This is a genomic window from Labrenzia sp. OB1 (assembly GCF_001624695.1).
Lineage (GTDB): Bacteria > Pseudomonadota > Alphaproteobacteria > Rhizobiales > Stappiaceae > Roseibium.
The window spans coordinates 345,273-460,615 of sequence record NZ_JSEP01000001.1 but is presented as its reverse complement, the minus strand read 5'-3'; the positions used below and the strand labels follow the sequence as shown (position 1 = coordinate 460,615).

Annotated in this window: 101 protein-coding genes (1 of these 101 only partly in view); 54 read left to right on the top strand and 47 right to left on the bottom strand. The window is 60.5% G+C overall.

Annotation, left to right across the window (positions count from 1 at the left end; genetic code table 11):
* The 11 genes from glpD to OA90_RS01975 form a co-directional block, all read left to right on the top strand.
* Positions 1-673, top strand: partial view of a glycerol-3-phosphate dehydrogenase gene (gene glpD, locus OA90_RS02025; RefSeq protein WP_068406635.1) — the end only. It extends 848 nt beyond the left edge of the window; 673 of the gene's 1,521 nt are visible here — the last part of the coding sequence; its start codon lies off the left edge, out of view; its stop codon occupies positions 671-673.
* A 75-nt stretch (positions 674-748) separates the two neighbouring features.
* Positions 749-2,242: a glycerol kinase GlpK gene (gene glpK, locus OA90_RS02020; protein ID WP_068406299.1), complete on the top strand. Its 1,494-nt coding sequence runs from the start codon at positions 749-751 to the stop codon at positions 2,240-2,242.
* Between the two features lie 300 nt (positions 2,243-2,542).
* Positions 2,543-4,147 (top strand): ABC transporter substrate-binding protein, encoded by a 1,605-nt coding sequence (locus tag OA90_RS02015; RefSeq protein WP_068406297.1) that lies wholly within the window; start codon positions 2,543-2,545, stop codon positions 4,145-4,147.
* Positions 4,148-4,265: 118 nt separating this feature from the next.
* Positions 4,266-5,273: an ABC transporter permease subunit gene (locus OA90_RS02010; protein ID WP_068406633.1), complete on the top strand. Its 1,008-nt coding sequence runs from the start codon at positions 4,266-4,268 to the stop codon at positions 5,271-5,273.
* A 66-nt stretch (positions 5,274-5,339) separates the two neighbouring features.
* Positions 5,340-6,221 carry an ABC transporter permease subunit gene (locus tag OA90_RS02005; RefSeq protein ID WP_156510357.1) on the top strand — a complete coding sequence of 294 codons (882 nt, stop codon included), beginning with the start codon at positions 5,340-5,342 and terminating at the stop codon, positions 6,219-6,221.
* A 5-nt stretch (positions 6,222-6,226) separates the two neighbouring features.
* The gene (locus tag OA90_RS02000; RefSeq protein ID WP_082836784.1) at positions 6,227-7,063 is read left to right on the top strand and encodes an ABC transporter ATP-binding protein; all 837 of its coding nucleotides are present in this window, start codon (positions 6,227-6,229) and stop codon (positions 7,061-7,063) included.
* A 2-nt stretch (positions 7,064-7,065) separates the two neighbouring features.
* Positions 7,066-7,896: a dipeptide ABC transporter ATP-binding protein gene (locus tag OA90_RS01995; RefSeq protein WP_082836783.1), complete on the top strand. Its 831-nt coding sequence runs from the start codon at positions 7,066-7,068 to the stop codon at positions 7,894-7,896.
* A gap of 333 nt (positions 7,897-8,229) precedes the next feature.
* The gene (locus OA90_RS01990; RefSeq protein ID WP_068406293.1) at positions 8,230-8,583 is read left to right on the top strand and encodes a winged helix-turn-helix domain-containing protein; all 354 of its coding nucleotides are present in this window, start codon (positions 8,230-8,232) and stop codon (positions 8,581-8,583) included.
* Between the two features lie 171 nt (positions 8,584-8,754).
* The gene (gene arsB, locus OA90_RS01985; protein WP_068406288.1) at positions 8,755-9,804 is read left to right on the top strand and encodes an ACR3 family arsenite efflux transporter; all 1,050 of its coding nucleotides are present in this window, start codon (positions 8,755-8,757) and stop codon (positions 9,802-9,804) included.
* A 157-nt stretch (positions 9,805-9,961) separates the two neighbouring features.
* Complete coding sequence (locus tag OA90_RS01980) at positions 9,962-11,203, top strand: FAD-dependent oxidoreductase (protein ID WP_068406285.1); 1,242 nt, start codon at positions 9,962-9,964, stop codon at positions 11,201-11,203.
* Between the two features lie 181 nt (positions 11,204-11,384).
* Positions 11,385-12,146, top strand: a complete 762-nt coding sequence (locus tag OA90_RS01975; RefSeq protein WP_156510350.1) for a hypothetical protein — start codon at positions 11,385-11,387, stop codon at positions 12,144-12,146.
* Positions 12,147-12,150: 4 nt separating this feature from the next.
* Here OA90_RS01975 and OA90_RS01970 read toward each other — a convergent pair whose 3' ends face one another.
* Positions 12,151-14,589, bottom strand: a complete 2,439-nt coding sequence (locus tag OA90_RS01970) for a Tex family protein (RefSeq protein ID WP_068406280.1) — start codon at positions 14,587-14,589, stop codon at positions 12,151-12,153.
* Between the two features lie 404 nt (positions 14,590-14,993).
* On the opposite strand from OA90_RS01970, the gene OA90_RS01965 reads away from it, so the two are divergent.
* The gene (locus tag OA90_RS01965) at positions 14,994-15,644 is read left to right on the top strand and encodes a helix-turn-helix domain-containing protein (protein ID WP_068406627.1); all 651 of its coding nucleotides are present in this window, start codon (positions 14,994-14,996) and stop codon (positions 15,642-15,644) included.
* Here OA90_RS01965 and OA90_RS01960 read toward each other — a convergent pair.
* Positions 15,628-16,749 carry an ATP-dependent RecD-like DNA helicase gene (locus OA90_RS01960; RefSeq protein WP_068406277.1) on the bottom strand — a complete coding sequence of 374 codons (1,122 nt, stop codon included), beginning with the start codon at positions 16,747-16,749 and terminating at the stop codon, positions 15,628-15,630. The two genes, OA90_RS01965 and OA90_RS01960, sit on opposite strands and share 17 nt — an antisense overlap.
* 88 nt (positions 16,750-16,837) lie before the next feature.
* On the bottom strand, positions 16,838-18,160 hold the full coding sequence (locus tag OA90_RS01955) for an FAD-dependent oxidoreductase (RefSeq protein WP_068406274.1): 1,323 nt from the start codon (positions 18,158-18,160) through the stop codon (positions 16,838-16,840).
* A gap of 281 nt (positions 18,161-18,441) precedes the next feature.
* Between OA90_RS01955 and OA90_RS01950 the strand changes: the two genes are divergently transcribed.
* Together OA90_RS01950 and OA90_RS01945 are read left to right on the top strand one after the other, a co-directional pair.
* Complete coding sequence (locus tag OA90_RS01950) at positions 18,442-19,359, top strand: fatty acid desaturase (RefSeq protein WP_068406269.1); 918 nt, start codon at positions 18,442-18,444, stop codon at positions 19,357-19,359.
* The gene (locus tag OA90_RS01945) at positions 19,356-20,183 is read left to right on the top strand and encodes a PhnD/SsuA/transferrin family substrate-binding protein (protein ID WP_208985939.1); all 828 of its coding nucleotides are present in this window, start codon (positions 19,356-19,358) and stop codon (positions 20,181-20,183) included. The genes OA90_RS01950 and OA90_RS01945 overlap by 4 nt, the downstream gene beginning before the upstream one ends.
* 19 nt (positions 20,184-20,202) lie before the next feature.
* On the opposite strand, the gene OA90_RS29755 is transcribed toward OA90_RS01945, so the two are convergent.
* The gene (locus OA90_RS29755) at positions 20,203-20,337 is read right to left on the bottom strand and encodes a hypothetical protein (protein WP_279625797.1); all 135 of its coding nucleotides are present in this window, start codon (positions 20,335-20,337) and stop codon (positions 20,203-20,205) included.
* Positions 20,338-20,499: 162 nt separating this feature from the next.
* Between OA90_RS29755 and OA90_RS01935 the strand changes: the two genes are divergently transcribed.
* The 3 genes from OA90_RS01935 to OA90_RS01925 all read left to right on the top strand — a co-directional run bounded on the left by OA90_RS01935 (position 20,500) and on the right by OA90_RS01925 (position 22,552).
* Positions 20,500-21,402 (top strand): LysR substrate-binding domain-containing protein, encoded by a 903-nt coding sequence (locus OA90_RS01935; protein ID WP_068406263.1) that lies wholly within the window; start codon positions 20,500-20,502, stop codon positions 21,400-21,402.
* Positions 21,403-21,584: 182 nt separating this feature from the next.
* Positions 21,585-21,893, top strand: coding sequence for a hypothetical protein (locus OA90_RS01930; RefSeq protein WP_068406261.1), 309 nt, complete (start codon positions 21,585-21,587; stop codon positions 21,891-21,893).
* Positions 21,894-22,036: 143 nt separating this feature from the next.
* On the top strand, positions 22,037-22,552 hold the full coding sequence (locus OA90_RS01925) for a CBS domain-containing protein (protein WP_068406258.1): 516 nt from the start codon (positions 22,037-22,039) through the stop codon (positions 22,550-22,552).
* A gap of 53 nt (positions 22,553-22,605) precedes the next feature.
* Here the strand turns inward: OA90_RS01925 and OA90_RS01920 are convergent, their stop codons facing one another.
* Entirely contained in the window at positions 22,606-25,041 is a 2,436-nt protein-coding gene (locus tag OA90_RS01920; protein WP_068406255.1) for an FAD-dependent oxidoreductase, read from the bottom strand.
* Between the two features lie 68 nt (positions 25,042-25,109).
* Positions 25,110-26,687, bottom strand: a complete 1,578-nt coding sequence (locus tag OA90_RS01915) for a trimethylamine methyltransferase family protein (protein WP_068406622.1) — start codon at positions 26,685-26,687, stop codon at positions 25,110-25,112.
* A gap of 264 nt (positions 26,688-26,951) precedes the next feature.
* Here OA90_RS01915 and OA90_RS01910 point away from each other — a divergent pair, with 264 nt between their 5' ends.
* Both OA90_RS01910 and OA90_RS01905 read left to right on the top strand, forming a co-directional pair.
* Positions 26,952-27,869 (top strand): aminoglycoside phosphotransferase family protein, encoded by a 918-nt coding sequence (locus tag OA90_RS01910; RefSeq protein ID WP_068406253.1) that lies wholly within the window; start codon positions 26,952-26,954, stop codon positions 27,867-27,869.
* Positions 27,870-27,921: 52 nt separating this feature from the next.
* Entirely contained in the window at positions 27,922-28,968 is a 1,047-nt protein-coding gene (locus OA90_RS01905) for an ABC transporter ATP-binding protein (protein ID WP_068406249.1), read from the top strand.
* 154 nt (positions 28,969-29,122) lie between these two features.
* Here the strand turns inward: OA90_RS01905 and OA90_RS01900 are convergent, their stop codons facing one another.
* Together OA90_RS01900 and OA90_RS01895 are read right to left on the bottom strand one after the other, a co-directional pair.
* Positions 29,123-30,823 carry an iron ABC transporter permease gene (locus OA90_RS01900; RefSeq protein WP_068406247.1) on the bottom strand — a complete coding sequence of 567 codons (1,701 nt, stop codon included), beginning with the start codon at positions 30,821-30,823 and terminating at the stop codon, positions 29,123-29,125.
* A gap of 253 nt (positions 30,824-31,076) precedes the next feature.
* Positions 31,077-32,057, bottom strand: a complete 981-nt coding sequence (locus OA90_RS01895) for an ABC transporter substrate-binding protein (RefSeq protein ID WP_068406617.1) — start codon at positions 32,055-32,057, stop codon at positions 31,077-31,079.
* 286 nt (positions 32,058-32,343) lie between these two features.
* Here OA90_RS01895 and gndA point away from each other — a divergent pair, with 286 nt between their 5' ends.
* Positions 32,344-33,768: an NADP-dependent phosphogluconate dehydrogenase gene (gene gndA, locus OA90_RS01890; RefSeq protein WP_068406244.1), complete on the top strand. Its 1,425-nt coding sequence runs from the start codon at positions 32,344-32,346 to the stop codon at positions 33,766-33,768.
* 354 nt (positions 33,769-34,122) lie between these two features.
* Here the strand turns inward: gndA and OA90_RS01885 are convergent, their stop codons facing one another.
* From OA90_RS01885 to OA90_RS01875, 3 genes are all read right to left on the bottom strand, one after another.
* A complete protein-coding gene (locus OA90_RS01885; protein WP_068406242.1) occupies positions 34,123-34,941 on the bottom strand; it encodes a sugar phosphate isomerase/epimerase family protein in 819 nt (272 codons plus the stop codon).
* Between the two features lie 86 nt (positions 34,942-35,027).
* A complete protein-coding gene (locus tag OA90_RS01880; protein ID WP_068406239.1) occupies positions 35,028-35,975 on the bottom strand; it encodes a glyoxylate/hydroxypyruvate reductase A in 948 nt (315 codons plus the stop codon).
* On the bottom strand, positions 35,972-36,385 hold the full coding sequence (locus OA90_RS01875) for a VOC family protein (protein ID WP_068406236.1): 414 nt from the start codon (positions 36,383-36,385) through the stop codon (positions 35,972-35,974). The genes OA90_RS01880 and OA90_RS01875 overlap by 4 nt, the downstream gene beginning before the upstream one ends.
* A gap of 593 nt (positions 36,386-36,978) precedes the next feature.
* Between OA90_RS01875 and OA90_RS01870 the strand changes: the two genes are divergently transcribed.
* From OA90_RS01870 to OA90_RS01860, 3 genes are all read left to right on the top strand, one after another.
* Positions 36,979-37,971: an ABC transporter substrate-binding protein gene (locus OA90_RS01870; protein WP_068406234.1), complete on the top strand. Its 993-nt coding sequence runs from the start codon at positions 36,979-36,981 to the stop codon at positions 37,969-37,971.
* A 78-nt stretch (positions 37,972-38,049) separates the two neighbouring features.
* Positions 38,050-38,934: a proline/glycine betaine ABC transporter permease gene (locus OA90_RS01865; RefSeq protein WP_068406231.1), complete on the top strand. Its 885-nt coding sequence runs from the start codon at positions 38,050-38,052 to the stop codon at positions 38,932-38,934.
* Positions 38,927-39,961, top strand: a complete 1,035-nt coding sequence (locus OA90_RS01860) for a glycine betaine/L-proline ABC transporter ATP-binding protein (RefSeq protein ID WP_068406228.1) — start codon at positions 38,927-38,929, stop codon at positions 39,959-39,961. Before OA90_RS01865 ends, OA90_RS01860 begins: the two co-directional genes overlap by 8 nt.
* A 106-nt stretch (positions 39,962-40,067) precedes the next feature.
* Here OA90_RS01860 and OA90_RS01855 read toward each other — a convergent pair whose 3' ends face one another.
* Genes OA90_RS01855 through OA90_RS01840 form a run of 4 tightly spaced genes read right to left on the bottom strand, consistent with a single transcriptional unit; the run spans position 40,068 to position 44,048 of the window.
* A complete protein-coding gene (locus OA90_RS01855) occupies positions 40,068-40,991 on the bottom strand; it encodes a metal ABC transporter permease (protein WP_068406225.1) in 924 nt (307 codons plus the stop codon).
* A 4-nt stretch (positions 40,992-40,995) separates the two neighbouring features.
* Positions 40,996-42,222: a metal ABC transporter permease gene (locus tag OA90_RS01850; RefSeq protein ID WP_068406222.1), complete on the bottom strand. Its 1,227-nt coding sequence runs from the start codon at positions 42,220-42,222 to the stop codon at positions 40,996-40,998.
* Between the two features lie 6 nt (positions 42,223-42,228).
* Positions 42,229-43,056, bottom strand: a complete 828-nt coding sequence (locus OA90_RS01845; RefSeq protein WP_068406219.1) for a metal ABC transporter ATP-binding protein — start codon at positions 43,054-43,056, stop codon at positions 42,229-42,231.
* The gene (locus OA90_RS01840) at positions 43,056-44,048 is read right to left on the bottom strand and encodes a zinc ABC transporter substrate-binding protein (RefSeq protein ID WP_068406217.1); all 993 of its coding nucleotides are present in this window, start codon (positions 44,046-44,048) and stop codon (positions 43,056-43,058) included. The genes OA90_RS01845 and OA90_RS01840 overlap by 1 nt, the downstream gene beginning before the upstream one ends.
* Before the next feature lie 393 nt (positions 44,049-44,441).
* Here OA90_RS01840 and OA90_RS01835 point away from each other — a divergent pair, with 393 nt between their 5' ends.
* Positions 44,442-45,113, top strand: coding sequence for a GntR family transcriptional regulator (locus OA90_RS01835; RefSeq protein ID WP_068406214.1), 672 nt, complete (start codon positions 44,442-44,444; stop codon positions 45,111-45,113).
* Between the two features lie 10 nt (positions 45,114-45,123).
* Here OA90_RS01835 and OA90_RS01830 read toward each other — a convergent pair whose 3' ends face one another.
* Positions 45,124-46,188: a substrate-binding domain-containing protein gene (locus OA90_RS01830; protein ID WP_068406211.1), complete on the bottom strand. Its 1,065-nt coding sequence runs from the start codon at positions 46,186-46,188 to the stop codon at positions 45,124-45,126.
* Positions 46,189-46,438: 250 nt separating this feature from the next.
* Here OA90_RS01830 and OA90_RS01825 point away from each other — a divergent pair, with 250 nt between their 5' ends.
* From OA90_RS01825 to OA90_RS01775, 11 genes are all read left to right on the top strand, one after another.
* Positions 46,439-47,806, top strand: a complete 1,368-nt coding sequence (locus tag OA90_RS01825; RefSeq protein ID WP_068406208.1) for an ABC transporter substrate-binding protein — start codon at positions 46,439-46,441, stop codon at positions 47,804-47,806.
* Between the two features lie 161 nt (positions 47,807-47,967).
* Complete coding sequence (locus OA90_RS01820; protein WP_068406205.1) at positions 47,968-49,209, top strand: sugar ABC transporter permease; 1,242 nt, start codon at positions 47,968-47,970, stop codon at positions 49,207-49,209.
* A complete protein-coding gene (locus OA90_RS01815; RefSeq protein WP_068406202.1) occupies positions 49,209-50,357 on the top strand; it encodes a carbohydrate ABC transporter permease in 1,149 nt (382 codons plus the stop codon). The genes OA90_RS01820 and OA90_RS01815 overlap by 1 nt, the downstream gene beginning before the upstream one ends.
* 33 nt (positions 50,358-50,390) lie before the next feature.
* On the top strand, positions 50,391-51,482 hold the full coding sequence (locus OA90_RS01810) for an ABC transporter ATP-binding protein (RefSeq protein ID WP_068406199.1): 1,092 nt from the start codon (positions 50,391-50,393) through the stop codon (positions 51,480-51,482).
* Positions 51,483-51,978: 496 nt separating this feature from the next.
* Positions 51,979-52,761, top strand: coding sequence for a DeoR/GlpR family DNA-binding transcription regulator (locus tag OA90_RS01805; RefSeq protein ID WP_068406196.1), 783 nt, complete (start codon positions 51,979-51,981; stop codon positions 52,759-52,761).
* Positions 52,762-52,766: 5 nt separating this feature from the next.
* A complete protein-coding gene (locus tag OA90_RS01800) occupies positions 52,767-53,837 on the top strand; it encodes an ABC transporter ATP-binding protein (RefSeq protein ID WP_068406194.1) in 1,071 nt (356 codons plus the stop codon).
* 68 nt (positions 53,838-53,905) lie between these two features.
* Entirely contained in the window at positions 53,906-55,189 is a 1,284-nt protein-coding gene (locus OA90_RS01795) for an ABC transporter substrate-binding protein (protein ID WP_068406190.1), read from the top strand.
* Positions 55,190-55,309: 120 nt separating this feature from the next.
* Positions 55,310-56,197, top strand: coding sequence for a sugar ABC transporter permease (locus tag OA90_RS01790; protein WP_199823558.1), 888 nt, complete (start codon positions 55,310-55,312; stop codon positions 56,195-56,197).
* On the top strand, positions 56,194-57,015 hold the full coding sequence (locus OA90_RS01785) for a carbohydrate ABC transporter permease (RefSeq protein ID WP_068406187.1): 822 nt from the start codon (positions 56,194-56,196) through the stop codon (positions 57,013-57,015). The genes OA90_RS01790 and OA90_RS01785 overlap by 4 nt, the downstream gene beginning before the upstream one ends.
* A gap of 179 nt (positions 57,016-57,194) precedes the next feature.
* Positions 57,195-58,094, top strand: a complete 900-nt coding sequence (locus OA90_RS01780) for a sugar kinase (protein ID WP_347876828.1) — start codon at positions 57,195-57,197, stop codon at positions 58,092-58,094.
* Between the two features lie 213 nt (positions 58,095-58,307).
* Positions 58,308-60,728, top strand: a complete 2,421-nt coding sequence (locus OA90_RS01775; RefSeq protein ID WP_208985937.1) for a methyl-accepting chemotaxis protein — start codon at positions 58,308-58,310, stop codon at positions 60,726-60,728.
* Positions 60,729-60,784: 56 nt separating this feature from the next.
* Here OA90_RS01775 and iolB read toward each other — a convergent pair whose 3' ends face one another.
* The 9 genes from iolB to OA90_RS01735 form a co-directional block, all read right to left on the bottom strand.
* Complete coding sequence (gene iolB / locus OA90_RS01770) at positions 60,785-61,603, bottom strand: 5-deoxy-glucuronate isomerase (RefSeq protein WP_068406178.1); 819 nt, start codon at positions 61,601-61,603, stop codon at positions 60,785-60,787.
* Positions 61,600-62,496, bottom strand: a complete 897-nt coding sequence (gene iolE / locus OA90_RS01765; RefSeq protein WP_068406175.1) for a myo-inosose-2 dehydratase — start codon at positions 62,494-62,496, stop codon at positions 61,600-61,602. The genes iolB and iolE overlap by 4 nt, the downstream gene beginning before the upstream one ends.
* A gap of 300 nt (positions 62,497-62,796) precedes the next feature.
* Positions 62,797-64,638, bottom strand: a complete 1,842-nt coding sequence (gene iolD, locus OA90_RS01760; RefSeq protein ID WP_068406173.1) for a 3D-(3,5/4)-trihydroxycyclohexane-1,2-dione acylhydrolase (decyclizing) — start codon at positions 64,636-64,638, stop codon at positions 62,797-62,799.
* Complete coding sequence (iolC, locus tag OA90_RS01755; protein ID WP_068406170.1) at positions 64,635-66,581, bottom strand: 5-dehydro-2-deoxygluconokinase; 1,947 nt, start codon at positions 66,579-66,581, stop codon at positions 64,635-64,637. The genes iolD and iolC overlap by 4 nt, the downstream gene beginning before the upstream one ends.
* A gap of 139 nt (positions 66,582-66,720) precedes the next feature.
* Entirely contained in the window at positions 66,721-67,500 is a 780-nt protein-coding gene (locus tag OA90_RS01750) for an ATP-binding cassette domain-containing protein (protein ID WP_068406168.1), read from the bottom strand.
* A 2-nt stretch (positions 67,501-67,502) separates the two neighbouring features.
* Positions 67,503-68,609 (bottom strand): ABC transporter permease, encoded by a 1,107-nt coding sequence (locus tag OA90_RS01745; RefSeq protein ID WP_068406165.1) that lies wholly within the window; start codon positions 68,607-68,609, stop codon positions 67,503-67,505.
* Positions 68,610-68,679: 70 nt separating this feature from the next.
* On the bottom strand, positions 68,680-69,606 hold the full coding sequence (locus OA90_RS01740) for a sugar ABC transporter substrate-binding protein (RefSeq protein WP_068406162.1): 927 nt from the start codon (positions 69,604-69,606) through the stop codon (positions 68,680-68,682).
* A 71-nt stretch (positions 69,607-69,677) separates the two neighbouring features.
* The gene (locus OA90_RS28445; protein WP_156510349.1) at positions 69,678-69,839 is read right to left on the bottom strand and encodes a hypothetical protein; all 162 of its coding nucleotides are present in this window, start codon (positions 69,837-69,839) and stop codon (positions 69,678-69,680) included.
* A gap of 113 nt (positions 69,840-69,952) precedes the next feature.
* Positions 69,953-70,795 carry a MurR/RpiR family transcriptional regulator gene (locus OA90_RS01735; RefSeq protein WP_068406160.1) on the bottom strand — a complete coding sequence of 281 codons (843 nt, stop codon included), beginning with the start codon at positions 70,793-70,795 and terminating at the stop codon, positions 69,953-69,955.
* Positions 70,796-70,910: 115 nt separating this feature from the next.
* On the opposite strand from OA90_RS01735, the gene iolG reads away from it, so the two are divergent.
* Both iolG and OA90_RS01725 read left to right on the top strand, forming a co-directional pair.
* Positions 70,911-71,909, top strand: a complete 999-nt coding sequence (iolG, locus tag OA90_RS01730; RefSeq protein ID WP_068406157.1) for an inositol 2-dehydrogenase — start codon at positions 70,911-70,913, stop codon at positions 71,907-71,909.
* A gap of 220 nt (positions 71,910-72,129) precedes the next feature.
* Entirely contained in the window at positions 72,130-72,798 is a 669-nt protein-coding gene (locus OA90_RS01725) for a DsbA family oxidoreductase (RefSeq protein ID WP_068406153.1), read from the top strand.
* Between the two features lie 51 nt (positions 72,799-72,849).
* Here OA90_RS01725 and OA90_RS01720 read toward each other — a convergent pair whose 3' ends face one another.
* The 9 genes from OA90_RS01720 to OA90_RS01680 form a co-directional block, all read right to left on the bottom strand.
* The gene (locus OA90_RS01720) at positions 72,850-74,751 is read right to left on the bottom strand and encodes a beta-galactosidase (RefSeq protein ID WP_068406150.1); all 1,902 of its coding nucleotides are present in this window, start codon (positions 74,749-74,751) and stop codon (positions 72,850-72,852) included.
* Between the two features lie 44 nt (positions 74,752-74,795).
* On the bottom strand, positions 74,796-75,635 hold the full coding sequence (locus OA90_RS01715; protein ID WP_208985936.1) for an SMP-30/gluconolactonase/LRE family protein: 840 nt from the start codon (positions 75,633-75,635) through the stop codon (positions 74,796-74,798).
* A 4-nt stretch (positions 75,636-75,639) separates the two neighbouring features.
* Positions 75,640-76,254 carry a 2-dehydro-3-deoxy-6-phosphogalactonate aldolase gene (locus OA90_RS01710; RefSeq protein ID WP_068406143.1) on the bottom strand — a complete coding sequence of 205 codons (615 nt, stop codon included), beginning with the start codon at positions 76,252-76,254 and terminating at the stop codon, positions 75,640-75,642.
* A complete protein-coding gene (locus tag OA90_RS01705; RefSeq protein ID WP_068406140.1) occupies positions 76,251-77,186 on the bottom strand; it encodes a 2-dehydro-3-deoxygalactonokinase in 936 nt (311 codons plus the stop codon). Before OA90_RS01705 ends, OA90_RS01710 begins: the two co-directional genes overlap by 4 nt.
* The gene (locus OA90_RS01700) at positions 77,183-77,947 is read right to left on the bottom strand and encodes an SDR family oxidoreductase (RefSeq protein WP_068406137.1); all 765 of its coding nucleotides are present in this window, start codon (positions 77,945-77,947) and stop codon (positions 77,183-77,185) included. Before OA90_RS01700 ends, OA90_RS01705 begins: the two co-directional genes overlap by 4 nt.
* Positions 77,948-77,998: 51 nt before the next feature.
* Positions 77,999-80,080: an alpha-galactosidase gene (locus OA90_RS01695; RefSeq protein WP_208985935.1), complete on the bottom strand. Its 2,082-nt coding sequence runs from the start codon at positions 80,078-80,080 to the stop codon at positions 77,999-78,001.
* Positions 80,081-80,128: 48 nt separating this feature from the next.
* The gene (locus OA90_RS01690) at positions 80,129-80,977 is read right to left on the bottom strand and encodes a carbohydrate ABC transporter permease (RefSeq protein ID WP_068406134.1); all 849 of its coding nucleotides are present in this window, start codon (positions 80,975-80,977) and stop codon (positions 80,129-80,131) included.
* A 1-nt stretch (position 80,978) separates the two neighbouring features.
* A complete protein-coding gene (locus OA90_RS01685; RefSeq protein WP_068406131.1) occupies positions 80,979-81,896 on the bottom strand; it encodes a sugar ABC transporter permease in 918 nt (305 codons plus the stop codon).
* 89 nt (positions 81,897-81,985) lie between these two features.
* Positions 81,986-83,245 carry an ABC transporter substrate-binding protein gene (locus OA90_RS01680; RefSeq protein WP_068406128.1) on the bottom strand — a complete coding sequence of 420 codons (1,260 nt, stop codon included), beginning with the start codon at positions 83,243-83,245 and terminating at the stop codon, positions 81,986-81,988.
* Positions 83,246-83,363: 118 nt separating this feature from the next.
* Between OA90_RS01680 and OA90_RS01675 the strand changes: the two genes are divergently transcribed.
* Together OA90_RS01675 and ugpC are read left to right on the top strand one after the other, a co-directional pair.
* Entirely contained in the window at positions 83,364-84,152 is a 789-nt protein-coding gene (locus OA90_RS01675) for an IclR family transcriptional regulator (protein WP_208985934.1), read from the top strand.
* A 26-nt stretch (positions 84,153-84,178) separates the two neighbouring features.
* The gene (gene ugpC, locus OA90_RS01670; RefSeq protein WP_068406122.1) at positions 84,179-85,240 is read left to right on the top strand and encodes a sn-glycerol-3-phosphate ABC transporter ATP-binding protein UgpC; all 1,062 of its coding nucleotides are present in this window, start codon (positions 84,179-84,181) and stop codon (positions 85,238-85,240) included.
* 210 nt (positions 85,241-85,450) lie between these two features.
* On the opposite strand, the gene OA90_RS01665 is transcribed toward ugpC, so the two are convergent.
* From OA90_RS01665 to OA90_RS01655, 3 genes are all read right to left on the bottom strand, one after another.
* Positions 85,451-86,755: a S8 family serine peptidase gene (locus OA90_RS01665; RefSeq protein ID WP_082836782.1), complete on the bottom strand. Its 1,305-nt coding sequence runs from the start codon at positions 86,753-86,755 to the stop codon at positions 85,451-85,453.
* A 48-nt stretch (positions 86,756-86,803) separates the two neighbouring features.
* On the bottom strand, positions 86,804-87,490 hold the full coding sequence (locus tag OA90_RS01660; RefSeq protein WP_199823557.1) for a phosphatase PAP2 family protein: 687 nt from the start codon (positions 87,488-87,490) through the stop codon (positions 86,804-86,806).
* 153 nt (positions 87,491-87,643) lie between these two features.
* Positions 87,644-89,626 carry a BTAD domain-containing putative transcriptional regulator gene (locus OA90_RS01655; RefSeq protein WP_082836781.1) on the bottom strand — a complete coding sequence of 661 codons (1,983 nt, stop codon included), beginning with the start codon at positions 89,624-89,626 and terminating at the stop codon, positions 87,644-87,646.
* Positions 89,627-89,936: 310 nt separating this feature from the next.
* Here OA90_RS01655 and OA90_RS01650 point away from each other — a divergent pair, with 310 nt between their 5' ends.
* The 10 genes from OA90_RS01650 to OA90_RS01600 all read left to right on the top strand — a co-directional run bounded on the left by OA90_RS01650 (position 89,937) and on the right by OA90_RS01600 (position 101,284).
* Positions 89,937-91,475, top strand: a complete 1,539-nt coding sequence (locus OA90_RS01650) for a heme peroxidase family protein (RefSeq protein ID WP_068406110.1) — start codon at positions 89,937-89,939, stop codon at positions 91,473-91,475.
* 44 nt (positions 91,476-91,519) lie between these two features.
* Positions 91,520-91,747, top strand: coding sequence for a hypothetical protein (locus tag OA90_RS01645; RefSeq protein ID WP_068406107.1), 228 nt, complete (start codon positions 91,520-91,522; stop codon positions 91,745-91,747).
* Positions 91,748-91,864: 117 nt separating this feature from the next.
* Positions 91,865-93,427: a hypothetical protein gene (locus OA90_RS01640; RefSeq protein ID WP_068406104.1), complete on the top strand. Its 1,563-nt coding sequence runs from the start codon at positions 91,865-91,867 to the stop codon at positions 93,425-93,427.
* 38 nt (positions 93,428-93,465) lie between these two features.
* Complete coding sequence (locus tag OA90_RS01635; RefSeq protein WP_156510348.1) at positions 93,466-94,566, top strand: hypothetical protein; 1,101 nt, start codon at positions 93,466-93,468, stop codon at positions 94,564-94,566.
* A gap of 557 nt (positions 94,567-95,123) precedes the next feature.
* Positions 95,124-96,320 (top strand): substrate-binding domain-containing protein, encoded by a 1,197-nt coding sequence (locus OA90_RS01630; RefSeq protein ID WP_068406097.1) that lies wholly within the window; start codon positions 95,124-95,126, stop codon positions 96,318-96,320.
* A gap of 553 nt (positions 96,321-96,873) precedes the next feature.
* Positions 96,874-97,674, top strand: a complete 801-nt coding sequence (locus tag OA90_RS01620; RefSeq protein ID WP_068406092.1) for an ABC transporter ATP-binding protein — start codon at positions 96,874-96,876, stop codon at positions 97,672-97,674.
* Positions 97,674-98,399, top strand: coding sequence for an ABC transporter ATP-binding protein (locus tag OA90_RS01615; RefSeq protein WP_068406609.1), 726 nt, complete (start codon positions 97,674-97,676; stop codon positions 98,397-98,399). Before OA90_RS01620 ends, OA90_RS01615 begins: the two co-directional genes overlap by 1 nt.
* On the top strand, positions 98,396-99,424 hold the full coding sequence (locus OA90_RS01610) for a branched-chain amino acid ABC transporter permease (protein ID WP_068406089.1): 1,029 nt from the start codon (positions 98,396-98,398) through the stop codon (positions 99,422-99,424). The genes OA90_RS01615 and OA90_RS01610 overlap by 4 nt, the downstream gene beginning before the upstream one ends.
* A gap of 7 nt (positions 99,425-99,431) precedes the next feature.
* Positions 99,432-100,493, top strand: coding sequence for a branched-chain amino acid ABC transporter permease (locus OA90_RS01605; RefSeq protein WP_068406085.1), 1,062 nt, complete (start codon positions 99,432-99,434; stop codon positions 100,491-100,493).
* Positions 100,490-101,284, top strand: a complete 795-nt coding sequence (locus tag OA90_RS01600) for an alpha/beta hydrolase (RefSeq protein WP_068406081.1) — start codon at positions 100,490-100,492, stop codon at positions 101,282-101,284. The genes OA90_RS01605 and OA90_RS01600 overlap by 4 nt, the downstream gene beginning before the upstream one ends.
* A gap of 23 nt (positions 101,285-101,307) precedes the next feature.
* On the opposite strand, the gene OA90_RS01595 is transcribed toward OA90_RS01600, so the two are convergent.
* From OA90_RS01595 to hemA, 10 genes are all read right to left on the bottom strand, one after another.
* On the bottom strand, positions 101,308-101,553 hold the full coding sequence (locus tag OA90_RS01595; RefSeq protein ID WP_068406078.1) for a hypothetical protein: 246 nt from the start codon (positions 101,551-101,553) through the stop codon (positions 101,308-101,310).
* Positions 101,550-102,311 (bottom strand): hypothetical protein, encoded by a 762-nt coding sequence (locus tag OA90_RS01590; protein WP_068406075.1) that lies wholly within the window; start codon positions 102,309-102,311, stop codon positions 101,550-101,552. The genes OA90_RS01595 and OA90_RS01590 overlap by 4 nt, the downstream gene beginning before the upstream one ends.
* Positions 102,308-103,375 (bottom strand): Rieske 2Fe-2S domain-containing protein, encoded by a 1,068-nt coding sequence (locus OA90_RS01585; RefSeq protein ID WP_068406072.1) that lies wholly within the window; start codon positions 103,373-103,375, stop codon positions 102,308-102,310. Before OA90_RS01585 ends, OA90_RS01590 begins: the two co-directional genes overlap by 4 nt.
* Positions 103,372-103,542: a hypothetical protein gene (locus OA90_RS28945; RefSeq protein WP_199823555.1), complete on the bottom strand. Its 171-nt coding sequence runs from the start codon at positions 103,540-103,542 to the stop codon at positions 103,372-103,374. Before OA90_RS28945 ends, OA90_RS01585 begins: the two co-directional genes overlap by 4 nt.
* The gene (locus OA90_RS01580) at positions 103,539-103,760 is read right to left on the bottom strand and encodes a hypothetical protein (protein ID WP_068406069.1); all 222 of its coding nucleotides are present in this window, start codon (positions 103,758-103,760) and stop codon (positions 103,539-103,541) included. The genes OA90_RS28945 and OA90_RS01580 overlap by 4 nt, the downstream gene beginning before the upstream one ends.
* 168 nt (positions 103,761-103,928) lie before the next feature.
* Complete coding sequence (locus OA90_RS01575) at positions 103,929-105,905, bottom strand: thiamine pyrophosphate-dependent enzyme (protein WP_068406066.1); 1,977 nt, start codon at positions 105,903-105,905, stop codon at positions 103,929-103,931.
* A gap of 30 nt (positions 105,906-105,935) precedes the next feature.
* On the bottom strand, positions 105,936-107,546 hold the full coding sequence (locus OA90_RS01570) for a glutamate synthase-related protein (RefSeq protein ID WP_068406063.1): 1,611 nt from the start codon (positions 107,544-107,546) through the stop codon (positions 105,936-105,938).
* 47 nt (positions 107,547-107,593) lie between these two features.
* Complete coding sequence (locus tag OA90_RS01565; protein WP_068406060.1) at positions 107,594-108,847, bottom strand: cation:proton antiporter; 1,254 nt, start codon at positions 108,845-108,847, stop codon at positions 107,594-107,596.
* A gap of 134 nt (positions 108,848-108,981) precedes the next feature.
* Positions 108,982-109,716, bottom strand: a complete 735-nt coding sequence (locus OA90_RS01560) for a DUF1194 domain-containing protein (RefSeq protein WP_068406057.1) — start codon at positions 109,714-109,716, stop codon at positions 108,982-108,984.
* Between the two features lie 248 nt (positions 109,717-109,964).
* Positions 109,965-111,182, bottom strand: a complete 1,218-nt coding sequence (gene hemA, locus OA90_RS01555; protein WP_068406607.1) for a 5-aminolevulinate synthase — start codon at positions 111,180-111,182, stop codon at positions 109,965-109,967.
* A 342-nt stretch (positions 111,183-111,524) separates the two neighbouring features.
* On the opposite strand from hemA, the gene OA90_RS01550 reads away from it, so the two are divergent.
* Genes OA90_RS01550 through OA90_RS01530 form a run of 5 tightly spaced genes read left to right on the top strand, consistent with a single transcriptional unit; the run spans position 111,525 to position 115,300 of the window.
* Positions 111,525-112,151 carry a TetR/AcrR family transcriptional regulator gene (locus tag OA90_RS01550; protein ID WP_068406602.1) on the top strand — a complete coding sequence of 209 codons (627 nt, stop codon included), beginning with the start codon at positions 111,525-111,527 and terminating at the stop codon, positions 112,149-112,151.
* Between the two features lie 10 nt (positions 112,152-112,161).
* Entirely contained in the window at positions 112,162-112,935 is a 774-nt protein-coding gene (locus OA90_RS01545; protein WP_068406054.1) for an enoyl-CoA hydratase/isomerase family protein, read from the top strand.
* A gap of 47 nt (positions 112,936-112,982) precedes the next feature.
* Positions 112,983-114,539, top strand: coding sequence for an AMP-binding protein (locus OA90_RS01540; protein WP_068406051.1), 1,557 nt, complete (start codon positions 112,983-112,985; stop codon positions 114,537-114,539).
* 3 nt (positions 114,540-114,542) lie between these two features.
* Positions 114,543-114,932 carry a MaoC/PaaZ C-terminal domain-containing protein gene (locus tag OA90_RS01535; RefSeq protein WP_068406048.1) on the top strand — a complete coding sequence of 130 codons (390 nt, stop codon included), beginning with the start codon at positions 114,543-114,545 and terminating at the stop codon, positions 114,930-114,932.
* On the top strand, positions 114,929-115,300 hold the full coding sequence (locus OA90_RS01530) for a phosphate acetyltransferase (protein ID WP_068406045.1): 372 nt from the start codon (positions 114,929-114,931) through the stop codon (positions 115,298-115,300). The genes OA90_RS01535 and OA90_RS01530 overlap by 4 nt, the downstream gene beginning before the upstream one ends.
* The last annotated feature ends 43 nt before the right edge of the window (positions 115,301-115,343 follow it).

Here is a 115,343-nt window from a genome sequence, read left to right as displayed (position 1 = left end):
GGGCTCGGTTCGCATAACCGATGATGAAATCGACTATCTGTGCAAGGCCGCCAGTGAGTATCTGGACACGCCGGTCTCGCCCGACGAGGTGGTGCACACCTATTCCGGGGTGCGGCCACTCTATGACGACGGTGCAAAGGACGCCAAGGCCGCGACGCGGGACTACGTTCTGGAACTGGAGGGCGGCGAAACGGAGCCGCCGGTGCTTTCGGTCTTCGGAGGCAAGATCACGACTTACCGCAAGCTCGCGGAGGAGGCCTTGAAAAAGCTGGAGGCCTATCTGCCGTTCAAGCGCGGAGTGTGGACAGCCTATGCGCCCTTGCCGGGTGGCGATTTCAAGGTGGACGGGTTCGACGAAGAAGTGGCGCGGCTCGGAAGGGATTTCGCTTTTCTGGACACAGCCTTCGCAACCCGCCTGATCCGTCTTTACGGGACCGATGCCAGGCTCTTTTTGATGGAAGCCACCTCGCTGGAGGATCTTGGCTGCTGTTTCGGCTCGAACCTCTATGAAGCCGAGGTGAAGTGGCTGATCGATCGGGAGTGGGCGCGCACAGCCGACGACGTGTTGTGGCGGCGAACCAAACTCGGCCTGGTGTTGAGCGCGGAAGAGAGGGGCGAACTGGACGGCTTCATTTCGGGCTATCTTGCCGAGCGGACCGGCGCTGCGGCATAGTCCGCCATATAGGCGCGGTCTGCCGGACTGGCTGACAATTGCGGTGAAATAAAAAAGAACAAAGGGAGGAGCGCCATGGCCGGACTTGTTTTGGCAATCGACCAGGGTACGACGTCAAGCCGTGCGATTGTCTTCGCAGAGGACTTCACCAGCGTCAGTTCAGGGCAGCAGGAATTCAAACAGTATTTTCCAAAATCGGGCTGGGTGGAGCATTCCCCTTCCGATATCTGGGACAGCACGCTGGAAGTTTGCCGGGAAGCTTTGGAAAAGGCGCCGCAGGGAGGCGCGGACGTCGCCGCGATCGGGATCACCAACCAGCGGGAGACAACCCTGATCTGGGACCGGTCCACCGGCGAACCGGTCTATAACGCAATCGTCTGGCAAGACCGCAGGACTTCGGACACTTGTGCCAGACTGCGGAGTGAGGGGCTTGAGGAAACGTTTTCGGCCAAGACCGGACTGCTGCTGGATCCCTATTTCTCCGGTACGAAAATCGCCTGGATCCTGGACAATGTCGCGGGCGTCCGCGAGAGGGCGGAACGGGGCGAACTGGCTTTCGGGACGGTCGACACCTGGCTGATCTGGCATCTCACCGGAGGCAAGGTGCACGCCACCGATGCCACAAATGCCTCGCGCACCCTGATCTACAATATCCATGAGAACGCGTGGGACGAAGACCTTTGCCGGTTGCTGGGGATTCCCATGAGCCTGCTTCCGCAGGTCAGGGACAGCGCGGACGACTTCGGATTCAGCGCGCCGGATCTCTTTGGCCGGCCGCTGCCGATCCTGGGTGTGGCGGGCGATCAGCAAGCGGCAACGCTGGGCCAGGCCTGCTTCAATCCGGGCATGGTGAAATCCACTTACGGGACCGGCTGTTTTGCACTGATGAATACCGGGGAGACGCCTGTCCGGTCGAAAAACCGCATGCTGACGACGATTGCCTATCGCCTTGACGGCAAGACAACCTATGCGCTCGAGGGATCGATCTTTGTCGCCGGCGCGGCTGTTCAGTGGCTGCGGGACGGACTTGGTCTCATCGACAGCGCGGGCGAGACACAGGGGCTGGCCGAGCAGGCCGATTCGACTCAGGACGTCTATCTGGTTCCGGCATTTGTCGGGCTCGGCGCGCCCTATTGGGATGCGGACGCCCGCGGCGCGATGTTCGGGCTGACCCGGAACACGGGTCCGAAGGAGATCGCCAGGGCCGTCCTGCAGAGCGTCGGCTTCCAGACGGGCGATCTGCTGGACGCCATGCGTGCCGACTGGCCCGATGCGAAACCGCCGGTTCTGCGCGTCGACGGGGGCATGTCGGCGTCCGACTGGACGATGCAGTTTCTGGCCGACATTCTTGGGGCCCCGGTCGATCGGCCCACAGTTGCGGAGACGACGGCGCTGGGGGCTGCCTGGCTGGCAGGATCGAAAGCAGGCGTCTGGCCGGGAGCGGACGCTTTTTCCGCGCAATGGAAGCTGGATAGGCGGTTCGAGCCCCGGTTACAGGAAAGTGAACGGCTTCGTCTGCTGTCCGGTTGGAAGGATGCAGTGAACCGGACGAAATCCACTTCTGATTGATAAACAGGCAGACTCTCGTCAACGGGAGAGTCTATTTGTTTTCAACGCTTTGGATTTATCCGGAAAACAGGATCCCGTGCGGTATCAGTTTCCATTCCGGTACCGGTAAGTTGTTAAAACACTACGTCAGCATGGCTTACCCAGAAAAAATATTTCAAAAAAGGGGCCAAATTAGAAATATGTTGGTAGTTGATTTTCAAACAAAAAACCGCCTTAGTTTGCGCTGGCTCGGGCTTAATTCCATTGCACGATCTTAACGATGCAGGGCCCCAGCTTCTTCATCAAGGGGAGAACAGTTTGATGAATTTTCAAAAAACCTTGAAGGCAACCCTTCTTGGCGCCAGCCTTGCCGTGATCGCGGCAACGGGCGCGTCTGCAAAAACCCTGGTTTATTGCTCGGAAGGTTCGCCTGAAGGCTTCGACACCGCCCTCTACACCGCCGGAACGACATTCGACGCGTCCTCCAAGCCCATTTACAACCGTCTGGTTGAATTCAAGCGCGGAACGACAGAAGTTCTGCCGGGTCTTGCGGAGAGCTGGGAAGTTTCCGAAGACGGGCTGGAATACACGTTCAACCTTCGCAAGGGCGTGAAATTCCACACGACGAGTTTCTTCACACCGACACGTGATTTCAATGCCGACGACGTGGTTTTCTCGTTCGAGCGGCAGTTGAAGAAAGACAACCCGTGGCATGAATATACCCCGGGTGCCGCCTGGGAATATTTCAACGGCATGTCCATGCCGGATCTCATCAAGGAAATCGTGAAAGTTGACGATTACCAGGTGAAGTTCGTGCTGAACCGGCCGGAAGCTCCGATGGTCGCCAACCTGGCGATGGACTTCGCGTCGATCCTGTCGGCTGAATACGCCGACCAGCTGGAAGCTGCCGGCACCAAGGAGCAGCTCAACCAGGAGCCTGTCGGCACCGGTCCGTTTGCGTTTGTCGGCTATCAGAAAGATGCCGTGATCCGCTATGAGGCGTTCGCCGACTACTGGAACGGCAAACAGCCAGTCGATAATCTGGTCTTCGCCATCACGCCGGACGCAGCGGTTCGTCTGCAGAAGCTGAAGGCGGGCGAGTGCCATGTAATGCCATATCCGGCTCCGGCCGATGTTGCGGACATCAGGGACGACAGCAATCTGACGCTGATGGAACAGCAGGGCCTGAACGTCGGTTACCTTGCCTATAACACCAAGGTGGCTCCGTTCGACAAGGCGGAAGTCCGCAAGGCGCTGAACCACGCAATCAACAAGCAGGCGATCCTCGATGCCGTGTTCCAGGGCTCCGGCCAGGCGGCAAAGAACCCGATCCCGCCGACCATGTGGTCCTATAACGACGCGATCGAGGACGACGACTACAATCCGGATCTGGCAAAGGAAATGCTGGAAGCTGCCGGTGTCTCCGATCTGTCCATGAAGATCTGGGCAATGCCCGTCCAGCGCCCCTACAACCCGAATGCCCGCCGCATGGCGGAGGTCATTCAGGCCGACTTCGCGAAAGTCGGGGTGAATGTGGAGATCGTTTCCTACGAATGGGGTGAGTATCTGTCCCGTTCCAAGGAAGTCGATCGCGATGGAGCCGTTCTGCTCGGCTGGACCGGCGACAATGGCGACCCGGACAACTTCCTTGCCGTTCTGCTTGGCTGTGACGGCGTTGGTGGTTCCAACCGCGCACAGTGGTGCGACGAGAACTTCGAAGCTCTCATCCAGAAAGCGAAGACCGTGACCGACAAAGCAGAGCGCACCAAGCTCTACGAAGAGGCTCAGGTTGTCTTCAAGGAACAGGCTCCGTGGGCGACTATCGCGCATTCCGTCGTCTTCATGCCGATGTCCTCCAAGGTCACCGGTTATGTCATGGACCCGCTTGGCGGCCATTGGTTCGACGGTGTGGATATCGCGGAGTAAATCCGCCTGAATCCTCGAAGGCGCCGGCAGCGATGCCGGCGCCTTCAGACATTATGACCGGTGGAATCCATCATGACATATGACGGTTTCCGCTGGTTCTTCGTATCTGGAATCTGACATGTTTCGCTTTCTTTTCGGCCGGCTCGGACTTCTGATACCGACGTTTTTCGGTGTCACCCTGGTCGCCTTCTCGTTCATCCGTCTTCTGCCGGGCGATCCGCTGGATCTTCTTGCCGGAGAACGCGGCATTTCGCCGGAACGCAAGGCCCAGCTTCTGGAGCAGATGGGTTTCGACCAGCCGCTCTGGCGGCAGTATATCGACTACATCGCCGGTATTTTTCAGGGTGATCTGGGGACGTCCTTCGCCTCGAAAAAGCCTGTGCTCGACGAGTTCATGACGCTGTTTCCCGCCACCGCCGAACTTGCGCTCTGTGCCATCATTCTCGCGGTCTGCCTCGGCATTCCCGCCGGCATCTACGCTGCCGTCAAACGCGGTTCGATCGCCGACCAGGCGGTCATGGGGACGGCGCTCATCGGCTACTCCATGCCGATCTTCTGGTGGGGGCTGCTGCTGATCATCCTGTTTTCCGGCATCCTGCAGTGGACCCCGGTGTCCGGACGGATCTCGCTTCTGTATTTCTTTCCGCAACCGACCGGTTTCATGCTGATCGACAGTCTGTTGTCGGGGGAAAAGGGCGCATTCCTGTCCGCGGTCCGGCATCTCATATTGCCGTCCATCGTGCTGGCGACAATTCCGCTCGCGGTGATTGCCCGTCAGACCCGCTCCGCCATGCTTGAAGTTCTGGGCGAGGATTATGTGCGCACGGCCCGGGCGAAGGGGTTGCCGCCGAGATCGGTGATCGGTCTTCATGCGCTGCGCAACGCGCTCATTCCCGTGGTGACCACCATCGGTCTCCAGGTCGGAGTGCTGCTGGCCGGCGCCATCCTAACGGAAACCATCTTCTCCTGGCCGGGCATCGGCAAATGGCTGGTCGACAGCATTTCACGCCGGGACTATTTCGTCGTTCAGGGCGGCCTTCTGCTGATCGCCGGCATCATCATGCTGGTCAATCTCATCGTGGATGTGCTCTACGGCCTGATCAATCCGCGCATCCGCTACAACTGAGCCGAGGGTTTAAGAACAATGACAAAAACCTCTCCGGCCGCGAAGGCCGATACATTCAGGCTCGAAATGGAAAGCCGCAATGCCACCAGGGCGCAACTTTCCGAATTCTGGTACTATTTTTCGCAGAACAAGGGTGCCGTTCTCGGTCTGATGGTCTTTTCCCTGCTGGTTCTGGTGGCGATTTTCGCTCCGTTCGTCGCCCCTCATAATCCGGACGTCCAGTACCGGGACAGTTTCCTGGTGCCGCCGGTGTGGGAAGAGGGGGGCAAGGCCGCTTTTCTTCTGGGAACGGACGCGGTCGGCCGCGATATGCTTTCCCGCCTGATCTTCGGCGCGCGCTTCTCGCTCTTCATTGGCGTCGTCGTCGTCAGCATCGCTCTGGTCGGCGGAATCGTTCTCGGCCTCATCGCCGGGTATGTGCGCGGCGCGGTCGATACGTTCATCATGCGGGTCATGGACATCATTCTGGCCTTTCCCTCGCTGTTGCTTGCCCTGGTGCTTGTGGCGATCCTCGGGCCGGGTCTGGTCAATGCGATGATCGCCATCGCCCTGGTGCTGCAGCCGCATTTCGTGCGCCTGACCCGGGCCGCAGTCATGGCGGAACGCTCGCGCGACTATGTGGTCGCGGCGAAGGTGGCCGGCGCCGGACATTTCCGTTTGATGTTCAAGACGATCCTGCCGAACTGCCTTGCACCGCTGATCGTTCAGGCGACCCTGTCGTTTTCCAACGCCATTCTGGATGCGGCGGCGCTTGGCTTTCTCGGCATGGGGGCCCAGCCGCCCACGCCCGAATGGGGCACCATGCTGGCCGAGGCGCGCGAGTTCATCCTGCGCGCATGGTGGGTCGTCACCTTTCCGGGCCTTGCCATCCTGATCACCGTGCTTGCCATCAACCTGGTCGGCGACGGATTGCGCGATGCGCTCGATCCGAAACTGAAGAGGAGCTGAGGACCATGTCTCTTCTTGAAATCAGGAACCTGCGGATCGAATTCGACACCGCGAAAGGGCCGTTCAGGGCGCTGGACGGTGTCGACTATACGGTCGATGCCGGTGAAGTGCTGGCCATTGTAGGAGAGTCCGGTTCGGGGAAATCGGTTGCCATGCTGGCGACCATGGGGCTCTTGCCGGACAGCGCGACGATCACCGCTGACAAGATGGACTTTGAGGGCACGGACCTCAGGACCCTTTCCGTCCGTGAGCGCCGCAGGGTAATCGGGAAGGACATTTCGATGATCTTCCAGGAACCCATTGCCAGCCTGAACCCGTGCTTTACGGTCGGTTTTCAACTCGGCGAAACCCTGAAGACCCATACACGCCTGAGGGGCAGGCAGATCAAGGACCGGGCCATCGAGCTCTTGACCTCGGTCGGCATTCCCGATCCGGAAGGGCGGATCAATGCCTTTCCGCATCAGATGTCCGGCGGGCAGTGCCAGCGCGTGATGATTGCCATGGCGATCGCCTGTGCACCGAAGCTTCTGATCGCGGATGAGCCGACCACAGCGCTGGACGTGACCATCCAGAAACAGATCCTGGATCTTCTGGTTCAGTTGCAGCAGGACAGCGGCATGGGCCTCATCATGATCACCCATGACATGGGCGTGGTCGCGGAGACCGCAGATCGCGTGATCGTTCAATACAAGGGACGAAAAATGGAGGAAGCCGATGTGCTTTCGCTGTTCGAAAACCCCAACAGCCCGTACACGCAGGCGCTTCTTTCGGCGCTGCCGGAAAATGCGACAGGCGACCGTCTGCCGACGGTCAGCGACTTTGCCGAAGCGGGAGGGTTTTGAAATTGTCCGACGATGTAATACTCAAGGTCCGCGACCTCTACCGCACCTATGACATCAGCGGCGGGATGTTCAAGAAGGGCTCGACACTGACTGCTGTCAAAGGCGTCAGTTTCGATGTGAAACGCGGCTCGACGCTTGCCGTCGTGGGGGAGAGCGGCTGCGGCAAGTCCACCCTGGCGCGCATGCTGACCATGATCGACGCGCAGAGTTCCGGCAGCATCGAGATCGACGGCCTCTTGATGGATATTGCCAAAACCGGCATTTCAAAAGAGATGCGCCAGAAGGTGCAGATTGTTTTCCAGAACCCTTACGGTTCGCTGAACCCGCGTCAGAAAATCGGTCACGTTCTGGAAGAGCCCCTGCTGCTGAACACGGACATGCCGGCTGCCGAGCGCCGGGATCTTGCGCTCCAGATGCTGGAGAAGGTCGGCCTTCAGCCGGAACACTACGGCCGCTATCCGCATATGTTCTCCGGCGGTCAGCGCCAGCGTGTCGCGATTGCCCGGGCCATCATGCTGCAGCCGAAGCTGCTGGTTCTCGATGAACCGGTCTCCGCCCTGGACCTGTCCGTCCAGGCGCAGATCCTCAACCTGCTGGCGGATCTTCAGGACGAGATGGGGCTGACCTATGTGTTCATCTCCCACGATCTGTCCGTCGTGCGCTATCTCGCGGACAAGGTGATGGTGATGTATTTCGGCGAGGTGGTGGAATACGGCACGCGGGACGATGTGTTCGACAATCCGCAGCACGATTACACCAAAACCCTTTTTGCGGCGACGCCTCGGGCGGACGCCGAAAGCATCCGTAAACGGTTGGCCGCCAAGGCAGCCTGAGGCACTCGCCCGGCAATAAGTGTTTTGAGCGGGCACACCCCCTCTTGATCTGTCCGGCTCGATTTTGTCGAGCCGGGTCGACGAGGGCGGGTTTGCTCTGGCGTGCTCCGACCGGAACGGTCTCTGGAGACACACAGGCGACTCTCTGGAAACGAGTGGACCCCGGCTCAGCGCTGCGCTTGGCCGGGGAGTCACGCAGAAAGTGTTCCTGCGAGCAGGAGTCATGCTCTCGGGGCAACGTTTGTGCGCGCTTGCAGGGCGTCTTTCTCGTATCCGGTGAAGAAACAGGCATCGGGGAGTTGCTTTCTTCGTTATTTCGGGTATTCTCGAAATATGGAAAAAGAAGAAGCCCTGAATGCGTTGGCGGCACTCGGCCAGGAAACCCGCCTCGACGTTTTTCGCCTGCTGGTGAAAGCGGGAAAAGAAGGCATGACCGCCGGTGCCATTTCCGATGCGCTGGACGTTCGCCCCAACACCCTGTCGACCCATCTGGGCGCCCTGTCCCGATCCGGCCTTGTGCAGGCCGAGCGGGACGGGCGTTCGATCTGTTACCGCGCGAGCCTGAAAACCATGCAGGTTCTGGTGACCTATCTGCTGCAGGACTGCTGCGGCGGCAATCCGGAGCTCTGCGCTCCATTCCTCAACATGACGGGACCGGCGTCCCGTGACAGCACGAATGATTGCTGAAAGCCCGGCAAGGGGACCTCGTGAAAGAACGTGCTGTCCCGTTCATCTGCGCAACGGTCCCTCACTGAAACATCCCCGGTCCTGCGAAAAACCGGGGGAGTTAAGCAGGCTCGGGGCTGGCTTTGATGCAGCCTGCGAGCCGCCTGAAAACCGAATAACGAAAGAATTGTCATGAGCAAGGAAGCATCTTCACCCATGGGGTTTTTCGAGCGATATCTGTCGCTGTGGGTCGCGTTGTGTATTGCCGCAGGCGTTGGTTTCGGTGCGGTTTTTCCGGCAGTCTTCGAAACGATCGCGTCGTTTGAATATGCAAGCGTCAATCTCGTCGTCGCCGTTCTCATCTGGGTGATGATCTACCCGATGATGGTGAACGTCGATTTTGCCTCCCTGAAGGACGTCGGCAGAAAGCCGAAGGGCCTGTGCATCACCCTTGTCGTCAACTGGCTGATCAAGCCCTTCACGATGGCGGCGCTCGGCATCCTGTTCTTCGAGCATGTCTTCGCGGGTCTTGTCGATCCGCAGACCGCGAAGGAATACATCGCAGGAATGATCCTGCTCGGGGTCGCCCCCTGCACGGCCATGGTGTTCGTCTGGAGCCAGCTGGTGCGCGGCGATGCCAATTACACGCTCGTTCAAGTCTCGATCAACGACATCATCATGGTCTTCGCCTTCGCGCCGATTGCGGCCTTGCTTCTTGGCGTGACCGATATCATCGTCCCGTGGCAGACGCTGCTTCTGTCGGTGATCCTCTATGTCATTATTCCGCTCATCGCCGGGTATCTGACGCGCAAGGCGCTGGATGGAACCGACAATGATGCGCGCATCGCCGCGTTCACGGGGAAGGTCAAACCCTTCTCCGTCATGGGCCTGCTTGCGACGGTTGTCCTGCTGTTCGGATTTCAGGCGCAGACCATTCTCGACAAGCCGATGGTTATCGTGTTGATCGCGGTGCCGTTGCTGATCCAGAGCTATGGCATATTCTTCATTGCCTATGGCTGGGGCTATCTGTGGCGTGTGCCGTTCAATACGGCGGCCCCGGCAGCGCTCATCGGGACGTCAAATTTCTTCGAACTCGCGGTTGCCGTCGCCATCAGCCTGTTCGGGTTGAATTCCGGAGCCGCGCTGGCGACAGTTGTCGGGGTGCTGGTGGAAGTGCCGGTGATGTTATCGCTGGTGGCCTTCGCCAACAGGACACGATCCCATTTTCCGGTGACCGCATAGGGAGGGGAACACCTATCTGCTACCGCCGGAGCCATCCGTTCGCAATGCTGACTTGATAAATGGAGTGCCTGCTGACAGAACGGTCCTGACCTCTTGAGAGCGGATGGCAGCCTTTCGCCGTGCTGGTTCGGGGAAGCGGGAAAACGGTCGGAGCAGCATGAGCAAGGGACGTGTCCATATCGCCGGGGCGGGTATTGTCGGCCTCGCCACTGCCGCCGTTCTGGTTCAGCGCGGCTACCAGGTGACCATTCTGGACCGGGAGGGGCCGGCGGCCGGCGCGAGCCAGGGAAATGCCTCCGCGATCGCCTGGACGGACGTGGCCCCGATGGCCTCGCCGGGGCTGTGGAAGCAGGCGCTCAAATGGCTCGCCGACCCTCTCGGTCCGTTATCTGTCCGGCCCGCCTATGCGTTGAAGATCCTGCCCTGGATGCTGCGTTTCCTGGCAGCGTCGAACCCGGAACGTGTGGCCCGCAGTACCGCAGCCCTGGTGGACATCAACAGCGGCGTGCTGCCGGCCTGGGAGCGTCTCTGGCGGGTGTCCGGAACCCACAACCAGGTGCGCCGTGATGGCTGCCTGGAACTTCTGGATACGGCCGCATCGCTTGAGAAAGCCCGGCAAGCCTGGGCTGAACAGCGGGACCACGGCATAGCGGTCGAAGAGCTTGCTGCCGGTGCCATCCGTGAGCTTGAGCCGGACCTGTCGACCCGGGCAATCGGTGGTGCGCTGGTGCCAGGCTGGATGCAGGTCGACGATCCGAAGATCCTGTGTCTGTCGCTGGCGGACTGGCTGAAAGGGCAGGGGGTGGAGTTCACGGTTGCCGAGATCGGCCGTCTCGAGCCGAATGGCAACGCTTGCGGGCTCATTCTGAAATCAGGTGAGCGGATCGAAGCAAGCCGACTCGTCGTCGCCTGCGGCGCCTGGTCGAAGCATCTCGCGGCCCAACTCGGCGACCGGATTCCGCTTGATACCGAGCGGGGCTACAACATCACCATTCCCGATCCTTCCATCACCGTGAAACGGTTCATCATGCTGCCGGGGCACGGCTTCGTGCTGTCACCGCTATCGACCGGCCTGCGCGTCGGCGGCGCGGTTGAATTCGGAGGTCTGAACCTGCCGTCCAACTGGAAGCGCGTCGATGCCATGGTCGCCAAGGCGCGGCTGTTTTATCCCGGTCTCAAGACGGAAGGCGGCACGCGCTGGATGGGCTTCCGCCCATCTCTTCCCGACAGCCTGCCGGTGATCTCTCCGGCGACGCATCATGGCGGGGTTTTCTATGCCTTCGGCCACGCCCATCATGGTCTGACCCAGGCGGCTGTCACCGGCGAGATGATTGCCGACATGATCGAGGGCAAGACCCTGGCGGTCGATCCGGCGCCGTTTGCGGCGGATCGGTTTTAGGGCAGGGTCAACTTTGCTGAGCGCTCTTTCCGCGAGAGGGCGGGGTTTTGCTCCGCCAGTCGAAACAACTTCCCGAAAGTCGCAAAGTGCCTTGGAGGCCCTGTTCAGTTTTGCGGGAAAAATTGGTGTTGTTTTCACTTTTTAGATAAAGAGGAAACCGTTCGCAATTTGGAGGTGATACGTGAATCCCAAGGCAAATATCGTTTCACAAGCTTTTTATTCTGTTCTTTTATGCTGGAAATATATTCTTGGTATTGTATTTGTTTTGTATGTTATGGACGGAATAAATGTCGTGTATGACATTGGTAATTCAATGCAAATTACAAAGGCTTTTGCTGATTCTGGAATTATTTTTTATCTTTGTTTGAATTTGCTGGGGTTGGATGCAAAACTAAAAGAAAATAGCAAGAAGTATATTTGGTTTAGTCTGCGGTATATTTTATTGATCTACGCGCCGGTTATAATTGTTTCGATTCTCGTCGTAATCCTTGCAGTGTCCACGCTTCAGGGCGAGCGCCCGGACACCGACTCTCTTTTAGGTCTCTCCATTCTGGGTGGAGCGGTGATCTCCTTTCTGACGATGTTTCTGTTCGGGACGGCGTTTCCCTCTCAACTGTTCGACGTCCGTCCAGGGATCGGGGCCGCCATCGGCAGAGCCTTTCGACAGGCGGGCTATCTGGTCCCCAGGCTATTTTTCGGGGTCGGTTTCTTCGCAGCCTTGTCGTTCGCCATTTTGATCTTGTCAGAAAATTCAGGCATCGGCTCGGACCCGATCACATCTGCCGGCACGCCTGACCCAGCCGGAGCGTTGGTACTTGCTCTCGCTAAACTGACGTCCGCATTCAGCCTGGCTGTTTTTGCAGTGGTCGTCTGCCGAGCATACCTGAAGGACCTTCAGGAACGTGGTGAGCTCCCAGCAAGTGACGCGGAAATTTTCGCCTGAGATCCTACTTGCCCTTCTTGTTCATTGCCGCCGCCAGGGCTGCTGCCAGAGCATTGTTGCCGCCGTCGCCGCCGGAGGTTTTCGGTGCGCTGTTTTTCCCGCCGCCGGGACCGCCACGTGGAACGTTGCCGCCAGGGCCTCTGCCGCCCGGACGGCCCTGGTTCTGACCGCCTTGCTCCTGACCGGTACGTTCCCGCTGGCCCTGGTAGTCGGCCTGGGACTTCATCGTCATGGAGATGCGCTTGCGTGGTACGTCCACGTCCAGAACGGTCACGCTGACGATGTCGCCGGCCTTGACGATCTTGTGCGGATCGTCGACGAAGCGGTCGGCAAGCTGGGAAACGTGCACCAGCCCGTCCTGGTGAACACCGACATCGACGAAGGCGCCGAAGTTGGTGACGTTGGTGACCGTGCCTTCCAGCTTCATTCCGGATTTGAGGTCGGAGATCTCCTCGACGCCGTCCTGCAAAGTTGCTGTCTTGAATTCCGGGCGCGGGTCACGGCCCGGTTTTTCCAGTTCGGCGAAAATGTCCTTCACTGTCGGCAGACCGAATTTCTCGTCCGTGTAATCCGCCGGATCCAGATTGCTCAACAGCGTGCCGTTGCCCATGATCTGGCGGACATCGCGGCCGCAGGCCTTCACGATGCGCTTCGCCAGCGGGTAGGCTTCGGGGTGCACGGAAGAGGCGTCGAGCGGCTCCTTGCCGTCGTTGATGCGCAGGAAGCCAGCGCAGAGTTCATAGGCCTTGGCACCGAGACGCGGCACCTTCTTGAGCTGTGACCGGCTGTCGAAGCGGCCGATTTCCTCGCGGTGTTCGACGACGGCGCGGGCGAGGCTGTCAGACAGGCCGGAAATGCGGGACAGAAGCGCCGGGGAGGCGGTGTTGAGGTCGACACCGACCGCGTTCACCGCATCCTCAACCACCGCGTCGAGGGCGCGGGCGAGCCGGGTCTGGTTGACGTCATGCTGATACTGGCCGACGCCAATGGATTTCGGCTCGATCTTGACCAGTTCGGCCAGCGGGTCCTGCAGGCGGCGGGCGATGGACGCCGCGCCGCGCAGGGAGACATCGACGCCCGGCATCTCCATGGCCGCCAACTCGGAAGCGGAATAGACCGAGGCGCCGGCCTCGTTGACGATAACCTTCACCGGGCGTTGCGCTGCGGGGATATCGGTAAGCACGTCGCCTGTCAGCTTGTCGGTCTCGCGGCTGGCTGTGCCGTTGCCGATGGCGATCAGCCCGACCTTGTGTTTTGCGATCAGGGCAAGCAGCGCGGCGCGGGCGCCGGAGACATCATTGCGCGGCTGGAACGGGTAGATCGTCGCCGTGTCGATCAGCTTGCCTGTCTCATCGACGACGGCAACCTTTACCCCGGTCCGGATGCCGGGATCGAGGCCAAGGGTCGCCCTTGCACCGGCGGGCGCGGCGAGCAGCAGATCCTTGAGATTTCTGGCGAAGACCTGGATGGCTTCCTCTTCGGCCTTGTCGCGCAACACGCCCATCAGATCGAGTTCCAGATGCAGCGCGAGTTTCACCTTCCAGGCGAAGCGGGCCACTTCCATCAGCCATTTGTCCGCCGGGCGGCCCCGGTCGGCAATGGCATAGGTGTCGGCGACCATTCGTACCGCCGGGGGAACTGGGGCGACGTCATCCGCGTCCACCGTCAGATCGACGGACAGAATGCCCTCGTTGCGCCCGCGGAACAGGGCCAGGGCCCGGTGACTGGGGATTTTCGACCATTTTTCCGCATAGTCGAAATAGTCTGCGAATTTCGCGCCTTTTTCCCCCATGCCGTCGATCAGTTTCGCCTGTACGACGCCACGGTCCTCGACATGCCTGCGCAGCCGGCCGACGAGTTCGGCGTTCTCGGCAAAGCGTTCCATCAGGATCTGACGGGCGCCGTCGAGCACGGCCTTGGTATCGGCATACCCCTTGTCCGCGTCCACGAATGCAGAGGCCTCGGTTTCCGGCGTTCTGGAGGGATCGGACAGCAGCAGGTCGGCGAGCGGCTCCAGTCCGGCTTCACGGGCGATCTGGGCCTTGGTGCGGCGTTTTTTCTTGAACGGCAGGTAGATGTCTTCAAGCCGGGACTTGGTTTCGGCGGCCTGTATGCCGGCGATCAGGTCATCGGTGAGCTTGCCCTGTTCCTCGATGGATTTGAGAATGGCGCCACGGCGGTCTTCCAGCTCACGCAGGTAGATCAGCCGTTCCTCGAGTTTCCGCAACTGGGTGTCGTCCAGCCCGCCGGTCGCCTCTTTCCGGTAGCGGGCGATGAAAGGGACGGTCGAGCCTTCATCGAGAAGCTGGACAGTCGTGTTGACCTGACCTGCCTTGCAGCCGATTTCCTCGGCAATCAGCTGTGCGATGCGCAGGGCGGTATCGCCGGATTTCAAGGCCTGGGAACCGGGCTGTGACGGGTCGGAAACTGGAACGCTTGCCATTGACGCGGAAACTTTCGGTGGAGACAAATCTGGGCTGGCGAGGATAATCCGCCCGAAGAGGGCGGGGAAGACAAAGAGCGGTTCCGTCCACCGGCAATTATCGTGTGTGGTTACGGGCAGAAGATTGTGCCTGCATCTACTTGATTGTTTTGCGGATGAAATTTGTACCCTGACGGCAGGGCTTAACGTTTGCGTCAGTTTTGATTGTGCAATTTTTCGTCCTTTGAACGCAGTGTGACAAAATTCGTCCGTTCGAACGTGAATTGCCATATTCCTTTGCCGAACGCGTTGTGATTTGCTGTCGACGCTGAAATATCCGGCCTGAAGGCTTGAATTGGTCCAGCGAATTACGACATCGAGTATGCAGAATGTATAAAGCCGATTGTAATATGGAGGCGTTGCCGATGGCCCGTGGACGGCCGAGAAAAGTAGATCTGAAAGATGCCCTTCAGTCGGTGATGATCGCTTTCTGGCAAGACGGCTACAGCGGAACCTCCATGAACGATCTGGCGGAAGTCTCCGGCATGGCGAAACCCGGTCTTTATGCGGCCTTCGGGGACAAAGAGACAATTTTCGAAAAAGCTCTGCTGTATTACTTCGAGACGTTCGGCGGTCCTGTCTTTGCGCGGCTTCACGCGGCACAAAAGCATGTAATTGAGGATTTGCGTGATCTTCTGAGAGCCGTCGTGGATCTGACGCTGGACCGCAACACTCCTTCCGGCTGTTTTCTTGTCAATGCGATGATCGACTGCACCTATGGTGCGCACAGGCACCGGGAAGTGGTGGAAGGCCTCCAGAAGTCACGGTTCAGCGCAATCAAGGAACGTCTTTTGAAGGCGGTTTCTGGCGGGGAAATGCCGCCTGACATGGATGTCGATCGCGCAGCAACATTCGTGGATGGCCAGTTATTAGCAATCTCGGTGCTTGCGCGTGGCGGAAGCACCGAGGCGGATCTGTTGACCTTTGTCGAAACGGGTCTGCGGGCCCTGCGGGTTTGCGGCAATCCGGAGGTGTTTGAAGACGCGGAGCCGGGCGACTTTATCTTACGACAGTGATGCGCTCGGCCGCGCGGGTGACCGCCGTGTAAAGCCAGCGGCTCTTGTGTTCGCGGAACGCCCAGCTTTCGTCGAACAAAACCACATCGTCCCATTGTGATCCCTGCGCCTTGTGCACCGTCAGGGCGTAGCCGTAGTCGAATTCGTCGGCCTTGCGGCGGATCGCGTAGGGGATGGCTTCCGCGCCGTCTTCGAACATCGCCGGAAGAACCTTTACCTTCACGGTTGTTCTGGCGAGATCGTCCTCTGTTACGACATCGAAGCGCAAGGTGTTGCCGCGAGACTGTCGCAGCCGCTTCACGGTCCACAGGCCGCCGTTCAAAAGGCCTTTTGTCTTGTCGTTGCGCAGGCAGACGAGCTTGTCGCCAACGGCCGGCATAGGCGTCGTGAAATCCTTCAGTTCGCGGATGCGGCTGTTGTAAAGCCGCCGGGTCTTGTTGGTGCCCACCAGAACCTGGTCCGCCGCGAGGATCTGCTGCTTGTCGATCTCGCGGCGATGGATCACCTTGCTTTCACCGAAGACGCCGTAATCGAGTTCGCCGCCGTCGCGGATGGTCATGGACATGCGCACGATCGGATTGTCCTGCGCCTGGCGATGGACTTCCGTCAGCATCACGTCCGGTTCGGCATCGGTGAAATAGCCGCCGCCCTTTACCGGAGGGAGCTGCGCCGGATCCCCGAGCACCAGCACCGGGGTTCCGAAGGACAGGAGATCCTTGCCCAGATCCTCGTCCACCATGGAGCATTCGTCGATGACGATCAGGCTTGCGGTGGCGGCGGCGCTGTCCCGCTTGATGGCAAACTGCGGGCCTGCGTCCTCTTCATCGTCGTCCGTCGTCTCTTCTTCCTTCGCGGAGCGCGGGCGATAGATCAGGGAATGTATGGTGCCCGCGTCCTCGCAGCCCTTCTGGCGCAGGACATGGGCGGCCTTGCCGGTGAAGGCGCCGAAACAGACATCGCCGTCGATGCCTTCGGCCAGATGGCGGGCGAGCGTGGTCTTGCCGGTGCCCGCATAGCCGAACAGCCGGAACACCTGCCTGTCGCCGCGCTGCAGCCAGGCGGCGGTCGCTTTCAGGGCGTCATCTTGTTGCGGAGACCAGGCCAAGGAACATTCCTCAAGATTGCGGACCCGGTTGCTTACCCTGATTTGGCTGAGTCGGCCAAGGGCGAATCCCGTATTTGTACCGCGCCTGTCATCCCAGGACGGAAAACGAGCTTTCCTTCGTCAGGTCGCGCTTGCGGGAGAATGTGGCGGTGTTCAGGGTGTGACCGGCCTTTTGGAGCGGGAAGCGGAACGGTGCACTGTCGTGATCGTTGCCTGTCTCGCAATAGTCGATGAGGTCCGCCATCAACCGTCCGGCGACAGGGGCATTCTTGAACTGGTTGCCGCTGGTGCCGATGGCCAGGTAGTAGCCGTCGATATCGCTGCGGTCATAGATCGGCAGCCAGTCGTCGGTGGCGTCGTACAGATCGGCGATGCCGACCGGGTGCTGCGAGACACCAAGGTCTGGCAGGCGCTGGGAGTAGCGGTAGGCATAAGTCAGTGCGCGGTCGGTGAGGTCGCGGGAAAAGTCATCCGGGTGTTCTTCCTGCGGCGGGTCGCAGGGCGGGTTCTCGCTGCCAAGCATGAGCTGACCGGCCCCGCCCGGTTTCAGGTAGACCGCAATATCGCTATCGGAGACGATCAGACCTTCGCGGGAATAGCCGAGCCGTTCCGGCGGGTTGATCTGCACCACCTCCTGGCGCAGCGGCCTGTGTCCGATGCGGATACCCGGGTCGCCGTCCAGCAGGTCGTTCACCTTGCCCGAGTGGGGGCCGGCGACATTGATGACGATGGCTGACCGGAGTTCGCTGCCATCAGAACAGACGATCCCGGTCACGCGGTTTTCCTCGACCTGAATTTTCACGACCCTGGTGTTGAAGCGAAATTCCGCACCGAGGCGGCTGGCGGCGTCCTTGAGATTGCGTGCCGCCAGTTGCGGATCGTCGACATAACCGCCCGCGGGGAAAAATACACCGCCGCGGATCTCGCCGCCCGTCGGGGCGCCGAAATCGTCATGGTCCATCTTTTTGGCGGGCGCGAAGCATTCCAGATTGTATCCCGGCATGCGTTCCGTGATCTTTTCCGCGGACCAATGCTCATAGGCGATGCCGAGGGTGTCGGCATGTTTCAGGACGCGCTCAAGATAGTTGTTGGCCGCGGTTTTCATGACCAGTGTTCCGGTTTCGACAAATCGGGCCAGTCCCTCCGTGTCTTCCATGCTGAGGCAGGACTGCCAGTTCTTCCAGTCGTGATATCCCTCCAGAGCCATCGCGGTGCCGTCCAGTGTGGAGTAGTAGGTGCGGATGACCGCTGCCGATGAAGACGTGGAGCCGTAACCGGCCGCGGGCAGGGCGTCGACATTGAGCGTCCTGCGGCCTTTGAGCGCCATCGCATGGGCTATCGCGCAGCCGATGATACCGGCGCCGATGATTATAACGTCATAGTGGGTCTTCGAGCTCTCCGGAGTGACCATTCAGCTTTCCCTTCGGCGTTTGAGATCCACAACAGGCGAGCTGCCGGGGTTTGTCCAGAGAGGAATGCGTCAATGCTTGTTCTGAAACAGCCAGAATGTGTACGAAAAACCCGAAAATTGTTTATTTTACAATGAATCCAAGATTTTTATAAACATATGAAAAATTTTGACAATGATTGTGGATTTTGTTCCCTAGTCTCCTGTTGAAGTCAATGCCTCTGCTGGACATAGTTTGCGGAGTTCGCTTCTGAACACAGGTTCAAAATCATCTGGAGAGACGTGTGCCACGCGCAAAAGTTCGCGAATGGCCGACGCTGGCATTGATTGCCGTCACGTCGGTTGCCTGGATTCTACTGGTTGGATTTTATAGTGTTCTTGGTCCCTGGGCTGTTTGCCCGATGGCCGCGGTTCTGGTGACGCTGCAGTCCTCTCTGCAGCATGAGGTGCTTCACGGTCACCCCACACGCAACCCCGCCTTCAACGAGGCGCTGGTCTATTTCTCTCTGGGGCTGTTCATTCCCTACCGCAGGTTCAAGTCGCTGCATCTGCGCCACCACAACGACGACCGGCTGACGGACCCCTATGACGATCCGGAAAGTTCCTATCTCGCCTGGCGCGACTGGGAGAAGCTGCCCGGTGTCATTCGCTTCGTTCTCACGGTGAACAATACGCTTCTTGGCCGGCTGCTGATCGGCCCCGCCGTGTCTCTCGTCGGGTTCTACGGTGCGGAGATCCTAAAGTTGCGTGCCGGCGACAGGGCGGTTCTTCGGGCCTGGGCGCATCATCTTGCCGGGCTTGTCCCGGTTGTTCTCTTCGTGATCGTGATTGGCGCAATGCCTTTCTGGCTCTATGCTGTCGGCATAGCCTACCCTGCGATGAGCCTGCTTATGCTGCGCACCTATGCCGAACACCGGGCCCATGAGAACGCAGAGGCGCGCTCCATCGTGGTTGAATTCTGCCCGGTCTTTTCGCTGCTCTTCCTGAACAACAATCTGCATGTTGTCCATCACGCCCATCCGAGAGCGCCGTGGTATCGGCTGCCTGGAATCTACCGGGCCGCGCGGGACGAGTGGCGGCGGCGCAATGAGGGATATGTGTTCGCCAGCTATTTCGATCTGGCGCGGCGGTATTTCTTCAAGGTCAAGGAGCCCGTTCCCCATCCGCTCAGGCGCAGGGATACGGATGAGGCGGTTTCTTGACGGCGGGCGAATATGTTCATGTCCGGCTGCCCATGTACGACTGGCCGGAGATGCGGGACGCGACTGCCGATCTTGAAGCCGCCCTGCAGACCGCGCTCGTGGACGCGCTCGGGTTGACACCTTCCCGAATTCTTGACTGGCCGGAGCATCTGGATCTCACCGAGGCATGGGCCCGTCCGGACGTGCTGCTGACGCAGACCTGCGGTTATCCGCTGACACATGCGCTGAGCGGCAAGGTCAGGCTGCTGGGGGCGCCGCATTACGCTGCGCCCGGCTGCGACGGGCCGAGGTATTGCAGCCAGGTCGTCGTCAGGCGCGACAGCCCTTTTGAAAAGCTTGCGGACCTGCGCGGTGCACGGGCGGTCTTCAACAATGCGGACAGCCAGTCGGGCATGAACGCCCTGCGCCATCACGTTGCGCGGCTCGCGGAGGGAAAAACGTTCTTCTCACACGTCGGGGCCAGCGGCGGGCATCGAGCCTCCCTGATCGCGGTCGCGCAGGGAGATGCCGACGTGGCTGCCATCGATGCGGTCTGCTGGGATCTCGCCTGCCGGGTTCTGCCAGACCTTGCAATCCAGCTGAGGCCGATTGATCGCACGGCGTCCGTCCCCGGTCTGCCGCTGATCACTTCCTTGCGGTTTTCCGACAGGCAAGCCGATCTTATCTCGGAAACAGTCGTGGCGCTTTTCACGGCGCCCGAAACGCGGAGAAGCCGTGAATGCCTGGGCATTCACGGCTTCTCGAGATTGTCTGTCGCGGACTATGCGCCAGTTCTTTCCATGGAAAGAGAGGCCGCCGGACTGGACTACCCCGTTCTGGCGTAATTCCGGCAATAACCGCGTTTCAGCGGGGGGAGTTCTGTTTCCGGGCGATTTCGCGCAGACGCAGAGCTTCGTCCATGCGAGCCAGGTGGGCGGGGGAGTTGCCGTGGACGAGACCCATGAGGTTCGTGCCAAGAGCTTGTGCAAGATAGGTCATGGCGTTTCCAATCCTGATTTGTTCGATGTGAAAGAATCTCGGCCACTGCTGAATAAACGGGCCGCTTGCCTTCCATATGTGCATAACTTGCGATTCAATCAAACGAATTGTATTCATGCTATCGTTCAAAAAAATTGATCCGAAAAACCGCAGGGTCCGATCATGGAAAAACTGCCCGGCACCGGCACGCCGCTTATCGATCTCGATCTGTACCGAACCTTTGTCGCGATTGCGGAAACGTCAAGTTTTACAAAAGCGTCCGAACTTGTTGGCCGCACACCTTCCGCCGTGTCCATGCAGATCAAGAAGCTGGAAACGCTGTTGCGGGTTGCGGTCTTTGCGAGGGAGGGGCGCACGGTGCGTCTGACACCGGAAGGCGAAGCCCTGCTTGGATATGCCCGGCGGATCCTGATGCTGAATGAGGAAGCGGTCGGACTGTTCGTTTCTCCCGAAGTCGAGGGGGAAGTCAGGTTCGGTGCGCCGTCCGATTTCGGCACCCGTTTTCTGCCCAACATCCTGTCGCGTTTTGCCCGGACCCATCCGGGCGTCAATGTGGATGTGCATCTGGACGGCAGTCCAAATCTGGATGAGAAGGTCAGGAAGCGCGAACTGGATCTTGCTCTCTTCACCGCGCGGCCGGGAACGGGCCTGGCGCAGAGCGGCGAGCTGGTCTTCAGGGAACCGCTCGTCTGGGTCGGACTGGAGGGCGGCATCGCCTACGAGCGCGAGCCCGTGCCACTCGCGGTCTCCACGCCAGGTTGCCCCTGGCGCCGGGCGGCGCGAGTGGCGCTGGATGACGCGCAAAAGCCCTACCGGCTTTCCTATACGAGCTTTCACAGCGCCGGTCAGGAGGCTGCCCTGCTTGCCGATCTTGCCATCGCTCCCTTTCCGGCGAGCGTCGTCGCGCCGCCCTTGCAGGTGCTGGACAGCCGGCACGGCCTTCCCGAAATTGGCGACTATCATATCATCATGGTCGAACGGCCCAGCGCGGGCAGAGCCACCCATGCCTTCGCCAAGCATGTCGAGGAGAGCTTTCGCGAGCTCAGTCTCAGCCTTCCAAGTTGATCAATCTGTCTTGGGCAAACCATCCGAGGTTGCGTCCGGCCGTACTTTTGGCAAGCGCTCATGCCCGCACGGCTGTTTACCATATGCGGCCTTTTCCGGGACAAACCCGCGCAACCACTGGCGCAAATGTTAACAAGCGGTTACGATTCTTGGTAAACCAATCGTTAACAGCGAGATGCGTCATGAAACTGGCTTGCAAATCTCTTCTGGCCGCCGCCGGCCTCTGCCTCGTTCTGGGAAGCGCCGCACAGGCCGATAGCGGCACGATCCGCATCCTGCATGACGAGCCTTACGGCGCCATCGTCACCAAGGAAGCCGGCGTGCTGGTGTTCCGCGCCCTGCCGCCGACCCGCAAGGTCGTGGTCAATCCGGATGGCAAGACGCCGCTGGAGCTGAAGCAGACGGAAGTGCGCGAAACCAACGTGGTGGTGATCGCCAATCAGAGCGACTATGTCCGTCATCTCGGCGCGAAGATCATCCGGCTGAAATAAGGCAATCAGCACAGGCCGAACCGGCTTGATCTGCTGATCGCAGACACCGTTGAACCGTGGCTTTGGGTCCTCTTGGCTGACCCAAAGTAAACCAATGTGCTTTCTGCGGCGTAAGTCCTGTGGTGCAACACAGGAGCCCGGCCATGAAGATTAGAGAACGTATCGAGTATCTTTCCAAACCCAAGCCCTTTACCGCAGGGCCTGACCAGACCGTCCTGGAGGCCGCGAGGGAAATGTCGTCGCGGAATATTGGGTCCGTAATCATCACGGACACGGAAAACAAGGTTGTCGGGCTGGTCACCGAGCGCGATCTCATGCGGCGGATCGTGGCCGAGAACAAAAGACCGGATGAGGCCAAACTTTCTGAAATAATGACAACCAATTTGCGTGTGGCACGCGAAGGCGACAATGTCATCGACTGGTTGCGGGTGATGTCGAACGAGCGATTCCGCCGTCTTCCGGTCGTCGACGACGAGGGAAAACTCGTGTCGATCATGACCCAGGGCGATTTCGTCTCCTACACGTGGCCCGAACTGTTGAAGCTGTTTTCGGATCGGGTGGAAAAGAAACTTGGTTTCAATAATCAGCATCTTTGGATCATTGGTGGCGTTCTGGCCTATGGCATCGCGATGGCCGTGATCCTGGTGACGGCCATGTGATCGATACAACCGCCAGAGCGCACAAGGGCGTCGGGCTTTTTTGAAGGCAATGACTACATGCGCATGCGTTCGGCTTTCGGGTCGAACAGCGGTTCCATGATAAGGGTCGCCTTGCGGCGCTCACCGAGGATTTCGATTTCGAAGGCACCTTCGCCGGTCTCTTCGGCAAGCGCCGCCGGCACGTAGCCCTGGGCGAGGGATTTTCCGATGAAATGCGCATAGCCGCCGGAGGTGATCCAGCCGATCACCTTGCCCTGGTGCCAGACCGGCTCGTCGCCCATGACATCGGCATCCGAGGCATCGACGACAAAGGAGACACGCCGGCGTTCCGGTCCTTCCTCGACTTCCGTCCGGGCTGCTTCCTTGCCGATGAACGTCTCTTTCGACAGTTTCACGAAGCGGCCGAGATCGGCTTCATACGGGCCATAGATCGGCCGGAACTCGCGGAACCAGGTGCCGAAGTTCTTTTCCAGGCGCAGGGACAAGAGCGCGCGCATGCCGAAATTGCGGATGCCGAATTCCGCCCCTGCCGCCATCAGCGCCTCATAGACCTGACGTTCGTATTCCGGGGCCATCCAGATCTCATAGCCAAGGTCGCCGGTATAGCTGATGCGATTGACCTTGCAGGGAGCGCTGGCGACGTCCATCTCGCGAAAATCCATGAAGCGGAAGGCGTCGCCCGAGACGTCGTCGCCGGTGACTTTTGCCAGCACCTTGCGGGCGTTTGGACCTGCGATGGACAGGCCGACCCAGCCGAGGTTGAGGGCACGTATGACGACCGAGCCGTCCGAGGGCAGGTGCTGCTCGAACCAGCGCATGTGATGGATCTCCGCCTGGGACGAGCCGAACATGTAGAATCTTTCCTCGTCGGCGCGGGCAATTGTGAAATCGCCGATCAGCTTGCCTCTGGTGTTCAGCATCGGCGTCAGGACGATGCGGCCGGTCTTCGGCATGGTGTTGGTCATCAGCTTCGACAGGAAGCTTTCCGCGCCGGGGCCGGTGATCTCGTATTTGGCGAAGTTGGCGATCTCGGTGATGCCCACGCTTTCGCGCACGGCGCGGCATTCGGCGCCGACGGCGTCGAAGTCGTTGGAGCGGCGAAAGGATACGATGTCCTTCGGCTCGTCGCCTTTCGGCGCAAACCAGAGCGGGGTCTCCAGGCCCCAGCTGTCGCCCATCACCGCGCCCTGCGCGATCATCCGGTCGTAGAGCGGGGTGGTCTGGTGCGGCCTGCCGGCGGGCAGTTCCTCGTTGGGAAAGCGGATGCGGAAGCGGCGGCGGTAGTTCTCCTGAACCTTGGCGTTGGTATAGGAGAGCGTCGCCCAGGAGCCGTAGCGGGCGACATCCATGCCCCAGATGTCATAGCCGGGATCGCCGTTCACCATCCAGTTGGCGAGCGTCAGACCGACGCCGCCGCCCTGGCTGAAACCTGCCATGACGCCGCAGGCAACCCAGTAGTTGCGCAGGCCCCGGACCGGCCCGATCAGCGGGTTGCCGTCGGGCGCGAAGGTGAAGGGGCCGTTGATGATCTGCCTGATGCCGGCATTTTGCAGCGCCGGGAAATGCTCGAAGCCGACTTCCAGTTCCGGCGCGATGCGGTCGAGATCGGGCGGCAGCAGTTCGTGGCCGAAATCCCAGGGAGTCTCGCGCGGGCTCCAGGGGCGGCAATTCTGCTCATAGGTGCCGAGCAGGATGCCCTTGCCTTCCTGGCGGGTGTAGATTTCGCCACCGAAGTCCAGAACGCCGATCAGCTCCTTCCCGGTGGCCTTGTTGTGAGCGGTGACCTCGGGCATTTCATCCGTCAGCAGATACATGTGTTCCATGGCGAGGATCGGAAGCTCGATGCCGACCATGCGGCCGCATTCGCGTGCCCACAAGCCGCCCGCATTGACCACATGCTCGGCGCGGATGGTGCCCTTGTCGGTGATCACGTCCCAGGTGCCGTCCGGGGTCTGGACCAGTTCCTCCACTTTCGTATGCCGGTGGACGGTGGCGCCGTTGACGCGGGCGGCCTTGGCATAGGCATGGGTGGTGCCGGACGGGTCGAGGTGGCCTTCGACCGGATCCCACAGCGCGCCGATGAAGTGTTTCTCGTCGAGAAGCGGGAACATCGTCTTTGCTTCGGTCACGGAGATCAGTTCCAGGTCCATGCCCAGATAGCGGCCCTTGGCCTGGGCAAGACGCAGGAAGTCCATGCGTTCCGGCGTATCGGCGAGCATCACGCCGCCGGTCAGATGCAGGCTGCACGACTGGCCCGAGATTTCCTCCAGTTCCTTGTAGAGGTCGACGGTGTAGCTCTGCAGCTGGGCGACATTCGGATCGCCGTTCAGGGTGTGGAACCCGCCGGCGGCATGCCACGACGATCCGGAGGTGAGTTCGTCGCGCTCAACCAGCGTCACGTCCTTCCAGCCGAGCTTGGTCAGATGGTAGAGGACACTGCATCCGACGACACCGCCACCAATGACAACGACCTGCGTGTGGGTTTTCATGAAGCTTGCTCCGGAGGCCCTTCCTGCGGGAAGGATGATTGCTCGTTCGATTTCGGGTTTCGGCAGGGTCAGAAGTCGGTGGGGGCACCACCTTCTGCCTTGCGTCTTTCGACAAAGGCGGTGATTTCGTCGTCTATCGCCGGATCCAGCGCCGGTGCCTCATAGGCCTTCAGTGCTTCCTTGTAGAGCCTGTTGGCCTTGTCGCAGGCGGTCGGGCTGCCGGCCTCCGCCCAGGTCTCGTGATTGCGCCAGTCGGAGACAATCGGCGCATAAAAGGCATCCTTGTAGCGATCCCGGGTGTGCTGCGTGCCGAAGAAATGTCCGGCGGGCCCCACGTCCCGGATCGCATCGAGCGCCAGCGCCTCTTCAGAGACATCCAGCGGCGTCATGTATTCAGCGAGCATCTGCAGCAGATCGACATCGGTGATGAACTTCTCGAAGCCGGCACTGAGGCCGCCTTCCAGCCATCCGGCGGCGTGCTTGATGATATTGCCGCCGCCGGTGACCGCACCCCATTGGGACAGCGTGGTTTCCAGCGCTGCCTGATAGTCGACTGTGTTGGCCGCGCAGACACCGGAGGAGCGGTAGGGCAACTTGTAACGGCGTGCGAGCTGGCCGCCGACGATGGCGGCCTTCATGTATTCCGGAGTGCCGAAGGCGGGCGCTCCGGACTTCATGTCGACGTTGGAAGTGAAGCCGCCATAGACGACCGGCGCGCCGGGGCGAACGACCTGCGCGAAGGCGATGCCGGCGAGAGCTTCGGCGTTCTGCAGTGTCAGCGCGCCTGCAACGGTTACCGGCGCCATGGCGCCCGCCAGGGTGAAGGGTGTGACGATGGAGACCTGGCCGGCCCGGGCCATCTCGATAAGGCCCTGCAACATCGGCGTATCGAGACGCAGGGGAGACGAGGTATTGATCACCGAAGCGACACAGGGTGTGTTGATGAAGTCTTCCGCGGAGAGACCGTTGGCGATGCGGCTGATCTCCAGGCCATCCAGGTTCCGCTCCCGGCCGAGGGAGTAGATGTGAAACACCTTGTCGGTCATGCGGGCCATGTCGGCAACGCAGTCGAGATGGCGGATGGAAGCGTGCAGGTCAACCGGCTCGACCGGATAGCCCAGCACACAATGAATGATGTTGAAGAACTGGGCGAGTTTCAGGAAGTCGCGGAAGTCCTGCTGGTTGCCGGGGCGCCGGCCCTTTTCACGGTCAACCGCATTGGGGGCACTGGCGACACAGGAAAAGGCGATGGCGTCACCGCCGATATGAAGGTCATGGGCGCGGTTGCGGGCACGCATGGTGAATTCGGCAGGAGCTTTGGCAATCAGCTCCGCAACCATGGCGCGATCCATGCGCACCCGGTCTTCTCCTGGCTTCACGTCCGCGCCCGCGGCCTTCAACAGCCCTCTGGCCTCTTCGTGCAGGAAGTCAATGCCGATTTCCTCAAGCACCTGCATGGAGGTGTCATGGATCGCTTCCAACTGGTCGGTGGAAACGGTCTCCAGCGGCTTGAACACATGCCGGGGTTGTCTGAACGGTTTCTGCGGGAAAAGTTCCGGCCCGTCGCTGGCGCCGCCCCTGCGCCGCCGTCCGCGCCGGGCTGGTGCCGTGTCGCTCACGGGAGCTGCGTCAAAATCAGCCGTCATCTGGTCCGCCATCCTGTTTCATGAGGCCGCATGCCGGATTGCAGCGGCGGGGCGCCCGCACTGCCGGACAGTTCCCTCAGGCCTGAACCTACCGGAGGTGGCCGATTTGCCGTGCAGTCTCAGAGCGACGGTCAGTGCTACAACTCCGACATCGCCGGCTTTCGGGCCGCCATGGCGGCGAGGACATGAAACTTTGGCTTGACGGCTTCAACTGGATCGGAGCATCAGGGTTGACGAGGATCCGCCGCGGGACGAGAGGTGCAAGTGAGCGAACGGCTTTCGGATACGCAATTGCTGGCATTCCTGAAAACCTGTTTGCCGGTGGCAGACTGGTCCACCGCGTTTCTGCGCCCCCTGCCGGTCAACTACACCAGCCGTTTCTGGCGTCTGGACTCCGCAAAGCGGGTTTATGTCATCAAGGAGTTCTTTCCCGGCAACGAGGACAACGCGCTTTATCCAACCTTGCCGCGGCAGGAAGCCGACGCGCTGAACGTGCTTGCCCGGCATGCGCTTGCCCCGGAACTGGAAGTCTTTGTGACCAGTCCCACCGGTACGCCCCTTCTTGTGTATGGCTACGATCCCGCGAAATCGGACGAACTCGATGTTGCCGAGGCCGCGGATCTGATCGGGCGCTTCGCGGCGCTGAAGGAAACCATACAAGGCCATCAGACGGTTCCGGCGGGATTTCACGAGGTTCTGGCGCGGGGCGATGCCATGCTTGCGGCCATTCCGGACAGCCGCAAGGCCGCCAATCTCAAGCGTTTGCGTCCGGCCGATACACTGGTCGAACAGCGGGTGGTCGAGCGTTCGCTGGTGCATCGCAGCTTCTGCCTCGGCACCATTCTGGCGACAGCAGGCGGGGTACGGCTGATCGACTGGCAGTATGCCGGCCTTGGCGACCCGATCGAGGACATAGCCGGCTTCGTGTCGCCCGGTCTTGCCATACTCTACGGCCTGCACCCGCTGGTCGCTCATGCGGAAGACCTGTTCCTGCAGCATTACCCCGACCGGGACACTGTCGGCCGGTTTCTGGAAGAACGCAGCGCCTATCACTGGCGGCTGGCGGCCTATTGCCTGCTCCGGCAGGAAACCCTGACGCATTCCAACGCCCCGGCCGCCCGCGCCTACGGCCGGGCACTGGAAGAAGAGGTGGATCTGCTGCTGCGCCTCAAAAACCGTTAGGTCCAGCGGGCCTGTGTAATCGTTTTGTCACATGAGAACGATACCGGAAAGCATGTCCATCCATCTTGCTTCCGTCACCAGGTCTTTCGGCGCCCACAAAGCCTTGAACAAGGTCTCGCTCTCGATCGAGGACGGCATGTTTTTCGTTGTCGTGGGGCCGTCGGGATGCGGCAAGTCCACACTGTTGAGAGCCATCGCCGGACTGGAGCCGATCGATCGCGGGGACATCTCCCTGGACGGTCAGCCGGTTGCCGGTGACGGGCTGCATGTTCCTCCGGAACAGCGGCAGGTCGGAGTCGTGTTCCAGTCCTATGCCCTGTGGCCGCATATGAATGTCGGTGCCAATGTGGCGTTTCCGCTTGAAACCGCGGGTGCGAAACGGTCCGCGGTTTCGGAAAGGGTCGCCGAATGCCTCGAGACAGTCGCCCTGAGCGAGTTTCGCCAGCGCAGACCGGCGGAACTGTCAGGCGGTCAGCGCCAGCGTGTGGCCCTGGCCCGCTGTCTGGCACAAGGGGCTGGCACCGTGCTGATGGACGAACCGCTGGCCAATCTCGATCCGCATCTTCGCAGCGCCATGGAGGAAGAGCTTGCCGTCTTCCATGCGGCGAGCGGTGCAACCACCCTGTTCATCACTCACGATCAGCGCGAGGCGATGGCGCTTGCCGACAAGGTCGCCGTGATGTGGGACGGTGAGATCCTGCAGGTGGCCGATCCGGACACGCTCTACCGGCGGCCGCTGTCCAAACGTGTCGCGGGCTTTATCGGCCGCAGCACCCTGGTTCCCGTGACGGTTCTGCGTGAAGAGGCCGGCGCGGCGGAAATCAGCTTCGCCGGGGTTACCCTTGAAGTGGCGTGCCCTGAGCAGACTGCTCCCGGACCGGCAACTCTGCTGCTGCGGCCCGAGCACCTTGTGCTGGCGACCGGTCCGCACGGATTTGCCGCCACGGTTCAAAAGACAATTTACAGGGGCGGATACTGGGAAGTCTTCGTGACGCTCGAGGGCTTGCAGGACCCCTTGCTGATGATCCTCAACCGCAAGGCGTCGCCTGGCGATACGCTCCGGCTGGAGATTATCCGTGGCTGGGTGCTGCCGGAGTAGCAATCGTTTTCGGTGTTCTTCCGGTGTGACGAAGTCAAGTCAGGGATCCGGTAAGCCGCAGCGACCCTGCCGGAAAAGCAGATGAGTGCGATGGCCTGAATCCGGATCTCGGCTGCGCATTGTCCCAGCGGCATGAACCGGAGAAGAATGCCCCTCAATCCTTCCAGGGGATCGTTCCGGCGGGAACTCTTCCAGCCAGCGCGTTCATGCCCAGCATGATGACGATGGTGGCGAGGACGACGACGGTGGACATGGCTGCCGCCAGGGTGGTGTAGCCGCCGTCCTCGTAGTTGAAGATGGTCGTGCCGATGGTCTCGTTGCCGGTCGACCAGAGCAGGGCGGAGACCGTGACTTCGTTGTAGGCAGTCAGGAAGACGAGAATGGCGCCCGAGGCGGCCGAGGGTGCGGCGAGCGGAGCGAAGATCCTGCGCATGCGCCGGAAGAAGCCGGCACCGGAAACCCTGGCCGCATCTTCCAGAGACGTATCCATCTGCAGGAAGGCGGCTGTGACCGGCTTGAGGCCGACGGCGAGAAACACCGAGACATAGGCGATCAGAATGATCCAGAGCGTGCCGTAGATGGAGACGCCGAAGACCGGCAGCGGCCGGATGAAAGCCAGAATGAAGGCAATCGACATGACAAGTCCCGGCACCGCGAAGGCGATCTCGGACTGGGTGAATGCAACACCCGCCCAGCGGCGATGTCCCGCATGCCTATGTGCCAGATAATACCCGAGCAGCAGGCTGATCAGGGCGATGACCGCTGCGGCGACACCGGCAATGAATGTGGAGTTGGCAAAGGCGCGCAGGGTCACCGATTGCCGCCACAGGACTTCGGTGAAATTGTCCAGTGTCAGCGTTTCGGCCGAGAGCGGCAGGCCGTAGGTTCTTACCACGGCGGTTGCCAGAAGGGAGGCGGCGGGCAGCAGGAGCACGGAGGTGACGAAGAGCCAGACAAGGGCTTCCACCCAAGGTCTCTTGCGACCGAGGGAAATTGCGAGCGGGTCCTGAGGCAGGCCGATCAGGCCGCTGCGCATTCGCTGCTGCAACAGGCTCTGGATCACGATGGCGGCCAGCGCCACCAGCGCCAGAATGACTGAGATAACCGTGACGTTGGGCAGCACGTCCGGTCCGAAACTGGCCAGCCGGCGCCAGACCAGAACCGGCAATGTGGTGTAGCGGGCGGGAATGCCGATCAGGGCATTGATGCCGAAATTTCCCAGGGCTGCGACGAAGGCAAGGGCGAACCCGGCCAGAAGGGACGGGCCTAGCAGGGGAAGTGTAATGCGCCGGAGCATGGTAAAGGCCGGAGCCCCGGACGTTCGCGCGGCATCCGACAATTCGCGCGGAAACGATCTGAGGGCCGCGCGTACCAGAAGAAACACCAGCGGTGCGTGCTGCAGCGTCAGGAGGAGGACAAGACCCGCGCGCGAATACAGCGGATGGGTGGACCCCAGTTCCGGCGCCAGACCCAGCCAGCGCAGCACGGGGCTCGCCGGTCCGAGTGTCTGTATCCAGGCGATGGCTGTCACATGCGGGGGGATCATCATCGGCAGCAGAACGAGGAACACCAGAAGACCCTTGGCCCGGATGTCGGTCAGGCCGATCAGCAGCGCCAGAAAGGTGCCGAGCAGCGTGGCGGCGAGCGCGGACAGAAAGCTGCTTTCGATGGAATGCCAGAGCGCGCGCTGCACCGACCGGCTCCGAACGGCCTCAAGCAGCGGCCCGAAGTCGAGGCCGGTGTCACTTGTCAGACCGGTTTTGAACAGAAGAAGAAGAGGCAGGCCGCAGATCAGCGTGGCACCGGCGACAAGGAGCAGGAGGGTCGATTTTTCGGCTGTCGGCAGGGTTTGCAACGGTCTTATCGCCGTTTGCCGACGTCATTCCGGACACGTGAGGCGGAGCCGAGCGCCGAGCCGGAATCCAGACACATTATGCGCAGAAGGCGCGGCAAGTTCCCTATCACTGAAGTATTCGCTTCACTCATGCTGATATCTGCATTCCGGATCAGCGCGCAGCTTTCGCTGCGCTTGTCCGGAATGACGTTTGGGTGTGTGGGGAGACAGCGCGGAAACCCCGCGCTGCCCGGTTTGGTGTGCGTTGAGCGGATCAGCCGCCGAAGATTTCAGTGAACTTCATCTTGTTGGCCTGATCCTTTTCCAGTGCCTCGGCCGGATCGAAAGCCATGAGCTTGATCTGGTCGCGGGCGGGGAAGCCTTCGGGAGCCTGAACACCCGGATGGGCCGGAAGATAGCCCTGGGAAGCCGCCAGCTTCTGGCCGTCCTCGGAGATCAGGAAGTCGACGAAGGCTTTCGCCGCAGCGGTGTTCTGCGCGGTGGAGAGGATCGCCACCGGCTCGGTGACGGCGGAGACGCCTTCTTCGGGGAAAACGAACTCGACGGGAGCACCCTTGAGTTTTTCACGGATCGGCAGGAAATCGACGACGAAGCCATAGAGCTTTTCACCGCCTGCTATGGCCTTGTAAGTGCCGCCGTTTCCGCCTTTGGGATTGGCGCCCTGGTCGGCGAGACCTTCGTAATAGGCCCAGCCGAGATCCGGATTGGAGGTCAGCGCCGTCATGTGAATGGTCGCTGCGCCGGAAGTCAGCGGCGAGGGCATGGCCAGCTTGTCCCTGGCGTCCGCCTTGAGCAGATCCTTGTAGGAGGTCGGCTTCATCGGCGCATTGGTGTTGTACATGATGCCGGTGGTGATCAGCTTGGTGGAAAAATAGTTCTTGCCCTTGTCCATGATCGCCGGATCGTAGGCGGAGACATCGGCGCCCTCATGGGCCATCAGGCGCCCTTCTTTCTTCAGGCCTTCCATGGTCACCATGTCTGCAATCAGCAGCACATCGGGCTTCGGCGCGCCGGCTTCGAATTCCGCCCGCAGCTTCGCCATCACCTTGGTTGTGCCGTCGCGGACCCAGTCGACTTCGACTTCCGGATACATGGCGGTGAAGGCGTCAACGGTCGCCTGGGCGTCCGCGTTCGGCTGAGAGGTATAAAGGACGAGCTTGCCGGAAACATCCTCGGCGAAAGCGGACGTGGAGACGGCGGCCAGGAGGCCGGCTGCAACGAGAAGTCTTTTCATGTGACAGATCCTTTGCGCGGAACCGCTGGATGGATTGCGGATGGCTTTCCGCGTAGCAGGCTTGTGTGACAGATTTTTTTGATTGCCGCGCAAAAGGTGCGGATGGGCCGTTTTATTCGAGTTTCCCACCCGGCACCGGTTTGAGGCGCGCTCTTCATTTTGGGAATCGCCCCTCAGCAAGCATTGCCGGATCGCCGGTGGTCGGCTATCACCGCCTGAATACAAACCGAAGCGGAATGATGTGAACGCATTCCGTATTAGATCGATTTAAAGGAAGGCGCAGTTCATGAGCTCACAGGGCGCTGTAGCAGAAATCGGCCTGATCGGCCTCGGGACCATGGGCGGCAATCTGGCGCTCAACATTGCCGAACATGGCTTTCAGATCGCGGTTTACAACCGGACGACGGAGAAAACCGGCCAGTTCATCGCAAAGGCCGGCGATCTTGCCGGACAACTCGTGCCCACCGAGACCCTTCAGGAGTTCGTTGCCGCGATCAAGTCACCGCGGGCGGTGATCCTGATGGTGCCCGCCGGTGAAGCGGTCGATGCGCAGATCGAAGCGCTGCGGCCACTGCTGGACAGCGGCGACCTGATCATCGACGCGGGCAATGCGAACTACCACGACACCAACCGCCGTGCTGCCGAAGCTTCCGAGAAAGGTCCGCGCTTCATGGGGATCGGCGTTTCGGGCGGCGAGGAAGGCGCCCGCTTCGGACCTTCCATCATGGGCGGCGGCGCCCGGGATGCCTGGGACCAGGTTGGTCACATCCTTGAAGCTATTTCCGCCAAGCATGAGGGCGAACCCTGCGCGGCCTACATGGGCGAAGCCGGGGCCGGACATCTGGTCAAGACCGTTCACAACGGCATCGAATACGCCGACATGCAGATGATCGCCGAAGTCTATGGCGTCATGCGCGACGGTTTCGGCCTGTCGTCCGAGGAAATCGGCAGCGTTCTGGAAAAATGGAACGGCGGCATCCTGCAGTCCTATCTGATCGAGATTTCCGGCAAGGTCGCGAAAACGGCGGATCCGGAAACCGGCAAGCCGATGCTGGACATCATTCTGGACAAGGCGGGTCAGAAGGGCACCGGCCGCTGGACGGCCATCGAGGCCTTGATGCTGGGCACACCGGCCAGCGCCATCGAAGCGGCCGTCGCGGCCCGCAACATGTCGGCCAGGCTGGATGAGCGCAAGGCGGGCGAAAGCGAATTCGGCGCCGCTCCGACAGAGATGGACCGCGAAGCGGTGACCATCGACGCACTGGAGGCAGCGCTGGTTGCCGGCAAGATCATCTGCTACGCGCAGGGATTCGGGCTTATCCTGGAAGCGGCCAAACAATATGGCTGGGCCATGCCGCTGCCGCAGATCGCCCGGATCTGGCGCAACGGCTGCATCATCCGCTCCGCCATGCTCAACGACATGTCGTCCGCCCTGGCCGACGATGCGGAGCGTAACCTGATGCTGGCGCCGTTCTTCTCCGAAAAACTGAAAGAAACCGAGGCCAGCCTGCGGCAGGTGGTGGCGCAGGCTGCGCTGCATGGATTGCCGGTTCCCGCGCTTTCCGCCGCGCTGTCCTATTTCGACATCATGCGCACGTCCCGCTCCACCGCCAACATGTTGCAGGGTCAGCGCGACTTCTTCGGCGCGCACGGCTTCGAGCGCACCGACAAGGACGGCAGCGGCTACCACGGCCCATGGGCGATGGGGTAAAGGCACGCGTGCCTGCTGCAGTCCATGTTTTGCGAAGGGTGAGGAAATAAAGGCGCAGCCCCGGCCCTGAGCCGGGGCCTCTTCCGTGTGACCCGCAATGCAGGTCCCGGCTCAGGGCCGGGACAGCGCGGTGGGAGATAGTTGGCGCCCGTATCCGCAACGAGGCTCTCCGGACAGCTGTGCGCCGACCTGAGACGCGGCATATCATCCGAGCGCCTGCGCGTTTCTTGTCAAACAGGTGTTCGCTGCGCTCACGCTGATGCGCTGGATCCCGGATCTGCGTGCAGCCTTGCTGCACTTGTCCGGGATGACGGCACGGTGGGGCACGCCGACGGGAGCTTTTGCCCTCGTTTCCTACTGCGCCAGACTCAGGGCCGCCATGTTGGCGATGGAGGTGGGTAAACCAGAGTGGTCGCGGAGTTCTATGATGAGGCGCGGCGTGCTGGTGAGTTCGCCCAGGGCTCCGAAGACCGCGCGCCAGTTGACGGTGCCTTCGCCGAGAGTCCAGTGGCGGTCGGCATAGCCGTCGGCATCCTGCAGGTGAATATGGCGCAGAGTGTTTCCGGCGGCCTTGACGTAATAATCGACCGGCGGGGCCCCGGTGGAGCCATGGGCGTAATGGGCATGGCCGGTGTCGATCGAGACCTTGACCGCATCCGAGCCGAAGCTGCGCGCCAGTTCGACACGGGCATGGGGATCCTTGTCCTCGATATTCTCAATGACAAGTTCGCAGCCTATATCCTCGGCACGCCTGACGGAGTCCTTCATAGTCAGGTGGCAGAGTTCGGTCTTTCGTTCGCGGCTGTTCTCGAGGTTGTCCAGGTTGTTGTAATCCCAGGTCGAATAGGGGCTGTGCACCACCATGTGAGTGCCGCCGAGGGCTTCGCAGACTTCAAGGCCCTGAAGCAGCCGCTTCCTGACGATTTCGCGGACATCGACGTCAAACGAGTCGATGGCGAAGCCCATGAACGGCCCGTGGATGCCGACGCGCCCCTGCTGACCGTCGAGAAGGTGTTTCGCCCTGTCGACCAGAGGTTTCCAGTCCCCGTTGAGAACTTCGGCCTGCCAGAAATCCTGCAGCTCCAGATCCCTCGGCTTGTCGAGCATCAGCTTGCGGTGAGTTTCCAGAGAGTCGAGGTTGAGAGCGGCACCGAGGACGGGAAGATCGGACATGAGGCTACCTTGCGATCCAGAGAGAAAGGTTGCCCGCGTGATACGTCGGCATCCTTGACACTATTGCGACGCGTTTTCCAAAATACTCAGTATCCCCGTTTCCTGTCGACACTCGGCGGTATTTCCCCGGTTCGGAAGTAACGTTCGATGTTGCCTGCGACGATTCTGGACGCCGTGCTTCTGGTCGTCGGCGCCGAGACATGCGGAAGCACGGTGACTTTCTCGTGCTGCCAGAGCGGATCGGACGCGGGCAGAGGTTCTGTTTCGAAGACGTCCAGCACGGCATGCGCGAGCGGTCCGTGATCGAGCGCCGCGATCAGCGCCCGGGTGTCGAGGATCGGGCCGCGGGCGAAGTTGATCAGACAGGCTCCCTGTTTGCAGGCCTGCAGTTCCGCAGCGCCGATCATGCCCCGTGTCTCGTCCGTCAACGGCATGAGAAGAACGACGATGTCCGACCGCGTCAGAACCGTAAGCAGACCCTCCGGGCCATGGTGGCAGGAAATGCCCTCCAGCGTCTTTTCGCTGCGGCTCCAGCCAAGGACATTGAAACCGTTGGCGTGGAGACGCTGCGCTGCGGCGCTGCCGAGATTGCCGAGGCCGAGAATGCCGACCGTGCGGTCCGCCGCCGCAAGGTATTCATGCTCGTGCCAGATCTTGAGGCGCTGCTGTGCCATGTAACGCGGCATGTCGCGATGGAGATAAAGCGTCCAGGCCAGCACGGCCTCGGACATGGTTTCCGCCATTTGCGGGTCGGTGAGACGCACGATCAACGGGCCGTCTTCAGGCAGTTCGGCGGTCAGCCGCTCGACACCGGCCCACAGGCTCTGCATCCAGACGAGATTGGGAAGTGCGGCAACTTCCGCCGGATCGGGGTTGGCGACGATTGCCAGCGTCGCGGCGTGGCGTTCTTCGTCCGTCATGTCGGCGAAGGGTTTGATTTCGGCGATCCCTGAAAGGGCCTCGGGCAGGAGCTCCTCCCAGGCCTGCCGGTCACCGAAGATCGATTGGGAGATAAAGGCGACGAGCGGTTTCATGATGCGAAAACTCCTGCCTGGTCGGCAAAGCCCTTGATCTCGATCGGGTTCCCGGAAGGGTCTGTGAAAAACATGGTGCTCTGTTCGCCCGGCTGGCCCTCAAAGCGGATCGTGGGGGCAATGATAAAGGCGAGTTTTGAAGCTGTCAGCCTGTCCGCGAGAGTGCGCCACTCGGGCATGGCGAGAACCACACCGAGGTGCGGCATCGGCACCATATGGTCGCCGACCTTGCCGGTATTCGTTGTCTCGAACGGCTTGCCGAGATGCAGCGACAGTTGATGGCCGAAGAAATTGAAGTCCACCCAGGTGTCGGTGCTTCGGCCTTCCCGGCAGCCGAGCAGGTCACCGTAGAAGGCACGGGCTTCGTCCAGATCGGTGACATGATAGGCGAGATGAAAACAGGGCTGCATCGGGTTCTCCTTGGAAAAGACACTGCGCTCATAGCATTTCCTTCCCGGTTGCAAAGCCGTGATCTGATGCTCTGGTGAAATTCGGCGGCAAACGACGACGACGGATCCGGGACCCTGCCTTCGCAAGGCGGTGCCGGGGAGCTCTTTTCTCGCATATTGGAGCAATTGCAAGAATCACCTGTCGGAAGATAATTAGTAAATATGACGATTACAGGCATGAAAATGTCGTTTGCAGGCTCGTTCGGGAAATTATTCGTATGAATGGTATGAGAAGTGCGGCTATACTGTTGTGCTAAAGGCAACATAATGCAATTGTATTGGTCGTAGCGCCCATGATCGGAACGTAATACGTCATATGACCTTCCAACTGACTGGGGAGGTTGAGGTCGGGGTGCCAGAGCAATAATAACGTATATGCGTAACATGAAGGCATTATTGAATAAAAATAATCTCATAGCCTTCTTGGTTTTTACGCGTTCTTTGCTCGTAATACCTTTTCTTTGGATGTGTCGGGAATTCAATACTTCAGCAGAAGTGTTTTCTTTTCGTGCCCAATTCAAACTCAAGCAAACAGACTGCACAGGAGTACCCTCATGAAGAAGTTGTTAGTCTCGGTCGCCGCGACCGCTCTGATCGGCATGGCGTCGTCCGCCTTGGCGGAAGAGTGCGGCACGGTTACCGTTGCCGAAATGAACTGGGCATCCGCTGGCGCAATCGCGCAGATCGACAAGTTGATCCTCGAAAACGGCTATGGCTGCAATGTGGAGCTGGTTACCGGCGACACCATGCCGACCTTCACCTCGATGAACGAAAAAGGTGAGCCGGACATGGCTCCGGAGCTCTGGATCAACGCTGTGCGTGAGCCGCTCGACGCAGCCGTTGCCGAAGGCTCCCTGATCATCGGTGGCGAGATCCTGAACGAAGGCGGCGTCGAGGGCTTCTGGGTTCCGACATTTCTCGCCGAGGAACACGACATCTACACGGTCAAGGATGCTCTGGCGCATCCGGAACTGTTCCCGGGCGCGGAAGACGACAGCAAGGGCGCTTTCTACAGCTGCCCGACCGGCTGGAACTGCCGCATCACCACCGGCAACCTGTTCCGCGCATTCGGTTTCGACGACGGCGGCTTTGAAATCGTCGACCCGGGTTCCGCAGCGGGCCTCGATGGCGCGCTCGCCCGCGCCAACGAGCGCAAGGAAGGCTGGCTCGGCTATTACTGGGCACCGACCGCCATTCTCGGCAAGTACGACATGACTCTGCTCGACTTCGAAACGCCGCATAACAAGGAAGAGTGGGACAACTGCACCGTGGTCGAAGACTGTGCGGATCCGAAGCCGAATTCCTGGGTGAAGTCTGAAGTCTACACCGTGGTGACCAAGGATTTCTCAGAAAAGGCAGGTCCGGCAATGGACTACGTCAAAGGCCGCACCTGGGATAACCGGACGGCCGGCAAGGTCCTGGCCTGGATGACGGACAACCAGGCGAGCAACGAAGACGGTGCCTACTACTTCCTGGAAAACTTCCAGGACGTCTGGTCCAAGTGGGTCAGCCCGGAAGTTGCGGAGAAGGTAAAAGCCTCTCTGTAAAAAGGCAGAAAAGACCGAGGCCGCGCCTGAGGCGCGGCCTCATCCATAAGGGGCAATAATACCATCGGGACAGATAAGATGGACTGGATAGAATTTCCCTCGCTCAGCCGGGGCAATTTGCTGACAATCAAGAAAACCATCGATGGATCGTTCAAGGAGTTCACCAGAGCCTATGGCGATCTGATCGACAAATTCTTCGACCCTCTGCAAGACTTCCTGGTTTTGCTGGAACGGCTTCTGATCACCTCACCCTGGCCACTCGTGCTGGCGTTCTTCGCGGGGATCGTCTTTCTGATGAGCCGGAAGGTGAGCATCACCGTCGGCACAGTCATTGCTCTGGCTCTGATTGGCGTTTTCGGCCTGTGGGAAGACACCATGCGAACCATCGCCATGGTCACGGTCTGTACCTTGCTGGCGATCGTGCTGGGCATTCCTATCGGAATTTTCATGGCGCGGTCCGATCGCGTCCAGCGGCTGGTCAATCCGGTGCTGGATCTCATGCAGACCATGCCAAGCTTCGTCTACCTGATCCCGGTTGTCATGATTTTCGGTATCGGCAAGGTTCCTGGCCTCATCGCCGTGGTGATCTACGCCATTCCGCCGATGATCCGCCTGACCAATCTCGGCATCCGTCTGGTTGACCAGGATGTTCTCGAAGCGGCCGACGCTTTCGGGTCAAGCGGCAGCCAGAAGCTCATGAATGTTCAGCTGCCGCTCGCGCTTCCCACCATCATGGCCGGTATCAACCAGTGCATCATGATGTCACTGTCAATGGTTGTCGTCGCCTCGATGATCGGCGTTAAGGGGCTCGGGCAGGAAGTCCTGAACGCAATCAACAATCAGTATCTGACCGCAGGGGTCCTCAGCGGCCTCGCCATCGTGTCCATTGCGATCATCTTCGATCGGGCCACACAGGCCTATGGCAAGCGCCTTCAGAAACATTCGGAGGTGGTCCATGGGTGAGGCAACAGGCATAGAGATCAAGAATCTCTATAAAATCTTCGGACCGAACGGCAAGGAGATGGTTCAGAAGGTCAAGGACGGCATGTCCAAGGCCGAACTGAATGAAAAATTCAACCATGTTCTTGGTCTGAACGACATCAACATCTCCATGCCCGGTGGCAAGATCGAGGTGGTGATGGGCTTGTCCGGTTCGGGAAAGTCGACCCTGATCCGGCATATCAACCGGCTGATCGATCCGACCGACGGCGAGGTTCTCTACGGCAGCGAAGACGTCTGCAAGATGACCCAGAAGGAACTGCGGGAATTCCGCCGGCACAAGACCGCGATGGTGTTCCAGAAATTCGCGCTTCTGCCACACCGCACGGTGATGAAAAACACCGTTTACGGTCTGGAGATCCAGGGCGTGCCGATGAAAGAGGCGGAAAATCGGGCCGCACGCTGGATTGCCCGTGTCGGGCTGGAAGGTTTTGAGGATCATTATCCGAATCAGCTTTCCGGCGGAATGCAGCAACGTGTGGGGCTTGCCCGGGCGTTGACCAACGATGCCGACATCCTGCTGATGGATGAAGCCTTCTCCGCGCTCGATCCGCTGATCCGGATGGACATGCAGACCGTGCTTCTGGATCTCCAGGAGGAACTGCACAAGACCATCGTCTTCATTACTCACGATCTGGACGAAGCCCTGCGTCTCGGCGACAAGATCGCCATTCTCAGGGACGGTGCGGTGATCCAGCAGGGGACCGGTCAGGAGATCGTTCTGAGGCCTGCGGATCAGTACATCGCCGACTTCGTCAAGGAAGTGAACCGCGGACGGGTGATCCTGGTGGATACTGTCATGGACAAGACCAGGACCGTGAAAGAAGGCGGCCTGACGATCTCCAGCGGCATCATGCTGGAAGAGGCGGCCAAGACCTTCGCCGAAACCGGTCTGGGCGAGGCGAGCGTCGTCAACGGTGACGGCCGGCCGGTCGGCGTCCTGAATGTGCAGGATACGATCAGTGCAATGGTAACACCGGCAACACTTTGATGCCGGTATCCGGTTCCGCTACCCGGCCTTGCGCCGGGAGGCAGCTGGAACGCAAAAGCCCCGGGGACACTTCCGGGGCTTTTTTGTGGCGCCCGTTTGTTACGCCCTAGTGCCCTGCCGCTGTAACTCTTGACCTTGCCGGTGCGTACAGGCAGGCGACGCCCAGAACGAGTCCGGAGACTGTCGCGATCATTCCGGCGGCGCTCACCGCGTTGGAACTGCCCAGCCAGAGAGGGCCGTAGCCGGCCAGCACGTAGCCGGCGACAGCTGAACCCGCGCCGAAGAATATGCTCCACAGGATCTGGTGTTCCAGCCGGTTGGTCATGAGGCGGGCCGTTGCGGGCGGGCAGATGAACATGGCGATGACGATGATCGAGCCTACTGCGTCGAAGGCGGCGACCGCCGCGACGGCGGAAACGATGACGAGGGCGAAGCCGATGGTCTTGACCGGAATGCCGATGGAGTTCGCGTAACCCTCGTCGAATGTGGAGATCTTGAGCGCCCGCCAGAAAACGACCGTTAGCAGGGCAATGACGAGGGTCGTCACCGCCATGCGTGTCAATTCCGGCGGCAGGTCCGCCAGAGCCGCTGGATCCCAGAGGGAGGTCCAACCGGTCGCCGACAGCCAGATAAGGCTTTCCAGATTGCCGTAAAGCGCGTGTTCCACATCCAGATGAACCGAACTGGTGTCGGTCTGCTCCAGAAGCAGAACCCCGGCGGCGAAAAGGGTGGTGAAGGTCACTCCCATGGCGGCGCCTGTCTCGATGCGGCCAAGCCGGCGGATAGCCTCGATCATGACCACGGCGACGACCGCCGCCCCCGCGGCGCCGAGCATCATCGGCCAGGTCGAGATGGTTCCGGTGACGAGGAAGGCGGCGACGATGCCGGGCAGGACAACATGAGAAATGGCATCGCCGATCAGGGCCTGCTTGCGCAGCAGCAGAAAGTTGCCCGGGATCGCGCAGGCGATTGCCGCCAGGATGCCGATCAGGATCGGTGTAAGGCTCAATTGAACGAATTCCGCGCCCATCCCTTTATCCTCCCGCCGGAGAGACAAGGGGCGCCGGCGCGCCGAGCGCGGCGTCGATGTCCCTGATCTGGTCGCGTGTGAGCACCGCCTCGATCGGCGTCAGGCCGTCGTAGCTGGCGAAGATTGCCTCGTCCTGAATGATCTGCCGCGCCTTCGCCCAACGGGCCTCGTCGAGAACGGTCTTGGCCGCCGCTGCGCGGCCCTTGCCGGTCGCGACCAGATCCTCGCGGATGTAACCGGCGCTGCGCATCATCTTCCGGGTCAGAGGCTCGCGGATTGCTTCTCCCCGGGCAAGAGATGTCAGACCCTGATGGAGATGCACATCCACCTGAAATTTCCTGTGCCGGAGAAACGCCGCGAGAACGCCGCGTTTCGGCGACAGCAGCATGGAAATCGAAAAGAACGCGAAGTTGACGAGAACGATGATCGGCCCTGTCGGCAGGTTGGGAGCGGTTGCCGACACGGCCGTGCCCAGATAGCCGGCAAGCCCGCCCGTGGCCGCGGCGATTACCAGTAGCCTGTCCGACCGGTCCGTCCAGAACCGGGCGGAAACCGATGGGATGATCAGGGAGGAGACGATCAGGATCAGCCCGACCAGCTTGAGCCCGACGACGGTGACCATCATCACCACGCTCATCATGGCAATGTCGATAAAGCGGACGGGCACGCCGGTGGCTCCGGCATACTCGGGGTCGAAGGCAACCAGGGTCATGGGACGGCGCAGAACCAGAATGATGGCCGTCGAGACGGCGCCGCCAACGGCGATGATCACCGCGTCCTGAAACAGCATGCCGGCCGTTGAGCCGAGCAGAAATCCCTCAAGCCCCGCCTGCTTGCCGTGCGACAGGGTCTGGATGACAGTCAGGAGAACGACGCCAAGGCCGAAGAAGACCGACAGGACCGCCCCGATCGCCGCGTCTTCGCTGAGCCGTGTCTTGCGGGTAATCCAGTCCACGGTCAGCAAGCCAAGTCCGGCGGTTGCCGCGGACCCGATGAGCAGGCCAACGAGGTTGCGGCCATCGCCGCCGAGAAACACCATCAGGATGAAGGCGATGCAGACGCCGGGCAGCGTTGCGTGGGCAACCGCGTCGCTGACAAGAGTGCGTTTGCGCAGGAACAGGAAACAGCCGGCACAGCCGCCCGCGACGCCCAGCAATGTTGCGCCGACGGCAACCAGCGCGGCGTTGTAGCCGGCCTGCAGGGTGAGTGCATCGAGGAACGTGGAAAGCATGACGATCTAATCCAGCTTGAGCTGATCGATATGCGTTGTCGCCAGCCGTCCGCCATAGGTTTCCTGCAGCATCGGGCCCGTGAAAGTGGTGGTGACCGGACCTTCGGCGATCTTGCGGATGTTCAGCATCAGGACGTGGTCGAAATAATCACTCACCGTTGCAAGGTCGTGGTGTACACAGACCACGGTCTTGCCCTCTGCTTTCAGACCCTTGAGAACGTCGATGATGGCTTTTTCGGTGGCCGCATCGACTCCCGCGAAGGGCTCGTCCAGCAGGTAGAGACCGGCATCCTGGGCAAGGGCGCGGGCAAGGAAGACCCTCTGCTGCTGACCGCCGGAGAGTTGGCCGATCTGCCGGTCGGCAAAGTCCGCCATGCCGACCCGTTCCAGGCATTCGAGCGTCTTTTTCCTGTGCGCCGGGCGGATGAAGCCGAGCAGCCCCAGACTGCGGAACTGGCCCATGGTGACAACATCGCGCACACGCGTCGGGAAATCCCAGTCAACGGAGGCGCGCTGGGGCACATAGGCAATTGCCCTACGCATGGTCTCAAGCGGTTTTCCGTCGACATAGGCAGCGCCGGAGAGGCGCGGAATGATGCCGAGCACGGCTTTCAGGAAGGTCGATTTTCCAGCGCCGTTGGGGCCGACAATCGCGGTCATGCTGGCTTTCGGCACGGTGGCATCGATGGAAAACACCGCCGGCTTGGTTCCGTAGGAGACAGTCAGCCCCCTGACCGCCAGCGCGCTGGCGGCAAGTCCTGTGTCCCTGTTCATGTCGCCGGTGTGGCCGTCGCTTGCCGCGAGTTCCAGCGCCGGGAGTGTGTTTGTGGTCATCACATTGTTACTGCCAGTTGGCCGAGGCGGCCCTTTTGGGGGGCGTTGCCGCCGAGGGCGCGCGAGATCGTGGTGACGTTGTGATCGATCATGCCGAGATAGGTTCCTTCATAGGTCCCCGGTTCGCCCATGGCGTCGGAATAGAGTGAGCCGCCTATGACGATCTCGTGCCCCCTGGCTGCCGCGCCCTCGATCAGGGCCCTGACACTCCGGTCGGAGACTGAGGATTCCACGAAGACCGCCCTGATCTTGCGCTCGACCAGCAGATCGACCAGTTCAGCCACCCGGTGCAGGCCGGCTTCGCTCTGGGTCGAGATACCTTGAATGCCGATCACGTCGAAATCATAGGCGTCGCCAAAATAGTTGAAGGCGTCATGCGCGGATACCAGCACCCGGCTGTCTGCCGGAACCGTCGCCAGCACCTCGGCTGCGAACGTGTCCAATGCGGCGATTTCCTGAAGGTAGGCGGCCGTGTTGGCCTCGAACACTGCCTTGCGTTCGGGCAGGGTCTCGATCATGGCGTCGCGGATGGCTTTGGCGACATAGCGCCACCTGCCCGGATCCATCCATACATGGGGATCGTATTTGTTGGCGTAAACGTCATGGGCAATCAATTGATCCTCAGGCATGGCCTCGGCGACCGCGACAACATTGCGCGACTTGTCGAGCTTGCGGAAGAAATCTTCCATCTGGGCTTCGAGATACAAGCCGTGCCACAGGATCAGATCCGCTTTGGTCATGGCGACGATGTCGGAGCGGGTCTGACGGTAGGCGTGCGGATCGACACCCGGACCCATCAACGCCTTAACGGCAACGCTGTCGCCGCCGATTTTCGCCGCAGCATCCGCGATCATGCCGGTGGTGGCGACAATGTTCAACTGATCGGCCCGTGCGGACGGCGGGCTGGTGAAAATCAGCAGAGTTGAAACAAGCACTCCGAGAACTGTGGAGGAGAACCGGATGCTGCGGGCGTCGAAAATTCGGTTGAACATGGCCTTGACAGGTCTCCTGTTGAATTTGCTTTTGCGAGTTATTTGCAACAATAATGCTTTTAAGAATGATTTGCAAGAACTGCTTGTGGTGTTGGTCAGCCGCAGCGATGCCAAGGCGTTCAGACGGGCTTCTCCCAGGATTTGCTCGTTATTTTTAACAATAAATTACCGCCGGCTAAAAACCATATTTGTGTGCGATATCAATTGAGTAACTATTTGCTCGCGATCTTGGCCATGCGGGCTTTGCCGCAAGGTTGAAGTTTTGGCTAAAATTGAAGCGATAAAATTATCCGAGCTGAATTGATTTGCTTTCAAAACAACACCGCAGCCCGCAATTGGTGACGGGCCAGCGAAATTCATTGTGACACAGGTAGGAGCCGGGTGCTTTCCGCAATGCCATTGAAAGACAAATCCACGCGGGTCGACAAAGCCTATGCGCGCTTGAAGGCCGATATTCTGGCCGGAAGACTTCCGCCGGGCTTTCAGGCGCCTGAACCAGATATCGCAGATCGGCTCGGAATGAGCCGGACTCCTGTGCGTGAGGCCCTGATCCGTCTGGAGGCAGAGCGGCTTGTCGATCTCATTCCGCGGCGCGGCGCCAAGGTCCTCGCCATTTCGCAACAGGACATCCGCGAGGTCTTCGAGATCCTTGCCGCTCTTGAGGCTATTGCCGCGGGTGAAGTCGCAAAGGGAGAGCGTAGCGATCGGGCGCTGGGCATTATCGAAGAGGCGGTTATCGCCGCGGAGAATGCTCTTGCAGGTGGTGACATGGAAAACTGGGCGGTGCTGGACGATCGCTTTCACCGGCTTATCGTCCGAAGCGGCGGGAATGTGCGGCTCGACGAAATGATCTCCAGCCTTCTCAATCAGGTTTTCCGTGCGGACATCGTTCTGCTGCGGCTCAACAAGGGGCCGGCTGCCAATTCAGACGATCATCGGGAACTGTATGAGGCGATCCGTGCCGGCAATCAGGACAAAGCCGCGGCAATTGCCAGGGAACATCGGCTGGCTGGCCTTGCCACAATGCAACATGTTCTGGAAACCTGTGGTCTGACCCACGTGTAGGCGCCTGTCTTCAATTCTCCGCCGCGATGTTCTGACTTTCCCTTGCCGGAGCGGGGCCGGTCGATTGTCCGATGATCAGTTCCGCGTCCATATGCAGGGAGGCGGGTTCGCTGGCCGGATCGGTAATCATCGCCAGCAGCAGTTCCGCCGCCTTCTGTCCCGCATAGCGGACGGAAGAACGCGTACAGGTGAAGATCGGGACCTCGCCGCTATTGGGCAGAAAGGACAGTGCATCGTCGTGGGTGATGATGGAAACGTCCTTGCCGGTCTTCAAGCCCATTTGACCGATGCCACGGGCAACTCCGATGGCCGAAATCATCGAGGAGACCAGGAACGCCGTCGGCGGATTGTCTCCGCCGAGCATCGCCAGTGCATTTTCGCAGCCATAGGGTTCGGTCATGTCGGCACTGCGCAAGAGGGCAGGGTCCGGTGATAGCCCTCTGGCTGCCAAGGCGTCCTCGAAACCTCTGCGGCGCCGATGGGCGAAGTCCATATGCTCCAGACCATTTAGAAGGGCGATCCGGGTGTGTCCGAGGTCCAGCAGCAGATTGGTCGCCCGTTCGAAGGCCCTGCGGTTGTTCATGTCGATCCAGGAAGTCTCCGTCTCGGCGCCCGGAATGCGTCCGTGCACGACGAACGGCAGGTTGAGTTTCTTCAACAGCAGGTGCCTGCGCTCGTCGTTGGCGGGGCCGTGAACGATCACTCCGTCCGCTTTCTTGCGCGAGGCGATCTGCCGGTAGGCGTCTTCCTCATATGCGTCATCGACGACAGAAAGCATCATGTCATATCCGTGCTTGGAATAGGTCTCGCCCGCTCCCGCGATGAACTCCAGAAAGATCGGGTTCATCATTTCATGGATTGAACGCGGTATGACGTGGCCGATCGCCATGGACCGGCCGGTCGCAAGGCGTCTTGCCTGGCTGTTGGGCGCATAGCCCAGCTGGTCCGCCATTTCGGCGACACGCCGCCGTGTTTCGGCGCTGACTTCCGGATAGCCGTTCAAGGCGCGGCTGACTGTCGTCTGTGACAAGTTCAACCGATGTGACAATTCCTTAAGGTTTACACCTTTGGCCATATTTTTCCAAAACGCTTTGAAAGCGTCCCTCCCGACAGGCTTCTATTGAAATGCAACACTAATTCGTCAGTTGTCTGCTTGACAAGGCCGAAGCGTAACGACATGGTGTGAGCTAAATCCAAAGCGGTTTGGATGGCCGGTACCGGGAGAATACCTGCCTTGAATATATTTGCAGGTATTGCTGGCAGCCGGTTAGGTGTGCCACTTTAGATCGAGTGTCCCAGCATAGGGACAATCTGGGAGGATAGACATGAAATCACGTTTGATGGCCTGTGCCGCCGGTTTGGCGCTGGGCGTCGGCTTCAGCATGAGCACCGCTCTTGCGGCCGACCTGAAATTCGCTCCGGGTGAAGGCCCGTTCACCTGGGACAGCTACAACAACTGGGCGGAAAGCGCGCCTGACCTCAAGGGTCAGACAGTGACCATCGCCGGTCCGTGGCTGCAGCCGGAAGACGGCTATTTCCGCAATGTCCTGGCCTATTTCTCCGAAGCCACCGGCGCGGAAGTGATCTACACCGGGTCCGACTCCTTCGAACAGCAGATCGTCATTGACGCCGAAGCCGGCGCGGCGCCGAACATCGCCGTGTTCCCGCAGCCCGGCCTGGCATCAGACATGGCTGCGCGCGGCCTGCTGCTGCCTCTGCCGGAAGGCATGGCCGACTGGGTCGCCAACAATTACGGCGCCGGCGACAGCTGGGTCGATCTCGGCACATACGAGGACAAGGACGGCAACGACCAGCTGTTCGGTTTCTTCTACAACGTCAACGTCAAGAGCCTGGTCTGGTACGTGCCGGAAAACTTCGAGGACGCAGGCTATGAAGTCCCGGCCACGATGGAAGGCCTGAAGGCGCTCACCGAGCAGATCGTCGCCGAGGGTGAAACGCCGTGGTGTATCGGTCTGGGATCGGGCGCCGCCACCGGCTGGCCGGCAACCGACTGGGTCGAGGACCTGATGCTGCGCACCCAGCCGGCCGACGTCTATGACCAATGGACCAAGAACGAGATCCCGTTCGACGATCCTCGCGTTGTCGCCGCGATCGAGGAATTCGGCTGGTTCGCCCGTGACGATGCCAAGGTAGCCGGCGGTGCCGGCGCGGTGGCCTCGACCGACTTCCGCGACAGCCCGAAGGGCCTGTTCTCCTCGCCGCCGCAGTGCTACCTGCACCGCCAGGCGTCCTTTGTCCCGGCCTTCTTCCCGGATGACGTGGAATTCGGCACGGATGTCGACTTCTTCTACTTCCCGGCCTATGCCGAGAAGGATCTCGGCAGCCCGGTTCTGGGCGGTGGCACGCTGATGGCGATCACCAACCCGTCCGACGCGACCAGCGAACTGATGAAGTTCTTCGAGCTGCCGATCGCGCATGAAGTGATGATGGCGCAGACCGGCTTCCTGACCCCGCACAAGGGTGTCAACCCGGCGGCCTACAAGGACGACACGCTGCGCGGTCAGGGGGAGATCCTCGTCAATGCCAGCACCTTCCGCTTTGACGGCTCCGACCTGATGCCGGGCGGTGTCGGCGCGGGCACCTTCTGGACCGGCATGGTCGACTATACCGGCGGCAAGGACGCCCAGGCGGTCGCCAGCGAGATCCAGAAAAGCTGGGACGCCCTTAAATAAGTTCCTCCAGGCGGCCGGGCTCCTTCGGGAAACCGGCCGTTTTTCTGATGGGCAGACGCACGCGTCCAAAACCAAAAATACGTCCAAATCAAAGTTCCTCGAAACAAGGGTGCTCCCGGCCACACGGGCGGGCCTGATAATCAAATCGGGAGGGAACGGCCATGCTTACGGACAACCCGGCCTTATTGGGGCTTGTGACCATCGTCATCGGCGTTGGTGCCTGCCTCGGGTATTTCTTCTTCTCAAATGTCGTCCTGGACAAGGTGATCTTTCCGGCCACCGGTCCGAACGCGGGGCGGAACATCAACCGGGCCAACCTGGTGCGCCCTTGGCTGTTCCTGTTTCCGGCGGTCTTCGCGCTGACGCTCTATCTTGCCTATCCGGTGTTCGAGACCCTGCGCCTGTCGCTGACCGACCGGTCGCTCGACGGCGCCTTTGTCGGTTTCGAGAACTACCGCAAGATGATGGCGGAATCGAAGTTCTGGGAAGCCGTGCGCAACAACATGCTCTGGCTGATTGTCGTCCCGGCGGCCTCCACCGCCTTCGGGCTTCTGGTGGCACAGCTGACCGATCGGATCAGGTGGGGCAACCTGGCCAAATCCCTCATCTTCATGCCGATGGCAATTTCCTTCGTCGGCGCCTCGGTGATCTTCAAGCTGATCTATGACACCCGTCCGGCGGACCAGAACCAGATCGGCATCTTGAACGCGGTCTGGCTGAAATTCGACGGCGGTATCGGCTCGGTGCTGATGCTGCAGGTATTGCCGACGCTGATGTATCTGGCCTTCGCCGCCATCGTGGCCTATGTCGCCTGGCTGTTCGTCAAGGACATTGTCGGCAAGGGGCAGGACCGCTCGGTCTGGCTTTTGCCGCTGCGTCTGCTTGTTGGCGTTGCCGGCGTGTGGCTTGTCTGGCTCTCCGTCAGTTCCGCGATCGGCGTCTGGAGCGCAGAGCTGCCCCATGGAGAGCCGCAGACCTGGCTGACCCTGTCCTTCTGGAACAACTTCTTCCTGATGGTCGTGCTGATCTGGATCCAGACCGGCTTTGCCATGGTGATCCTGTCGGCCGCCCTGCGCGGCATTCCGGAGGAAACCATCGAGGCGGCGATCATCGATGGCGCCAATCCGTTCCAGATCTTCTTCAAGATCAAGGTGCCGCAGATCATGGGCACAATCGTGGTCGTCTGGACGACAATTACCCTGACCGTGCTCAAGGTGTTCGACATCGTCTTCGCCATGACCAACGGCCAGTGGGAGACCCAGGTACTGGCCAATTACATGTATGACAAGCTCTTCCGTGCCAATGACTGGGGCGTCGGTTCCGCCAGTGCGATCATTATCATGCTGCTGGTGACACCGATCCTGGTCTGGAACGTCTACAACGCCCGGAAGGAGATGAGATAATGGCCAGCATCGCAGGCAAAAAGTCCGGGCTGACCTGGGCTGTTCACATCTCCGTCGCGGCGCTGGTGCTGTTATGGCTGTTTCCGACCGTCGGCCTGTTCGTGTCGTCCTTCCGCTCCGGGGACCAGATTTCCAGCTCGGGCTGGTGGGCGGCGCTGTTCCCGTCGGAACAGAACGAGGTCTACCGGACCGCGGATCCCAAGGACAAACGGGTGGCCGATGGCGACATGTTTGTCGTCACGGGCAACATCTTCGAAAGCGCGCCGCGCGACATCAAGGCCTGGGGCGTCTCCTCGCGCGATGTCGCCGCCTACCAGCCCGGCGAGACCGCCGAGCTGAAGGACGGTGAAAGCGTGACGCTGCAGGCGGACGGCAATTACGTCTGGCGCGGCAACGACAAGCAGATCTCCGGCCGCGGGCAGCGCATCTTCATCACCGCCACCGTGCCACCGGACTTCTCGCTGGAGAACTACACGACCATCCTGTTCTCCGGCTCCGGTCAGGACAACATGGCCAAGGCCTTCTTCAACACGCTGACCGTGACCATCCCGGCGACGATCATTCCAATCGTGATCGCGGCTTTTGCCGCCTATGCGCTGGCCTGGATGGAATTTCCGGGGAGGGCGCTTCTGATTGCTGCCGTGGTGGCGCTGCTGGTGGTGCCTCTGCAACTGGCGCTGATCCCTCTGTTGCGGCTGCATCTGGGTATCGGGATCGGCAAGGGCTATCTTGGCGTCTGGCTGGCCCATACGGCCTTTGGCATGCCGCTGGCGATCTATCTCTTGCGCAACTACATGGTCGGCCTGCCACGGGACATCATCGAAAACGCCAAGGTCGACGGAGCGACGGATTTCGAGATCTTCACCCGGATCATCCTGCCGCTCAGTTTTCCGGCGCTGGCATCCTTCGCGATCTTCCAGTTCCTGTGGACCTGGAATGACCTTCTGGTGGCCAAGGTGTTCCTGATCGATTCAACAGGCTCGACCACCGTCATGACCAACCAGATCGTGGAGCTGCTCGGAACGCGCGGCGGAAACTGGGAAATTCTGGCGACCGCGGCCTTCGTCTCGATCGCGGTACCGCTTGCCGTCTTCTTCCTGATGCAACGCTATCTGGTGCGCGGGCTACTCGCGGGATCGGTCAAATAACATGAACAAGATCAAAAATTGGGAGCAGCCGGCATGACGTCCCTGTCCTTGAAAAATGTCAGCAAGTCCTACGGGACCGTCGAAGTTCTGCGCAACATCAACCTGGACATCGAGCAAGGCGAGCTGATCGTCTTTGTCGGACCGTCCGGCTGCGGAAAATCGACCCTGCTGCGCATGATCGCCGGTCTTGAAAAGATCACCGGCGGCACGCTTGAAATCGACGGCATGGTCGTCAACGATGTGCCGCCGGCGCAGCGCGGCATCGCCATGGTGTTCCAGTCCTATGCGCTTTATCCGCACATGACCGTTTACGACAACATGGCCTTCGCGCTGAAGCTTGCAGGAAAGTCCAAGGTCGAGATCGACACAGCGGTGCGCGCTGCCGCGGACCGGCTGCAACTGACGGACTACCTCGACCGCCTGCCGAAGGCCCTGTCCGGCGGACAGCGTCAGCGGGTGGCCATCGGCCGCTCGATCGTGCGGGATCCGAAGGTGTTCTTGTTCGACGAACCGCTGTCCAACCTGGACGCGGCCCTGCGTGTTGCCACGAGGATCGAAATCGCGCAGCTCAAGGAAAGCATGCCGGACAGCACGATGGTCTATGTCACCCACGATCAGGTGGAGGCGATGACGCTGGCCAGCCGGATCGTGGTGCTGCATGGCGGCGACGTGGAGCAGTTCGGCCCGCCGCTGGATCTCTATGAGCGTCCCGCAAACACGTTCGTCGCGCAGTTCATCGGCTCGCCGGCCATGAACCTGCTTGATGCGAAGGTCACGGGGACTGGCGAGACGACATCGGTTCAGACCGCCGATGGCGGCCACGCCGCCGTGCCGATTCCGTCTCACGCTTCCGACGCCGACAGCGCGGTGAAACTGGGTGTGCGTCCGGAAGACCTGACGATCACGGACAGCGATGACTTCCTGGTGGCGGCCGATGTGGACATGGTCGAGGCTCTGGGAGAGACAACGGTGCTGTATTTCATGTCCGGGAGCGGCGAGCCCGGGCTGATCGCGAAACTGCCGGGCATTCACAAGATTGCCCGGGGCACCAATATCCGCCTGACTGCCGCGCCGGAAAAACTGCATCTGTTCGACGACAAGGGGACGTCGTTTCTCTACCGGTAGGCGGCGAGGGAAACGCCACTGTTTTCTGGGGAGACCCCTACCCCCTCCCGACAAGGGGGAGTGGGATACCGTTTGTCTTGGGTGTGCGCTGAGAACCTTCACCAAGGCTTCCCCAAAGCTATGCCGCTCTGGAGAGCAATGGATCCCGGTTCAAGTCGGAGATGACATCCGGCAAACAATCTAACGCGCCGCGATAGACTCCCAGCGATTTTGTTCCTTTTTCGAAAAACCAGATTCATTCCCTGGCCGCCGGCAGCAATCCGTTTCAGGTTGCAGGCAGTGTTCAGTGAAGCCGCTGGATGCTGCGCTGCGGGACGGTAAGCCGGTGCGGCGGGGCCCGGATTGTCATATCATGTTCATATGAGCTTCGAATAAAGTTCATATGAACATGATTTATGGGAACTCGAAGTTGGCCATTTCGAGCCAGCGCGAAGTCCCAGGACGAAGCCTGATCCCGTTGGCAGCAGGGGCAGGCAGGATGAGGTCGGGTTAAAAGATGCTTGGTCAGATTGACATTTCAAAACGGCAGGCGGAAATCGCCGATCTGGTGCAAAAGACGGGCTTTGCATCGGTGGAGGATCTGGCCGAGCGATTTGAGGTGACCACCCAGACGATCCGCCGCGACGTGAACGGCCTGTGCGAACAGGGGATTCTGCGGCGGACGCACGGCGGCGTCGAGCCTCCGGCACCTGCCTCCAATATTCACTACTCCACCCGGCAGATCCTGAACCTTCCGGAGAAACAGCATATAGCGACGCTGGTGGCGGGCGAGATCGAGAACAACAGTTCGTTGGCCTTTTCGATCGGCACGACGCCGGAAATCGCCATGCAGGCTCTGACCGGACATGAGAATCTGGCGATTTTCACGAACAACCTGAATGTCGCCTTCACCGCATCCGTCAACGCCAGTTTCCAGGTGACCATCGCCGGCGGCCGCTTGCGTCACGGCGACCGGGACGTGCTTGGATCGTCGGCGCAGGCCTTCTTTGCCAACTACAAGGTCGACATCGGCATTTTTGGTGTCGCCGGCGTCGATGAAGACGGAACGCTGCTGGATTTCCACGAGGACGAAGTGGCGGCCCGCCAGTCTATCCTCGCCAACTGCCGCAAGTCCTTCCTGGTGCTCGATCACAGCAAGTTCGGGCGCAGCGCCCATGTGCGCGGCGGGCACTTGAGCGATGTCGATGCGGTTTTCACGGACCGATCCGTACCACCCGGTGTTCTTGCCAGTCTTCAGGGCACGAAGACGGTGGTTCATGCCGCCGATAACGGGAGCTGATCGCGATGACCGGTGACCTGCAGCCGCGCACCGGCAAGCCCATTCAGTTGGAGAGCGTCACCCGCAGATGGGGCGAGACAACGGCCGTCGATGGAGTGTCGATCCAAATTCCCGAAGGGTCCTTCACTGCCCTTCTCGGACCGTCCGGTTGCGGCAAGTCCACCACATTGCGGATGATCGCAGGCCTGGAAAACGTGAGCGAGGGAAAGGTTCTGATCGGCGGCGAGGACGTGACCGGCCGGCCGTGTTCCAAGCGTGATCTGTCCATGGTTTTTCAGTCCTATGCACTCTTTCCCCATCTGAGTGTCGCCGAAAACATCATCTTCGGCCTGAAGGTCCGGCGGGTCGGCCGGAGTGACCGGGATGCGCGGCTCGCCAAAGTGGCGGGTCTGCTGGGTCTTTCGGAACTTCTGGAGCGCAAGCCGGGGCAGCTTTCCGGCGGTCAGCAGCAACGGGTCGCGCTCGGCCGCGCCATCATCGGCGAGAAGCCGATCTGTCTTATGGACGAACCGCTTTCAAATCTCGATGCGAAGCTGCGCCACGAAATGCGGGTGGAAATCCGCGCCCTGCAGAAGCAACTCGGCTTCACGATGGTCTATGTGACCCACGACCAGGTGGAAGCCATCACGATGGCGGATCAGGTCGTGCTCCTGAATGACGGCCGCCTGGAGCAGGCTGCCACTCCGCGCGACCTCTACGAGAAACCGGCAAGCCCCTTCGCCGCCCGGTTCGTCGGCACGCCGCCGATGAACCTGTTTCCGGCGAAAGCCTTCAGCCGGCTTGCCGGCGCTCCCGAGCACACTCTCGGCATTCGGCCCGAGGCCATGCATCTTGAGGACGGCGGGCCGGTGACTGCTTCGGTGCAGGCGCTTGAATATCTGGGCGCGGATATTCTGGCCGACTGCGTGATTGGCGGAACCCTGTTCCAGGTGCGGTTGCCGACAACAAAGCCTGTCGCCCCTGGGCAGTCCATCGATCTTGGTTTCGAGACCGGCGCCCTGCATGTGTTCGACGGCCAATCCGGCACGCGCCGGGACGATCTGATTTCGGAATATGGAGCGCAATTGCGCTCCTGAATGAACTGCGCGGTTTCGCGCAGACAGACCGCAGTGGTGCGGATGCTCAAACCTTGGGAACTGAACCGATGTTGAAGTCCTTTTTCCTGAAAGCAGTTGCCGCGACGGCGCTTTCATTCAGCACCTGGGCCTCCGCTCAGGCTGTAGACCTGCAATTCTATTTTCCTGTCGCCGTCGGCGGCAAGGCTGCCGAAACCATCCAGGAACTGACCGATGAATATGCCGCGCAGAACCCGGATGTGACCATCGATGCGGTTTACGCCGGGTCCTACCAGGACACGGTCGCCAAGGCGATCACCGCCTCGCGCGGCGGCAATCCTCCGCAGCTTTCGGTGATCCTGTCCGTCGACATGTTCACGCTGATCGATGAAGACCTGATCATACCTTTCGACGATTATCTGACCACCGATAACGACAAGAAATGGGTGGAAGGCTTCTATCCGGCCTTTATGGAAAACAGCCAGACCGGCGGCAAGACCTACGGCATTCCCTTCCAGCGTTCCACGCCGGTTCTCTACTGGAACAAGGCAGCGTTCGAGGATGCCGGTCTGGATCCGGACGTCGCTCCGGCTACCTGGGACGAGATGGTTTCATTCAGCAAGAAGCTGACCAAAAAGGATGCCTCGGGCAAGGCCACCCAGTGGGGGGTGCGCATTCCGTCTTCCGGCTTCCCTTACTGGCTGTTCCAGGGGCTCGCCATCGAGAACGGCGCGATCCTGGCGAACGCGGAAGGCAACAAGACCTACTTTGACGACCCAAAGGTTGTCGAGGCGCTGCAGTATCTCGTCGATCTCAGCACCGAATATGGAGTCATGGCACCGGGCATCATCGAGTGGGGCGCAACCCCGAAGGCTTTCTTCGAGGGCCAGACCGCGATGATGTGGACCTCGACCGGCAACCTGACCAACGTGCGCGACAACGCGCCCTTCAAGTTCGGCGTCGCCATGCTGCCGGAGAAGGTTCAGCGCGGGGCTCCGACCGGGGGCGGCAACTTCTATCTGTTCAAGGGCGCTTCCGACGAACAGAACAAGGCCGCGGTGAAATTCGTCCAGTGGATCACCGCACCGGAACAGTCGGCGAAATGGACCATTGCGACCGGTTACGTCGCACCGCGCCCGGAAACCTGGGAAACCGATACGATGAAGGCCTACGCGGCCGACTTCGCTCCGGCCCTGGTCGCCCGTGACCAGCTGGAATTCGCCAAGGCGGAGCTCTCCACCTATCAGAACCAGCGCGTCACCGGCATCTTCAACGATGCCCTGGCCGCCGTCATTACCGGCAAGAAGGATGCCGAGACGGCTCTGAAGGACGCACAGGCCGAGGCGGACAAAATTCTCGCCGAGTACCGCTGATACGCCGGGAGGGCGGTGCGCCGGGGTCAGGCCCGGCGCATCGCCTTTCCTTCATTTGAAACGTCGTCCGGGACGGACCGGAACGAAGGTAAAATCAACAGGGCTTCGGATATTTCTGCAATGCGGGGTTTGATCTTCAGGCGCGAATGGATCACGGGCTGGCTGCTGTTGCTGCCGGCGCTGGTGTTCCTGTTCGCCTTTACCCATATCCCCGCGGTCATGACAATCCTGAACAGCTTCTTTTCCACGCCGCGCGGCCGGCGGCAGGCAAAATTCATCGGGCTCGACAATTACGAGCGCATGATCGGCGATCCGGTGTTCTGGAAGGTGCTGTGGAACAATCTCTGGTTCGCCCTTGGAACGATCCCGGTCTCTGTCGGCCTGGCGATCGTCATGGCGCTGTGGGTCAATGAAAAGCTGCTCGGGCGCAGCTTTGTGCGCATGGCCTATTTCACACCGACGGTCCTGCCGCTGATCGCGGTCGCGAATATCTGGCTGTTTTTCTATACGCCGGGTTTCGGCCTGTTTGACCAGATCACCGGGGCCCTGTTCGGCTGGCCGGCAACCAACTATCTCGGCAACCCGGACACCGCGCTCAACGCCATCATTGTCGTGACGGTCTGGAAGGAAGCGGGTTTCTTCATGATCTTTTATCTGGCGGCCCTGCAGTCGATCCCGATCACCCTGAAAGAGGCGGCGCAGATCGAGGGAGCTGGTCGCTGGACGATCTTCCGGAGGATCACATTTCCGCTGCTGATGCCGACGACGCTGTTCGTGTGCATCAACGCGGTGATCAATTCCTTCCGTCTCGTCGATCACATCTTCATCCTCACGGATGGCGGGCCCGACAACGCCTCGGCGCTGCTGCTGTTTTACATCTATGAAGTGGCCTTCCGCTTCTGGGAGACGGCTTATGGCGCGACGCTCACCGTGGCACTGCTGATCCTGCTGTGCCTGCTCGCCATCAGCCAGTTCTTCATCTTCGACCGCAAGGTGCACTACAAATGAGCGGGCTCGCGACGCACCTGGACAGGTTCCTGAATGTCTTCGCCGCGTGGGTCCTGGCGCTCATCTGGGTTCTGCCGCTGGTCTACGCGGTTTGGACCGCCTTTCATCCCGCCGCCTATGAAGCCCGGTTCGAGCTGTTCGCGCCGCTGACGCTGGAAAATTTCGTCAAGGCGTGGGACGCGGCGCCATTTGCGCGCTATTTCCTCAATACGTTCATTCTCGTGACGATGATCCTCGCCGGCCAGTTTTTTCTGTGCACCCTGGCGGCCTATGCCTTTGCCCGTTTCGTGTTTCCCGGCCGCAACATCCTTTTCGCGCTCGTTCTGCTGCAGCTTCTGGTGATGCCGGACATCCTGATGGTGGAGAACTATCAGACCATGCGCCTTCTGCATCTGGTGGACACCATTCCGGCCATCGCACTGCCCTATATTGCGTCAGGCTTCGGCATCTTTCTGCTTCGCCAGACATTCATGACCGTTCCGAAGGAACTGGACGAGGCAGCCCGCATTGAAGGGGCTTCCTTTCTGACGGTCCTGTGGAAGGTCTATATCCCGCTCGCGAAGCCGACCTATCTGGCTTATGGCCTCGTTTCTGTCAGCCACCACTGGAACAACTTCCTGTGGCCGCTGATCGTCACGAACTCCGTTGAAACCCGCCCGGTCACCGTTGGACTCAGCGTGTTCTCAGCGATAGACAGCGGGGTCGAATGGTCGGTCATCAATGCGGCCACACTGATGACCTCAGGTCCATTGCTGATTGCTTTCCTGTTGTTCCAGCGTCAGTTCGTCCAGAGCTTCATGCGTGCCGGTATCAAGTGATTTCCGCTGCACGGCGATGTTCGCGATTGCATCAAACCGCTTTGAATGAGGAGATTGACTTTTAGGTACTATGTCTTTGACGGCTTCCTATGCTAATGGATTTAAATCGAGCTTTCCCGCGGATTGTCCGCCTTAAGTTTTTCCGGTTTTTCCGTTGAAGGAGTGCCCCCTTGTCAAGAATGTTCCTGGCCATTGGTGAGTGTATGGTAGAAATGGCCCCGAGCGGCAGCGGCACCTTCAAGATGGGTTTTGCCGGGGATACCCTGAATACGGCTTGGTACGCGCGCAAATATCTGGGCAACGACTGGAACGTCGGATATTTCACCGCGGTCGGCACGGACCAGGTGTCGAGCGAGATGCTCGAATTCCTTCAGACCGCGAACATCGACGTCAGCGGCATCCGCAGGATGGATGAGCGTACCCTCGGTCTCTATCTGATCCAGCTGAAGGATGGAGAGCGAAGCTTCGCCTATTGGCGCTCCCAGTCGGCGGCCCGCTGTCTGGCGGCGGATCGGGATGTCCTTGAGGCTTCGCTCGAACAGGCCGGACTGATCTATTTCAGCGGCATCACGTTGGCAATCCTGTCCGCGGGTGACCGGAAGTCTTTTCTGGAAGCCATGCGTTCCGCAAGGAAGGCAGGAGCGCAGATCGCATTCGACCCCAATCTCAGACCCCGGCTGTGGGAAGACCCGAACACGATGCGGGCCTGCGTCACCGAAGCAGCCGGTGTCTGCGATTTCGTGATGCCCTCCTTCGAAGACGAACTCACCCATTTCGGTGACGCCGATCCGAAGACCAGCGTGGAGCGATATCTTGCGGCGGGAGCGGGATCTGTCGTCGTGAAGAACGGGCCGGAGGATGTTCTCTGTGCCCGGCAAGGCACTCTGCGGGCTTTCCAGCCAAGGCCGGTCAGCAACATTGTCGACACGACGGCGGCAGGAGACAGTTTCAACGCCGCATTCCTGGCGGAGTATCTCAAGTCGGGGAACCTGGAAGCAGCGGTCGCGGCCGGCGCAGGGCTGGCCGGCAGGGTCATCCAGCAACGTGGCGCGCTGGTGGACTGTCTAGAATCAGTTTGACCCGCGGCGCTCCGTCAGACGGATTCGCTGGCACATGTCATCGTAATAGTTGCCCATATATATCTTAAGTTGCGCTCAAAAACCTTGTCTAAAATAACTAAGTATCTGATATAGAAGGGTAAATTAAGTTTTTATTCTTATCTGACTTCTACAGTTTTACGTAACTGGCGGTTGCCGTTTCATTTCGTCAAACTGTATCGGATGGTTCCAAATATGCGCTTGTCAAAGAAAATCCCGGCTCTCGTGATCGGCGCCGCAGCGGTTGTGGGCATCGGAATTGGTGTTTCCAGTTACCTGACCACTGCGGATGGTATCGAAGAGCTCACGCGAGAACGAATGAAGACGGCCGCGACGACGATCGTCGAGGAGACTGTTTTCTACCTGAAAACGATCGAACTCGATCTCATTCTGACCGCCGAGAACCCGGCTACAATGGAAGCCGTTCAGGATTTCTCGGCTGCATGGAAAGCGTTGGAAGCAGCCGGCGGCAATGCTGAGACAGATCTGCAGGCCGCGTATATCACCGACAACCATCATCCGACCGGTAGCAAGCATCTGCTTGACCGGGGAGAAAGCGGTACGGAATATGATGACGTCCACGCCCAATACCATCCCTGGTTCCGGAAGTTGCAGCAGGATCGCGGTTACTACGATGTCTTCCTGTTCGATACCGAGGGCAATCTGGTCTATTCCGTCTTCAAGGAACTGGACTACGCCACCAATTTCAGCACGGGCGGCGGCAAATGGGCCGATACGGATCTTGGCGAAGTGTTCCGGAGAGCCATGGAGATCACCACGCACAAGGATGTGGCCTTCGAGGATTTCGAACCCTATGGCCCGAGTTATGACGCTCCCGCCAGCTTTGTCGCCCACCCGGTTCGCGTCGACGGCACGAACTATGGCGTGCTGGCCTATCAGATGCCGGTCAACAAGATCAATGCGTTGATGCAACAGGACCGAGGGCTTGGCGAAACCGGCGATTTGGCGCTGATCGGTGAAGACCGCCTGATGCGGACAGACTCGACAAAGACCGCCGACAAAAACGATATGCTGGTCACGAAACTCGACAGCCCGGTCATCGACAAGGCTTTCGTCGAGGGCAAGGCGTTCGGATACGACATGCTGAACGGGGACGAAACACTGGATGTGGAAGCCGTCAAGTTTGAGTATCACGGCAAGGTCTTCGCCGTCGTCGCCACACAGGCCTATGCGGAGGCATTCGGACCGGTTGTGGCTATCAGGAACCGCATGCTGATCACGGGTCTCATCTTGCTGGGTATCGCGGGCGCTGCTGGAGTGTTTGCGGCGAGAACCATTACCAGCCCGATCAACAGGGTTGTCGAGTCCATGAAACGTCTTGCGATGGGCGACACCAACGTGGATGTGGATGCCGGACAGCGGCAAGATGAAATTGGCGAGATGTTCAAGGCCGTATCGGTCTTCAAGGAAAACGCCATCGAACGCAAACGTTTGGAAGGCGGCGTCCGGCATGAGCGCGACAAGGAACGCCAGCGTCAGGTTTTCATGGAAAACCTGATCTCGGAATTCAAAATGACCATGTCCGATCGGCTCTCGACGGTGTCCGACCAGATGTCCCTGATGCGCCGGGCCGCGACGACGCTGGAGGAAATTTCAAGCAACGCCATGACCGATTCTGAGCAGGCGGGCAGTTCGGCCAACGACGCCTCTGAAAATGTTGCCGCGGTTGCCGCTGCAACAGAGGAAATGACGGCCACCGTTCAGGAGATTGCCAACCAGACGGAAGCCACCGCGCGGATTGTCGCGGAAACCGTGGTTGCTGCTGAAACCACCAATCAGGACGTGAAGACCCTGTCCGATGCCGCTGAACATATCGGCAGCGTCGTCAACCTGATCCGCGATATCGCGGAACAGACCAATCTTCTGGCGCTGAACGCAACGATCGAGGCGGCTCGGGCCGGTGACGCCGGCAAGGGCTTCGCCGTGGTGGCATCCGAAGTCAAACAGCTCGCCGAACAGACATCGAAGGCAACCGACGAGATTTCCGGCCGTATTTCGGGGATTCAGAACTCGGTTAAGGACGCGGCCGGGTCCATCGACCATATCGCCAACAAGGTTTCGGAGATCAAGGATCTGACAAGTTCCGTCGCAAGTGCGATCGAGGAACAGCGTTCCGCCAACCAGGAGATCGCCCGTGCCGCCAAATCGGCGAATGACAGCGCGGGCACCGCTTCAGAAAGCATGTCAACGGTTTCCGGTGCCGTGCAGAAAACTTCGGAAGAAGCCGGGCTGGTGAATAATGCTTCGGATCTGGTGTCCACAGCCAGCTCAAGCCTCGCGGATGAAGTGGCAAAGTTCCTTGAGGGCGTGACCCAGGACGTTGAGGACAGGCGCAGCGCACAGCGCATTGTCGTCTCCGAGGAGGTTACCGTCGAGACAGCGGATAGCCGTATACTCACGGCCCGCATGGTGGATGTCAGCGCAACGGGCGCACATATCCAGAACCTGCCGGGCATAGGCATCGACGAGCAACTGAAGATCAGACTGTCTGACGGGACGATCGTCCGCGGCAATGTCGTGCGGCAGACAGAGAGCGGGTGCGGCATCCGGTTCAGCGAACAGCTGGCGGAAGACCATCTCCTCGTGGCCGCCTGATCGGAAGAAAACAAAAAAAGGCGCTCGATGCGCCTTTTTTAACATGGCGCCTTTTGTCAGGCGTCGCGCCGGGCGATCCAGTCGTGGTCCGGATGGTTCTGGAAGCGCCACCTGCGTATGGGGCCGGCCATGACGTTGAGATAGTACATGTCATAGCCATAAGGGGCTCCACAGGGGTGATGACCCTTCGGGACAAGCACCACATCATGGCTGCTGACGGACACCGTTTCATCGAGTGCCCCATCTTCGGTGAACACCCGCTGATGACCATAGCCCTGGTCCGGATCGAGACGGTGATAATAGGTTTCCTCCAGATAAGTCATATCCGGATAATTGTCCTCGTCGTGCCGGTGGGGCGGATAGGACGACCAGTTTCCCGACGGCGTGAACACTTCCGTGACCAGCAGACTGTCGGCAACATCCGATTCTTCCATGGCAATCGGGAAGATGTAGCGGGTGTTGGCGCCCTTTCCTCGGATCACCTGCTCGGGAACCGGCAGGACGCGCGCCTTGTGACCGCCCTTGCCCGGGGCTGTGCAGACGCCAATGGTGCAATCGGTGGTCGCCGTTGCTGACCAGCCGGTGCCGTTCGGGACGTAGACACTGCGAGGCGGCAGTTTTTCGAACACGTTCATGCGCTCGCCCTGCTCGCCGAAGTCCTCGCCGCCGGCCGAAATCTTCGCCTTGCCCTCGACCATGACCAGGATGATCTCCAGATCGCCCGTGTCCTCACCGACGGTCTCGCCCGCCTTCAGCCGGTAAAGACCGAAACCGACATATCCCCAGTCGGGCGACTTCGGTCCCCTGGCGCTTTCGGCGGTGATATCGTGAACCTTGCCGTTCGTTCCAACCGGTTTGCGGAGCAACTCGCTCATGTCAAGTTCACCTTTCCTGCGATTTGTTTCAGGGTTTCCAGTCCCAGACTCTGGTACTGGAAGGGATTGCGGACTTCCGGGTCCTGTTCGGCCTCGATGACGATCCAGCCCTGATAGTCCGTGTCCCTGAGGATTTGAAGCAGCGGCTCGAAATCGACGCCACCGTCTTCGTCACCGGGCACCGTGAAGACACCGGCGCGCACGCCGTCCATGAACGATTTTCCGGTGTCGCGGATCTCCTTCATCACAGAAGGACGCACGTTCTTTGCGTGGAAGTGACGGACACGGCCGGCATGTTTTTCAAGTACAGGTGCCGGGTCACCGCCATTGGAGCCGAAATAACAATGGCCCGCATCGAACAGCAATTTGGTTGCCGGGCCGGTCGCCGCCATGAAAGCGTCGATCTCTGCCGGGGTTTCCACGACTGTGCCCATGTGGTGGTGATAGACCAGATCGATGCCCTGCTGCGCGCAGAAGGCCGCGAGTTCCTCGACCCTGGCACCAAAGTCCTTCATCGCCTCGGCGCTCAGCACCGGGCTCCCGGAGATGTCGGCGTCGGACCCCTGGATGGTGTTGGAGGTTTCGCAGGCGATGCAGACCGAACAGCCATTGTGCTTCAGCTTGTCCAGATGCGGCTGGATCGCCTTCTTCTCCGCCTCGACGGAGTGTGTGAGCAGGTTAAGGGAGTACCAGCCTGAAATGAATTTCAGACAGTAGCTGCCCAGAAGCTGTTTCAGCTCTTCGGGATCGTTCGGCCAGCGGTGGCCGTTCTCGATGCCGTCGAAGCCGATATCGGAGGTTTCCTTCAGGATCTGTTCTGTCGGGATATGCGCACCGAGCGTCTGGTCGTCGTCGTTGGCCCAGGCAATCGGGTTGGTGCCGTAAAGGATCATGGGTCGTGTCCTGTAACGTTCGAAGGAACGTCTGGGTTGTCTGTATTCCATCGCAAACCTCGCCCCTCGAACCGGACCAGTCGGTCCTCGCCGGGATAAGGGTGGGAGATGGCAGGTGCTGATCTGGTGGTTTTAAGGTCCATCCGTTCTCCGTCATTGCCGGGTCTGACCCGGCAATCCATGCCATGACCAGGCCAAGGGATGGTCTCACGGTGGGAGCGATCGGCATGGCTCCCATGATCAGGTCATGGGATGACGTCTGGATGGGACGGTGTCCGGTCTTCGTGTCGCCCTTTCCCCTCAGTCCACGAGGTTCTGGTGTTTCAGTGCGTCGACATAGCCTGCGCGCGCCTTGTTGACCTCGGCGCGGGAGGAGATTTCCGGCACCGCGACGTCCCACCAGGCACCGCCGCCATTTTCTCCCGGTCCGTGCATCGGGTCGGTGTCAATGACGATGACCGTCGGGAGGGGCCTGCCGCGGGCCGCGAGGATTTGCGTTTCGAGGTCGGCAATATCCTTCGCCTTGACCGCATGAGCTCCCATGGCGGCCGCATGGGCCACGAAGTCGATATCCGGCTGGGCCTCGACGTTGCAGTCCTTGTAGAGATTGTTGAACTGCTCTCCGCCGGTGCCCATCTGCAGCCGGTTGATGCAACCATAACCGCGGTTGTCGGTCAGAACCACCGTGAACGGAACCTGACGCATCACCGCGGTGGCAAGTTCGGAATTGGCCATCATGTAGGAGCCGTCGCCGACGAAGCAGACGATATCGCGCTCCGGGCAGGCAAGCCTGACACCCATCGCACCGGCGATTTCGTAGCCCATGCAGGAGTAGCCGTATTCCATGTGATAGCCGCCCTGTGGCGATTGCCACAGAAGCTTCAGGGCGCCCGGCATCGTGCCGGCGGCACACATGGCGACGGTTTTGTCGGTGGCGGTGCGCTGGACGGCGCCGATGACCTCCGCATCGAGCGGCAGATAGTCTTCCGGCACATTGGTTCGCGCCTTGCAATGGGCATCCACCCTGGCGAGCCAGTCGCGCCGGGAACCTGGGTCGAAAGCGGCTGTGCTGTGATCGCCGAGTTCCGCTGAAATCCTCTCAAGAGAAACCTTCGCGTCACCCACAATGCCTGTTGCGCCGTGTTTCAGGGCGTCATAGCTCTGTACGTTGATGGAAACGAGCTTGCGGCCGGGCTGTCTGAACAGGGACCAGGACCCGGTGGTGAAATCCTGAAAGCGCGTGCCGACACCGATCACCAGATCGGCTGTTTCGGCAAGCCTGTTCGCGCTCTCGGCGCCGTCCACGCCAGCGGCACCGAAATTCATCGGATGGGACTGTGCCAGAGCCGACTTGCCGGCCTGAGTCTCGATCACCGGAATGCCGTGCCGGGTGGCAAATTCCGCGAGCGTGTCTTCCGCCTGTGAATAGATGACACCGCCACCGCAGACGACCACCGGGGTCTTCGCGGTTCTGATCAGGCCGGCGACGTCTGCAATGTCACGGCTGTCGGGTTCCGGGCGGCGGATCCGCCAGACCTTCGGCTCGAAAAAGCTTTCGGGATAATCATAGGCTTCGGTCTGGGTGTCCTGACAGAAAGCCAGGGTGACGGGTCCGCAGTTCGCCGGGTCGGTCATGACCTGAAAAGCCCGTGGCAGGGCGGTCAACAGATGTTCCGGCCGGCTGATCCTGTCGAAGTAGCGCGAGACCGGGCGGAAGCAGTCATTGGCGGAAACGGTGCCGTCCGCGAAATCCTCGACCTGCTGGAGCACAGGGTCAGGTGCGCGGTTGGCGAAAACATCGCCGGGGATGAGAAGCACCGGCAGGCGGTTCACATGGGCAAGTGCCGCAGCAGTGACCATGTTGGTCGCTCCCGGCCCGATGGAGGATGTGACCGCCATGGCGCGGGTGCGTTTGCTGGCCTTGGCGAAGGCGATTGCCGTATGGGCCATTGTCTGTTCGTTCTGGCCGCGCCATGTCGGCAGGGCATTGCCGGCCTGTTCCAGGGCTTCGCCCATGCCGGCGACATTGCCGTGGCCGAAAATCGCCCAGACACCGTCGATGAAGCGATTTCCATCCTCGGTCAATTGCGCGGCGAGAAAGCGGACCATGGCCTGAGCGGCCGTCAGACGGATGTGGCTCATTGCTGCTGTCCTTGAGCGGAGTTGAGGCGCGCCTGCGCGCGGGCATCGTCCCAGATGCGGCACAGGCGTTCGAAGCGGTTGGACATGTCGGCGACGGCGGCTTCATTCGACATGCGACCGGCGAGCCAGCCGCGAGCGGCATCGGCGAAGATCGTGCGGCCGACCGCGAACCCCTTGACCAGAGGGAATTGCGCGGCTTCGGCCAGGCTCGCGGCCAGTTGGTCTTCCGGGGCATCCAGACCGAGCACGACCACGCCACGTGTATGCGGATCATTCTCGATAATGGCTCCGCAAGCTTTTGCCCAGGCTTCTCTCGAAGTCAGCGGTTCCAGCTTCCACCAGTCGGGATAGATGCCAATCTCGTAGATCCGACGGATAATGTCCGCCGTGGTGTCGTTGTCTATGGCACCGACCTTGGAAGGGATAACTTCCAGCAGCAATTCCAGCCGGTTGCGGCGGCAGGCGGCGAACAGCCGTTGGAGAACATCCTCCTGCTCAGCTTTCATCGCATCTGTGTCGTCCGGATGGTAGAAACACAAGACCTTGACCACATGTTCCGCGGGCCATTCGGCCAGGCCGCCGAAATCCGGACCGATTTCCGGCTCCAGCGTGAGCGGGCGGGAGGACGGCCACTCCACGGGATGTCCGATCCAGAGGCCGGTTCCGGCGGCCTGATACAGAGCCTCGCGGCCGAGACGGCTGTCGCAAAGAATGCCGTAGCCGGGTTGACCGTCCGCGACTGTGAGCGCCGCGTCGAGGCACAGGTTCTTGAAGGCGCCGATATGCTCATGAGTGACGCCGGCCTCGTCGGCCATCTGCTCGAGCTGAATACGGTGATCGAAGGCGAACACCCGCATCGTCGACCAGTCGCCGCCATGGGTCCGATGCCGGTTGGTGGACCAGTGAATCTGTTCCAGCTCCGGGTCCTTGCGCAGCGCCTTGTCCTTCACGCCGCGCTTGAGGAAGAACTGCAGCTCCTCCCAGCTCGGATAGGCGGGCGTGCAGCCGTGACGCGACACCGCGAAGGCGCCGCAGGCGTTGGCGTAGGTCAGGGCAGTCACCCAGTCCTCGCCGGTGATCCAGCCTTTCAGCAGGCCGGACATGAAGCCGTCGCCGGCGCCGAGCACGTTGAAGACCTCAATCGGGAAGCCGGGACCGGAAATACCGTCGTCCAGACTGTCCGGGATGTCGCCCGTAAAGGCTGAAGCACCCATGGGACCGCGTTTGCACACAAGGGTCGCGGCGGAAACCTTGCGGACGTTTTTCAGCGCCCGGATCGTATCCGTCGTGCCGCCGGCGATGTGGAACTCCTCTTCCGTGCCGACGATGAGGTCGAAGAGATGCAATGTAGCCAGCAGCTTCGCGGTCACCTTTTGAGAAGCTATGAAGCGGCTTTCACCGTCGCCATGGCCGGCAAGCCCCCACAGGTTTGGCCGGTAGTCGATATCGAGCGCGGTTTGTGCGCCGCTTTCGCGGGCAAGCGTCAGCGCTTTCAGGACGGCGGCTTCAGTCTGCGGGTGGCTCAGATGCGTGCCGGTCGCAACCACAGCCTTGGCCGAGGCGATGAAGGCCGGATCGATATCGTCCTCGCACAGGGCCATGTCGGCGCAATTCTCGCGGTAAAAAATCAGCGGGAACTGTTCCTGGTCGCGGATGCCGAGCAGGACCAGGGCGGTCAGTCGCTCCTTGTCGGTGATGACACCGCTGGTATCGACGCCGTGCCGTTCCAGCTCCTCGCGGATGTAACGGCCCATGTGCTCATCGCCGACACGGGTGATCAGGCCGGATTTGAGGCCGAGCCGTGCCGTGCCGGTCGCCATGTTGGTGGGTGAGCCACCGACATATTTGTTGAAGGACGCCATGTCCTCCAGCCGTCCGCCGATCTGTGCTCCGTAGAGATCGACCGAAGACCGGCCAATGGTGATGACATCAAGTTTCTTCACATGCTCGTCCCGTCAGTTCAGGTTCCTGATCCACAAAAGAGGATGATACCGGTCCGTGACCTGGAACATCTTGTCGGTGATTGGGCGCACGCAGACAAGATGTTCCAGCATTATAAAACCGATCAGCCGGAAATCCGGATCAGATCGTACCGCCCAGGGAACCCTCCAACTGGGCCAGTTCCTGACCGCCCGCCATCAGGTCCTGCAACTCCTCGGCCTTGATTTCTCCCCGCTTTGCCGTGCCATGGGTCTTGCCCCGGTTCAACACGGTGAACCGGTCTCCGACGGCCATCGCATGGCGAACGTTGTGGGTGATGAAGACAATGCCGATCCCGTTCTTGCGCACCTTGTCGATGGTTGCCAGGACGTTGGACGTCTGGCGGACACCGAGCGCAGAGGTGGGTTCGTCGAGGATCAGCACCTTGGCGCCGAAATGGACGGCGCGGGAAATCGCCACCGTCTGACGCTCGCCGCCGGAAAGCGTCCCGACAGCCTGGTCAGGCGAGCGCAGGCGAATGCCCATGCCGGCCATTTCCGTCATAGTGATCTCGTTTGCCCGGGTGGTGTCGAAGCGCTTGAAGATCCCCCAACCCTTCGTCGGTTCCCGGCCCATGAAGAAGTTCCGGGTGACCGACATGAGAGGGATCATCGCCAGATCCTGATAGACCGTGGCGACACCTGCCTCCATCGCATCGCGGGGGCTGTCGAAGGACATCGGTTTTCCTTCGAGAAAGATCTGGCCGCTTGTCGGTTTGTGGACACCGGACATGGTCTTGATGAAAGTGGATTTGCCCGCTCCATTGTCGCCCAGAAGGCAATGGCATTCTCCGGGAAAGACATCGAAACTGACACCGGCCAGGGCAATGATGTTGCCGAAGTGCTTTTCGATCTGATCCATATGGATGATTGGTTCTGACATGATCAGCGTTCTCCCGTAACACGCTTGCGAATGGCGTTGTTGAAGAGGACGGCGATCAGCAGCATGCCGCCAAGGAAGACCTGGAACCAGTCCTGGTCGAAGTTGGTGTAGGTCAGACCGATGACAACCATGCCGAAGATGATGGATCCGAAAAACGCACCGATGGCCGATCCGTATCCGCCGGTAAGGAGACAGCCCCCGATCACGGCGGCGATGATGGCTTCGAATTCCTTCTGGAAACCGCGCCGCGCATCGGTGGATCCGGCATCCATCACGGTGATGATGGCAACCATGGCAGCGCAGCAGGCGGTCAGCATGAACAGCGAGACCTTGACCTTGTTGACCGGCACGCCGGAATTGGAGGCCGCAACCCTGTCACCGCCGGACGCGAAGATCCAGTTGCCGACGGGGGTGCGGAGCAGAACGTAGGTCGCCAGCAACGCGACGATGACGAACCAGATGATCTCGACGGGAATGCCGGGAACTTTCGGGGTTCCGTTCTTGAAGGTTTCGATCAACCCGGCATCTGCGAGCCAGGCGAACAGGCCGCCGAAGGCCTCGCCGGAAAAGAAGGGAGCAAGCCAGTCGCCTTCCACGGCTTCACGGACACCGCGAAGCTGGGTGGACCCGCCGGTAGCCAGTTTGAGGCCGACGAGAGAGAGGCCGCGCAGGATGAAAAGGAAAGCCAGCGTGACGATGAAGGAGGGCAGTCCCGAACGGATCACGATGGTGCCGTTGACGCCACCAACCATGGCGGCAAAGACGAACGTGAGGGGGATTGCCAGAACGAGGGGCAGGCCCCAGTTGACGACGCAAGCGGCGAAGAACAGGCCGGCAAAGGCGACCATGGAGCCGATGGAAAGATCGAACTCACCGCCGATCATGAGCATGGCTGCGCCGATTGCCAGAATGCCAAGTTGAGCTGCGGGGGTCATGAAGTTCATCACGCCGGAGAGCGTGAACATGCTGCTGTCTGCGGTGGCAAGAAAAAACAGCACGACCAGAATGACACCGGCAATTGCGCCGAGTTCGGGGCGTTTCATGAGTTTCGCGCCAAAGGACTCTGCCTTCAGGCGTTCATCACCGACGGGTGTGGTTACTTCGCTCAATGTTCCCTCCCTTTATATGGTCACGGTTCAAGAGACGGCGGCCTTGAGGCCGCCGCCCTTTTTTTACGTGTTAGCGGATGCCCTTCGAGGACAGGTCGATGACCTGGGAAGCCTTGTCCTTGGTGATCAGGTTGGGGCCGGAGGGAACATCGCCGCCCGGGATCAGGCCGTATTCTGCGTTCAGCGCCAGGAACGCGACCGGGAGATAACCTTGCAGGAACTGCTGCTGGTCGATTGCGAAAGCGGCTTTTCCGTCGGCAACGGCCTTCAGGAAGTTGGCGGACAGGTCGAATGTCGCGATATTGATCTCGCCCGTGCGGCCGAGGGCTTCGACGGCGGCGATCGCAGGCTCACCCACCGTTGAGGCGCCGAGGCCCATGACGGTGTCGATGTCCGGGTTGGAATCCAGCGCGGCACGCACCTTGGCTTGCACTTCGGCCGGGTCGTTGGAGGTCGGCAGCACTTCTACCGTTCCGCCGAAGCCTTCGGCAAACCCGGCGCAGCGCAGGTCAAGCGAGACGTTGCCGACTTCCTGGTTGACGCAGATACCGTTGGAACCACCCATTTCGGCAAGCTTGGTGCCGGCGGCCTTGCCGGCGGTGAATTCGTCCTGACCGACGTGCAGCAGGGCGCCGAGCTTGGCGGCGACATCCGAACCGGAGTTCATGGAAATGACCGGAATTCCGGCCGCCACGGCGCGCTCGATGGAAGGGCTGAGGGCGTCGGCATCCGGAATGGATACGACGAGACCTGCCGGCTCCTGATTGACCGCGGCATCGATGAGCTGGCTCATGGCAACCATGTCGAAGGTTTCCGGCGAGCGATAGCTGACGTTCGCACCGGTGTCTTTCGCGGCCTTGTCGACGCCGTTCTTGACGACTGACCAGAACGCGTCATTGGCCTGGCCGTGGGATACGACGATAATGTCGGCAGCCATGGCTGGCATTGCCATTGCGACAGCACCTGCGACCAGTGCGCCCTTGATGAAGTTTTTCATACTTACTCCTCCCGAATGTGAAGAAAATCACCGCATGATTACGGCTCCGGACTTCGGCTTTCAGCCGAATTTCATGCTCCCGGTCTCCCGAGTTCGATCATGGAAGCCGCGGGTTGCGTTTCCACGATGTCCTCAAGGCCGGTGCCTTTGTCAGGTGTGAACGGATTGGGGCCGGGAGCGCGCGTCTCCAGGCTGTCGGCGCCGTGTCGCGCGACAGCATTGCTCAATGCCATCAGTCCTCCCGATACGATCTTTTTTGCGAGGGCGCATGCACAGCGCCACCGGCATATTTTTTAGAATATAAATTCTATTTCTTTTATGATGCAATACATTTTTGTCAAAAATATCAAATTCGGTTGCGCTGCGCACCCACGGACACGGCCAGGGCGATGGCAAGCGACAGGGTTGCCGACAGGGCTCTGAAGGCGCCGACATCCAGTTCCGAGACCAGAAGCTGAATGGCTTTCAGCCGCGCCAGAGGGCTCGTGACAACGTCGGTGATCGCTACAATGTCCGCCCCGTTGCTGCGGGCCTGAGTGGCCATGTCTATTGTGATCTGCGAATAGGGTGCGAAGGTCACCGCGATCACCGCGTCGTTGGGCCGGATCAGATGCTCCATGTTGATGTTGGCGATGCCGGAATGGAGAACCGCCGGCACGTTCATTTTCTCAAAGGCATAGGCAAGATAGGAGGTGACGGGAAAGGCGCGCCGGAAGCCGATCATGTGAATGGTTTCGGCCCGGGCTAGAACATCGACCGCCTGTTGCAAGGCAACCGGATCCACGGTTGTCAGCAGGTTTTCCAGGGAAGAGCGGCCAACTTCGACAAATTCAGCAAGCAGCGCCGAAGGGGTTTCCGTACCGTGTTCACGAAGTTTCGCCAGACGGGTGGTATAATCGGGCCATTTCTGGGAATAATCGGACCGGAACAGTTTCTGCATCTGGGAATAGCCGGAGAACCCCATCTCCTGGCAGAACCGCATCACCGCAGAGGGTTGCACATCGGCTCCTTCCGCAAGCTCGGCCACTGTCGAAACGGGGACGCGGTCCGGGTTGGCCGCGATAAAGTCGGCGAATTGTTTAAGCCGTTTGGGGAGCTGCTCCGCCGTGCTGCCCAGACGCTCGAAAAAGGCATCAATGGTTTCAGGTGGCGAGGTCTGGGGGCAGGGGGCCGATTCTGTATCTGGCATCTGTTTCTTCTTTTCCAGCTTGACACATTCCGATTAAAGTGATTTTGGAATTTTTATTCTAGATTGGCAAGCTGCGATCATGTCGATGCGCTGCTTCACGCCTCGGGAGGAAGACATGGCTATCAAGGTTGCGCTGCTAGGCGCCGGACGTATCGGCAAGGTGCACGCCAAGGCGGTTTCCGCCGCGGAGGGGGCTACGGTCGTCGCGGTTGCGGATGCTTTTCCGGAGGCTGCTGAAAGTCTTGCCACCGAGTATGGCGCCAGTGTACGGACGATCGACGAGATCGCGGCATCGGAGGATGTCGAAGCGGTGGTGATCTGCACGCCGACCACGACACATGCGGATCTGATCGAACAGTTCGCCCGTGCCGGCAAGGCGGTGTTCTGCGAAAAGCCCATCGACCTGTCGCTTGACCGGGTGAAGTCCTGCCTGAAGACGGTCGAGGACCTTGGCGCGACATTGATGATCGGATTCAACCGGCGCTTCGATCCACATTTCAAGGCGGTGCGTGATGCCATCGACGCCGGCCGGATCGGCGATGTCGAGATGGTGCAGATCACATCGCGCGACCCGGGCGCGCCGCCGCCATCCTATATCCAGACTTCCGGCGGGATTTTCAGGGACATGACCATCCATGATTTCGACATGGCGCGGTTTCTGCTGGGGGAAGAGGTCACGACCGTCTATGCAACCGGCTCGGTTCTGATCGATCCGGAAATCGGCAAACTTGGAGACTATGACAGCGCCATGGTGGTGCTGACCACCGGCTCGGGCAAGCAGTGTTCCATTTCCAATTCGCGCCGCGCGACCTATGGATACGACCAGCGTATCGAGGTGCATGGTTCCCTGGGGGCGGTCTCCGCGGAAAACCTGCGGCCGGTGTCGGTCGAACTGGCAACGCGGGACGGCTATACCCGTGCTCCGCTACATGATTTCTTCATGACCCGCTATCTGGAAGCCTATGCGGCGGAAATCGCCGTCTTTGTCGACACCATCGTCAGCGGCAAACAGCCGTCTCCGAGCGGGACTGACGGCCTGAAGGCGCTGGCTCTGGCGGAAGCCGCCCTCAAGTCGATCGCCGAACGCCGCGCCGTCGGTATGGACGAGATCTGAGGCGGGGCGTCTTGTCATCGAAACGCTGCATTTCGAAGCGGCCATTCATGCCATCGCGGAGGCGGCCACCGCGCAGAAAAGAGTATTCCCGAGATAGTCACAATCTTTCCGTGCTGCGCATTGCTCCCCATATCTGCTCCAGATAAGAACAGAGTGAGACCGACCCGAAGAACGGCGAACAGCCACCCGGCGCCGGCAGGACTTGCGGAAGGAACACGACATGACAACAGACGTGGACAACCTTGAGAATCTTCTCCAGATCGACATCGTTTCGGACGTTGTCTGTCCCTGGTGCATTGTCGGCTTCAAGCAGCTGGAACAGGCCATCGAAGTGACCGGCGTGTCTGCGGCGATCAAGTGGCATCCCTTCGAGCTCAATCCCGATATGCCGCAAGAGGGAGAGAACCTGCGCGCGCATATCATGCGCAAATACGGCGTGAGCGCGGAGCAATCCCAGGACACGCGCGAGCGGCTGACGCAGCTTGGCGCCGGCCTTGGATTCGATTTCCGCTTCACCGACGGCATGCAGATGGTGAACACCTTCAAGGCCCACCAGTTGCTTCACTGGGCCGGACCGGAAGGCAAGGAACACCCGTTGAAGATGGCGCTGTTCGAAGCCTATTTCAAAGACGGCAAGGATGTCAGCGACACGGACACCCTGGCGGACATCGCGGCGTCTGTCGGCCTTGACCGGCAGGAGGCCGTCCGGGTTCTTCAGGACGGCCGATTTGCCGACGTGGTGCGCGAGGAGGAGAGTTTCTGGAGACAGAACGGCATAGAGGGCGTGCCCGCCGTCATCTTCGAACGCCGCCACATGATCTCGGGGGCGCAAGGGGCTGAAAACTACGCCGCGATCATCAAGCAACTCGTGGACAACGAGGCAGCCTGAGGCAAGGGGTAATGAGCCGGTCTTGTCCTCAGCATGAGGCCGTTTCCGCGCTCAGATCTTCTCCAGCAACACTCCGGCCGCCTCTATGCGGCCAGCAGGCGTGTCCGCGGGTTCAGCACAGTAGTTGGTCCAGACGCGTATGCCGTCCGTGTCCCGGCAGCGCACGCCGCCTTCAAGGTTCAGCGTCTCGATGCCGACCTCCCGGCAGAGTTCCGTATAGAGGCGCTTCAGGGCAACTTCATCGGGCCACCCGCCGACATAGGTCAGGCGTCCGGTGCGCATGACGGCGGGTTGACCGTCTTCCTGTTCGAAAACGGTCTCCGCGGCACCTTCAAGCTCTTCCCGGTAGCCGGAAAAACAGCCGCCGCCCTTCAGCGGTATCGGCATGTCGGGCCGCATGGTTTCGACGCGGGAGACAGTGACGTCCAGTCCCGGCATGTCCGGGGGAAGGGGCACCGGGATCACCATGTCCGCATTGCGGGCCGCCGTGCGCGGCCCCAGAACAACTTCCGCATCCGCTTCCGCCAGAACCTTCTTCAGATCCTGGGGCATGTAGATCAGACCGGGTGCCGCGATGATCTTGTAACCGGGAAAGTCGCGTGTCTCGCCGCGCAGGATGTCGACGGACAGTCCGAGCTTGCGCAGGGCCTTGTAGGTGTCGAAAATCAGCTGGAAATAGCTGAGGCCGGCGCCGTGGGGCTGGGTGGTCCAGGCGAAATCCGCGTCGTAATCGAAAACAAGCGCTACCCGGGCGCGGGGCGCGGAGACATCCGGGGCTTGCCGCAATTCGTCGGCGACCTGACGGGCCTCCAGCAAGGCCGGGGCATCGGCGTTGTCCGGGCGCAGCATGCCCGCGTGCATCTGTTCCTGCGCGAAGGGGGCCTGCCGCCAGCGGAAATAACAGACCGCCTCGGCGCCATGTGCATAAGCTTCCCAGGCCCATAGCCGCATCATGCCCGGCAGTGGTGCGGGATTGTGTGGAGCCCAGTTCACCGGGCCGGGCTGTTGTTCCATCACCCACCAGCGTCCCTTGCCGACCGCCCGGTAAAGATCATGGTGAAACGCCTGGAAGTCCGGATCGCCTTGCCGGGCGAAAGCCCGCTGATGGGCGTCGCCGGCACCGACGCGATCTTCCAGGAAGCCGAGCGGATAGCTGTCCCAGGTCGCGATCTCCAGGTCGTCGCCAACCTTGAAGTGGTCGAAATCGGTGATCCGGCCCATGTAGTTGTGGCTGATTGGTGCGTCGGAGAACTTGCGAATGATCTCGACCTGCCGCCTGTTGAAGCTGACGACCTGGTCGGATGAAAACCGCCGGAAAGCCAGCGTGTGCGACGGGTTGGGTTCCGTAACGGTCAGGTTCGGCAATCCGATCTCGTTGAAAGAGGTATATTCCATGGACCAGAAGATGTTGCCCCACGCCCGGTTCAAGGCCTCGATGCTGCCGTAACGGGCCAGGAGCCAGAGGCGGAAGGCTTTCAGCGCGGCATCCGAATAGGAATGCACTGTGTCGTGGCAGCCATATTCATTGTCGGTCTGCCAGGCGGCGACATAAGGGTTTCTGCCGTAGCGCCCGGCGATCTGCCCGACGATGCGGTCGCTTTCACGCCCGAAGCCCTCATGGGAAAAGCAGTAGTGGCGGCGCGAACCGAAGCCGCGCGGCTTGCCCTCGGCGTCTATGGCGATCATGTCCGGATGCTTTTCAACCACCCAGCGGGGCGGTGTGGCCGTTGGCGTGCCGAGCACGACCTTCAGTCCCGCCTGGCCAAGCGTTTCAATGGCCCGGTCGAGCCAGTCGAACTCCAGTTTGCCTTCGGAGGGTTCAATGCGCGACCAGGCGAACTCGCCGATGCGGACCCAGGTCAAGCCGGTTTCCGCCATGCGGCGCGCATCGGCCTCCCAGATTTCTTCCGGCCAATGTTCGGGATAATAACAGGTGCCCAGAGTACGTTTCATTTGATCACCTTGATCGATCCGCGGAAATTTCAACGCGGGAAGCTCTAGAGAATTACGCGGTATTCGGCCTGGCCGCGAACGCCAGTCGAGCTGGACCAGGTCTTGCCGTCAGCTTCGCCTGACAGGCCAATCGCTGCCGAGGTCACGAACAGCGTCTGCAGGTCCGGCCCGCCGAAGGCCGGGCAGGTGGTCTGGCCTGCAGGAAGGGAGACTTCCCCGGCAAAACGGCCATCCGGCGCGTAGCGGGCAACGCGGCCCGCGCCCCATTGGGCATTCCACAAAAAGCCTTCGCTGTCGACAACAGCGCCATCGGGAAAAAAGCCTTCTTCGGAAAAATCCCTGAACAGCATCGGTTCACCAGTTGGCCAGCCCTCCTCGTCCAGGGCCGTCCGCTGAAGCAACTGGCTCTCCGTATCGGCAAAATAGGCGGTCGTGCCATCGGGGGAGAAGCTGATGGCGTTGGTGATGGTTATGCCGCCGAACAGCTTGCGCAGTTCGCCCTTGTAGTAGCGGTAGATCGACCCGGCGCCCGGTTCCGCGTCCAAGCCCATAGTGCCGATCCAGAATCCGCCCTTCGGGTCGGCGCGGCCGTCATTGGACCGGGTCACCGGATTGTCGGCCTCCAGGTCTGTGAGCTTGCGCGAAGCGGCGGTGTCCAGATCGAACAGGAACAGCATGCTGGCGCTGGCGACAAGCAATTCCGTATCGCTGACCCAGCCGGCGGCGGAGACATATTCGTCGAACTGCCAGGATTTCGCAGCGCCGTTCTCATTGCTCATCAGACGTTTGTTGAGAATATCGAACCAGAACAGTTGCCGGCGCCCCGGATGCCAGAGCGGGCCTTCGCCCAGTTCGCACCGGCGTTCATCGAAAATCTCGCTCACCGGCTCATTCACAGGCCGATACCGCCGTGTCATAGGCGGCAACGATCTTCTTTGCGCGCTCGCCTATCTCGGCAACCGTGAAGCCGGGCTTGAAAAGCGCGGTGCCGATACCGAAACCGGTGGCTCCCACCTTGAACCAGTCGCCGAAATTATCGGGACCCGCACCACCGACCGCATAGGTCGCGGTTCCTTTCGGCAGGATCGCGAGCATGGCTTTCAGGCCGTCCGGACCGATGAGCGATGCGGGGAAGAATTTCAGGCCGTCCGCTCCACTGCGCAGGGCGGAGAAACACTCGCTCGGGGTCATGACGCCGGGAAAGGAAGACATGCCTTCCGATTTGGTCGCCATGATCACCTGCGGATTGCAATCCGGCGACACGATCAATGTTCCCCCGGCGGACCTGACGTCCCGGACCTGGGCGGGCTCAAGCACGGTTCCCGCACCGATTTCCGCCGCGCCGGAAAACGCTGCGGCCATGGCGGCGATGCTTTTAAACGGGTCCGGGGAGTTGAGCGGGATTTCTATCCGGGTGATGCCGGCTTCGATCAGGCATTCGGTAACGGGCAGAGCTTCGTCCGGGGTCAGCCCGCGCAAGATCGCAATAAGGTTGCGGCTCATGAGGATACCTTTGAACAGGAAGAATGGGCGAGGGTGAGGCCTTGCAGCGTAGTGGTGTCCGCATCCAGCAGTTCGGCATTGTGGCCGAGGCTCTCCAGAGCGGTCCGGTAGGTTCTTGCCAGGGTGTCGCTGCCGAGGATCTTGATCGGCAGGTCTGCGATGTCATCGTGCGCCGCCGCCAGTTCCGCACCGATGAGCAGCCCGGACAGACGGCCGAGGGCCTGCTCGGGACCGAAGCCGGCGATCAGGCCCGCAGCCCGGATTCCGAAGAGCTCCGCAGAGAACTTTGCCGGTTCATTCACGATGTCGCCGGCGGCCTTGGTGAAGGCATCAAGGTCCATCTCTTTCTGCGAGAGACCGTGGCGCAGGACTGACTGGCCGGACAGCAGCGCGAACAGTTCGCCCGTCATGAAGGTTCTGAACGACGTTATCTGCCCGTTGTCCAGAAACACCCACTTCGTATGCGTTCCCGGCAGGCACAGCAGCCCCTTGAAATCGTGGTCTCCGGCAAGAAATCCGGCGATCTGTGTTTCTTCGCCGCGCATCACATCGGCGGGCTCGAGTTGCTTGACACCCGGCAGGATGCGCACCTCGAGCCGGGTGTCCTGGGTGGCGACGATCGTTGCGTCCTCGATGGAGGGCGGCGGGCACGGTGTCGTCTTGTACGGCGCCTCGGCCCAGCCCTGACGAGAGCCCGCCATGCCGCAGACAATGACCGGTGTCCTGTGGCCTTTGCCCAGAAGGTCTTCTGTCAGATCCAGAAGCGCGGGTTCGAATTCATGCGGGGCGAGTGTGCCCATGCCCTTTGCCGAGCTGCGGTGAGCGATTGTCTTTCCGGAACTGTCGATGGCCCAGATACGCAGATTGGTTGTTCCCCAATCCACTGCGATCCAGTCCGCCGTAACCGGTCCGGGGTTTTCCTGGGGTGTCATCCGGTCACCACAACTCCGCCATCGACCACCAGGGCCTGGCCTGTCATCGCCTTGCTGGCGCAGGAGGCCAGGAAAAGCACCGGGTCGACCATGTCTTCTGGCACAAGCTCCACCTTGAGGCACTGACGGTCGATATGGGCCGCCAGGCCTTCGGGTGTCACCCAGAGGTCCTTCTGCTTTTGCGTCAGCACCCAGCCCGGCGCCATGGCGTTGACGCGGATGTTGTCCGGCCCGAATTCCCGCGCCAGGCTGCGGGTCATGCCGTTGATACCGGAATTGGCCGTCGTGTAGGATGGGAATCCGTCCCCTCCCATCATGTAGGAGATCGAGGAGAAGTTGACGATCGAGCCGCCTCCGGCTGCGCGCATACCGGCGATTACCTGCTGGCAGGCGAAGAAATAGGATTTCAGGTTGATGGCCTGGGACCAGTCCCAGAAAGCCTCGTCGACCTCTTCAGTCTTGTGGCGTTTGTCGTTGGCGGCGTTGTTGACCAGCACTGTGATGGCGCCCTGGGCTTCCGCCGCTTCTGTCATGGCGCGTTTCAGCGCGGCAATATCGGTGATGTCGCAAGGCAGAAAGAGGGGTCGCTGACCGTGTTTTTCCTGCATCTCGTCGCAGAAGGCGGACGCATCCGACCGCTGGACAAAAGCGACCTTAGCGCCCTGGGCGAGGAAACCGTCGGTGAGCGATGCGCCGATGCCGGACCCGCCGCCGGTAATGAAGACCGATGCGTCCTTGAGATCCGGAAATTTGGCGTACATTTGCGTTTCCTTCGTTCATGCTTGCGGTTCGAACGGATGCCTGGAGACAGCTCAGAGCCGCCTTCCTTCCAGCACCCAGATCGTTTGCGGGAACCGCCAGGGGAGTGTCAGGCCGTGGGACATGAGATATTGTCCGCTGGCTTCAAGATCTGTTTGCTTAAGCAGTGGCGCGCCGCGTGACAAGCGTGACGCATCGTCCCGATTGGTCAAGGTTATGCTGTATGTCGCCTCCGGGTTCAAACCGGTGAGGCGAAGCGGATGCGGCAGGATCTGGTCCGAGGTCCGGATCTGCGCCGCGAAGACCGCGAAGCGCGCGCCGTCTTCCGAAAGTTGCTGTTCCGCGATCACGGCGGGATCGGAGCTGTCCAGACGCAGAATATCGGCCTGCATCATCCAGTCGCGATTGGCCTTCCACCAGCCCGTCACCTGACGCAATGTGGCCGCTTCATCCTCCGTCAGCTCGCGCGGATCCATCTCGAAACCCATATGCCGCTGGGCGGCCGTCCAGGCACGGATGCCGATATCGAGCACCCGTCCGGAGGTGTGGCAGTGGCGCGGTCCGACATGGGAGCCGGTGACGGAGGCCGGCAGGAACAGAGCCGCGTCATGCTGGATGCGCTGGCGCTCCAGCGCGTCGTTGCTGTCGGAAAGCCAGACCCGCTGTGTGCGCTCCAGAATGCCGAAATCGATCCGCCCGCCCCCCGACGCGCAGCTCTCGATCTCGACATGGGGAAAACCTGTACGCAATCGGTCCAGCAGCGCGTAAACACCTTCGCTCTGGGTGCTGTCGATAACGGGAAGGACCCGGTTGTGGTCCCACTTGATGTAGCCGATATTGTTGTTCGCGAGGATGTCGGCAATCCGGTCATGGAGATAAGCACGGACATCTTCGCGCGCCATGTCGAGCACAAGCTGCTGACGGCCGCGGATCTGCTCGGCAGGTCCGAGCACCCAGTCGGGGTGGGTGCGGTAGAGATCGCTGTTCTCGTTGATCATTTCCGGCTCGAACCAGATGCCGAACTCCAGGCCGAGCGCCTTGACATGGTCGATAAGCGGGGTCAGGCCATCGGGGTATTTGCGGTGGTCGATGACCCAGTCGCCCAGAGACGAGGTGTCGTCGTCGCGCTTGCCGAACCAGCCGTCGTCCAGAACGAAGCGCTCGGCCCCCAGATCGGCCGCCCGGGAGGCGATGGATTTGAGCTCATCGAGCTTGTGATCGAAATAGATCGCTTCCCAACAATTATAGTGCACCGGGCGCGGGGTGCGGGCGCCCGTGACGATGTGATCGCGGGCGTGCCGCTGGAAGAGAACCGCCGCGCCGTTGAGGCCTTCGGGGGAATAGGCGGCATAGAGTGGAGCGGTCTGAAATCTCTGCCCCCTGGCCATGCTGGCGGAGGCGTGGCCGAACTGGACCTGCCGCCGCCCGTCGGCGAGTTCCTCGGCCACCATCCTGTGCCCGCCAGACCAGCCGTAGTGGAAGGCATAGGCCTCGCCCCGGGTGTTGCGGGTCTCGGCGCCGCAGACGATCAATCCGGGAAAATGCGCGTGGTCCGTCCGGCCGGTGCGATTGTCGCGCAGGCGCGCGCCCGGCGCGAAGGGCAGGCGGCGGGTCAGGAATTCGGAGCACCAGCGGCCGGAAAACTCGATCATTTCATCCAGATGCGCGGGTGCGGGCAGAACCGGCGCCGCCAGCCACTCCACCTGGATCGCGGTGGTGCTGTCGAGCCGGGTCTGCAGTTTCAGGAGTGAGGTGTCCGGTGTCAGCGTCAGATCGAAACTCAGGCTGAGTCCGAGGTTGCTGTCGGTGAAGACAAGCGTGTGTCCGTGCTCCGACGCCGTCTCGCTCTTGAAGCTGAAGGACGGCGCGAGCGGCTGCCCGGCGGCGTTGCGGGCGATCAGGCCCGTCTGGCCGGGGAAGGTGCGGGAGGCTTCCGGGTTCAGGCTGACCGGTGCGTTCGCGTCGATCATGCCGCCTGTGACGTCCATGGCCGCGGCTTCGGCCAGGGTCTCGATGTGCTCGCTTTCCGGCAGAGGCGGACCCCAGTAGACGACCTCCGGCAGGCGGTCAGCGAAGCTTGCGAGAACCAGGCTCTGGCGGGCGTCGCTCAGATGCCAGGTCCTAGTCAACCGCATTTCTTTCGCTCCCCGCACCCTGCGTCCCAATTAGGCGAAATGGGCAGGTCATTTCACGGCTCCGAGCGTCAGGCCTGCGATGAAGTGGCGCTGCATCAGGAAGAACATGGCCACCGGCGGCAGGGCGGCGACGATGGAGCCCGCGCTCATCAGGTGATAGGCGGCGCGATACTGGGCGTTGAAGGAGGTGATCCCCGCCGTGACCGGCTGGCTCTCGACGCCCTGGGTCAGCACCACGGCCCAGAAATAGTCGTTCCAGATGAAGGTGAAGATCAGCACGGAAAGCGCGGCGATGGCCGGTTTCATCAGGGGCAGGACCACGTACCAGAAGATCCGCCATTCGGCGACACCTTCCACCCGGGCAGCCTCGATCAGTTCGAAAGGCAGGGCGCGAATGAAGTTGCGCATGAACAGCGTGCAGAAGCCCGTCTGGAAGGCGATGTGGAACAGCACCAGGCCGGTGATGGTGTTGTAGAGACCCATCTGCAGGGTGAGGTCGCGGACTGGCACCATCAGGATCTGGAACGGCACGAAGTTGCCGGCCACGAACATGAAGAAGATCCAGATATTGGCCTTGAACTTGTAAACGCCGAGGGCGAAGCCGGTCATGCACGACAGGGCCACCGCGCCGATTACCGTCGGAATGGTGATCCTGAACGAGTTCATGAGATATTGCGGCATGTCCGAGCCGGTGAACACCAGCGCGTAATTGGTGAAGCCCTCGAAGGAGGTCGGCCAGCCCCAGTAGTTGGCGTTGGCAAAGTCGATGTCCGGCTTGACGGAGAAGATCGCAACGGCAATCAGCGGAAGCAGCCAGAGGATCAGCGCCAGCGGCAGCAGGGTCTGATAGCTGATTTGCCAGGTGCGCGAGGTGCGTTCAATCGGAGTGGGAAACATCTCAGCGCGCCCTTTCTTCCTTGTACATCGTCCAGAGGAAATAGGCGATGAAGGCCAGCATGATCATGAACAGCACCACGGCGATGGCCGCGCCATAGCCCATGCGGAAGCCGTATTCGGAGAGCGCGACCTCGAACATGTAGAAGCTGAGAACCCGGCTGGAGCCAAAGGGGCCGCCGTTGGTCATCACGGAGATCAGGTCGAAGGAGCGCAGCGCGCCGATGATGGTGACCACGAAGGCGATGAAGGTCGCCGGGCGGAGCTGCGGCACGATGATGTACCAGAGCATGCGCCAGCCCTTTGCGCCGTCAAGCCGTCCGGCTTCTATCTGCTCGGGATCGACGGCATTGAGGCCTGTGAGATAGAGGATCATGCAATAGGCGGTCTGCGGCCACAGGCCGGCGACAATGATGCCGACGGTGACCCAGTTCTCGTCGCCAAGCACGTTCATCGGCGGCAGACCGACCGCGCCCAGCATCACGTTGAGAAGGCCGAAGGTCGGATCGTAGAACCAGGTGAATACCAGGCCGACGACGACCTGGGAAATCACGAAGGGGAAAAAGAAGAGAGACTTGTAGAGCCGGATGCCGGTCACGGTCTGGTTCAGGAACAGAGCGATGAAAAGGCCCGCCGGAATGGCGGCCAGATACAGAACCAGCCAGATGACGTTGTTCTTCAGCGAGGTGTAGAAGGCCTCGTCCCAGTAGAGTTCTTCATAGTTGTAGAGCCCGACATATTCCGCCTCGCCCAGTCCGTCCCATTCGAAAAGCGACAGGTTGAAGGACTGGAAGATCGGAAAGATGACGTAAAACAGGAAAAACAGGATTCCGGGGGCCAGAAACAGCCAGGGGGTGAGTTGCTGCTGGTTACGGTGCCACCAGGAATTCTGCCGCGATGCGGCGAGGGACGCTTGGGCCATGTTGGGGCTCTTCATGAGGAACGGGCAAAGGCTTCGAAAAGCGGGGCAGGGAGCCGTGGCACCCTGCCCTGTTCCGGGTCAGGCGGAGCCTATTTGTAGATACGCTCGCGGGCGCGATCCAGGCGGGCCAGGATCTTGTCCAGGTTGTCCGGCTTGACCATGAATTCCTGCAGGCCTTCCATGGCGACCTTGGCCATTTCAGCCGGTGCGTCGCGGTCGAAGAACTGGGCGACGCCGCCCGGGGAATTCGTGGACAGCATTTCGAAGCCCTCGACAAGGAACTTGTCGTTGTCCACCGAGGACTTGGCATTCACCGGCAACTGGCCGAGATGCTTGCCGTCGTTGATCTGGGTCTGGACGTCCGGCGACACCACGAACTTCAGGAATTCGCGGGCGTTTTCCTTGTTCTCGGCGTTCGCCGGAATGTGGAACGTGTCGGTCGGCGCGTCTTCCGCCTTTTCGACGCCCGGCGTGATTTCGACAAACTGGTAGAAATCGATCTGGTCATCGGTGAGGCCCGCGTCACGCAGCGGCGCGACAGCGAAGTTGCCCATCAGGTAGGCGGCGGCATCGCCCTTGACCATGAACGGCAGGGCTTCCTGCCAGCTGTAGGTCTGGTGGTTGTCGATGAAGGCGCCCATGTCGATAAGCTCACGCCAGTTGGCGAAGGTCTTGCGGACTTCGTCGGACTGCCAGGAGGCCTCGCCCGTGAGCAGGTCCATGTGGAAGTCGAAGCCGTTGGTGCGCATGTTCAGGTAGTCGAACCAGCCGCCGGCGGTCCAGAGGAACTTGGTGCCGATGGTGTAGCACTTCTTGCCGGCGTCGATGATCTTCTGGCAGTTGGCCTTTTCCTCTTCCCAGGTGGCCGGTTCGCTCAGGCCCAACTCGTCGAAGATGTCTTTCCGGTAGTAGACGCCCCACTGATAGTAGGTGTAGGGCACGCCCCACTGCTTGCCGTCGATGGTCAGCGCGCCCTTGGTCGAGGCCAGGTTGTCGCCGATTTCCGGTTCCGCCCACAGGTCGGAAACATCCTCGAAGAGGCCCGCTTCCACGTAGGGGCGCATGCGGTTGGCCGCGTACCAGGTGGCCACGTCCGGCGCATTGGCGGTCAGGAAGTTGCGGATCTGGGTCTTGTAGGCTTCCCGGTCGATCACCGTCGTTTCGATGGTCAGATCCGGGTTCTTTTCGCCGAACTGGGCAATCATTTCTTCCATCGTGGCGCGCGGCGCCGGGTTTGATGTGTCGAGGAAGATTTTCAGGTTGCCCGTCAGACCGTCGGCGGAGGCTCCGCCAAGTGTCGCTGCCAGAATGGCAATCGCAGCAGCAGACGTCTTCATTATGGAACGCATGGTGTCCTCCCTATAGGTTCCATTATTTGAAACTTGGTTTTGTATATTGATACTTTGCTTTGACCGGGTTAGGTTGTCAACCGGTCCGGCGCAAAGAAACGGACGGATGGAGGAATTCGTGAACAAGCAGGTAGTCCCGGGAAGCGGCGACGGAACGGTCGGAAAGGCGCTGGAAGTGCTCGACAGGGTCGCGGATGTCGGACGGCCTGTCCGGTTTTCCGAGCTTCTGTCAGGCAGCACCCATCCCAAGGCAACGCTTTATCGCCTGCTCCAGACCCTGGTGAGCCAGGGCATGCTGGCCTATGACGACCGGCACCAGACCTACACACTGGGCATCCGTCTCGTGCGGCTGGCGCATGCCGCCTGGCGGCAGAGCTCGATCGCGCCGATCGCGCGGCCGTTCGTCAACGCGCTTGCGGAACTGGCCGGTGAAACCGTTCACCTGGCGCAACTGGATAGCGGGCAGGTGCTCTATGTGGACAAGCGCAACGCCAGTAGTCCCATCGACATGTATTCGCAGGCCGGCAAGGTCGGGCCTGCCTATTGCACCGGTGTCGGCAAGGCCCTGATGGCCTTTCTCGATCCGGCAGCGCTGGAACAGGTCATCCAGAAGCAGTCTTTCTATCGCTATACGCCGGGGACGCTGACCACAGAGGCGGATCTGCAGGCGGAGCTGCGGGAAATCCGCCAGGCCGGGGTGGCCTTCGACCGAGAGGAGCACGAGCCCGGCATCATCTGCATCGCGGCGCCTATCCTGTCGGCCGGCGGCCGGCCGGTCGGTGCGCTGTCCGTTACAACGACTACACGGCGGAACAGCCTGGACGCGCTGATGGAGATGCGCCCGGCGCTTCTCGAAACCGCGTCCAGCATAGCGAAGGCTGTCGAAGACTGGCAGTTCCCCGCCTGAACAAATTCCCAGGGAGGTTGAAATTCATGTCCGGTGTCACACTGAACAATGCGGTCAAGAAATACGGCGACATGCAGGTCGTCCACGGTGTCGATCTTCAGATAGACGACGGCGAGTTCTGCGTCTTTGTGGGGCCGTCAGGCTGCGGAAAGTCGACGCTTCTGCGCATGATCGCCGGGCTTGAGGAAACCACCTCGGGAACCATCGACATCGGCGGCCGCGACGTGACGAGGATGGACCCGGCCGAGCGCGGCATCGCCATGGTGTTCCAGACCTACGCGCTCTACCCGCATATGAGCGTGGAAGAAAACATGGGCTTCGGCCTGAAGATGAATGGTCATCCGAAAGCGGAGATCGCCGCCAAGGTGGCCGAGGCCAGCCGTATCCTGAAGCTCGACCCTTATCTGAAGCGCAAGCCGAAGGCGCTCTCGGGCGGCCAGCGCCAGCGCGTCGCCATCGGCCGGGCCATCGTGCGCGGGCCGGACGTGTTCCTCTTCGACGAGCCGCTGTCGAACCTCGATGCGGAACTGCGCGTCGACATGCGCGTGGAGATCGCCCGCCTGCACAAGGAAATCGGCGCGACGATGATCTACGTCACCCACGACCAGGTCGAAGCGATGACGCTGGCAGACAAGATCGTCGTGCTGCGCAGCGGCCGTATCGAGCAGGTCGGCACGCCGATGCAGCTCTATTCCGATCCGGACAACCGCTTCGTCGCCGGATTTATCGGCTCGCCGAGCATGAATTTCGTCGAGGGCGTTGCGGGTGATGGCACGGTCACCGTCGCCGCCTTCGGTGGCGTCACCGTCCCGGTCTCCGTCGCCCTGCCTGCCGCTGGCAAGAAAGTCCTCGTCGGACTCCGCCCCCAGCACCTCCACATCACCCCGGCCGCAGACGGCGCCCGCGTGGACCTGTGCGAACAACTCGGCGGTGTCGCCTATTCCTATCTCGTCTGCCCGACAGGGGAGCGGGTGATCGTCGAGACGAAGGGCGAGGAGGCTCCTGTGTCCGAGGGCACGGTTGCCGTCAGCTTCGATCCGGCGGCGGCGTTGTATTTCGATGCGGAAACGGAGGGTCGGTTGAGGTAGTCTTGCATGGGCTTCCCTCGAGGTGCGGACTCACAAGATTGACTCCTGAAAGCACAATTTTATGAGACCGTACCCTAATGTGTCGCTGCGCTCACGCTGACCCGTTGGATTCCGGATCGGCGCGCGGTTTTTACCGATTTTGCCCGAGCGTCGCCTCAAGGGACAAGCCGCAACTCCGCTCCACGGGAACGAAGAGGCAGCCGGTTGGCATCAGTCGGTGCTCCTGGCGGCTTCTTTGACAGCGTCAGTTGCATCGACGAGGCCCCAACCGAATTCAGCGCTCGGTTGAGTGCTCGCGTCTCGGCGGTTCTGGTTGTCGCGAGTCAGCGCATCATCCAGTTCCTTGAAAGTTGCCGTCTTTCGCAGTATCTCGCGGATTTTGGCCGGCCTGTTCCGCAGCGCAGGGTTAGCTCCGATCATCAAAGCCACGACACCGGCGACTTGCGCGGCGGCCGCGGACGTGCCGCCAAAACGCAGCTCGCCCTTTTGGGGCGTAAAATTGCCGGGCTCGCCAACAAGGCCGACATACCCCCATTCACCGTGATTGTCGGTGGAGACTATTCCCCAGTATCCCAGCCTTTCTGAATTTGGATCGCCTGTGAATCTGCGTTCTTTTGCCGTTTTTCTGCTCAGCCGTACGCGATTCTGGTCTCTGTTCAGCAATTCTGCATCGGATGAGGGTGCAACGACATCCAGGCCCGATCCGTACTGACTGTAGGTACTGCGCCACCCCAGCTCGTTCACCGCACCCACTGCAATTGTCATCGACAGGCTTGCCGGAAAAGACAGTTCGTCGAAGCCACCGTTTCCGGCTGCACAGACGACCGGCATTTCTTTTGCGATATTCGTCAGCAAACTCTCGATCCGAGAAAACGAGCTGCTGTCGTCAAGCGTGTCTGTTGAGGCTCGAGCATCGGGGTCGTCCGCCAGGGCGGCTGTCGCTCTTTTCTTTCTGACCTGCGGCAAGGTTCGAGCCAGAAGCAAGACGTCCGCGTGCTTTGCCGCATAGTTCAAGGCGGACTCGAATTGCTCCGGCTGAAAGTTCACGAACAATCTGATAACCAGCACTTCGGCGGCGGGCGCGACGCCGGTGTAGGTCTTGACGAGCGCCTGATCCTGCGGGGTGAGCTTGTCAAGATCTGCGGCGGATACTCTGTGGTTCGGTCGCCCCGCAACGATGCCGGCAAGAGCGGAGCCATGGGCGTCAAATCGGTTGAATATCTTCTTGTCGGTTGCGGTCTGTCCCTGGCCGTCATGGTAGGCTTCGAAGCTGGCGCTCTTGGCGCTGATCGCGTCGGTCAGGTTGTGGTGTTCGCGATCGGCGCCGCTGTCGATGATCGCCACGGTCACACCCTTGCCCAAATGGCCGTCGTTATGTGCCTTTAAGGCGTTCAGACCGCAAATGGACCGATGTCTGTTTTGTTCGGGATGATGTCTTGTAATTCCGTTTTCTTGCAGATGCCACAGAATATTTTCTGAATCTACGTCGGTATTGCGTGATCTAACGTCCAACATATCTCACTCCAGTTTTATCTAGGCGATGAGTTGCTTGTATTTGAAGCGTTACGTCCGCCATTCTTGTATGGCGTTCTTGATTGTTTCGACCATTGAATCTTCCGCCCGCCGAAAGAGAGCGTAGGCTAGCTGCTTGCCCGCAACGGAATCGCTGGCATAATGAACGCCAGCGTATTCCCGGTTCACGGCAACGTCGTCTGCCACACGAATGAGTTCTTCGCCGGCTTCGGGATTGCCGACCACCGTCGCCAAAGCCTGTGCGACTAGATAGGCTTGCGTCGCGTGGCCGCTGGGATAGGAAGGATGGCCCGGGACATCAATCAGCGGCCGTAACTTGGGCTCAAGTTGAGATGGACGGGGTCTCCTGAATTTGTCCTTGAAATACATTGATCCGATGGTGCCCAATTGCTGCACCGACTGCATCAGTTGCTTCGTATGCGGATGCGATTGGGCATTGAACATTAGGATGCGGTGAAAATCCGGCACAAGCGAGATTTGTTCAATGATCCGTGCACGCCTGACTTCGCCGGCGCGTGTATCTTCCTCACGAACTTCTTGTTTCCTCTTGAGCTCTTCTATTTCCACCCGGGTTTCTTCCGGCGTTGGGACATCGGGTATGGAGATACTGTCGAACACCTTTTCTCCCTCCATGAACTTTATGAGTTCAAGGTTGAACCTAAGAGCCGGATCCCAGTTCCTGCTAGGAAACTGGTTCATGGTCATCGTCATGGTCATTGTCATAGTCATAGTCATTTGACGCCCCCGTTTCTCGTTTGACTGCGTTGATCGTTCGTGCCCGCCCTAAAACGACGGCGTTTTTGCAGGTGGTCGTAAATCGAGCGTGAATTCCGCGTGAGCGGCTAAATAATAATCTGAGAGACAGGTCCCTTAATCCTTTTCCAGGCCTGCTTTTATAAATCCGTTAATGTAATTGTCGTGTTGATCTGACTTAAGTGGCGGGTAGTTTTTCTTGAACCATTCGAGAGAAAATCCTGGTTGACGTGGTTTCAATTCGTCGATGAAGTATTTCGCTTCGTCATATCTTTTCAAGTGACCCAAACTCGATATGAGTGGGCGATATGTTGCGTTGAAATTCGGATTTTCGGCTATGGTTTTCTTGGCAATGCTTACTGCAATCTCATGAGCCCCGTGCATTGAAGCCGCGATGCAGCGGGCCGTGTTGAAGAAATGCGGGTAGGGGTCGATCGGCCACAGACTGCGATATTTTTCCAGGCGATCGATCGCTTCTTGCGTGTTGCCAATGTAACAATGGGCCAGCGCACTGAATGCCCAGTAATAGGCGGAACTCGGGTTGAGCTGCTGCGCCCGCTCATAGAATTGAAATGCCAGGTCGTATTCATGTTCGACAAATGCCGCCACATGACCTGCGACTGTGACTGCAAACGCGTTCTTGGGTGACAGTTCCAGTGCTCTTCGCGTGAGGAAGTGCAGTTCTTCTCTGGAAGCACGGCTGTCGCTGGTGAACCCCTGGCCAAACTTCAGGAAGCCGACGATCGCCTTCCATGCCATCGGAGTGCCGTTCTGCGGCAATCGTTCTGCGGCGCTGGTCAAAAGCGAGTCAGCTTCGTTCAGGGCCTTGGGGGTCAAGCGAAAGAGGAGCGGAATTGCCAGCATCTGCTGTCCGTGCGCGCTGAGTTGTTCAGGCGGGCACGACCAGGCGGAGGATGTTTCCGAAATCAGGATTTCCCTCTCAAGGGCAGCCGTCGCGACTATTGCCAGTTCCTTGGCTGCCCGAATGGTATCTGCGGCGGGCGTCTCGACGAACTGCATCCATGTCAAGGTTCGGGCAGGTAGCTTCAGCAGTCTCAAGCCAATTCGGATCGTCTCTTCCGTTGGCGAGACGCTGCAAACCAGTTCGTAGTCAACGTCCAGCATGTCTGCGGGGTCGTCCACGACGCTGTATAGCCACGCCGCGTCCGCCAGGGCTTCGGAGACCAATTCATCAATCAGTCCGGCGACGCGGGCATCGACCGTCGATCCAGTGTTGACATGCCGTACGTTCACGCGCAGGAGCGGGGAGCCTGTCTTCTCCTGGGTTTCAGCCGCGACATCGGATCGTTCATTCGGATGGAGCAAGTCCGGTTCGGAGCGGACGGTCGGCGGCGTTCCGGCCGGCTTCTGCGCCGCGAGCGCCCAGTCGGAGCGAATTTCCTGCATCAACTGTCTGGTTTCGAGCGAGGTGTCGGCATCGATCAGTCGGCGCAACGATTCCTCGCATGCTTTATAGCGTGCAATGACCATTCCCTTGTCGCCGCGCCTGTTAGCTACCTTGATCAGTGCCCTGTGGGGTTCCTCGGACGCGGGTTCGATTTTCAGAAGCTTATCTGAAATGGCTTCAATGAGAGCGTCGTTCGTTGCGTCTTCAGCTCTCTCCAGCAAGTGCATCAAGGCAAGATAGGTATTGCGCTGCAAATAACTTCTTTGCTCTTCGGCCCACTCTTCAAACGCGGCCTCTCCGATGTCGAGGTCGCCCAGGATTTCCCCGACTTCAAGGTTCCGGATCTTGTCGGCTCCCGGCAGGTCGTCGGCTCTTGCCAACCCTTCCAGGTCGTGGAAGTCGGTCCTCACGCGGCAAAAGTCGAGCCCTACGTGCCTCCTGTCCGCCTTGAGGAAATTTGCGTTTTCTGCGGTCAGATGCGCGTTCAGGAAACTGATGAGTTGACGAAGGTTTCCCAGAGGATCCCGTGGAGGACTCCACAGGAACTCCGAGAGCCTTGATCTTGAAACCTGTCCGTTTCGGGCAAGCGCTATCATTGCGATGAGCGCTCGGGACTTTGACGAGTTCGGCGTGATGTCCCTTCCGCCGCAGGATAATGAAAGTCTCGTCAAAAGCGAAATGTCCACAATCATCAGATGTCTTTCAAGTAAAAACGCTGAAGTATTAGTGGTTTATATGCGTTTGGTTGAGTTCATGGGCAGTTGAATTTTCATTTTATATTATTCTATCGAAATTTTCACGTTCAGCTAACGCTAAATTTGCGTCCTGAGACCAGCTTGCTTCTGAGCCGCGCGGGTTCAATAGCCATGCCTACCAGACGAAACGCTCGTTTTGCCTAGAGGGGGCACCCATTCCAGCGGCGAACGTCTGTTTCCCGCATCGGCGTGTAACGGCGAATTCCATATTTGAAGAAAATATAAAAATCAGAAGGAAGTAAAAGCCATGAGCGATATTGGTTCACATGGAAAAAGTATAAGAAGTCTGTCCAACGACACTCTAGATACTTTGTCGGGGCACGGCGATCCCGGCAAGTTCGGGCGCATGTTTCCGGGTCTGTCTCCGTTGATTGTGGCGGACGACAGTCTCTTCGAAGTTGCGCAAGCGATGGTCGACGACCCGGCGCAGTCGAACGCCGGTGACAACCCGCAGATACCTGCCGGTTACACCTATTTCGGGCAATTTGTCGATCACGACATCACGCTGGACACAACGCCTCTGTCGCAGCAATTGTCGGATCCCACGGCAACGGAGAATTTCCGTACCCCTTCGCTTGATCTGGATTCTCTTTACGCCGACGGACCGAGCCTCAGCCCGCACATCTACGATCGGAATGCTGTGCCTCCCTACGGGCCGAGCAACCAGTTTCTGATCGGCAAGACGTCTCCGAGCCCGTCTGACAACATCCCGAATGCGCTGCCAAACGACTTGCCGCGCAATCGCGCGGGCCGGGCTCTTATCGGAGATGAGCGCAACGACGAGAATCTTGCCGTCGCACAGACGCATCTGGCGTTCCTGAAGTTCCACAATGCAGTGGTGGAATATGTTTCGCAGAACCAGCCGATGCTCGAAGGGGTGGATCAATTCAACGAGGCCAGGCGCATCGTCACGTGGCACTACCAGTGGATCGTTCTCTTCGATTGGGTCGAGCGCCTTACGGAGCGCGGTCTGGTTCGGCGCATCAAGCATGAAGGTAGGCGCTTTTATCGTTTCAAGACGAAGCCATACATGCCTGCTGAGTTTTCCGCCGCAGCCTACCGGATCGGGCACTCGATGGTCCGTGAGACCTACGATTTCAATCGTGTGTTCAGAGAGGGTGGTTTGACGCCGGCAACGCTCGATTTTCTGTTCGGTTTCACAGGCAAGTCCGGCGCCATCCTCGGTGATCTTGCAAACGATCCGGATGTTCAGGCGCACCCTCGCGTTCCCGGCGGAAAGCTCGAGCGTCTCCCGGGGAACTGGATCATCGATTGGCGACGGTTCTTCGAGCTGGATCAAAACACTCAGCCTAACGCAACGCGCCTGCTCGATCCTCAACTTGCGCCGATGCTGCGGCAACTGCCCGGAGAACAGAACAGAGAAGCCGTTCTGGCGTTCCGGAATCTGAGGCGCGGCGTTCAAATCGGCTTGCCTTCGGGACAAGACGTTGCGCTTGCGATGGGCATTGAGCCGCTGGCACCTGCGGATGTCGCTGCCGGTGCCGCGGGAGATGCCGCCGAGGCCCACGGGCTACACCGGAAAACGCCGCTGTGGTTCTACATCCTGAAAGAGGCGGAGGTCCTTCACGCAGGTCGTCGCCTGGGTCCGGTCGGCGCAACGATTGTTGCCGAGACGTTCCTGGGACTTGTTCACGGCGATCAACGTTCCTTCCTGTGGCAACGGTCAAACTGGAGGCCGGAGCTCCCCTCTGAAGTTCCCGGTCACTTCACTATGGCTGACATGCTGCGTTTTATCGGGGACGTCAATCCAATCGGCAACGCTTGAGAGCCAGTTCCGGAAAATTTTTCAGTAAGAGAAGGAGAAAGACTATGCGTATGCAAACAAATTTTCCCGCAAGGAAAGTATCCGCCACCGCGATCGGGACGGCTTTTATAACCGTCGTCCTGTGGATGCTTAAGACGGCGAACCCAGATCTGGTGATCCCCGAGGCGGTTTCGGCGGCGATTACGACAATGGTTGTCTTTGCCTTCGGGTACTTCACTCCACCAGGTGCGCGGGACGGCGTCATGGAGACCGCGAGCCTCAAACAGACCTGAAGACCAGAGTTGACTGCATTCATCGACATGCATGCGGCAGTTCTTCGGGCGAAAGAGCCCCGAGCCGCGGCAGCACATCGACGGTTTGCATGTCTTCGAAATCGGGAGGATAGGAATATGGCAGTCCGAAAGATATCACGCGAGCAATGCGATGCCGCCATGATGGAGGCCAGACGGCGTTTTGGCCATCGGCGAAACGTGACCGGCTTCGACGTGGGTTACCGCTGGGACGGCGGCAAGCGCACGGAGGGACTCTGCGCCCGCATTCACGTCGCGGCGAAAATTCCGATTCCGGAACTGGAGGCGGCAGAGGTCTTCCCCGCAGAGATCGATGGCGTTCACCTCGACGTCATACAGGGTCCCTATCGCGTCAATCTGACGACGCTTCCCGCCGATCACCGGGTCCGCAGCCCCTATCTGATGGGTGGATTGTCCTGCGGTCGGGTCAATGAGGGGACCGGAACCATCGGTGCGGTGGTGATCGACCAGGCGACAGGCCGGCCGGCGCTCCTGTCGAACTGGCATGTGCTTGCGGGTCCGCGGGCCATGGTGGGGGACCCGATAGTGCAGCCGGGCCAGATCGACAGCGGCGTACCGGTGCGCGACGAGGTGGCGATGCTGAGCCGTTGGATGCTGGAAACAGGCGGGGATGCGGCAATAGCGGAAATTGGCGGCGTGCGGCCATGGTTGCCGCTTCAATACGGCAATTTCTCAGTGACCGGGAAAGCGAGAGATCCAGAGCTGGGAGAAATTCTGTGCAAATCGGGCAGAACCACCGGTTTCACTCGCGCCCGGGTCGATGGAGAGGGGTTCTATCGGCTGCTGTACGAGGTTCAGCCTGGCGTCAAGGAAATGCGTGAAATCAAGGGCTTCAAGCTCGTCCCGATTCAACCGGGAAACCCGGGCGATGTCGAGCTTTCGTCAGGTGGCGACAGCGGTTCGTTCTGGCAGAGCGAAGGGTCGGGCGATGCGGTCGGTCTGCATTTCGCGGGCGAAGGCAATTCGGATCCCGCGCTTGAACATTCGATTGCCTGCTACTTGACCACGGTCCTCAAGCGGCTGAACGCACGCATAGCCACCTTTGACGATGTCTTTGAAGCGGCGGTGTCCGACCACGAGGTTTCGAGGGCCGGCCTCACTCCCACCGCTCAAGCGGCGGTCCTGCGGGGCGGCGACCTGCGCCTGCCGGACTGGCCGGTTTTCCCGGACCCGGGCTCCGAGCATCGACTGCCGTTGCCATGGCCGTGGCCGTGGCCGTGGGTGGCTGACCCGCGGGGCATCGGCCCCGGGCTTCGGGATCGGACCCGCTCCGCACGGGCGCGTTCCCTTGTCGATGCAAGATCGGTCGTTGGCCCGCTGGTCGACGGAAGGCTTGGTCCGGAGCTCGAATTCGACCCCTACATGCATCGCGCGGAGCGTAGCCTGGGCATCGTTTCCGACATCTGGCCACGTTTGCAGATAGCTCTACAGAGCAACCCGGACTTCGCCGGTGCCCGGCTCAGCGACAGGCTTGACAAGTTCATCATTTCCGGAAACGCAGCCGCGGTCATGGCCAGGATCATCAACCAGTCGGCCGCTTTCGATGATATCGGGTTGCCGAAGGTCTTCGAGACCGATTTCGACGGAGCTTGGACATTCGCTCACATCTGCGAAGATATCATCAAGGTATTGGTGAACTGACTTCCAGAAGAAACTCTTGATACATTGTGAGTTGTTACATGTTTAGGTATCTGAAGACTCTGATGGGGGCCGTGCTTGCCACGGCTCCCGGCCTGGCGGTGGCGGAAACGCCTCCAAAGGACTTCGACCGCAACGGTGACCAGTTCCTGTCAGGCGGCGAACTTGTCGAGTTCAAGGAAGTATTGCGCACGTCGCCAAATGCAGTGGACGCGACGCGCTACGAACTCCTCGAAGAAAAGGAAAAGGTCTACGCGGCCAGCGGACTTGTTCCAATCGGCGAGCTTTCCGTCGATCTGGAGCGCGGGTCCTGCGACTTCGAACAGCGCCTCTTCATCCGGCGGACGATCATCGACTTGCCGTTGGCTGAGTGCAAGGGGCTGCGACCAAAATCCGACGGAGCCGCATTCAACATCACCAACGACCGCAAAGCCGACACGGCGACGGTCGACATAAATGGTGGGATCGGTCTGGTGCTGTTGCCAGCAAGAACTTTCAAGCCGAGCCGCGAAGGCAGCCGTACAGGTTTCAGCCTGGTGGATCTCGCCGTCAGCGCCTTTGCCGAAGGCGAGGGGGCGTTCGAGACGGACAAGGACGATGACGGATACCTTCGCGGCGGCCTCAAAGTGGACTGGCTGTTCGGAGGCGGGGCGTTGGAACGGCTCGGCGTATCCACCGCCGGCTACTACCAGAGCGATCTGGGCCTGGGGTCCGGCGGCTATGGCGTTCAAGTCACGGCGGTGCCGCAAAACTCCAGATACCTTCTCAATGCTTCGACGCGCGGGGCGAAAGACAAAATAGACTTCAGCTTTCGCGCCAAGGGCATATTTGACGCGTTTCATGTCGATGACGCGGGGCAGACCGCCTTGAGCAAGGGCGACTATGCCTGGTTCGGCGGCGAACTGGGCTTTGAATACGTCGACAGGACTGTCTGGGAGAACGGGATCGTCCTGAGTTCCGGAGTCAACGGTTACTGGAATGCGGTCGACGGCGAAGATGCGGTCCTGTGGGTGACCGGTCTGGACGTGTTGCTGGACCCGGCGCGACGCGTGTCGTTCGGCTTTCAGTACACACGCGGCACCAGCAGGCAGAACCCCGTTTTCCAGAATATAGCCTCCCTCGGCTTCAAGCTGAAGTTTTGACTTGCTTGAGTGCAAAGCCGCGAAGCATCTGACGGCGCCGTCTTGCATAGTTGCCGTCCTCGGCAGGTCGTCCGCACATGGACGGTCTAAAGCCGGCTGGCGGAGCGGGCAATGCGCATCGGATTGCCGGGTCCTGTTGCGCCGCAAAGAGTGTTGACTATGTCCCGGCCGGCAGATGTCGCACGCGCTTCGGGCTTGGCTCTGCCGGCTTTTCCTCGCCGTCGCGGATGAGAGCGAAGCGGAGATCCGGGGCTCCGCAACCCTTGAGCTGTTGTTCCTTTCAAAGTCCTGAGGTTGCCGGGCCCCTGCATTTGCAAGGGGTCGGCGGTGGAAAGGCGCGATTGCAATACTGGTTCCGTCTCGCAGGCAGTGACCGGAAGGCGGGACCTTCGAGCGTGGACCCAACTCGCAATTTCCTCCCGCTTCCAGTGTCCTCGGCTTGACATGAATAGTGATTCATGTGTCATATAATCTCGCGCCACGGGTAAGATTGGCCTTGCGGCGGCCGCTCGCGCGGTCGACACTGCTCAGTGCCAAGCGTAACGGGAGGAGAATTCATGACGAAGCGTGTACTTCGCTGGGCTGTGCCGGTCCTGGCGGGCCTCGGCATCGCGGCGACCGGCGTGTCGTCGGCCATGGCCGAGGACATAAAAATCGCCCATGTTTACGGCAAGACCGGGCCGTTCGAGGCCTATGCCAAGCAGTCGCATACCGGGTTGATGATGGGGCTGGAATATGCCACCGACGGGACGATGGAAGTGGATGGCCGCAAGATCGTGGTCATCGAAAAGGACACGCAGCTGAAGCCGGATATTGGCAAGGCGGTATTGGCCGAAGCCTATGGCGACGACGAGGTGGACATCGCAGTCGGGCCGGTGTCCTCCGGCGTGGCGCTGGCCATGCTGCCGGTTGCCGAGGAATACGAGAAGCTGCTGATCGTGGAGCCGGCGGTGGCCGACAGCATCACCGGCGAGAACTGGAATCGCTTTGTCTTCCGGACCTCGCGCAATTCTTCCCAGGACGCCATCTCCAATGCGGTGGCGCTTGGTCAGGAAGGCGTGTCGATCGCAACCCTGGCGCAGGACTATGCCTTCGGACGGGACGGCGTTGCCGCCTTCCGCGAAGCGCTGGAAGGCACCGGCGCCAAGCTCGTGTTCGAGGAATACGCGCCGACGGACACCAAGGATTTCACAGCCAACGCGCAGCGTATCTTCGATGCGCTGAAGGACGAACCGGGCCGCAAGTTCCTGTTCGTGATCTGGGCGGGCGGCGGCAATCCGATCAGCAAGATCAAGGCGATGGAGCCGGAGCGTTTCGGTGTGGAGATCGCCACCGGCGGCAACATCCTGGCGGCCATGAAGGCCTACAAGGACCTGCCGGGCATGGAAGGGGCGACCTACTATTATTACGAGATCCCGAAAAACCCGGTGAACGACTGGCTGGTGTCCGAGCATCAGAAACGGTTCGACACCCGGCCTGATTTCTTCACCGCAGGCGGCATGGCCTCGGGCATCGCCATCGTGGAGGCGATCCGCAAGGCCGGTTCGACAGATACCGAGGACCTGATCGCGGCGATGGAGGGCATGGAATTCGAGAGCCCCAAGGGCAAGATGATATTCCGCGCCGAAGACCATCAGGCCCTGCAGTCCATGTATCACTTCAAGATCCGCGTCGATCCGGACGTCGAATGGGGCATTCCGGAACTGGTGCGCGAACTGAAGATCGAGGACATGGATATTCCGGTCCGCAACTGAGTTCGGGGCAGGCGACGCGAGGCCAATGCATTTGGCAAGAAAGCCGCTGCAATGCTGAGCGTCTTCCGGCCGACCGGATGGAGAGTGGGGGCTACTTGCGCTTCCCTCTCCCCGGGAAGGCAGGGCTATCGCAAATGAGCGGGATGTGGCCTCAGACTCTGATGTCACCCCGGGCGAGCGGAGTAAGACCCGGGGCCCACTCATTTCCACAGAGCAAGCAGATTGAAGAAACTCGACAGGACAATGTCAACTCTTTCATTGGTCTGCACCGCGAGCAGGCCCCGGATCTTCGCTTCGCTTGTCCGGGGCGACAGCAGAGGAGAACAATCCCCTGGGCCTTCTGGACTGCCGTATCCACTTATGTGCGATGTCCTTCCTTCTTGGGGATGACATTCGACAGCTTGGAGGTGCCCCTTGACCGAATGCGATCTTCCTCTGCTCGAAAGAATGCCGCGCGGCCGACCCGGGCCGCAGGCAGCTTGATCGACCGGCCGTGCAATGCTGAAATCGGCCGGACACCCGCTCTTTCGCTCTTCTCAAACCTGGAAAGCCTATCGTGGCCAAGGAACATCCCATTCTGGAAACGCAGGACCTCACGATCCGCTTCGGCGGGCATGTGGCGGTCGATGGCGTGTCCGCGTCTTTCGAGCGGGGCAGCCTGACGGCCATCGTCGGGCCGAACGGTGCCGGGAAGACCACCTATTTCAACCTGATCTCCGGTCAGTTGAGTGCCACTTCCGGCGCGGTGCTGCTGAATGGCGAGGCGATCACCAGGATGTCCGTTCCCGAACGCACGGACAGGGGCATCGGCCGGGCCTTTCAGCTCACCAATCTGTTCCCGACATTGAGCGTGCGAGAGAACGTGCGTCTCGTGGCCCAGGCGAAGGCGCGCAAGGGGTTCGATCTGTTTTCGGTCGCCGAAAGCCATGTGGAGTTGCTGGAGCGGGCCGATCATGTGCTGGCGGAAGTGCGGCTGATCGACAAGGCGGAGCAGACCGTCGCCGCGCTGCCCCATGGCGACCAGCGCAAGCTTGAAGTGGCGCTTTTAATCGCGCTCGGCTCACAGGTGCTGATGTTCGATGAGCCGACGGCGGGCATGAGCGTCGATGAGGTGCCGGTCATTCTCGATCTCATCCGCAAGCTGAAGAGCGACATGGACCGGACGATCCTGCTGGTCGAGCACAAGATGGACGTGATCCGCTCGCTGGCGGACAGGATCATCGTTCTGCACAACGGCGCGCTGGTCGCCGATGGCGAACCGGCAGACGTGATCGCGCTGCCGGTGGTGCAGGAAGCCTATCTCGGCAAGGTGCCTGAACCCTCTGAAACAGCCGAAGCACCGGAGGTGGCATGATGGCGGAAGTTCTTCTGACGCTCTCCGGAATTCACACCCATATCGGGCCTTATCACATCCTGCAGGGGGTCGATCTGAAAGTCCCGGAAGGCGGCGTGACGGTGCTTCTGGGGCGCAACGGTGCCGGCAAGACCACCACCTTGCGCACCATCATGGGGCTGTGGACCGCCAGCAAGGGCGATATCCGTTTCGACGATCATCTCATCACGCGGCTTGCCACTCCGGAAATCTCCCGGCGCGGTATTGCCCTGGTGCCGGAAGACATGGGCATCTTCACGGATCTGACCGTGGCGGAAAACATGATCCTTGCGGCGGCCTCCGGGCCGGTGGACGTCAAACGCCTGGAATGGATCAAGGAGCTGTTCCCGCCCATCGGCACCTTCTGGAATTCTTCCGCCGGGACGCTTTCGGGCGGGCAGAAGCAGATGCTGTCGGTGGCCCGGGCAATCATCGAGCCGCGCCGGCTGATCCTGATCGACGAACCGACCAAGGGGCTGGCCCCGGCGATCATCAAGGGGATGACCGATGCGCTCAGGGAACTGAAGGAAACCGACACCACCATTCTGCTGGTGGAACAGAATTTCGCCATGGCGTCCGGCATCGGCGACACCGTCGCCGTGATGGACGACGGGCGCATCATCCATTCGGGTTCCATGAAGGAACTGGCAGAAGATGCCACCTTGCAGGAAAAACTGATGGGGCTGAGCCTGGAGGCGCACCAATGAGCAATACGGCCGTCAAACCCCGGATCGAAAAGATCCCGCTGAAGGAAAAGCTCTTTCACAAATTGCCGATGTTCCTCGTGCCAGTGCTCGCCCTGGCCGGTCTCGCCGCCATCGGCAATCCATCGAGCTGGTTGACGCTGACGGTCGCCGGGCTGGCGATGGGAATGATGATCTTCATCATGGCCTCGGGCCTGACGGTGGTCTTCGGCCTGATGGACGTGATCAACTTCGGCCATGGAGCTTTTGTCGCCGTCGGCGCATTCGTCGGCTTCACGGTGCTTGCCTGGCTGGCTGGCTGGACCGCCTCGCCGAGCGTGATGCTCAACCTCGCCGCCGTGCTGATCGCAATTCTGGCGGCCATGCTGATCACCGGTCTGCTCGGACTGGCGTTCGAGCGGGTGATCGTCATGCCGGTCTATGGCGAACATCTGAAGCAGATCCTCGTCACCATGGGCGGGCTGATCGTCGCGCAGCAGATGATCTATGTGGTCTGGGGGCCGGACGAGCTGCATATTTCGCGCCCGCAAGCCCTGCAGGGGTCCTTCGTGATCGGCGAGGCGGCCATCGAGAAATACCGGCTGGTGGCGGTCGCCATCGGCCTGGCCCTGTTTCTGGCCATGCGTCATATCCTCAAGAAAACCAGGATTGGCCTTCTGGTGCGGGCCGGCGTGGAAAACGGCGAGATGGTCGAGGCGCTGGGCTACCGCATCCGCCGTCTGTTCCTGATCGTCTTCATGACCGGCTCTGCGCTTGCCGGTCTCGGCGGCGTCATGTGGGGGCTCTACCAGGAGACGATCACCGCGCATATGGGCTCGGAGATCATGGTGCTGGTGTTCATCGTGGTGATCATCGGCGGGCTCGGGTCCGTCGAGGGCTGTTTCATCGGCGCGATGCTGGTCGGGCTGCTGGCCAATTACACCGCCTTTCTGGCTCCGAAAGTGGCGCTGATCTCCACCATCGCGCTGATGGTGGTGATCCTGATGTGGCGGCCGCAAGGGCTCTATCCGGTGGTGAAGGCGAAGTGAGGGACCCATGCTGACCAGGCTTCTTTCCGGCGACACGCCGCGCAGCGGGCTTTTGACCGCGCTGCTTTTGATCGTGCTGATCTCGCTGGCCTTCGCGCCGTTCCTGTTTCCCGGCATAAGGTCGCTGGAGACAGCGGCACGCATCTGCATCTTCATCGTGCTGGTGGCAAGCTATGATCTGCTGCTCGGCTATGCGGGCATCGTCTCCTTCGCCCATACGATGTTCTTCGGCATCGGCGCCTATGGCACCGCGCTGGCGCTGTCCACGACAGGGCCGGGTTACGGTGCGCTGATCTGGGGAACGGCTGCGGGCGCCGTGGTAGCGGCCGTTTTCGCCCTGGCCATCGGCCTGTTCTCGCTGCGCGTGAAGGCGATCTTCTTTGCCATGGTGATGCTGGCGGTGGCGAGCGCCTTCGCGGTGTTCGTCTCGCAGATGTCCTGGCTGACGGGCGGCGAGGACGGGCTCAATTACAAGATCCCGCGCGAGCTGACCCCCGCCTTCAAGCTGATCGACGAGAAAATCCTCGGCGTGCGCGTCAACGGCAAGCTGCTGGCCTATTATCTGGTGTTTTTCGTGTCGGCGATCCTGTTCCTGGTCATGCTGAGGATCGTCAATTCGCCCTTCGGGCGGACGCTGAAGGCGGTGCGCGACAATGCCTTCCGGGCGGAGGCCATCGGCTACCGTGTGGTGTGGTACAGGACGACAGCGACCATATTGTCCGCCGTGATGGCGGCGCTTGCCGGTTCGCTGCTGGCCATCTGGCTGCGCTACACCGGCCCGGCGACGACGCTGTCCATGGAGATCATGATCGACATTCTGCTGATGGTCGTGATAGGGGGAATGGGAACGCTCTACGGGGCGGTTCTGGGGGCAACCCTGTTCATTCTGGCACAGACCTATCTGCAGACGCTTATGGGTGTGGCGGCGGATGCCACCAGCGCGGTTCCGCTGTTCTCGACGCTTGTCGCACCGGAACGCTGGCTGCTCTGGCTGGGAGTGCTGTTTATCTTGTCGGTTTACTTCTTTCCCTCCGGCATTGTCGGGCGGCTTCGGGCGGGACGCGCGTGAGCGATCAAACACTTCACATACGCGATGAGGGAACCGGCCGGCCCCTGGTGATGGTTCACGGCTGGGCCTGTCCCGGCGACTTCTTTCAGGCCCAGACCGACGCATTCAGATCCCGCGCGCGCTGCATTGTTCCGGATCTGCCGGGGCACGGGAAAACCGCCGACCGGCTTCCCCTGACAATCGACTCCGCCGCCGATGCGGTCCAGGCTTATCTTGTCGAACATGATCTGAAGGATGTCGTCCTGTGCGGATGGTCGATGGGCGCGCTGGTGGTCTATTCCCTGCTCGAGCGTCATGGCGCGGAGCGGATATCGAGCGTTGTCGCGATTGATGTGTCGCCGAAAGTCGTCAATGACGCGGACTGGCCGCACGGCACGCAAAACGGTCTCACCGAGGAGGTCAATGCGCTGGTTCTGGAGAACATGATTGCCCAATGGGCCGTCTTCCCCGAGCAGGTCGCAAGACAGATGTTCGCGGCGGACCGGCCGGTGGATCCGGATCTGATGGCGTTCGCGCAGTCGGAAATCGCAAGGGGCGATCCGGCCCTGCTTCAACCGATGTGGGCGTCGCTCACACGCCAGGATTTTCGCACCTTCCTGAGTAAATTTCCGGTACCGCTGCATCTGGCAGTGGGGCTCCACAGTCAGCTTTACGGCCCCGGCATGCACCGCTGGTACGAAGCGACGGTCCCGGATCTCCATCTGCATGAATTCGAGAATTCCGGCCATTCTCCGCATATGGAGGAGCCGGAACGCTTTAACCGGCTGCTGGCCGGATTGCTTGAGTCCTGAGCTGTCGGGCGGCTGAACGGACCTCAGCGTTTTTTGCCAAACCTCGACATCACGTACCCGATGATCCTGTCAAGAAGCGACAGCACCACAAACACCGCCAGCAGGCCGATGAAAAACCGCATGTCGGTGAGCAGCGTCCCTGCGGCGAATGTCCTTGCGCCGATATTGGCATAGGTCCAGACGTACCAGGCAAGCACTGCGAAGGCTGCTGTCAGCACCAGCGAAATGACGAGGGTCCGCCATGCGCGGTGGATTGGGGGCGTGCTCATTTCAGAACCCTTGCAGTTGTCAGATCCGCCTTGAAGACCATAAGGTCATCCAACTGCTCGATCTCGCCTTCAACCTCAATGTAGAGCGCCAGCAGCGGATCGAGCTCATCACCGAGTAGATTGCCTTCCCGGTCCGCCATCAGGAAGAAGTTGCGCCCTTCGACAGGACCGGAGGACACAAAGACCGGCGGGATGCCGCCGGTGAGGCACAGGTCCGCGCAGGCCTTGTGGGCGAGACCCCGCCCGGGGCGCATGGCGCCGGCATAACACTTGCCGTCGCAGATCTCGCCGGTCAGTTTCCAGCGGCCGAGCGGAACGGGTATGGAGGGGGTAAAGCCTGGGGCGTCCTCAGCAGCGGCGTCGATCTTGCCTACCTGGATCATGGTGAGGTCGCCGCGGCTGACCGGTACACCGCGCAGGCTGACGGTTTCTGCCCTGTTGGCTTCGGCCTGATCGAAGACGCCGCGCTTGCCCTGGCCGGCGAGCATGTAGGTGCGGGCAGGCGTGTCTCCATCGGCGGGCACCCGGAAGACAGGATAGGGCCGGAGCTCCAGGATGCCGGTCTGCTCGAACCGGTTGCCCCATTGAAAGCCGCCATTGCCCGGATCGTTCTGTGTGGAGGACAGGGCAAGTGCCGCAAGACCCAGGCCGCTGGTAAAACACACCGCGAACACGGAGAGGAAAACCACGAGCGGTTTCGGTACCGCATTGAGGTAGCCGACGAAGAAGGGGGCGGCCTTTGTCTGTCTCCAGCTCATGCGTCCGTTCCAATCACGATTGGGTCTACATGGGTTCCCGGCGGCAGGGCGTTCGGGTCGAGCAGGATGGTCGCGCCGATCAGCTTCAGCCGGTAGGTCGGGATCTTTTCGGTGAAGGGGGCCGGGGCGCGGCCATCGGCGAGATTGTACTGATAGCCGTGCCAGGGGCAGGTGATGCAGCCCCACAGCACCTTGCCCTCGCCAAGCGGGCCGTTCTGGTGGGCGCAGACATTGGTGACGGCGGAGAGCTTGCCGTCGTATTTGAAAATCGCGACGCGTTCGCCTTCGTCGAGGGTCACGACCCTGGCGCAGTCGTCTTCGATATCGCCGACTTCTCCGGCCACGACCCAGCCAGCGTCCTGCAGCGAGGCTTTGGCGGTTTCCTCGCTGCGGTCCCGACTGGCTTCCATGCGGCCGGTGGCAAAGTGCAGGCCGCAGACCAGAACCACGCTAGCCGCTACAATGGCGGTGAAGATCGGATCGCCCGGCCCCTGCAAGGCCCCAAGGGCGACATGCAGCACCACGAAGACATAGGCTGCATAAATGAGCATATGCAGTGTCTTCCAGAGCGGCGCTCCAAGAAAGCTCAGCCAGAAATCATGGCTGGTCGCGGACAGCACGAAGAGGATGAGCAGAGCTGCGATGCCGAAGGCCTCGAACGGAAATCCGAGCAGCTGCGTGTAGTTGGTGTTGGAGGACAGCAGCGCAACATATTTGTCGGTTGGAGAGAAGTTGAAGTACCAGCCGAGCACGTAATTGGCGTGAACAGCGGCAATGCCCGCCGTCATGACGCCAAAATGGCGGCGGTTGTAAAGCAGCGGCAGAAAGCGGCGGTCGAGACGGGCCAGCGGTCCGATGCACAGGATCACGGTCAGCATCAGAAATGCGCAACTGCCGAAGGCGCGCATCCTCAATGTCGCGCCATCAATTGGTTTCGTGACATCCTCGAACGCCGGAGCAAAGCGGATAAAGACATAGAGGTAGAGCGCCACGGCAATCAGCAGGACGGCGTCATAGAGGATCTTGTTCCTGTTCCAGATGACCGGTGTGTACTGGACGCTCATTGCATGGCCTCCGCAGCGGCGCCGTCTGCCGGGGCTTCGATCAGAACGGCAGGCCTGTCCGCCGGGGGCGTCTGGCGTAGGGCGAGAATCGTCAGGAATGCGAGCGGCAGGAGGAGGCCGAGCACTGTCCAGATACGGGCATGGGCTGTGCGGTGAGCGCGCTTCATCGGGCTTTCTCCCCGAACGTCTCGAGCCGCACCCAGCGGTAAAGCACCAGCGGCCAGATCAGGCAAATGCCCGGGATGAGCAGAGGCCGGAAGGCATAGGAACCGCGCGCGGACGGTTCAACCCGGTCAATGCCGATGACAAGGAACAGCGCGGCAATCACGCCTCCAGCCATCAGGTAATAGCGGCCAATCTCGATCAGAAGGGATGCTGTCTGCAATTCATGTCTCCGCAATTCTCAACATGTCATCCCGCCGCGCGCCGCGGAAGGTCGGGACCCGGTACGCTCGGATGTCCGAGTGTTGCAACAAACCGGCCAAAGTGTCTACCGGCTCCCGGCGCTTCATAGCGCCAGGGCCGGAACCTCCGATGGGCCACATGGAAATCATCACACCAGATCCGCATCGGTGACGATTTCCACCAATGCCGGGCCGTCATGGGCAATTGCCGCGCCAATGGCGTCCCGCAACTCGGATGCCTCCGTGACCCGGTGACCGTGGCCGCCGCAGAGCCGGGCAAAGGCAGCGAAGGACGGGTTGGTAAGATTGGTCTCCCAGACAGGCCATTCGCCTGACCGTTGTTCCTTCGAGATCTTGCCGAGTTCGGAGTTGTTGAGAAGGATATGTGTGATGTTCATGCCGTATTTCACTGCCGTGGTGAACTCCATGGCGTATTGGCCGAAGCCGCCGTCACCGGAAATCGAGATCACCTTGCGGCCCCGGTACTCCTCGAAATCCCGGGTGGCGCACCAGGCGCCGATCGCGGCGGGCAGGCCGAAGCCGATGGATCCGAGATACCCAGACATCAAGATGCGCTGGCCGCGCGGTTCGAAATACCGGCCGAAGGAATAGGTGTTGTTGCCGACATCGACCGGGATGATCGCGTCTTCAGGGCAGAGTTCGGTCAACGCCTTGAAAACAGCTGCAGAGTGAATGCCCTGGCCGCGGTCTTCGCTGAGGCGCCGTTCCTTTTCCTCCCGCCAGATTTCCCAGCGCTCGACGAGTTCGGCAATCTGATCCCCGGCATCGCCGGATTTGAAAACCCGGTCGCCAATTGCCTCGCAGAAGGTGCCGATCTCGCCCCAGACAGGCAGGGTGACGGGATGAAACTTGCCGAGCTGCATTCGATCGAAATCGACCTGGATGATCGGTTTGTAGGGCGCGATGCCAGTGTGATTCGCAAACGACGAACCGAGGGAAATGATCAGGTCGGCCTCGTTCATGAACCAGCTGGCGATCGGTGTTCCGGAGCGGCCGAGCACGCCGGCGGCCAACGGATGCGTGTCCGAAATCAGACCCTTGCCCTTGAAAGTGGTCATGACAGGTGCGCCGATCTTCTCCGCCAGCGCGATCACCTTGTTGCGGACATCCTTGGCGCCGTAGCCGAGCACGATGGCCGGGCGCCTGGCGCTGTTGATCAGCTCGACGGCCTTGGCCAGATCGTCGGGCGACGGCGTGATCTCGGTGCCGCCCAGACGGCCATCCGGACCTGCGGCATCTTTTGTACTCGGGATCGTCTGGACATCGTCCGGGAAGATCAGGTTGGCCACGTCGCGCTCGACAATGGCGGTCTTGAGCGCCAGTGACATCAACTCGGCATGTCTGGAGCTGCCGAGCACCGGCTGGGAAAACCTGGAGACAGCGTCGAAGGCGGACTTCAAGTCGATATCCTGGAAGGCGCCAGGACCAAAGACCTGGGTCTGAACCTGGCCGGTCAGCGCGAGCACCGGCGCACGGTCGACCTTGGCGTCCCACAGGCCGGTGAGAAGGTTGGTGGCGCCGGGGCCCGCAATGGTCAGGCACGCGGCCGGTTTGCCCGTGAGTTTGCCATAGGCGGAAGCGGCAAATGCAGCGGCGCCTTCGTGGCGGATGCCGACATAGCCGAGGGCGCCCTTGCTCACCTGCAATCTGATTGCGTCGGCCAGACCCAGATTGGAATGACCGACCATGCCGAAGACACGTTTGACGCCCCAGTTGACCATGGTCTCGGCCATGACATCGGTGACCGTGCGTTCGTGCTCCGGTTCAGCTTCCAGGCCGACAAAGATCTCGCCGTCCTCGATTTTCAACGGGTAGAGTTTCTGGCCGCTGTCTTCATGGCCACCGGGAGGCGCGCCTGTCAGCGGGTCGAAATCCCAGCCGTGCCAGGGACAACGGATCCAGCATTTGCCATCGCTGCCCTTTTCGATCGAACCTTCTCCGAGCGGTCCGCGCTGGTGCGGACAGTGATTGTCCATTGCCGCCCACTGGCCGTCGAAATGGGACAGGCAGATCGAGGTGGTGCGGGCGGTGACGGTCTTGACCCGGCCCTCGGGCATATCGTCCACGTGCCCGACCTTGATCCAGTCGAGATTCTGAGCATTCATGATCTTCACTCCCTCAATAACTGGCCGCGATCAGGCAGCGCCGCCATAGGCAACGCCGGAGAGATCCGCCATCTCCCGTTTCCAGGTTGTCAGATCCTCCAGCTGGAACTGGTTGAGATGGGAATAGCCGCAAGCCCGGGCCATGACCTGCATCAGCTCCACCGACGCCTCGAAGAAGTTGGTCAGCTGGCGGGCGGATTTTTCGATCTGCAGCCGGTTCACCAGATGCGGTTTCTGAGTGGCGATGCCGACCGGGCAATTGTTGGTGTGGCAAGCGCGCATGGCGATGCAGCCGATTGCCTGCATGGCCGAATTGGAAAGGGCGACCGCATCGGCCCCAAGCGCCAGCGCCTTCACGAAATCCGCCGGTTTGCGCAGACCGCCGGTGATGATCAGTGTTACGTCGGATCGGTCGAGCCTGTCCAGATGACGGCGGGCACGGGCGAGCGCCGGGATGGTCGGCACGGAGATGTTGTCGCGGAAGATGATGGGCGCGGCTCCCGTGCCGCCGCCCCGGCCGTCCAGGATGATGTAATCGACGCCGATGTCCAGCGCCGCGTCGATGTCCTTTTCGATGTGCTGGGCGGAGAGCTTGTAGCCGATCGGAATGCCGCCCGTGCGGCCGCGTACCTCGTCGGCGAAGTCCTTTAACTGCGCGAGGTCCGTCCAGTCGGGAAAGCGCGGTGGCGAGATCGCGTCCTCGCCTTCCTTCAGACCGCGCACTTCGGCGATCTTGCCTTTCACCTTGGCTCCGGGCAGGTGGCCGCCGGTGCCCGTCTTGGCGCCCTGGCCGCCCTTGAAATGAAAGGCCTGAACCCTGGAAAGCTTGTCCCAGCCAAACCCGAACCGGGCCGAGGCGAGTTCGTAGAAATAGCGGGCATTGGCTTCCTGTTCTTCCGGCAGCATGCCGCCCTCACCGGAGCAGATCCCCGTTCCCGCGAGATCCGCACCGCGGGCCAAGGCAATCTTGGCGGGTTCGGACAGGGCACCGAAGCTCATGTCGGACACCATCAGCGGAATGTCCAGCCGCAACGGCTTTTGCGCGTTCGGCCCGATGACGACGTCTGTGGAGACCGGGTCCTCGTCCAGAAGCGGAAAGCGTTGCAACTGGGCCGTCAGGATCTGGATATCGTCCCAGTCGGGCAGTTGAGCACGCGGCACACCCATGGCATCGACCTTGCCGTGGTGGCCGGTTCGGGACAGCCCGTCGCGCGCGTATTGCCGGATGAGGCCGTTATATGGCTCTTCCTCGGTCCCGTGGCTGGTGTCAGCATAAAGGCCGAGATACTGCTCCCGGTCGAAGGGCTGCGGATTGTCCGAGGCCCAGGCGGCGATTTCGTCTTCGTCCACCAGCACGTCGTCGCGCTCGATCCAGCTGTGGAACTTCGGCAGGGCTTCGGAATTGTTGTATTCGGACACGCCGCTGTCCAGCCGGTAGTCCCAGTAATGCACGCCGCAAATCAGGTTGTGGCCATCTACGTAGCCGTCTGACATCAAGGCTCCGCGATGCAGGCAACGGCCGTAGAAAACGGAAATATCGTCATCGAAGCGCACGACGACCAGGTCGACATTCGCCACAAGCGCATATTGCGGATCCCGGTCCGGCAAAGCGCTCAGTTTCGCAACAACTTGTCTTTTCATGTCTTCCTCCGGCTACCGGCGTCTGCGCCCTGGCTAAAAGGTTTCTATCAGGATCGGTTCTTTGAAATTTTCGGACGCATGGGCGGGACGGAAGCCATCTCCGCGGCTCCGTCCCGTCCCGACATGCGGGCGCTGTACAATCTGGAAAGGGGCACTGCAGTGACACCGTGAAGCACCGCGCTGATCCAGACCGCGTTGACGGCCAGGTTCAACAACCGTTCACCGATCTCCTGGTCGATCTGATCGACCACGAGCAGCGCAAAGAGGGCGGTGGCCAGGCCACGTGGGCCGAACCAGCCGAAAAACAGCCTGGTGAGCGGCGCTGCGTCCGTTCCCGTCAACGACAGCCAGACTGAGAGCGGGCGCACGACGAACAGGCTGATCAGAATGATCGCCAGACTGGCGGCGTCCAGATGGAGAACAGCCTGCGGGACAAGCGCCAGCCCGATCAGGAAGAAGGCTCCCCAGGAAAGCATCTGCCCTTCACTTTCGGTGAACTCGTAAATGAAGGCGCATTGCCCCTTGATGACGTTTCCGAAGAAAAGACCGGCGACGAAGGAGGCGATGAAGCCGTTGCCGTCGATCATGCCCGCCGCCAGATAGGCACCCCCGGCCATGGCGATCGCTCCGATGCCCTCTATGGTATCCGTGGTCATCTGGCGCCGCTTGGCAGCCAGAAAAAGCACGCCGCCAACGGCTCCGATGACGCCGCCGACGAGGGGGCCGAAAACGAGTTGCTTCGCACCGAAGACCAGCCAGTCACCCGAGCCCGGCTGCATCACCTCGCCGACGAGGCTGGCAAAGAGCAGGATGACGGGAAGGGCGAGGCCGTCATTGAGCCCGCTTTCCAGCGTCAAGGCACGGCGGACCCGCTCCGGTACGGCCTTGTTGGTGACCACGGCCAGGCCAAGGGCCGCGTCGGTCGGGGCCAGAAGCGCTGCGGCGAGAGCTGCCACGATGATGGGCTCGCCGGGCAGAAACGGCGCTGCGGCCAGGGTCCCGATCGCGATGGCGAGCGGCAGGCCGAGAGCGAGCATCCGCACAGGCCACTGGTGGCGTTTGCGCAAAACCTGCAGGTTGATCTGCGCCGCGTCGAGAAACAGCAGGACGATCAGCGCGATTTCGGCGACGATGTGCAGAAGATGTTCGGCTTCGCCGAGCGGCATCAGGCCGGTCTGCGCCATCAGGTAACCGAAGCCGATATAGAGAATGGGCGCGGTCAGGATGCCGTTGGACAGGGTCCTGGCGATCAGCGTGTAGCAGACCGTGAACAGCGCCAGCATCAAAAGACCGGTGGCCATCAAATTTTCTCCCAAAGCCCTTGGAAATATAAGGGCAGGTCCGCACCGCCAGCTCAAATCATAATCGGATGACGGTGACGTGTGGCAAACGTGAATGCCTCCAGGGTCCTTTCCCTAAAGCGGCATGCAACAGGTCATTTCAGCCGGGCCAGCTGATTGAGTATCCGCTCGGAATCTTCCGGGCGTTCCGCGATTTCCAGGATCAGTTTCTTGCGCACGGCGTCGGAAAAGGTTTCCGGGCTGTCGGCCGTCACCACGAAGGACGCAGGTCCGCCGATAATCTCGCGATAGAAACGTTCTTCCAGATCATAGGCAATCGGCCGTCCGGAGCAGTGGCGGCAAAGGACCGCGAGCCCGTTGATAACGATGCCGGAAGACACGACCGTGTCCCGGGCATCCGCGATTGTCGGACCGTTCCAGTTGTTGGCACTGTCGGCGGAAAGATCGATGACGCGGCGCAGACCCTTGTGGACATTGGTGTCGATCAGCTCCTTGCCCTTCAGGAGGGCGGCCCCGATGGCATTGCGCCCATAGGCGCGGCGCGGGGCTTCCATCAGCCGCGCGGCGAACTCCTCCGCCGAGGCCATGCTGTCAATCACCATCCATTCCACAACGACATCCTGGGAGAACATGTCCGCCCACTCGACATAGGTGACCGCGATCTTGCCATGGATGTTGCTGGTAATGGCATTGAGGACCGCCGGGTTGGTCACGGCCTCGGCGTAACCGGAGCGTTGAAAGCGGATTTCAGCATCGTCGATCGAACCGGTCGCGTCCGCGAGCAGAACGAGTTCCAGGTCCACTTCTTCTGAATGTACAGGGCTGGCGAAAAACAGCAGGCAGGCAAAAACTGCAAAAACATTCCGCATCACGATCGGCTCCCGGCAAGTTGCGCAGAGGGCAGCTTGAGCCGAAAGCTTGAAAAGGAAAAGGCCGGGAGGTGTTTTTGTGTTCCGTCTTCGCAGATCAAACGGTTAGAAGCTGCGTTCAGGTCCGGAAACCACGCGTGTTTTGCGTTGCAAATGCGGTGGTTTCAGACGGGTTGCCAGCGCGCAGATCTGGCCGCGCTTGTCCGGGATAACGTAAGCTGGACGAAAACAGTCCGGTTCGGACGCGTTTAGGCGACGGCGCGGGCGAGGGCGCATTGCGACCAGAGGTCGTTGATCGCCTCGGCAAGGTGTTCGATATCCTCGGCCGTGTGCAGCGGTGTCGGCGTGAAGCGCAGACGCTCGGTGCCGACCGGCACGGTCGGGTAATTGATCGGCTGCACGTAGATGCCATAGGTGTCCAGCAGGATGTCGGAGATCCATTTGCACTTCTTGGCATCGCCAACCATCACCGGAACGATGTGGCTCGGATTGTCCATGTGCGGAATGCCGCGCTTGTCCAGAGCGGCGCGCACCTGGGCGACCCTGTCCTTGTGCGCCTTGCGCTCGAAGGGGCTGTCCTTCAGGTGCCGGATGGAGGTGGCGGCCCCGGCGGCAAGCGCCGGCGGCAGGGCCGTGGTGAAGATGAAGCCGGAGGCGAAGGAGCGGATGAAATCGACCACGGTCCGCGAGCCGGTGATGTAACCGCCCATTACGCCGAAGGCCTTGCCGAGCGTGCCTTCGATAATCGTTAACCGGTCCATCAGGCCTTCGCGTTCGGCGACACCGCCGCCGCGCGGGCCATACATGCCCACGGCATGAACCTCGTCGAGATAGGTCATCGCACCGAACTTCTCGGCCACATCGCAGATGTCGCTGATCGGTCCGACGTCTCCATCCATGGAATAGACGCTCTCGAACGCCACCAGCTTCGGCGCATCCGGGTCGTCCGCCGCCATCAGGCGTTCCAGGTCGGCGACGTCATTGTGTTTGAAAACGCGTTTTTCGCAGCGGGCATGACGGATGCCCTCGATCATTGATGCATGGTTGAGGGCATCGGAGTAAACGATCATGCCCGGCACCTGGGAGGCCAGGGTGCCGAGAGCGGCCCAGTTGGATACATAGCCTGATGTAAAGATCAGCGCGGCTTCCTTGGCATGAAGGTCGGCGAGTTCCTGCTCCAGCAGCACGTGATAATGGTTGGTTCCGGAGATGTTGCGCGTTCCGCCGGCGCCCGCGCCACATTTGGCGATGACGTCCTGCATGGCGCTGACGACCTTCGGATTCTGGCCCATGCCGAGATAATCGTTGGAGCACCAGACAGTGACGTCCTGGATAGAGCCGTCTTCCCGATACCGCGTGGCGCGCGGGAATTCACCGGATTTGCGTTCCAGATCTGCGAATACCCTGTAGTTGCCATTGTCGTGCAGTTGGCTCAGGCGCTCTTCCAGATACGCATTCACGTCCATGCTTCCGGTCCTCTTTATCGCCGCGCCTTCAGCGCTGCGCCTCTCTCCTGCCGCGCCGTCTGGCGTCGTCGCGGCCTCTTCGCTGTTCATATATAACAGCCAACTTATAGTTATTCAAAACTGCATTACCAGAGTCGTGTCGTTGATCAAGGTCAATTGGCACGGGTGCGTCCAAACGCCATAGTCCGTCTTTATGACGGGAATTGCCCGATTTGTAACCGGATTCCGCCCGAAATTCGCCCATGAATTTCGATATTGAGCGGGCTCGGCAGAAGTTTCTTGCTTTCATTCATGATACATGAATACTGGTTCATGTTTCATGGGAATTGGGAGGATCCGGACGTGGCAAAATCGGCCGGAGAAGCAAAGGCGACGCTAAAGCCGCCCGGCAACCAACCGAAGACGGCCCGCGGGGAAGCCACGCGAAAGGCAATTCTTTCGGCTGCGGAACGTGTCATTGGCGCAAAAGGATACAACGACGCGTCCATTGGACATATTACCAGCGAAGCGGGTGTCGCCCAAGGCACGTTCTACATCTATTTCAGCACCAAGGAGCAGGTCTTTTCCGAACTGGTTCTGGAAATGGGGCGTCTCGTCCGCCATACGATCGCCGAGGCGACGCAAGGTGTGGAAGACCGGCTGGAGGCCGAAAAGGCCGGCCTGACGGCGTTTCTGGAATTCGTCTGCGCGCATCCCGATCTTTACCGGATCGTTCAGGAAGCCCTATTTGTCGATCCGCATGCCTACCGGGTATATTATCAGACTTTCGCCGCCGGTTACCAGGCAGGCCTCGAGGCTGCGCAAGAGGCCGGCCAGATCTCCAAAGGCGACGCGGAGACCCGTGCCTGGGCCCTCATGGGCATCGGACGTACACTGGGCGAGCAGCTTGTCGTCTTCAAGTCGGACAAGCCGATATCGGAGATTGTGGCAAGCGGCCATGACCTGATCGTCAACGGCATCAAACCTTGAGCCCGGCGCGATGAGTTACGTCGAAACCGAAAACAGGGATGGCGTGCTCTGGCTGTGGTTGAACCGCCCGGAGCGCCACAACGCCCTCGTGCCTGCCCTGGTGGCCGATCTTCGCTCCGCGGTTGCCCTGGCGGCAGAGCAGGCTCCGCCCGCGCTTGTGCTGGCAGCAAGGGGACGGAGCTTTTCGACGGGTGGCGACGTTGCCGGGTTCCTGGAGAACTCCGGTTCCGTCGAGGCGCTGAAAGCTTATTCGGAACAACTGGTTGGTGGACTGCATACGGTCATTCTCGACCTGCTTGCCTTTCCGGCCCCTGTTCTGGCGGCGATAAACGGCCCGTTGACGGGCGGGGCGACCGGACTGATGCTGGCAGCCGATCTTGTCGCGATGGCGGAAGACGCTTTCGTGCAGCCTTACTATTCCGAAGTCGGGTTCGGTCCGGATGGTGGCTGGACGGCGCTATTGCCCGACCGCATCGGGACCGCAAAGGCGCTTCAGATCCAGTATCGCAACGAGCGAATCGGCGCGACGGAGGCCTTGGTTCTGGGACTTGCCACCTGCATTTGTCCGCCCGAGGAACTGGAGAGCCAGATCCGGAGCTGGACCAACGAAATTGCAAAAGGCTATGCCCAGACACATCGTGCGACGAGGGAAAAGGTCTGGGACGATCAGCGTCGCGCGGAAGTCAGGAGCCGTCTCGACCAGGAAAAAACCAGGTTTCTGGAGCTTGTCACCCGGCCGGAAACGCTTGAAGGCATGAGGGACTTCAAAAAAGAACGCGCCTGAGCAGGGCTGAGAACCTGACAAGAACTTTGAAGTGCCTGGGAGGACACATGGAGTTTTTAACGGATATGGCCGCCAAGCGGGCGGAACTGACGCCGGATGCGGTCGCGTTTTACGACCGTGATACCGGCCGCAGCTTCACGTTCGGTGAAATCAACAGTCGCGCCAACCGTCTCGGCAACTTTCTCCTCGACCCCGGACCGGAAAAGGGCGGACTTGAAAAAGGCGACCGCATCGCGGTCCTGTGCCACAACCATCCGGATTTCTTCGTGTTGCTGTTCGCGGCCCAGAAGACGGGATTGCTGCTGGTGCCACTCAACTGGCGTCAACCGGTGGCGGAGTTGAAGCCGGTTCTGGAAGCCTCGGGCGCAAAGTTGATATTTCACGACAGTGCTTTTGCGGAAGCGGCGGCCGAACTGGCGGCGGCAACCGGTGCCGGACTGTTGCCGCTCGGGGCAACGGGACCTTCAGGCAGTGCGCTGGACGAATTGCTGGGCGCGGCCAGCCCGGCCACCGTCGGCTGCGGCAGGATCCAGGCCGACACGCCCTGGTATCTGATGCTGACATCAGGCACCACCGGTCTGCCCAAGGCGGTCATCCAGACAGCCGGAATGGCCTATGCCAACATGATCAACTATTCGCAGGCTGCCGGTCTCACGGCAGGCGAAAAGAGCGTCAACTTTCTGCCGTTGTTTCATACCGCAGGCATAAACCTGCCGACACTGCCGGTGTTTCTGAACGGCGGGTCGTCGACCATCCTGCGCAAGTTCGAGACCGATACGGTTCTGGACCTGATCGATGCGGGGAAGGTGACGAGTTTCTTTGCGGTTCCGGCGATCTATCAGGCGCTGGCGCTTTCGGGCAGGATCGGCAAGACGGATTTCTCGAAGGTGCGGTTTCTGGGGTGCGGCGGCGCACCGGTGCCCGGGCACATTCTGACCGATTTCCGGGAACGCGGCGTGACCATCTGCAACGGCATGGGAATGACCGAAACCGGGCCGACCGTGTTCCTGATGGACACGTCCCATGCGGCCGTAAAAGTCGGCTCGGTCGGAAAGCCGCAGATCCTGACCGATGTCAGGCTTGTCGACAGTGGCGGAAAGGTGGTGGATGGTCCGGGTGAGGGGGAAGTCCAGTTTCGCGGACCCAACATCACGCCGGGCTACATGGATAACCCGCAGGCAACTGCCGAGGCCTTCACGGCTGACGGTTGGCTGAAGTCGGGCGATATCGGCAGGCGGGACGAAGATGGCTATTACTATATAATCGACCGGCTCAAGGACATGTATATCTCCGGCGGCGAAAACGTTTACCCCGCCGAGGTGGAGAAGGTTCTGGTCGACCATCCGGCGGTCCTGGAAGCCGTGGTCATCGGTGTGCCGGACGACAAATGGGGGGAGACCGGCGCGGCCTTTCTGATCCTCAGGCCCGGGGAGGATCTCGATACGCATGATCTGCCAGGCTGGTGCAGGAGCCGGATTGCGCCCTACAAGATCCCGAAACGCTTTTCCATCGTCAAAGATCTGCCCCGCACCGCAGCCGGGAAAGTCCGGAAAAATCTTCTCAAGGATATGGCTTTCGCCGAAAAGACACCAGAGGACGCCTGAGCGATGACACTTGCCGACGATGCGCGTGGGAGCGGCAGCTTTACCTGGATTCCCCGGCAGGCGGATTTCGATGCTTTCGCCAGACTGTCCGGCGATGACAATCCGATCCACGTCGACCCTGAATTTTCCGCGCGCACGCGCTTCGGCCGCACGGTTTCGCATGGCATGCTGCTTTATGCGCGCGTCTTTTCTCTCCTTCAGACGCTTTATCCCGGCAGGGCACATGCCGTGCAGACCCTGATGTTTCCGAATCCGGCCTACGCGGACGAGGAGCTGAAGTTTTCGTTTTCTGAAAATCCGCAGCAGCCAGGCCAGATACTCATCGAGGTGGCCCGCAGTGTGGATGGAGCAGTGACGCTTTCAGGCACCTGCGATCTGGGAGAAAGCCGATGACGCTGGAACTCGGTCAACGGTCGGACCTGACCCGGACCTATAGCGAACATGACATGCGTGATTTCGCGTTGCTGGCGGGAGATGAAGCGAATGTGCCCAGATCTGTTCCGGGGCCGCTCATCGGTGGCCTGTTTTCTTACCTGCTCGGCGTGAAGCTTCCCGGGCGTGGAACGAATTATCTCAAGCAGAGCCTGGAATTTCTGGCCGAGGCACCCGTCGGAGAGGCGCTGACTGCCTCCGTGACGGTTACGCGTCTCAGGCCGGAGAAGCACCTGGTCGACCTTGAGACAGCGTGTGAAACCGCGGACGGAACGCGGATCTGCCAGGGGCGGGCGCTGGTTTATGTCGAGGATGTCGGCAAGGAATAGCCGGGCGGTTTTAACAGCAGACATTTCACATCAAATTTAATCA

Coding starts and splice junctions, on each gene's coding strand:
- glpK (WP_068406299.1), top strand. CDS start 749: ATGGCCGGACTTGTTTTGGCAATCGACCAGGGTACGACGTCAAGCCGT.
- OA90_RS02015 (WP_068406297.1), top strand. CDS start 2,543: ATGAATTTTCAAAAAACCTTGAAGGCAACCCTTCTTGGCGCCAGCCTT.
- OA90_RS02010 (WP_068406633.1), top strand. CDS start 4,266: ATGTTTCGCTTTCTTTTCGGCCGGCTCGGACTTCTGATACCGACGTTT.
- OA90_RS02005 (WP_156510357.1), top strand. CDS start 5,340: ATGGAAAGCCGCAATGCCACCAGGGCGCAACTTTCCGAATTCTGGTAC.
- OA90_RS02000 (WP_082836784.1), top strand. CDS start 6,227: ATGTCTCTTCTTGAAATCAGGAACCTGCGGATCGAATTCGACACCGCG.
- OA90_RS01990 (WP_068406293.1), top strand. CDS start 8,230: ATGGAAAAAGAAGAAGCCCTGAATGCGTTGGCGGCACTCGGCCAGGAA.
- arsB (WP_068406288.1), top strand. CDS start 8,755: ATGAGCAAGGAAGCATCTTCACCCATGGGGTTTTTCGAGCGATATCTG.
- OA90_RS01980 (WP_068406285.1), top strand. CDS start 9,962: ATGAGCAAGGGACGTGTCCATATCGCCGGGGCGGGTATTGTCGGCCTC.
- OA90_RS01970 (WP_068406280.1), bottom strand. CDS start 14,589: ATGGCAAGCGTTCCAGTTTCCGACCCGTCACAGCCCGGTTCCCAGGCC.
- OA90_RS01965 (WP_068406627.1), top strand. CDS start 14,994: ATGGCCCGTGGACGGCCGAGAAAAGTAGATCTGAAAGATGCCCTTCAG.
- OA90_RS01955 (WP_068406274.1), bottom strand. CDS start 18,160: ATGGTCACTCCGGAGAGCTCGAAGACCCACTATGACGTTATAATCATC.
- OA90_RS29755 (WP_279625797.1), bottom strand. CDS start 20,337: ATGACCTATCTTGCACAAGCTCTTGGCACGAACCTCATGGGTCTCGTC.
- OA90_RS01935 (WP_068406263.1), top strand. CDS start 20,500: ATGGAAAAACTGCCCGGCACCGGCACGCCGCTTATCGATCTCGATCTG.
- OA90_RS01930 (WP_068406261.1), top strand. CDS start 21,585: ATGAAACTGGCTTGCAAATCTCTTCTGGCCGCCGCCGGCCTCTGCCTC.
- OA90_RS01925 (WP_068406258.1), top strand. CDS start 22,037: ATGAAGATTAGAGAACGTATCGAGTATCTTTCCAAACCCAAGCCCTTT.
- OA90_RS01920 (WP_068406255.1), bottom strand. CDS start 25,041: ATGAAAACCCACACGCAGGTCGTTGTCATTGGTGGCGGTGTCGTCGGA.
- OA90_RS01915 (WP_068406622.1), bottom strand. CDS start 26,687: ATGACGGCTGATTTTGACGCAGCTCCCGTGAGCGACACGGCACCAGCC.
- OA90_RS01905 (WP_068406249.1), top strand. CDS start 27,922: ATGTCCATCCATCTTGCTTCCGTCACCAGGTCTTTCGGCGCCCACAAA.
- OA90_RS01895 (WP_068406617.1), bottom strand. CDS start 32,057: ATGAAAAGACTTCTCGTTGCAGCCGGCCTCCTGGCCGCCGTCTCCACG.
- gndA (WP_068406244.1), top strand. CDS start 32,344: ATGAGCTCACAGGGCGCTGTAGCAGAAATCGGCCTGATCGGCCTCGGG.
- OA90_RS01885 (WP_068406242.1), bottom strand. CDS start 34,941: ATGTCCGATCTTCCCGTCCTCGGTGCCGCTCTCAACCTCGACTCTCTG.
- OA90_RS01880 (WP_068406239.1), bottom strand. CDS start 35,975: ATGAAACCGCTCGTCGCCTTTATCTCCCAATCGATCTTCGGTGACCGG.
- OA90_RS01875 (WP_068406236.1), bottom strand. CDS start 36,385: ATGCAGCCCTGTTTTCATCTCGCCTATCATGTCACCGATCTGGACGAA.
- OA90_RS01870 (WP_068406234.1), top strand. CDS start 36,979: ATGAAGAAGTTGTTAGTCTCGGTCGCCGCGACCGCTCTGATCGGCATG.
- OA90_RS01865 (WP_068406231.1), top strand. CDS start 38,050: ATGGACTGGATAGAATTTCCCTCGCTCAGCCGGGGCAATTTGCTGACA.
- OA90_RS01860 (WP_068406228.1), top strand. CDS start 38,927: ATGGGTGAGGCAACAGGCATAGAGATCAAGAATCTCTATAAAATCTTC.
- OA90_RS01855 (WP_068406225.1), bottom strand. CDS start 40,991: ATGGGCGCGGAATTCGTTCAATTGAGCCTTACACCGATCCTGATCGGC.
- OA90_RS01850 (WP_068406222.1), bottom strand. CDS start 42,222: ATGCTTTCCACGTTCCTCGATGCACTCACCCTGCAGGCCGGCTACAAC.
- OA90_RS01845 (WP_068406219.1), bottom strand. CDS start 43,056: ATGACCACAAACACACTCCCGGCGCTGGAACTCGCGGCAAGCGACGGC.
- OA90_RS01840 (WP_068406217.1), bottom strand. CDS start 44,048: ATGTTCAACCGAATTTTCGACGCCCGCAGCATCCGGTTCTCCTCCACA.
- OA90_RS01835 (WP_068406214.1), top strand. CDS start 44,442: ATGCCATTGAAAGACAAATCCACGCGGGTCGACAAAGCCTATGCGCGC.
- OA90_RS01830 (WP_068406211.1), bottom strand. CDS start 46,188: ATGGCCAAAGGTGTAAACCTTAAGGAATTGTCACATCGGTTGAACTTG.
- OA90_RS01825 (WP_068406208.1), top strand. CDS start 46,439: ATGAAATCACGTTTGATGGCCTGTGCCGCCGGTTTGGCGCTGGGCGTC.
- OA90_RS01820 (WP_068406205.1), top strand. CDS start 47,968: ATGCTTACGGACAACCCGGCCTTATTGGGGCTTGTGACCATCGTCATC.
- OA90_RS01815 (WP_068406202.1), top strand. CDS start 49,209: ATGGCCAGCATCGCAGGCAAAAAGTCCGGGCTGACCTGGGCTGTTCAC.
- OA90_RS01810 (WP_068406199.1), top strand. CDS start 50,391: ATGACGTCCCTGTCCTTGAAAAATGTCAGCAAGTCCTACGGGACCGTC.
- OA90_RS01805 (WP_068406196.1), top strand. CDS start 51,979: ATGCTTGGTCAGATTGACATTTCAAAACGGCAGGCGGAAATCGCCGAT.
- OA90_RS01800 (WP_068406194.1), top strand. CDS start 52,767: ATGACCGGTGACCTGCAGCCGCGCACCGGCAAGCCCATTCAGTTGGAG.
- OA90_RS01795 (WP_068406190.1), top strand. CDS start 53,906: ATGTTGAAGTCCTTTTTCCTGAAAGCAGTTGCCGCGACGGCGCTTTCA.
- OA90_RS01790 (WP_199823558.1), top strand. CDS start 55,310: ATGCGGGGTTTGATCTTCAGGCGCGAATGGATCACGGGCTGGCTGCTG.
- OA90_RS01785 (WP_068406187.1), top strand. CDS start 56,194: ATGAGCGGGCTCGCGACGCACCTGGACAGGTTCCTGAATGTCTTCGCC.
- OA90_RS01780 (WP_347876828.1), top strand. CDS start 57,195: ATGTTCCTGGCCATTGGTGAGTGTATGGTAGAAATGGCCCCGAGCGGC.
- OA90_RS01775 (WP_208985937.1), top strand. CDS start 58,308: ATGCGCTTGTCAAAGAAAATCCCGGCTCTCGTGATCGGCGCCGCAGCG.
- iolB (WP_068406178.1), bottom strand. CDS start 61,603: ATGAGCGAGTTGCTCCGCAAACCGGTTGGAACGAACGGCAAGGTTCAC.
- iolE (WP_068406175.1), bottom strand. CDS start 62,496: ATGATCCTTTACGGCACCAACCCGATTGCCTGGGCCAACGACGACGAC.
- iolD (WP_068406173.1), bottom strand. CDS start 64,638: ATGAGCCACATCCGTCTGACGGCCGCTCAGGCCATGGTCCGCTTTCTC.
- OA90_RS01750 (WP_068406168.1), bottom strand. CDS start 67,500: ATGTCAGAACCAATCATCCATATGGATCAGATCGAAAAGCACTTCGGC.
- OA90_RS01740 (WP_068406162.1), bottom strand. CDS start 69,606: ATGAAAAACTTCATCAAGGGCGCACTGGTCGCAGGTGCTGTCGCAATG.
- OA90_RS28445 (WP_156510349.1), bottom strand. CDS start 69,839: ATGGCATTGAGCAATGCTGTCGCGCGACACGGCGCCGACAGCCTGGAG.
- OA90_RS01735 (WP_068406160.1), bottom strand. CDS start 70,795: ATGCCAGATACAGAATCGGCCCCCTGCCCCCAGACCTCGCCACCTGAA.
- iolG (WP_068406157.1), top strand. CDS start 70,911: ATGGCTATCAAGGTTGCGCTGCTAGGCGCCGGACGTATCGGCAAGGTG.
- OA90_RS01725 (WP_068406153.1), top strand. CDS start 72,130: ATGACAACAGACGTGGACAACCTTGAGAATCTTCTCCAGATCGACATC.
- OA90_RS01720 (WP_068406150.1), bottom strand. CDS start 74,751: ATGAAACGTACTCTGGGCACCTGTTATTATCCCGAACATTGGCCGGAA.
- OA90_RS01710 (WP_068406143.1), bottom strand. CDS start 76,254: ATGAGCCGCAACCTTATTGCGATCTTGCGCGGGCTGACCCCGGACGAA.
- OA90_RS01705 (WP_068406140.1), bottom strand. CDS start 77,186: ATGACACCCCAGGAAAACCCCGGACCGGTTACGGCGGACTGGATCGCA.
- OA90_RS01700 (WP_068406137.1), bottom strand. CDS start 77,947: ATGTACGCCAAATTTCCGGATCTCAAGGACGCATCGGTCTTCATTACC.
- OA90_RS01695 (WP_208985935.1), bottom strand. CDS start 80,080: ATGCGGTTGACTAGGACCTGGCATCTGAGCGACGCCCGCCAGAGCCTG.
- OA90_RS01690 (WP_068406134.1), bottom strand. CDS start 80,977: ATGTTTCCCACTCCGATTGAACGCACCTCGCGCACCTGGCAAATCAGC.
- OA90_RS01685 (WP_068406131.1), bottom strand. CDS start 81,896: ATGGCCCAAGCGTCCCTCGCCGCATCGCGGCAGAATTCCTGGTGGCAC.
- OA90_RS01680 (WP_068406128.1), bottom strand. CDS start 83,245: ATGCGTTCCATAATGAAGACGTCTGCTGCTGCGATTGCCATTCTGGCA.
- ugpC (WP_068406122.1), top strand. CDS start 84,179: ATGTCCGGTGTCACACTGAACAATGCGGTCAAGAAATACGGCGACATG.
- OA90_RS01665 (WP_082836782.1), bottom strand. CDS start 86,755: ATGTTGGACGTTAGATCACGCAATACCGACGTAGATTCAGAAAATATT.
- OA90_RS01660 (WP_199823557.1), bottom strand. CDS start 87,490: ATGACCATGACGATGACCATGAACCAGTTTCCTAGCAGGAACTGGGAT.
- OA90_RS01655 (WP_082836781.1), bottom strand. CDS start 89,626: ATGATTGTGGACATTTCGCTTTTGACGAGACTTTCATTATCCTGCGGC.
- OA90_RS01650 (WP_068406110.1), top strand. CDS start 89,937: ATGAGCGATATTGGTTCACATGGAAAAAGTATAAGAAGTCTGTCCAAC.
- OA90_RS01645 (WP_068406107.1), top strand. CDS start 91,520: ATGCGTATGCAAACAAATTTTCCCGCAAGGAAAGTATCCGCCACCGCG.
- OA90_RS01640 (WP_068406104.1), top strand. CDS start 91,865: ATGGCAGTCCGAAAGATATCACGCGAGCAATGCGATGCCGCCATGATG.
- OA90_RS01635 (WP_156510348.1), top strand. CDS start 93,466: ATGTTTAGGTATCTGAAGACTCTGATGGGGGCCGTGCTTGCCACGGCT.
- OA90_RS01630 (WP_068406097.1), top strand. CDS start 95,124: ATGACGAAGCGTGTACTTCGCTGGGCTGTGCCGGTCCTGGCGGGCCTC.
- OA90_RS01615 (WP_068406609.1), top strand. CDS start 97,674: ATGGCGGAAGTTCTTCTGACGCTCTCCGGAATTCACACCCATATCGGG.
- OA90_RS01610 (WP_068406089.1), top strand. CDS start 98,396: ATGAGCAATACGGCCGTCAAACCCCGGATCGAAAAGATCCCGCTGAAG.
- OA90_RS01605 (WP_068406085.1), top strand. CDS start 99,432: ATGCTGACCAGGCTTCTTTCCGGCGACACGCCGCGCAGCGGGCTTTTG.
- OA90_RS01595 (WP_068406078.1), bottom strand. CDS start 101,553: ATGAGCACGCCCCCAATCCACCGCGCATGGCGGACCCTCGTCATTTCG.
- OA90_RS01590 (WP_068406075.1), bottom strand. CDS start 102,311: ATGAGCTGGAGACAGACAAAGGCCGCCCCCTTCTTCGTCGGCTACCTC.
- OA90_RS01585 (WP_068406072.1), bottom strand. CDS start 103,375: ATGAGCGTCCAGTACACACCGGTCATCTGGAACAGGAACAAGATCCTC.
- OA90_RS28945 (WP_199823555.1), bottom strand. CDS start 103,542: ATGAAGCGCGCTCACCGCACAGCCCATGCCCGTATCTGGACAGTGCTC.
- OA90_RS01575 (WP_068406066.1), bottom strand. CDS start 105,905: ATGAATGCTCAGAATCTCGACTGGATCAAGGTCGGGCACGTGGACGAT.
- OA90_RS01570 (WP_068406063.1), bottom strand. CDS start 107,546: ATGAAAAGACAAGTTGTTGCGAAACTGAGCGCTTTGCCGGACCGGGAT.
- OA90_RS01565 (WP_068406060.1), bottom strand. CDS start 108,847: ATGGCCACCGGTCTTTTGATGCTGGCGCTGTTCACGGTCTGCTACACG.
- OA90_RS01560 (WP_068406057.1), bottom strand. CDS start 109,716: ATGCGGAATGTTTTTGCAGTTTTTGCCTGCCTGCTGTTTTTCGCCAGC.
- hemA (WP_068406607.1), bottom strand. CDS start 111,182: ATGGACGTGAATGCGTATCTGGAAGAGCGCCTGAGCCAACTGCACGAC.
- OA90_RS01545 (WP_068406054.1), top strand. CDS start 112,162: ATGAGTTACGTCGAAACCGAAAACAGGGATGGCGTGCTCTGGCTGTGG.
- OA90_RS01540 (WP_068406051.1), top strand. CDS start 112,983: ATGGAGTTTTTAACGGATATGGCCGCCAAGCGGGCGGAACTGACGCCG.
- OA90_RS01535 (WP_068406048.1), top strand. CDS start 114,543: ATGACACTTGCCGACGATGCGCGTGGGAGCGGCAGCTTTACCTGGATT.
- OA90_RS01530 (WP_068406045.1), top strand. CDS start 114,929: ATGACGCTGGAACTCGGTCAACGGTCGGACCTGACCCGGACCTATAGC.